The organism is Kocuria sediminis (genome assembly GCF_009735315.1).
GTDB classification, from domain to species: Bacteria; Actinomycetota; Actinomycetes; order Actinomycetales; family Micrococcaceae; genus Kocuria; species Kocuria turfanensis.
The window spans coordinates 91,559-202,764 of sequence record NZ_WOGU01000003.1 but is presented as its reverse complement, the minus strand read 5'-3'; the positions used below and the strand labels follow the sequence as shown (position 1 = coordinate 202,764).

At 73.8% G+C, this 111,206-nt stretch carries 108 protein-coding genes, 1 tRNA gene and 1 riboswitch (1 of these 110 cut by a window edge); of the genes, 67 read left to right on the top strand and 42 right to left on the bottom strand.

Annotated features, from left to right (window positions below; all coding sequences use genetic code 11):
- Positions 1-1,924, bottom strand: partial view of a choline BCCT transporter BetT gene (gene betT, locus GMA12_RS05250; protein WP_156267852.1) — the 5' portion only. The gene continues 221 nt to the left of window position 1, outside the view; the window shows 1,924 of its 2,145 coding nt (coding positions 1-1,924); it begins with the start codon at positions 1,922-1,924; its stop codon lies beyond the left edge, outside the window.
- 177 nt (positions 1,925-2,101) lie between these two features.
- Between betT and GMA12_RS05245 the strand changes: the two genes are divergently transcribed.
- The 3 genes from GMA12_RS05245 to GMA12_RS05235 all read left to right on the top strand — a co-directional run bounded on the left by GMA12_RS05245 (position 2,102) and on the right by GMA12_RS05235 (position 3,445).
- Positions 2,102-2,632 carry a TetR/AcrR family transcriptional regulator gene (locus tag GMA12_RS05245; RefSeq protein WP_156267850.1) on the top strand — a complete coding sequence of 177 codons (531 nt, stop codon included), beginning with the start codon at positions 2,102-2,104 and terminating at the stop codon, positions 2,630-2,632.
- 219 nt (positions 2,633-2,851) lie between these two features.
- Complete coding sequence (gene cspE / locus GMA12_RS05240; RefSeq protein ID WP_047804984.1) at positions 2,852-3,058, top strand: transcription antiterminator/RNA stability regulator CspE; 207 nt, start codon at positions 2,852-2,854, stop codon at positions 3,056-3,058.
- Positions 3,059-3,259: 201 nt separating this feature from the next.
- On the top strand, positions 3,260-3,445 hold the full coding sequence (locus tag GMA12_RS05235; protein WP_156267848.1) for a hypothetical protein: 186 nt from the start codon (positions 3,260-3,262) through the stop codon (positions 3,443-3,445).
- A gap of 183 nt (positions 3,446-3,628) precedes the next feature.
- Here the strand turns inward: GMA12_RS05235 and GMA12_RS05230 are convergent, their stop codons facing one another.
- Positions 3,629-3,922, bottom strand: a complete 294-nt coding sequence (locus tag GMA12_RS05230) for a hypothetical protein (RefSeq protein WP_156267846.1) — start codon at positions 3,920-3,922, stop codon at positions 3,629-3,631.
- 392 nt (positions 3,923-4,314) lie between these two features.
- Positions 4,315-4,440: riboswitch (SAM riboswitch) on the top strand.
- A 13-nt stretch (positions 4,441-4,453) separates the two neighbouring features.
- Between GMA12_RS05230 and GMA12_RS05225 the strand changes: the two genes are divergently transcribed.
- Complete coding sequence (locus GMA12_RS05225; RefSeq protein ID WP_156267844.1) at positions 4,454-4,642, top strand: hypothetical protein; 189 nt, start codon at positions 4,454-4,456, stop codon at positions 4,640-4,642.
- A gap of 22 nt (positions 4,643-4,664) precedes the next feature.
- Positions 4,665-5,048: a PIN domain-containing protein gene (locus GMA12_RS05220; RefSeq protein WP_156267842.1), complete on the top strand. Its 384-nt coding sequence runs from the start codon at positions 4,665-4,667 to the stop codon at positions 5,046-5,048.
- A 3-nt stretch (positions 5,049-5,051) separates the two neighbouring features.
- Here the strand turns inward: GMA12_RS05220 and GMA12_RS05215 are convergent, their stop codons facing one another.
- Positions 5,052-6,221, bottom strand: a complete 1,170-nt coding sequence (locus GMA12_RS05215; RefSeq protein WP_156267840.1) for a glycosyltransferase family 4 protein — start codon at positions 6,219-6,221, stop codon at positions 5,052-5,054.
- Between the two features lie 113 nt (positions 6,222-6,334).
- Here GMA12_RS05215 and GMA12_RS05210 point away from each other — a divergent pair, with 113 nt between their 5' ends.
- Complete coding sequence (locus GMA12_RS05210; protein WP_240898611.1) at positions 6,335-7,918, top strand: cell division protein PerM; 1,584 nt, start codon at positions 6,335-6,337, stop codon at positions 7,916-7,918.
- Here GMA12_RS05210 and GMA12_RS05205 read toward each other — a convergent pair.
- On the bottom strand, positions 7,813-8,313 hold the full coding sequence (locus GMA12_RS05205) for a hypothetical protein (protein ID WP_156267838.1): 501 nt from the start codon (positions 8,311-8,313) through the stop codon (positions 7,813-7,815). The two genes, GMA12_RS05210 and GMA12_RS05205, sit on opposite strands and share 106 nt — an antisense overlap.
- Before the next feature lie 59 nt (positions 8,314-8,372).
- On the opposite strand from GMA12_RS05205, the gene purN reads away from it, so the two are divergent.
- Together purN and purH are read left to right on the top strand one after the other, a co-directional pair.
- Positions 8,373-8,945, top strand: coding sequence for a phosphoribosylglycinamide formyltransferase (gene purN / locus GMA12_RS05200; protein ID WP_156267836.1), 573 nt, complete (start codon positions 8,373-8,375; stop codon positions 8,943-8,945).
- Between the two features lie 192 nt (positions 8,946-9,137).
- Positions 9,138-10,748, top strand: coding sequence for a bifunctional phosphoribosylaminoimidazolecarboxamide formyltransferase/IMP cyclohydrolase (gene purH, locus GMA12_RS05195; protein WP_162459497.1), 1,611 nt, complete (start codon positions 9,138-9,140; stop codon positions 10,746-10,748).
- Positions 10,749-10,864: 116 nt separating this feature from the next.
- Here the strand turns inward: purH and GMA12_RS05190 are convergent, their stop codons facing one another.
- From GMA12_RS05190 to GMA12_RS05180, 3 genes are all read right to left on the bottom strand, one after another.
- Positions 10,865-13,087, bottom strand: coding sequence for an NADP-dependent isocitrate dehydrogenase (locus tag GMA12_RS05190; protein ID WP_156267834.1), 2,223 nt, complete (start codon positions 13,085-13,087; stop codon positions 10,865-10,867).
- A gap of 197 nt (positions 13,088-13,284) precedes the next feature.
- Positions 13,285-13,788: an Hsp20/alpha crystallin family protein gene (locus GMA12_RS05185; protein WP_156267832.1), complete on the bottom strand. Its 504-nt coding sequence runs from the start codon at positions 13,786-13,788 to the stop codon at positions 13,285-13,287.
- A 155-nt stretch (positions 13,789-13,943) separates the two neighbouring features.
- On the bottom strand, positions 13,944-15,038 hold the full coding sequence (locus GMA12_RS05180; protein ID WP_156267830.1) for a Gfo/Idh/MocA family protein: 1,095 nt from the start codon (positions 15,036-15,038) through the stop codon (positions 13,944-13,946).
- A gap of 81 nt (positions 15,039-15,119) precedes the next feature.
- Here GMA12_RS05180 and GMA12_RS19230 point away from each other — a divergent pair, with 81 nt between their 5' ends.
- Positions 15,120-15,797: a TetR/AcrR family transcriptional regulator gene (locus tag GMA12_RS19230; RefSeq protein WP_162459495.1), complete on the top strand. Its 678-nt coding sequence runs from the start codon at positions 15,120-15,122 to the stop codon at positions 15,795-15,797.
- Positions 15,798-15,818: 21 nt separating this feature from the next.
- Here the strand turns inward: GMA12_RS19230 and GMA12_RS05170 are convergent, their stop codons facing one another.
- From GMA12_RS05170 to GMA12_RS05155, 4 genes are all read right to left on the bottom strand, one after another.
- Positions 15,819-16,355: a gamma carbonic anhydrase family protein gene (locus GMA12_RS05170; RefSeq protein WP_156267828.1), complete on the bottom strand. Its 537-nt coding sequence runs from the start codon at positions 16,353-16,355 to the stop codon at positions 15,819-15,821.
- Between the two features lie 53 nt (positions 16,356-16,408).
- Positions 16,409-19,729 carry a beta-phosphoglucomutase family hydrolase gene (locus GMA12_RS05165; protein WP_162459494.1) on the bottom strand — a complete coding sequence of 1,107 codons (3,321 nt, stop codon included), beginning with the start codon at positions 19,727-19,729 and terminating at the stop codon, positions 16,409-16,411.
- A 196-nt stretch (positions 19,730-19,925) separates the two neighbouring features.
- Complete coding sequence (locus GMA12_RS05160; RefSeq protein ID WP_156267826.1) at positions 19,926-21,416, bottom strand: sensor histidine kinase; 1,491 nt, start codon at positions 21,414-21,416, stop codon at positions 19,926-19,928.
- 41 nt (positions 21,417-21,457) lie between these two features.
- Entirely contained in the window at positions 21,458-22,204 is a 747-nt protein-coding gene (locus tag GMA12_RS05155; protein WP_370830290.1) for a response regulator transcription factor, read from the bottom strand.
- Positions 22,205-22,498: 294 nt separating this feature from the next.
- Between GMA12_RS05155 and GMA12_RS05150 the strand changes: the two genes are divergently transcribed.
- The 8 genes from GMA12_RS05150 to GMA12_RS05115 all read left to right on the top strand — a co-directional run bounded on the left by GMA12_RS05150 (position 22,499) and on the right by GMA12_RS05115 (position 30,366).
- Positions 22,499-23,740, top strand: a complete 1,242-nt coding sequence (locus GMA12_RS05150; RefSeq protein WP_156267824.1) for a heparan-alpha-glucosaminide N-acetyltransferase domain-containing protein — start codon at positions 22,499-22,501, stop codon at positions 23,738-23,740.
- 33 nt (positions 23,741-23,773) lie between these two features.
- A complete protein-coding gene (glyA, locus tag GMA12_RS05145; RefSeq protein WP_156267822.1) occupies positions 23,774-25,060 on the top strand; it encodes a serine hydroxymethyltransferase in 1,287 nt (428 codons plus the stop codon).
- A 2-nt stretch (positions 25,061-25,062) separates the two neighbouring features.
- Positions 25,063-25,950, top strand: a complete 888-nt coding sequence (locus tag GMA12_RS05140; protein ID WP_162459493.1) for a bifunctional methylenetetrahydrofolate dehydrogenase/methenyltetrahydrofolate cyclohydrolase — start codon at positions 25,063-25,065, stop codon at positions 25,948-25,950.
- A gap of 155 nt (positions 25,951-26,105) precedes the next feature.
- Positions 26,106-26,633 (top strand): hypothetical protein, encoded by a 528-nt coding sequence (locus tag GMA12_RS05135; protein WP_240898610.1) that lies wholly within the window; start codon positions 26,106-26,108, stop codon positions 26,631-26,633.
- A 61-nt stretch (positions 26,634-26,694) separates the two neighbouring features.
- The gene (locus GMA12_RS05130; protein WP_156267818.1) at positions 26,695-27,531 is read left to right on the top strand and encodes an exodeoxyribonuclease III; all 837 of its coding nucleotides are present in this window, start codon (positions 26,695-26,697) and stop codon (positions 27,529-27,531) included.
- A 69-nt stretch (positions 27,532-27,600) separates the two neighbouring features.
- Complete coding sequence (gene trpS / locus GMA12_RS05125; protein ID WP_162459492.1) at positions 27,601-28,656, top strand: tryptophan--tRNA ligase; 1,056 nt, start codon at positions 27,601-27,603, stop codon at positions 28,654-28,656.
- A 27-nt stretch (positions 28,657-28,683) separates the two neighbouring features.
- A complete protein-coding gene (locus tag GMA12_RS05120) occupies positions 28,684-29,247 on the top strand; it encodes a 2'-5' RNA ligase family protein (protein ID WP_162459491.1) in 564 nt (187 codons plus the stop codon).
- Positions 29,248-29,256: 9 nt separating this feature from the next.
- Entirely contained in the window at positions 29,257-30,366 is a 1,110-nt protein-coding gene (locus tag GMA12_RS05115) for a YhjD/YihY/BrkB family envelope integrity protein (RefSeq protein ID WP_156267816.1), read from the top strand.
- Between the two features lie 178 nt (positions 30,367-30,544).
- Here the strand turns inward: GMA12_RS05115 and GMA12_RS05110 are convergent, their stop codons facing one another.
- From GMA12_RS05110 to sdhC, 4 genes are all read right to left on the bottom strand, one after another.
- Complete coding sequence (locus GMA12_RS05110) at positions 30,545-31,516, bottom strand: succinate dehydrogenase iron-sulfur subunit (protein WP_240898609.1); 972 nt, start codon at positions 31,514-31,516, stop codon at positions 30,545-30,547.
- Positions 31,516-33,267, bottom strand: a complete 1,752-nt coding sequence (sdhA, locus tag GMA12_RS05105) for a succinate dehydrogenase flavoprotein subunit (protein WP_156267814.1) — start codon at positions 33,265-33,267, stop codon at positions 31,516-31,518. The genes GMA12_RS05110 and sdhA overlap by 1 nt, the downstream gene beginning before the upstream one ends.
- Before the next feature lie 109 nt (positions 33,268-33,376).
- A complete protein-coding gene (locus tag GMA12_RS05100) occupies positions 33,377-33,865 on the bottom strand; it encodes a succinate dehydrogenase hydrophobic membrane anchor subunit (protein ID WP_075872831.1) in 489 nt (162 codons plus the stop codon).
- Between the two features lie 3 nt (positions 33,866-33,868).
- Entirely contained in the window at positions 33,869-34,264 is a 396-nt protein-coding gene (gene sdhC, locus GMA12_RS05095) for a succinate dehydrogenase, cytochrome b556 subunit (RefSeq protein ID WP_162459490.1), read from the bottom strand.
- 228 nt (positions 34,265-34,492) lie between these two features.
- Between sdhC and GMA12_RS05090 the strand changes: the two genes are divergently transcribed.
- From GMA12_RS05090 to GMA12_RS05005, 18 genes are all read left to right on the top strand, one after another.
- Positions 34,493-35,614 (top strand): mannose-1-phosphate guanylyltransferase, encoded by a 1,122-nt coding sequence (locus tag GMA12_RS05090; protein WP_240898608.1) that lies wholly within the window; start codon positions 34,493-34,495, stop codon positions 35,612-35,614.
- A gap of 39 nt (positions 35,615-35,653) precedes the next feature.
- On the top strand, positions 35,654-36,901 hold the full coding sequence (locus GMA12_RS05085; RefSeq protein ID WP_156267810.1) for an amidohydrolase: 1,248 nt from the start codon (positions 35,654-35,656) through the stop codon (positions 36,899-36,901).
- Positions 36,902-37,016: 115 nt separating this feature from the next.
- On the top strand, positions 37,017-38,123 hold the full coding sequence (locus tag GMA12_RS05080; protein ID WP_156267808.1) for a BMP family lipoprotein: 1,107 nt from the start codon (positions 37,017-37,019) through the stop codon (positions 38,121-38,123).
- Between the two features lie 115 nt (positions 38,124-38,238).
- The gene (locus GMA12_RS05075) at positions 38,239-39,816 is read left to right on the top strand and encodes an ABC transporter ATP-binding protein (protein ID WP_156267806.1); all 1,578 of its coding nucleotides are present in this window, start codon (positions 38,239-38,241) and stop codon (positions 39,814-39,816) included.
- A complete protein-coding gene (locus GMA12_RS05070; protein ID WP_156267804.1) occupies positions 39,813-41,063 on the top strand; it encodes an ABC transporter permease in 1,251 nt (416 codons plus the stop codon). The genes GMA12_RS05075 and GMA12_RS05070 overlap by 4 nt, the downstream gene beginning before the upstream one ends.
- Positions 41,060-42,430, top strand: coding sequence for an ABC transporter permease (locus GMA12_RS05065; RefSeq protein ID WP_156267802.1), 1,371 nt, complete (start codon positions 41,060-41,062; stop codon positions 42,428-42,430). Before GMA12_RS05070 ends, GMA12_RS05065 begins: the two co-directional genes overlap by 4 nt.
- A 91-nt stretch (positions 42,431-42,521) precedes the next feature.
- Complete coding sequence (locus tag GMA12_RS05060; protein ID WP_162459523.1) at positions 42,522-42,899, top strand: cytidine deaminase; 378 nt, start codon at positions 42,522-42,524, stop codon at positions 42,897-42,899.
- 101 nt (positions 42,900-43,000) lie between these two features.
- Complete coding sequence (locus tag GMA12_RS05055) at positions 43,001-44,308, top strand: thymidine phosphorylase (RefSeq protein ID WP_156267800.1); 1,308 nt, start codon at positions 43,001-43,003, stop codon at positions 44,306-44,308.
- Between the two features lie 288 nt (positions 44,309-44,596).
- A complete protein-coding gene (locus tag GMA12_RS05050; protein ID WP_156267798.1) occupies positions 44,597-45,961 on the top strand; it encodes a hypothetical protein in 1,365 nt (454 codons plus the stop codon).
- 7 nt (positions 45,962-45,968) lie between these two features.
- On the top strand, positions 45,969-47,093 hold the full coding sequence (locus GMA12_RS05045) for an adenosine deaminase (protein WP_156268019.1): 1,125 nt from the start codon (positions 45,969-45,971) through the stop codon (positions 47,091-47,093).
- Entirely contained in the window at positions 47,090-47,824 is a 735-nt protein-coding gene (locus tag GMA12_RS05040) for a nucleoside triphosphate pyrophosphohydrolase (RefSeq protein ID WP_156267796.1), read from the top strand. Before GMA12_RS05045 ends, GMA12_RS05040 begins: the two co-directional genes overlap by 4 nt.
- 189 nt (positions 47,825-48,013) lie before the next feature.
- On the top strand, positions 48,014-49,297 hold the full coding sequence (eno, locus tag GMA12_RS05035; protein ID WP_156267794.1) for a phosphopyruvate hydratase: 1,284 nt from the start codon (positions 48,014-48,016) through the stop codon (positions 49,295-49,297).
- 122 nt (positions 49,298-49,419) lie between these two features.
- On the top strand, positions 49,420-50,157 hold the full coding sequence (locus tag GMA12_RS05030) for an FtsB family cell division protein (RefSeq protein ID WP_170301024.1): 738 nt from the start codon (positions 49,420-49,422) through the stop codon (positions 50,155-50,157).
- Positions 50,158-50,165: 8 nt separating this feature from the next.
- Positions 50,166-50,774, top strand: a complete 609-nt coding sequence (locus tag GMA12_RS05025) for a DUF501 domain-containing protein (protein WP_162459488.1) — start codon at positions 50,166-50,168, stop codon at positions 50,772-50,774.
- 62 nt (positions 50,775-50,836) lie between these two features.
- Positions 50,837-51,787: a Ppx/GppA phosphatase family protein gene (locus tag GMA12_RS05020; RefSeq protein WP_156267792.1), complete on the top strand. Its 951-nt coding sequence runs from the start codon at positions 50,837-50,839 to the stop codon at positions 51,785-51,787.
- Positions 51,788-51,810: 23 nt separating this feature from the next.
- A complete protein-coding gene (locus GMA12_RS05015; RefSeq protein ID WP_156267790.1) occupies positions 51,811-53,244 on the top strand; it encodes a S8 family serine peptidase in 1,434 nt (477 codons plus the stop codon).
- A gap of 86 nt (positions 53,245-53,330) precedes the next feature.
- A complete protein-coding gene (locus GMA12_RS05010) occupies positions 53,331-54,740 on the top strand; it encodes an NAD(P)/FAD-dependent oxidoreductase (RefSeq protein ID WP_156267788.1) in 1,410 nt (469 codons plus the stop codon).
- Between the two features lie 197 nt (positions 54,741-54,937).
- Positions 54,938-55,282 (top strand): hypothetical protein, encoded by a 345-nt coding sequence (locus tag GMA12_RS05005; RefSeq protein WP_156267786.1) that lies wholly within the window; start codon positions 54,938-54,940, stop codon positions 55,280-55,282.
- Positions 55,283-55,348: 66 nt separating this feature from the next.
- Here the strand turns inward: GMA12_RS05005 and GMA12_RS05000 are convergent, their stop codons facing one another.
- Positions 55,349-55,693: a hypothetical protein gene (locus GMA12_RS05000; RefSeq protein WP_156267784.1), complete on the bottom strand. Its 345-nt coding sequence runs from the start codon at positions 55,691-55,693 to the stop codon at positions 55,349-55,351.
- 428 nt (positions 55,694-56,121) lie between these two features.
- Between GMA12_RS05000 and GMA12_RS04995 the strand changes: the two genes are divergently transcribed.
- Positions 56,122-57,198, top strand: a complete 1,077-nt coding sequence (locus tag GMA12_RS04995) for a hypothetical protein (protein WP_156267782.1) — start codon at positions 56,122-56,124, stop codon at positions 57,196-57,198.
- Here the strand turns inward: GMA12_RS04995 and GMA12_RS04990 are convergent.
- A complete protein-coding gene (locus GMA12_RS04990; RefSeq protein WP_156267780.1) occupies positions 57,186-57,476 on the bottom strand; it encodes a hypothetical protein in 291 nt (96 codons plus the stop codon). The two genes, GMA12_RS04995 and GMA12_RS04990, sit on opposite strands and share 13 nt — an antisense overlap.
- 243 nt (positions 57,477-57,719) lie before the next feature.
- Here GMA12_RS04990 and GMA12_RS04985 point away from each other — a divergent pair.
- A tRNA-Leu gene (locus tag GMA12_RS04985) sits at positions 57,720-57,796 on the top strand.
- Positions 57,797-58,242: 446 nt separating this feature from the next.
- Here the strand turns inward: GMA12_RS04985 and GMA12_RS04980 are convergent.
- On the bottom strand, positions 58,243-58,722 hold the full coding sequence (locus GMA12_RS04980; RefSeq protein ID WP_156267778.1) for a hypothetical protein: 480 nt from the start codon (positions 58,720-58,722) through the stop codon (positions 58,243-58,245).
- Between the two features lie 91 nt (positions 58,723-58,813).
- On the opposite strand from GMA12_RS04980, the gene GMA12_RS04975 reads away from it, so the two are divergent.
- Positions 58,814-59,239: a DUF6578 domain-containing protein gene (locus GMA12_RS04975; protein WP_156267776.1), complete on the top strand. Its 426-nt coding sequence runs from the start codon at positions 58,814-58,816 to the stop codon at positions 59,237-59,239.
- Positions 59,240-59,266: 27 nt separating this feature from the next.
- On the opposite strand, the gene GMA12_RS04970 is transcribed toward GMA12_RS04975, so the two are convergent.
- Complete coding sequence (locus tag GMA12_RS04970) at positions 59,267-59,638, bottom strand: hypothetical protein (protein ID WP_156267774.1); 372 nt, start codon at positions 59,636-59,638, stop codon at positions 59,267-59,269.
- A gap of 283 nt (positions 59,639-59,921) precedes the next feature.
- Here GMA12_RS04970 and GMA12_RS04965 point away from each other — a divergent pair, with 283 nt between their 5' ends.
- Entirely contained in the window at positions 59,922-60,098 is a 177-nt protein-coding gene (locus tag GMA12_RS04965; RefSeq protein ID WP_156267772.1) for a hypothetical protein, read from the top strand.
- Between the two features lie 237 nt (positions 60,099-60,335).
- Here GMA12_RS04965 and GMA12_RS04960 read toward each other — a convergent pair whose 3' ends face one another.
- Positions 60,336-60,983, bottom strand: coding sequence for a hypothetical protein (locus GMA12_RS04960; protein WP_156267770.1), 648 nt, complete (start codon positions 60,981-60,983; stop codon positions 60,336-60,338).
- Between the two features lie 211 nt (positions 60,984-61,194).
- Between GMA12_RS04960 and GMA12_RS04955 the strand changes: the two genes are divergently transcribed.
- The 5 genes from GMA12_RS04955 (at position 61,195) to GMA12_RS04935 (ending at position 63,680) form a co-directional block, all read left to right on the top strand.
- Positions 61,195-61,677: an ester cyclase gene (locus GMA12_RS04955; RefSeq protein WP_156267768.1), complete on the top strand. Its 483-nt coding sequence runs from the start codon at positions 61,195-61,197 to the stop codon at positions 61,675-61,677.
- 2 nt (positions 61,678-61,679) lie between these two features.
- Entirely contained in the window at positions 61,680-62,126 is a 447-nt protein-coding gene (locus GMA12_RS04950; RefSeq protein WP_156267766.1) for an ester cyclase, read from the top strand.
- Positions 62,127-62,444: 318 nt separating this feature from the next.
- Complete coding sequence (locus GMA12_RS04945) at positions 62,445-62,825, top strand: hypothetical protein (protein ID WP_370830262.1); 381 nt, start codon at positions 62,445-62,447, stop codon at positions 62,823-62,825.
- Between the two features lie 74 nt (positions 62,826-62,899).
- A complete protein-coding gene (locus GMA12_RS04940; protein ID WP_162459522.1) occupies positions 62,900-63,331 on the top strand; it encodes a hypothetical protein in 432 nt (143 codons plus the stop codon).
- 130 nt (positions 63,332-63,461) lie between these two features.
- Complete coding sequence (locus tag GMA12_RS04935) at positions 63,462-63,680, top strand: hypothetical protein (protein WP_156267764.1); 219 nt, start codon at positions 63,462-63,464, stop codon at positions 63,678-63,680.
- A 136-nt stretch (positions 63,681-63,816) separates the two neighbouring features.
- Here GMA12_RS04935 and GMA12_RS04930 read toward each other — a convergent pair whose 3' ends face one another.
- Positions 63,817-64,650 carry a hypothetical protein gene (locus GMA12_RS04930; RefSeq protein ID WP_156267762.1) on the bottom strand — a complete coding sequence of 278 codons (834 nt, stop codon included), beginning with the start codon at positions 64,648-64,650 and terminating at the stop codon, positions 63,817-63,819.
- 253 nt (positions 64,651-64,903) lie between these two features.
- On the opposite strand from GMA12_RS04930, the gene GMA12_RS04925 reads away from it, so the two are divergent.
- Positions 64,904-65,116, top strand: a complete 213-nt coding sequence (locus tag GMA12_RS04925; RefSeq protein WP_156267760.1) for a hypothetical protein — start codon at positions 64,904-64,906, stop codon at positions 65,114-65,116.
- A gap of 132 nt (positions 65,117-65,248) precedes the next feature.
- Here GMA12_RS04925 and GMA12_RS04920 read toward each other — a convergent pair whose 3' ends face one another.
- From GMA12_RS04920 to GMA12_RS04900, 5 genes are all read right to left on the bottom strand, one after another.
- A complete protein-coding gene (locus GMA12_RS04920; protein ID WP_156267758.1) occupies positions 65,249-67,672 on the bottom strand; it encodes a S8 family serine peptidase in 2,424 nt (807 codons plus the stop codon).
- 147 nt (positions 67,673-67,819) lie between these two features.
- Positions 67,820-68,080 carry a hypothetical protein gene (locus GMA12_RS04915; RefSeq protein ID WP_156267756.1) on the bottom strand — a complete coding sequence of 87 codons (261 nt, stop codon included), beginning with the start codon at positions 68,078-68,080 and terminating at the stop codon, positions 67,820-67,822.
- Between the two features lie 17 nt (positions 68,081-68,097).
- Entirely contained in the window at positions 68,098-68,370 is a 273-nt protein-coding gene (locus GMA12_RS04910) for a hypothetical protein (RefSeq protein ID WP_156267754.1), read from the bottom strand.
- A 116-nt stretch (positions 68,371-68,486) separates the two neighbouring features.
- A complete protein-coding gene (locus GMA12_RS04905) occupies positions 68,487-70,187 on the bottom strand; it encodes a flavin monoamine oxidase family protein (protein ID WP_156267752.1) in 1,701 nt (566 codons plus the stop codon).
- On the bottom strand, positions 70,184-71,698 hold the full coding sequence (locus GMA12_RS04900; protein WP_156267750.1) for an APC family permease: 1,515 nt from the start codon (positions 71,696-71,698) through the stop codon (positions 70,184-70,186). The genes GMA12_RS04905 and GMA12_RS04900 overlap by 4 nt, the downstream gene beginning before the upstream one ends.
- Positions 71,699-71,796: 98 nt before the next feature.
- Between GMA12_RS04900 and GMA12_RS04895 the strand changes: the two genes are divergently transcribed.
- Positions 71,797-73,389 carry a PucR family transcriptional regulator gene (locus tag GMA12_RS04895; protein ID WP_156267748.1) on the top strand — a complete coding sequence of 531 codons (1,593 nt, stop codon included), beginning with the start codon at positions 71,797-71,799 and terminating at the stop codon, positions 73,387-73,389.
- Positions 73,390-73,393: 4 nt separating this feature from the next.
- Here GMA12_RS04895 and GMA12_RS04890 read toward each other — a convergent pair whose 3' ends face one another.
- Positions 73,394-74,200 (bottom strand): carbon-nitrogen hydrolase family protein, encoded by an 807-nt coding sequence (locus GMA12_RS04890; protein WP_156267746.1) that lies wholly within the window; start codon positions 74,198-74,200, stop codon positions 73,394-73,396.
- A 324-nt stretch (positions 74,201-74,524) separates the two neighbouring features.
- Here GMA12_RS04890 and GMA12_RS04885 point away from each other — a divergent pair, with 324 nt between their 5' ends.
- The 3 genes from GMA12_RS04885 (at position 74,525) to GMA12_RS04875 (ending at position 78,832) form a co-directional block, all read left to right on the top strand.
- Positions 74,525-76,063: a PucR family transcriptional regulator gene (locus GMA12_RS04885; protein ID WP_162459486.1), complete on the top strand. Its 1,539-nt coding sequence runs from the start codon at positions 74,525-74,527 to the stop codon at positions 76,061-76,063.
- A gap of 344 nt (positions 76,064-76,407) precedes the next feature.
- Positions 76,408-77,703, top strand: a complete 1,296-nt coding sequence (locus GMA12_RS04880) for a Glu/Leu/Phe/Val family dehydrogenase (protein WP_156267742.1) — start codon at positions 76,408-76,410, stop codon at positions 77,701-77,703.
- A 256-nt stretch (positions 77,704-77,959) separates the two neighbouring features.
- Positions 77,960-78,832 (top strand): Bax inhibitor-1/YccA family protein, encoded by an 873-nt coding sequence (locus tag GMA12_RS04875; RefSeq protein ID WP_156267740.1) that lies wholly within the window; start codon positions 77,960-77,962, stop codon positions 78,830-78,832.
- A 102-nt stretch (positions 78,833-78,934) separates the two neighbouring features.
- Here GMA12_RS04875 and GMA12_RS04870 read toward each other — a convergent pair whose 3' ends face one another.
- Entirely contained in the window at positions 78,935-79,537 is a 603-nt protein-coding gene (locus GMA12_RS04870; RefSeq protein WP_156267738.1) for a nitroreductase family protein, read from the bottom strand.
- 165 nt (positions 79,538-79,702) lie between these two features.
- Between GMA12_RS04870 and GMA12_RS04865 the strand changes: the two genes are divergently transcribed.
- Entirely contained in the window at positions 79,703-81,103 is a 1,401-nt protein-coding gene (locus GMA12_RS04865; RefSeq protein WP_156267735.1) for an AI-2E family transporter, read from the top strand.
- Positions 81,104-81,191: 88 nt separating this feature from the next.
- Positions 81,192-82,439, top strand: coding sequence for a threonine ammonia-lyase (ilvA, locus tag GMA12_RS04860; RefSeq protein WP_162459485.1), 1,248 nt, complete (start codon positions 81,192-81,194; stop codon positions 82,437-82,439).
- Positions 82,440-82,532: 93 nt separating this feature from the next.
- On the opposite strand, the gene GMA12_RS04855 is transcribed toward ilvA, so the two are convergent.
- The 3 genes from GMA12_RS04855 to GMA12_RS04845 form a co-directional block, all read right to left on the bottom strand.
- Positions 82,533-82,742, bottom strand: a complete 210-nt coding sequence (locus GMA12_RS04855; RefSeq protein ID WP_156267733.1) for a hypothetical protein — start codon at positions 82,740-82,742, stop codon at positions 82,533-82,535.
- Positions 82,743-82,749: 7 nt separating this feature from the next.
- A complete protein-coding gene (greA, locus tag GMA12_RS04850) occupies positions 82,750-83,253 on the bottom strand; it encodes a transcription elongation factor GreA (RefSeq protein ID WP_162459484.1) in 504 nt (167 codons plus the stop codon).
- A gap of 236 nt (positions 83,254-83,489) precedes the next feature.
- Positions 83,490-83,960: a DUF4307 domain-containing protein gene (locus GMA12_RS04845; RefSeq protein WP_240898607.1), complete on the bottom strand. Its 471-nt coding sequence runs from the start codon at positions 83,958-83,960 to the stop codon at positions 83,490-83,492.
- A 184-nt stretch (positions 83,961-84,144) separates the two neighbouring features.
- On the opposite strand from GMA12_RS04845, the gene mca reads away from it, so the two are divergent.
- Genes mca through GMA12_RS04830 form a run of 3 tightly spaced genes read left to right on the top strand, consistent with a single transcriptional unit; the run spans position 84,145 to position 87,540 of the window.
- Positions 84,145-85,023 carry a mycothiol conjugate amidase Mca gene (gene mca / locus GMA12_RS04840; RefSeq protein WP_156268007.1) on the top strand — a complete coding sequence of 293 codons (879 nt, stop codon included), beginning with the start codon at positions 84,145-84,147 and terminating at the stop codon, positions 85,021-85,023.
- Positions 85,024-85,031: 8 nt separating this feature from the next.
- Positions 85,032-85,367, top strand: coding sequence for a hypothetical protein (locus GMA12_RS04835; protein ID WP_206064640.1), 336 nt, complete (start codon positions 85,032-85,034; stop codon positions 85,365-85,367).
- A 55-nt stretch (positions 85,368-85,422) separates the two neighbouring features.
- Positions 85,423-87,540, top strand: coding sequence for a thioredoxin domain-containing protein (locus tag GMA12_RS04830; protein WP_156267731.1), 2,118 nt, complete (start codon positions 85,423-85,425; stop codon positions 87,538-87,540).
- A 1-nt stretch (position 87,541) separates the two neighbouring features.
- Here GMA12_RS04830 and trhA read toward each other — a convergent pair whose 3' ends face one another.
- Positions 87,542-88,249 carry a PAQR family membrane homeostasis protein TrhA gene (gene trhA / locus GMA12_RS04825; RefSeq protein ID WP_156267729.1) on the bottom strand — a complete coding sequence of 236 codons (708 nt, stop codon included), beginning with the start codon at positions 88,247-88,249 and terminating at the stop codon, positions 87,542-87,544.
- 210 nt (positions 88,250-88,459) lie between these two features.
- On the opposite strand from trhA, the gene GMA12_RS04820 reads away from it, so the two are divergent.
- Together GMA12_RS04820 and phoH2 are read left to right on the top strand one after the other, a co-directional pair.
- On the top strand, positions 88,460-89,221 hold the full coding sequence (locus GMA12_RS04820; protein ID WP_156267727.1) for an isoprenyl transferase: 762 nt from the start codon (positions 88,460-88,462) through the stop codon (positions 89,219-89,221).
- 130 nt (positions 89,222-89,351) lie between these two features.
- Complete coding sequence (phoH2, locus tag GMA12_RS04815; RefSeq protein ID WP_156267725.1) at positions 89,352-90,716, top strand: RNA 5'-3' helicase PhoH2; 1,365 nt, start codon at positions 89,352-89,354, stop codon at positions 90,714-90,716.
- A gap of 21 nt (positions 90,717-90,737) precedes the next feature.
- Here phoH2 and GMA12_RS04810 read toward each other — a convergent pair whose 3' ends face one another.
- Complete coding sequence (locus tag GMA12_RS04810) at positions 90,738-91,493, bottom strand: hypothetical protein (RefSeq protein WP_156267723.1); 756 nt, start codon at positions 91,491-91,493, stop codon at positions 90,738-90,740.
- A 68-nt stretch (positions 91,494-91,561) separates the two neighbouring features.
- Here GMA12_RS04810 and GMA12_RS04805 point away from each other — a divergent pair, with 68 nt between their 5' ends.
- The 3 genes from GMA12_RS04805 to GMA12_RS04795 all read left to right on the top strand — a co-directional run bounded on the left by GMA12_RS04805 (position 91,562) and on the right by GMA12_RS04795 (position 93,065).
- The gene (locus tag GMA12_RS04805) at positions 91,562-92,086 is read left to right on the top strand and encodes a prepilin peptidase (protein WP_156267721.1); all 525 of its coding nucleotides are present in this window, start codon (positions 91,562-91,564) and stop codon (positions 92,084-92,086) included.
- 113 nt (positions 92,087-92,199) lie between these two features.
- Positions 92,200-92,670, top strand: a complete 471-nt coding sequence (locus tag GMA12_RS04800) for an NUDIX hydrolase (RefSeq protein WP_156267719.1) — start codon at positions 92,200-92,202, stop codon at positions 92,668-92,670.
- A 149-nt stretch (positions 92,671-92,819) separates the two neighbouring features.
- Positions 92,820-93,065 carry an acyl carrier protein gene (locus tag GMA12_RS04795; protein WP_156267717.1) on the top strand — a complete coding sequence of 82 codons (246 nt, stop codon included), beginning with the start codon at positions 92,820-92,822 and terminating at the stop codon, positions 93,063-93,065.
- A 120-nt stretch (positions 93,066-93,185) separates the two neighbouring features.
- Here GMA12_RS04795 and GMA12_RS04790 read toward each other — a convergent pair whose 3' ends face one another.
- The 3 genes from GMA12_RS04790 to GMA12_RS19225 form a co-directional block, all read right to left on the bottom strand.
- Positions 93,186-94,619: a class II fumarate hydratase gene (locus GMA12_RS04790; protein ID WP_156267715.1), complete on the bottom strand. Its 1,434-nt coding sequence runs from the start codon at positions 94,617-94,619 to the stop codon at positions 93,186-93,188.
- A gap of 62 nt (positions 94,620-94,681) precedes the next feature.
- Entirely contained in the window at positions 94,682-95,332 is a 651-nt protein-coding gene (locus GMA12_RS04785; protein ID WP_156267713.1) for a carbonic anhydrase, read from the bottom strand.
- On the bottom strand, positions 95,329-96,021 hold the full coding sequence (locus tag GMA12_RS19225; RefSeq protein ID WP_162459482.1) for a DUF4245 domain-containing protein: 693 nt from the start codon (positions 96,019-96,021) through the stop codon (positions 95,329-95,331). Before GMA12_RS19225 ends, GMA12_RS04785 begins: the two co-directional genes overlap by 4 nt.
- Positions 96,022-96,256: 235 nt before the next feature.
- On the opposite strand from GMA12_RS19225, the gene glpX reads away from it, so the two are divergent.
- Together glpX and GMA12_RS04770 are read left to right on the top strand one after the other, a co-directional pair.
- Complete coding sequence (gene glpX / locus GMA12_RS04775) at positions 96,257-97,204, top strand: class II fructose-bisphosphatase (RefSeq protein WP_156268003.1); 948 nt, start codon at positions 96,257-96,259, stop codon at positions 97,202-97,204.
- A gap of 198 nt (positions 97,205-97,402) precedes the next feature.
- A complete protein-coding gene (locus GMA12_RS04770; RefSeq protein ID WP_156267711.1) occupies positions 97,403-98,584 on the top strand; it encodes a hypothetical protein in 1,182 nt (393 codons plus the stop codon).
- 133 nt (positions 98,585-98,717) lie between these two features.
- Here GMA12_RS04770 and GMA12_RS04765 read toward each other — a convergent pair whose 3' ends face one another.
- The 4 genes from GMA12_RS04765 to GMA12_RS04750 all read right to left on the bottom strand — a co-directional run bounded on the left by GMA12_RS04765 (position 98,718) and on the right by GMA12_RS04750 (position 103,210).
- Positions 98,718-99,731 carry a lipid II:glycine glycyltransferase FemX gene (locus GMA12_RS04765; RefSeq protein WP_162459481.1) on the bottom strand — a complete coding sequence of 338 codons (1,014 nt, stop codon included), beginning with the start codon at positions 99,729-99,731 and terminating at the stop codon, positions 98,718-98,720.
- A gap of 75 nt (positions 99,732-99,806) precedes the next feature.
- Positions 99,807-101,423 carry an LCP family protein gene (locus GMA12_RS04760; protein ID WP_162459480.1) on the bottom strand — a complete coding sequence of 539 codons (1,617 nt, stop codon included), beginning with the start codon at positions 101,421-101,423 and terminating at the stop codon, positions 99,807-99,809.
- Between the two features lie 49 nt (positions 101,424-101,472).
- The gene (gene purE, locus GMA12_RS04755; RefSeq protein WP_156268001.1) at positions 101,473-101,958 is read right to left on the bottom strand and encodes a 5-(carboxyamino)imidazole ribonucleotide mutase; all 486 of its coding nucleotides are present in this window, start codon (positions 101,956-101,958) and stop codon (positions 101,473-101,475) included.
- A 136-nt stretch (positions 101,959-102,094) separates the two neighbouring features.
- Positions 102,095-103,210: a 5-(carboxyamino)imidazole ribonucleotide synthase gene (locus tag GMA12_RS04750; protein ID WP_240898626.1), complete on the bottom strand. Its 1,116-nt coding sequence runs from the start codon at positions 103,208-103,210 to the stop codon at positions 102,095-102,097.
- A gap of 282 nt (positions 103,211-103,492) precedes the next feature.
- Here GMA12_RS04750 and GMA12_RS04745 point away from each other — a divergent pair, with 282 nt between their 5' ends.
- Entirely contained in the window at positions 103,493-104,134 is a 642-nt protein-coding gene (locus GMA12_RS04745; RefSeq protein ID WP_370830244.1) for a GtrA family protein, read from the top strand.
- Between the two features lie 10 nt (positions 104,135-104,144).
- Here GMA12_RS04745 and GMA12_RS04740 read toward each other — a convergent pair whose 3' ends face one another.
- On the bottom strand, positions 104,145-104,933 hold the full coding sequence (locus GMA12_RS04740) for a TIGR03089 family protein (protein WP_156267705.1): 789 nt from the start codon (positions 104,931-104,933) through the stop codon (positions 104,145-104,147).
- 312 nt (positions 104,934-105,245) lie between these two features.
- Here GMA12_RS04740 and GMA12_RS19220 point away from each other — a divergent pair, with 312 nt between their 5' ends.
- The 5 genes from GMA12_RS19220 to GMA12_RS19400 all read left to right on the top strand — a co-directional run bounded on the left by GMA12_RS19220 (position 105,246) and on the right by GMA12_RS19400 (position 109,357).
- Positions 105,246-105,776 carry a WhiB family transcriptional regulator gene (locus GMA12_RS19220; RefSeq protein WP_156267703.1) on the top strand — a complete coding sequence of 177 codons (531 nt, stop codon included), beginning with the start codon at positions 105,246-105,248 and terminating at the stop codon, positions 105,774-105,776.
- 14 nt (positions 105,777-105,790) lie between these two features.
- On the top strand, positions 105,791-106,288 hold the full coding sequence (locus tag GMA12_RS04730; protein ID WP_156267701.1) for a DUF3499 family protein: 498 nt from the start codon (positions 105,791-105,793) through the stop codon (positions 106,286-106,288).
- Between the two features lie 114 nt (positions 106,289-106,402).
- Positions 106,403-106,741 (top strand): hypothetical protein, encoded by a 339-nt coding sequence (locus GMA12_RS04725; RefSeq protein ID WP_156267699.1) that lies wholly within the window; start codon positions 106,403-106,405, stop codon positions 106,739-106,741.
- A 161-nt stretch (positions 106,742-106,902) separates the two neighbouring features.
- Positions 106,903-108,213 carry a L,D-transpeptidase gene (locus tag GMA12_RS04720; protein ID WP_156267697.1) on the top strand — a complete coding sequence of 437 codons (1,311 nt, stop codon included), beginning with the start codon at positions 106,903-106,905 and terminating at the stop codon, positions 108,211-108,213.
- A gap of 100 nt (positions 108,214-108,313) precedes the next feature.
- Positions 108,314-109,357 carry a TIGR01906 family membrane protein gene (locus tag GMA12_RS19400; RefSeq protein WP_156267695.1) on the top strand — a complete coding sequence of 348 codons (1,044 nt, stop codon included), beginning with the start codon at positions 108,314-108,316 and terminating at the stop codon, positions 109,355-109,357.
- 114 nt (positions 109,358-109,471) lie between these two features.
- On the opposite strand, the gene GMA12_RS04710 is transcribed toward GMA12_RS19400, so the two are convergent.
- Positions 109,472-111,124 (bottom strand): dolichyl-phosphate-mannose--protein mannosyltransferase, encoded by a 1,653-nt coding sequence (locus GMA12_RS04710; RefSeq protein WP_156267693.1) that lies wholly within the window; start codon positions 111,122-111,124, stop codon positions 109,472-109,474.
- Positions 111,125-111,206 lie beyond the last annotated feature (82 nt).

Genomic DNA, 111,206 nt, shown 5'->3' with positions numbered 1-111,206 from the left:
TGAAGACCTCCAGGCGGTAGTAGAGGTCCGAGTCGGGGTTGGTGCGGAACCCGCCGAAGGCCGGGACCGGGGTGGCCACGGGGTAGATCTGGTAGCAGAAGTCCCGGTCGTCGCCCATCGGCACGGTCAGCGTGTACTCGGACAACCCCTGGTAGCCGACCTCCGAGCTGGACAGCTCGGCGGCATGGCCCTGGGTGCAGAACTCCTCGACGACCTCGGCCAGGGCGGGGGCCAGCACCTGCTCCTCGTAGCGGCGCACCGCGCGCGGGCCCGGGAAGGAGCCGATGCGGGTGAGCCGGCGCCGCCACTGGCTGTCGGGGCCGGGGGTGCGGGAGGCCGTCACGGAGCGGCGGGTCGCGGAGCGGCCCTCGCGCTGGGAGCGCTCGGCGCGCAGGGCCTTCCAGAACCCGATCATCACGAGGTACATCACGATGGAGAAGGGCAGGCCGATGATCAGCGTGGCGGCCTGCAGGGTCGGCACCCCGCCCACGAGCAGCATGGCCAGGGTGAGCAGGCCGGTGGCCGCGGCCCAGAACACGCGCAACCACTTGGGCCCGTCCTGCGTGGGGTCCTGGATGGTCGAGGTGAACGTGGACATCACGAGCGCCCCGGAGTCGGCGCTGGTGACGTAGAACAGCAGCCCGGACAGGGTCGCGAGCGCGATGAGCAGCGGCGCTCCGGGGTACTGCTCGAGCAGGGAGTAGAAGGCCCGCTCGGGGGTGTTCATGGCGGCCTGTCCGAACGCGTCGTCGCCGCCGGTGACGATCTCCAGGGCGCTGTTGCCGAAGACCGAGACCAGGATCAGGATGAACACGAACGGCACGGTCAGGGTCGCGACCACGAACTCGCGCAGGGTGCGGCCGCGGGAGATGCGGGCCAGGAACAGCCCCACGAACGGCGCCCAGGCGATCCACCAGGCCCAGAAGAACAGGGTCCACCCGGCCATCCACTCCGCCGCCCCGGTGTAGGCGAAGGTGTCGAGGGCCATCGAGGGCAGCTCGGCCACGTAGTCGCCGAGGTTCTTCACGGTGGCGTCGAGCAGGAAGGACGTGCGCCCGGCGATCAGCACCCAGGCCACGAGGGCCACGGCCATCAGGACGTTGAGCTCGGAGAGCCGGCGGATGCCCTTGTCCACGCCGGAGACGCAGGAGGCGGTGGCCATGACCACGGCCACGACGATCAGGGCGGTCTGCGCGGCGATGCCCTCCTCGATCCCGAACAGCAGGTACAGGCCGTAGTTGAGCTGGACCACGCCGATGCCCAGAGAGGTGGCCACACCGAAGATCGTGCCCAGCAGCGCGGCGATGTCCACGGCGTCCCCGGCCCGGCCGTGCACCCGCCGGCCGATCAGCGGGTAGAGGGCCGAGCGGATGCTCAGCGGCATGTTCCACCGGTAGGCGAAGTAGCCGAAGGCCATGCCCATCAGGGCGTACATCGCCCAGCCGATCACGCCGTAGTGGAACAGCGTCCACACCACGGCCATGCGGGTCGCCTCGGCGGTCCCGCCCTCGCCGGCCGGCGGGCCGTAGTACTGGGTGACCGGCTCGGCCACGGAGAAGAACAGCAGGTCGATCCCGATCCCGGCCGCGAAGAGCATCGCGGTCCAGGTGAACAGGTTGTACTGCGGCTTGGAGTGGTCCGGGCCCATCTTGATGGTGCCCTCGCGGGAGACCGCGACGATCACCACGAACGCCGTCACCACGGCGGCGGTGAGCACGTAGAACCAGCCCATGTTGGTCGCGATCCAGCCGACCACGGCGGCGATCACCGTGGAGGCCTGCTCCGGGGCCAGGATCGCCCAGAGGGAGAACACGACGATGCTGACGCCCGAGCCGGCGAAGACGGCGCGGTTGACCTTGGGACGGGTCCGCGCGCTGGGCGGAGCCTCGCTCTCGGGAGCGGATGTGGACAGGGCAGCGGTCATGTCGGGTCCTCCTGAGAAGGGTGGTCCGGATCTCGTGGGGTCACCCACACTCCGGTCCGGGCGGACCGGGCGGAGCGGGACGTCGTCGTCCCCGCGGCGGGCCGCTGTTCCGCCTGGACGGGGCACCGGCCTGCGTCACATGGTGCCACCAACCTTCCGGTTGGTAAAGTAGCTCCCATGAACTCCTCCACCCGCGACCGCATCCTGGACGGCGCCCTCGAACTCGTGCGCAGCGGCGGCACGGTGTCCCTGGAGTCGACCGCCCGCCGGGTGGGACTGAGCAAGCCGGGGGTGATGTACCACTTCCGGACCAAGGAGGCGCTCATGCTCGCCCTGGTGGACCGGGTCCTGGACGGCTGGGACGCGGAGATGACCCGGCGCCTGCCCGCCCCGCCGGAGCAGGTGCCCGCCGAGGAGCGGATGCGCGCCTACCTGGACTGGTGCCTGTCCGGGGAGGTCGACGAGACCGACCTCGTGATGCTCACCGACCAGCGGCTGCGGGCCAAGCTCAAGAAGCACTGGGCCGAGCGGATCGCCCCCTGGGTGGACCTTCCTGAGGACCTGCCCGTCGAGCGGCGCACCCGCCTGCTGGCCGTGCGGCTGCTGGCCGACGGCGTGTGGTTCGCCGACGCCGCCGACGTCTTCCCCCCGGACCAGGAGGAGCGGGCGCGCGTGCGGGCGGTCGCCGACGAGCTGCTGGCGGGCTGAGCGCCGGCCGCGGCCGGCGACCGCCGCGGGCCGGGGTGGCGGGTCGCCGGAACTCGTGTACAGTGGTGGGAAGTTGTTGAGGTTGTCGTTTTTGTATTTCAAGCAGTTCGGCCCATCCGGGTGCAGCAGTTTTTCTGAGAAGACGTTTTCCACGCATCACAACTCTTGTGTTTCTCGAACGTCGGGAAACGTTCATCTCACGAAAGATCAGGTCTCACCATGACTACCGGTATCGTCAAGTGGTTCAACGCTGACAAGGGCTTCGGCTTCATCACTCCCGAGGACGGCTCCAAGGACGTCTTCGCCCACTTCTCCGCGATCAACTCGGGTGGCTTCCGCTCCCTGAACGAGAACGACCGCGTCGAGTTCGAGACCCAGGACGGCCCCAAGGGCCCCCAGGCCGCGAACATCACCGTCATCTCCTGACGTTCTCCTCAAGGGGCCCACAGGCCCGTTGATCGTCCAGAACCGCCGCCGGGCATGCGCCCGGGGGCGGTTCTGCCGTTCCGGCGGCCGCGGCCGGCAGGCGGCCGCCTGTCCCGCCGGCGCCTCTGGCGCCGTCGGACGTCGCGCCCTCGGGCGTTGTGTCGTCAGGTGTTGTGCCGTCGCAGACCGGGAGGACCTCGCATGACCGGACCCGTCCCGTCCCGCTCGCCGGACGAGGAGGACCCGTTCGTGGTGAACCGGGTCTCCGACGCCGAGCTCGACGTCTCCGTGCCCTTCGAGCTCGAGGTCTCCGAGTGGGACCTGGACGGCTCCGCCGACGAGGCGGGGCAGGGCTGGGGGTCGGCCGGGGACTACGGCTTGGAGTGAGCCGCTGCGCTGCGGGGCCCCTCCTGCCGCGTTCGGGGCGCCGCACGAGGCAGGCCCCGCGGCCCCGACCTCCTGGGGTCCATCCCGTGATGCCGGCCAGGTCATGCCGGCGGCGCGTCGGAGGCCGCACGACGAAGGCCGCAGCCCGCCGGGCTGCGGCCTTCGTCGCGTCCTGCCCGCCGGCTACGCCGACAGCGGGAGGGACGCGGGGTGGAGCTTGAAGAACGGGTGCCGTCCGGTCGCCGCCAGGGCGCCGGGGACGAGAAGCTGGCGGTACTTGGCGCACCATTGCGCGGTGCCCGCCGTGTGCTCCGCCGCGGCGGCGAGGTCGTCGGCCTCCGGGCTGAGGTACTCCTGCACGTCGCCGTCCGTCGAGGTGAGCCGGACGAGGTGCAGATCGGGGAGGGCGGTGACGGTGACGTCGATCCACTCCTCCCGCTGGTCGGTGGAGGTTGTTCTTTCTTCGGACATGGTCATGTTTTCTCCTGACGTTCTTGCAGGCATCCGATGTCGTTGCCCACCGCTTCGTCATCCGATCCACCCGGGAACATCGGGTTGGCGCGCAGCGGGTCGGAGCCCCTCCGCGGTCCCTCCGGAGGGCGGTGCGCCCTCCGTCGAGCACGCGGACGCCGCATCTCGAGAAGCAGGACCAGGCTACCCCGCGTCTCCGACAGACCGGCAAGACGGCCATGACTTGTGTCACCGAACCGTAATGTCGGGGCTCGCCCGGGTGCTCGCCACCCATTCCAGCGCAGCGATGTGTCGGCGAGGTGTCGTCACGGTGACGGGTCGGGGAAGGCCGGCTCACACGCCCGGCCGCACCGGCCGGACGGGACCGGGCGGGGGCGATGTGGTTGAATGGGGGACAGCTTCAAGAGATCCGGTCGTCAAGCTCCGACTAGACCGGGCACCAACCCCATGTTCACGGGTGGTTCGGATGACGAAGCGGCTCGCATCGCCGCCGTGGCGGCACCCGGTGCGAGCAAGAGCGCCCGAAGGATCCCGGTCATGTCAGACGCCCTTCCCACCGTCGCCGTCGCCCGCCCGGGCGGTCCCGCCCCCGTTCCCGCGGCTCCGGCCGTGCTCGGCTGCGCGGCGATGAGCATCGACGACTACGCCCGCGTGGTGCAGGCGCGCACGGAGTTCGTGGACTTCCTGCTGGCCCCCGTCCGCGACCGCCTCGCCGCCGCGGCCTGAGGGCCGGCGGAGGACCGACCCCGTGGACCTGCTCCTGGACCGATCCGTGCTGCTCGGGGTGCGCACCCCGGAGCGCTCGCCCGAGCTGGCCGGTGCCCTGCGGCGGCACGGCCACCGGCGGCTGTTCCTGTCCGCCCTGGTGCTGGGGGAGCTGCTGTCGGACCGGCCCGACGAGACGCGGTGGACCGAGCAGCTGGAGCGGCGCTTCCCGGACCGTGTGCTGCCCGTGGACGCCGCCGTGAGCAGGGCGTGGGGCGCCCTCGGCGCCGCGGGGACGGCCGATCCGGTGGCCGGCCTGACCGCGGCCACCGCCCTGGTGCACGGGCTGACGGTGCTCAGCGCCGAGCCCGGGCGGTACGCCGGCACGGGGGCCTCCGTGCTGGACGCGGTCCCCGTGCGGGGATAGGCCTCAGGCGGTCCGGCGGTGGTGCGGACCGTGGCCGCGGGCGCCCAGCGCCACCGCCCGGTCGTAGTGCTCCAGCAGCTGCCCGACCAGCACGTCCCACGTCCGGCCCTGCACGGCGGCGTGCGCGGCGGCCCCGAAGGCGGCCCGCTTGGCCTCGTCGCCGACCAGGTCGGCCACGTGCCCGCGCAGCGCCCCGAGGTCCCCGGGCGGATAGAGCCAGCCGGTGCGGGAGGGGTCGACGAGGTCCACCGGACCGCCCCGGCCCGTGGCCACCACCGGCACCCCGGAGGCCATGGCCTCCTGCACGGTCTGGCAGAAGGTCTCGAACTCCCCCGGGTGCACGAACACGTCGAGGGAGGCCATGATCCGGGCGAGATCGGCCCCGGCACGGCGACCCGTGAAGTGCGCGCCCGGCAGGCGGCGCCGCAGCGCCTCCTCCTCCGGCCCCGACCCCACGACGACGAGGCGGGTGCCGGGCAGGTCCGCGACCGCGGCGAGGTCCTCGACCTGCTTCTCCGGGGCGATCCGGCCCACGTAGCCCACGATCCGGCGGCCGCCCCCCACCTCCGCCCGCCACCGCTCGTCGCGGTGCCGCGGGCAGAAGCGGGTGGTGTCCACCCCGCGCCGCCACAGGTGGACGTCGCGCACCCCGTGCGCGGTGAGCTGCCCCACCGCCGAGGAGGACGGGGCGAGGGTCAGGGTCGCGGCGTTGTGCATGCTGCGCACGTGCCCCCACAGCAGCTGCTCGAGGAAGGGGGCCCCGTACTTCGCCGCGTAGCCGGGCACGTCCGTCTGGTACACGGCCACGGCCGGCACGCCGAGCTGCTGGGCCGCGAGGATCGCCCGCCGGCCCAGGACGAACGGGGAGGCGACGTGGACCACGTCGGGGCGGAACCGCTCCAGGTGCCGGCGCACCCGGGCCACGGTCCCGCCGGCCACGCGCACGTCGGGATAGCCGGTGAGCGGCAGGGCCGGCAACCGGTGCACCGGCACGCCGTCGAGGTCCTCCAGGACGTCCTCGGCGAGGCGCCCGAGCGGCGCGGGGTCGTAGGAGGGCGCCACGACCACGACGTCGTGCCCGCGGGCGCCCAGCTGCTCGACGACCCGCAGGACCGAGTGGGTGACACCGTTGAGGTGGGGGAGGAACTGCTCGGCGACCACGGCGACTCTCATGGCGCCGAGCCTTCCCGGCACGGGCGTCCGCCGGGGGAGCGGCACGTGGCCCGCCGGTGAAGACCCCGTGAAACCTCGGCCCGGGCGCGGCGGGCATGGGAAGATGGGCGGTGATGAACTCCCAAGGCTCTTCCTCCCCCGCCCCCTCCGCCGACCGCCGCGGCGTGCCCATGCCGCTGTGGCTGCAGGGCGTGGTGGAGCTCGGCTCCGTGGCCGTGGTCTCCTACCTGCTGATCCTGCTCACCGTCCTCATGGTGTGGCTCGCCGACGGCTTCGACTCGCTCGGGCTGACCGGCGGCTTCGTCCTCTCCGGCCAGGTGTGGCTGCTGGCCCATCTCACCCCGCTCCAGGTGGCCCTGGATCCCGGGGCCGGCCTGCCGGCGACCACCGGAACCGTCAACCTCGTCCCGCTGGGCCTCACGCTCGTGCCCTTCGTGCTGGCCTGGCACGCCGGCCGCCGGCTGGCGCGGGCCTGCTGGGAGGGGCAGTTCTGGCAGCCGTACCTGAGCGGGCTCGCGGTGTACTCCGCCGCGGGGGCCGTGGCCGCGCTGCTCTTCGGGACCGGCGAGATCGCGGCGGGACCGGCCGCCGCCGCGGTGTTCCCCCTCGTGCCGGTGGCCCTGGGCGCGTTCGTCGGGGCGTACCGGGCCTCCCGCTCCCTGCCCGGGCTGATCGGCGTCAACGCCGCCGCGTGGGTCGAGCGCACGAGCCAGTACTCGCGGTGGGCCGGCTCCTACGTGTGGGCGGTGCTGCGGGCGGGCTTCGTCGCGGCCGTCGCCGGGGTCGGCGCCGGGGCGGCGCTGCTGGCCGCCGCGCTGCTGTGGAACTGGAACGACGTGGTCAACGTCTACCAGCGGCTGGGCACCGGGGTCCCGGGGGACACCGCCCTGACGGGTCTCCAGCTGGGCTACCTGCCGAACCTCGCGGTCTACGCCCTCGCGTGGGCCACCGGCGCGGGCTTCGAGGTGGGGGAGGGCACGCACACCTCACCGCTGGGCACGCAGACCGGGCCCGTCCCGCTGCTCCCGGCCCTGGCCGCGCTGCCACCCGGCGAGCTGCCGTCCTGGTCGGCGGCCGTGCTCGTGCTGCCGGTCCTGGCCGGGGTGCTCGCCGGCTGGTGGTTCCTGCGGGAGGGCGAGAACCACCTCGACGACTGGATGGCCATCCGGCTGCCCGCCCGCTGGATCACCTTCCCGCTCTCCACGCTACTGACCGGGCTGTTCATCGGCGCGGTCGCAGGCGTGCTGGCGATGCTGCTGAGCTGGCTGGCGCAGGGCTCGCTCGGGCTGGGCCGGCTCACGGTGATCGGCCCGGAGGGTCCGGACGTGCTGCTGTGGTTCGGGGCGGAGGTGGCCGTGGGGGCGGCCGTCGGCTGCGTGGTGGGCCCGTGGCTGGAGCGGGAGCCGCCGTTCGCGCCGCTGCGCGGCGGCGCCTCCGGGGAGGACCCCGGGGACGGATCCGGTGCGCACCTCGGGCGGGCGGGCCGGCGGGAGGCCCGCCGTCGCCGGCGGGCCGAGGCCGCGGCGCGGCGTGCCATGCGCTCGGCCGGTCCGGCGGGGGGAGCGGGCAGCAGCGCGGTCGCGCGCCCGGCTCAGGGGCGCGGCGTGGCCGACGCGGAGGCCCCGGAGCCGGTGGGGGCGTTCGACGTGGACGCGCCCGCGGCGCCCTCCGAGGTCCGGGGGTCCCCGGAGAGGTAGCTCCAGATCCCGTCCTCGAGCTCCTGCTGGCACTGCGCCGTCCCGGAGAGGGTCAGCGTGCTGGACACGCACTGCTGATAGGCCTCGGCCACCGGCCACAGCAGCAGCCGGGCCCCGCCGGTGGCCAGGCTCAGGGCGCCCAGCACGATCGCGGCGACCGCGCTCACCACCAGCAGCGCGCGCCGGCCGGACCCGCGCGAGCGCACGAGCGCCGCGATGCCCAGACCGATGCCGGCCGCCGCGGCGACGAGCCCGGCCACCGTCAGCCACAGCCCGGAGCCCACGAGCACGAGGGCCACCGCCGCGCACACCAGCGCGGCTCCCGCCGTGCGGGTCGTGGCGGCACGCCGGGCGTCCGCGGGAGCCGGCTCGGGATGCGGGCGGGGAGGGGTCATGCACCTCACTCTAGGGCACCGCCCGGACCGGCCCGCGCCGCCCGACTAGACTCGAGCCCATGCGCATCGTGGTCATGGTCTCCGGTTCCGGCACCAACCTGCAGGCGGTCCTCGACGCCGTCGGCGCGGGCCGGATAGACGTCGAGATCGCCGCCGTGGGCGCGGACAAGCCCTGCCGCGGGCTCGAGCGCGCGGAGGCGGCCGGGATCACCACCTTCCTGGTCCGGCCCGCGGACCACCCGGACCGGGCGCGGTGGAACCGGGCCCTGCAGGAGGCGGTCGCCGCCCACACCCCCGACCGGGTGCTCTTCGCCGGGTTCATGCGGATCGTGGACGCCGAGTTCGTCGAGGCGTTCCGCGGCCGGATCGTCAACACCCACCCCTCCCTGCTGCCCTCCTTCCCCGGGGCGCACGCGGTCCGGGACGCCCTCGCCCACGGGGTCAAGGTCACCGGGGTCACCGTCCACGAGGTCGTGGCCGACGTCGACGCCGGTCCGATCCTCGCCCAGGCGGCGGTGCCGGTGCAGCAGGGTGACACCGAGGCACAGCTGCACGAGCGGATCAAGGCCGCCGAGCGGGAGCTGCTCGTGGACGCCCTGGGCCTCCTCGCCCGTTCCGTCCCGGCCCGCTGAACCGCCCGCCGCGGTCCCGCGGACGGCACCGGGGGCGCACCCGGCACCACGGCGGGCGCCGTCCGCCGGCCCCGGTCCGGACACCCGCCTGCTCCGGGCTTCGACAGCACGGAGGAGCGTCGCGGCGCGGGTCCGTAAAATGGGCCCCGGCGGTTTCCGCCGGCAGCCCCGACCCCGACGCTTGGAGAACCTGTGAGCCCCATCCGACTTGACCGCGTGCCCATCCGACGGGCGCTGGTGTCCGTCTACGACAAGACCGGACTGGACGACCTGGCCCGCGGTCTGCACGAGGCCGGGGTGGCCATCGTCTCCACCGGCTCGACCGCGCGCCGGATCGCGGAGGCGGGGGTGCCGGTGACCGAGGTCTCCGAGATCACCGGATTCCAGGAGTGCCTGGACGGGCGGGTGAAGACCCTGCACCCGCGGGTGCACGCCGGGATCCTCGCGGACCGCCGCAAGCAGGAGCACGTGGACCAGCTCGCGGAGCTGGGCATCGAGCCGTTCGACCTCGTGGTCGTGAACCTCTACCCGTTCGTGGACACCGTCCGCTCCGGGGCCGGCCAGGACGAGGTGGTCGAGCAGATCGACATCGGCGGCCCCTCCATGGTGCGCGCGGCCGCGAAGAACCACGCGGCCGTGTCCGTGGTGGTGGACCCCGCCTCCTACGGCGCGGTGGTCGAGGCCGCCGGCGCCGGGGGCTTCGACCTCGCGGCCCGGCGCCGGCTGGCCGCCGCGGCCTTCGCCCACACCGCCGCCTACGACACGGCCGTGGCCACGTGGACGGCCCAGCAGTTCGAGCAGGACGAGGACGCCAACTTCTGGCCGCCCTACGCGGGGCTGGCCTTCCAGCGCTCCGCCTCCCTGCGCTACGGCGAGAACCCGCACCAGAAGGGCGCCCTCTACGTCGACGAGGCGGCCGCCCCCGGCATCGCCCAGGCCGACCAGCTGCACGGCAAGGAGATGTCCTACAACAACTACGTGGACGCCGACGCCGCCCTGCGCGCCGCCTACGACTTCGACGAGCCGGCCGTGGCCGTGGTCAAGCACAACAACCCGTGCGGCATCGCGGTGGCCACCCCCGGCGCCGAGGACCCGATCGCCGACGCCCACCGCAAGGCCCACGCGTGCGACCCGCTCTCCGCCTACGGCGGGGTGATCGCCGCGAACCGGACGGTCACCCGGGCCATGGCCGAGACGGTCAAGGACATCTTCACGGAGGTCGTCGTGGCCCCCGGCTTCGAGCCGGAGGCCCTGGAGATCCTGCAGGCCAAGAAGAACATCCGCCTGCTCGAGCTGCCCGAGGGCTTCGCCCGCGACGCCCTCGAGTACCGGCAGGTCTCCGGCGGGGCCCTCTTCCAGGTCGCCGACCGGCTCGACGCCGCCGGTGACGACCCCGCCTCCTGGACCCTCGCGGCGGGGGCGCCGGCCGACGAGCGGACGCTGGCCGACCTCGCCTTCGCGTGGAAGGCGCTGCGGGCCGTGAAGTCCAACGCGATCCTGCTCGCCGACCAGGGCGCCTCGGTGGGCATCGGCATGGGCCAGGTCAACCGCGTGGACTCCTGCCGGCTCTCCGTGGAGCGGGCCGACGGGCTGGGCGAGGACGGCGCCGAGCGCGCGCGCGGGTCCGTGGCGGCGTCGGACGCGTTCTTCCCCTTCGCGGACGGGCTGCAGGTGCTGCTCGACGCCGGCGTGCGCGCCGTCGTCCAGCCCGGCGGCTCGATCCGGGACGAGGAGGTCGTGGCCGCGGCCGAGGCCGCCGGCGTGACCATGTACTTCACCGGGGCGCGGCACTTCTTCCACTGACCCGCTCCCCGGCCCGGCGGCGGCGCCGGGCACGGCAACGGCCGCACCCCCGAGGGGATGCGGCCGTTGCCGTGCGCGCCGGTCGCCCCGGGCGGGGCGACCGGCGCGGGGCCGACTCACACGGACAGCGAGGCGAGCACCCGGTTGAAGGTCTCCGAGGGGCGCATCACCGCGGACGTCTTGGCGTCGTCCGGCCGGTAGTACCCCCCGATGTCCGCCGGGCGGCCCTGCACGGAGAGCAGCTCCTCGTTGATCGCGTCCTCGTGGGCGGCCAGCTGCTCCGCCACGGAGGTGAAGGCCTGGGCCAGCTCGGCGTCCTCGTCCTGGCGGGCCAGCTCCTGGGCCCAGTACAGGGCCAGGTAGAAGTGGCTGCCGCGGTTGTCGATCTCCCCGACCTTCCGGCTCGGGGACTTGTTCTCCTCGAGGAAGGTGCCGGTGGCGCGGTCGAGGCACGCGCCGAGGATGCGGGCCCGGGCGTTGTCCGCCGTGGAGGCCAGGTGCTCCAGGCTCGCGGCCAGGGCGAGGAACTCGCCGAGGCTGTCCCAGCGCAGGTGGTTCTCCTCGACCAGCTGCTGGACGTGCTTGGGGGCGGACCCGCCGGCACCGGTCTCGAAGAGGCCGCCGCCGTTGATGAGCGGGACCACGGAGAGCATCTTCGCGGAGGTGCCCAGCTCCAGGATCGGGAACAGGTCGGTCAGGTAGTCGCGCAGCACGTTGCCGGTGACGGAGATGGTGTCCTCGCCGCGGCGGATCCGCTCGATGGAGAACGCGGTGGCCTCCATGGGGGACATGATCTCGATCTGCAGGCCCTCGGTGTCGTGCTCACCGAGGTACTGCTCGACCTTGGCGATGAGGTTGGTGTCGTGGGCGCGGGTGCGGTCCAGCCAGAACACCGCCGGCGTCGCGGAGGCCCGGGCGCGGGTCACGGCCAGCTTCACCCAGTCCCGGATCGCGACGTCCTTGGTCTGGCAGGCGCGCCAGATGTCGCCGGGGAAGACCTCGTGCTCGATCAGGACGGTGCCGGAGGAGTCGACGAGCTGGACGGTGCCCTGCGCGGGGATCTCGAAGGTCTTGTCGTGGGAGCCGTACTCCTCGGCCTTCATCGCCATGAGCCCCACGTTCGGGACGGAGCCCATGGTCCGCGGGTCGAACGCGCCGTGGGCGCGGCAGTCGTCGATCACGGCCTGGTAGATCCCGGCGTAGGAGCTGTCCGGCAGGACCGCCAGGGTGTCGGCCTCCTCGCCGTCCGGGCCCCACATGTGCCCGGAGGTGCGGATCATGGCCGGCATCGAGGCGTCCACGATGATGTCCGAGGGCACGTGCAGGTTGCTGATGCCCTTGTCGGAGTTGACCATGGCCAGCGCCGGGCCGTCGGCCAGGCCCTTGTCGATCGCGGCCCGGACCTCGTCGCGGACCCCGGCCGGGAGCGCGTCGAGACCGTTGAGGATCGCGGCCAGGCCGTTGGCGGGGGACAGGCCCGCCTTCTCCAGGGCGGCGCCGTGGGCGGCGAAGAGCTCCGGGAAGAACGCCTTGATGACGTGGCCGAAGATGATCGGGTCGGAGACCTTCATCATGGTGGCCTTCAGGTGCACCGAGAAGAGGACACCCTCCCGCTTGGCGCGCTCGACCTGCTCGGCGAGGAACGCGTCCAGGGCGGCGGCCCGCATCACCGTGGCGTCGACGACCTCGCCGGCGAGGACGGGCACGGACTCCTTGAGCACCGTGGTGCTGCCGTCCTCGCCCACCAGGCGGATCTGCAGGGTGTCCTCGGACTCCATGACCACGGACTTCTCGTTGGCGCGGAAGTCGTCGGCGCCCATGGTGGCCACGTTGGTCCGGGAGTCCGCGGACCACTCGCCCATCCGGTGCGGGTTCTTGCGGGCGTAGTTCTTCACCGAGGCGGGGGCGCGGCGGTCGGAGTTGCCCTCGCGCAGGACCGGGTTCACGGCGGAGCCCTTGATCTTGTCGTAGCGGGCGCGGGTGTCCTTCTGCTCGTCGGTCTCCGGCTCGTCCGGGTAGTCCGGCAGGGCGAAGCCCTGCTCCTGCAGCTCCTTCACCGCGGCCTTGAGCTGCGGGACGGAGGCGGAGATGTTCGGCAGCTTGATGATGTTGGCCTCGGGCGTCTTCGCCAGGTCGCCGAGCTCGGCGAGGGCGTCGTCGACCCGCTGCTCCTGGGGCAGGCGGTCGCTGAAGGCCGCGAGGATGCGCCCGGCCAGGGAGATGTCCCGGGTCTCGACCTCGACGCCGGCGGTCGAGGCGTAGGCCTCGATGACGGGCTTGAAGGAGTAGGTGGCGAGCAGGGGCGCCTCGTCGGTGCGGGTGTAGATGATCTTTGCCATGTGCGGGCTGTCTCCCATGTATGTCGACGGATGCGGGTCGGTGTTTCCTGGTGCCAAGATACCCGAGCCCGCGCCCGCCCCGTTGACCGGCGCCCGCCCGTGGACGCCCCCGGGCACGGCCACGGGCCCGCTCCCCGGAGGGAGCGGGCCCGTGGCCGCGGCGGTGCCGGAGCGCCTGCGCGCCGGCACCGGCGGGATCAGCCCTCGGTGGACTGCGTCGAGCGGGTGCCGTTGACGAGCTCGCCCTCGCCGATCACGCGGTCCCCCTCCTGGCCGTTGCCCAGGGCCTGCTGCTCGCCCTGGCCGGAGACCACCTGGATCTTGCGCGGCTTGGCCTGGGCGGACACCGGGATGGTCACCGTGAGCACGCCGTTGTCGTAGCTCGCGGCGATGTTCTGGATGTCGATGCCCTGGCCGAGGTTGAGCTGGCGGACGAACGAGGAGCTCTGCCGCTCCCGGGTGATCCACTGGACGTCCTGGACCTCGGGCAGCTTCCGCTCGGCCCGGATGGTCAGCAGCTGACCGTCGACGTCGACGTCGACGCTCTCCGGGTCGATGCCCGGCAGGTCGGCGCGCAGGATGTAGCGGTCGCCGTCCCGGTAGAGGTCCATCGGCATCTCCCGCAGGCCCTGGCGGGCGAACAGCGAGGCGGCGAGGCGGTCGAAATCGTTGAACGGCGTGAACATCGTGGCCACGTCCATCATCTCCTCAACTACATGAGCAGTGCCTTTGACATTTAGTTGAGTCATACCGGCTCAACTGTGATTGATGATAGCTCTGCCGCAGGAGGGGGTTCAACGGTTGTGACGCCCGATCGCCCAGGGCGAACCCGGCCGCCGGTGGGGTGGCGCGGCCCTCAGCGGCGGTCGTTGGGGTAGTCCACCCCGATCCGTTCGCGGACCTGGTCGAAGAGCTCGACGAGCTCGAGGGAGTCCGCCCAGGGCATCACGGGGGACTCCGGCAGCCCCTGCTGGATGCAGCGGGTGGCCTCGCGCATCTCGTAGACGTACCCGGCGCCGGTCACCTCCACCTGCTCCACGACCGGGGCGGCGCCCCCGCGCGCGCCGTCGGCGCTCTGCAGCACGAGGGTCGTGGGGCAGTTGATCCGCCCGTCCACGCGCAGCCAGCCGTGCGTGCCGCTCACGGTGACCTGGTGCGGCACGGTGCTGGAGAGCGTGCCGCTCACATGGCCCCGGCCGTGCCCGAAGTCCAGGGTCAGGGCGGTGTCCAGGTCCACGGCCGTGGCGCCGAGCTCGGCCCGGGCCGTCCAGCTCTCCGGGGCGCCCAGCACGGCGCCGGTCCAGGTCAGCGGATAGACCATCATGTCCAGCAGCACCCCGCCGCCGTCGGCGTTGCGGAAGAGCCGGTGGTCGGGGTCCACCGGGCGGTGGGTGCCGATCGAGGCCTCGACCGAGCGCACCCGGCCCAGCCGCCCCGCCCGGATCCAGTGCATCGCCGTGCGGAAGCCGGGGGTCATCCGGGTCCAGACGGCCTCCATGAGGAACACCCCGTGCGCGCGGGCCAGCCGCGTGAGGTCGCGGACCTCCGCGGCGGTCATCGCCAGGGCCTTCTCGCACACCACGTGCTTGCCCGCGCGCAGCAGCGCGGACACGTCCCGGTGGTGGTAGCCGTGCGGCGTGGCCACGTAGACCACCTCCACGTCCGGGTCGGCCGCGAGGCGCTCCAGACCCGTGCTGCCGGCGGTGTCCCCGTACGCCCGCTCCACCCCGTGCCGGCGGGCGAAGTCCTCGGCGCGGTGCTGGTCGCGGGAGCTCACGGCGACGAGCCGGGCGTCCGGCAGGGCGGCGATGTCGGGCACCACCTTCTCGGCGATGTCGGCCGTGCTCACCACGCCCCAGCCGAGCGTGCGGCCGGTCGGCGTGAGCGGGGCGTCCAGGTGGGCGGCGTCGAGGGCGGCGTCGACGAAGGGCGAGAGGGTCGCGGCAGGCATGGGCGCATTCTGCCACGCGCCGCCCGGCCGGACGGGCGCCGGCACCGAACCGAACGACCGTTCGTCGCCTAGACTGGCGCCGTGCCCCGGGTCAGCCAGCAGTACAAGGACGAGCGCCGTCGCGAGATCGTGGCGGCCGCCAGCGGCTGCTTCCTGGAGCACGGCTTCGGCGGGGCCTCGATGCACCGGATCATCGCCGCGACGGGGCTGTCAGCGGGAGCGCTGTACAACCACTTCCCGTCCAAGCACGAGCTCGTGGTCGCGTCCGCGCGGGCGGCCCTGGACCGGGTCCTGGCGGTGGACGAGGACGCGGCACCGGCCGTGGACGAGGACGCGGCCCGGGCCGCGGCAGGGGAGGCGGCCGGGCGCTCCGCGGAGGCCACGGGCGGGCGCCCGGCGCCGGAGGTCCCCGGCGCGGACCCTGCCGGGTGGGTGGCGGAGCTGCTGGAGCGGCTCGCCGCGGACCCGGCCGCCACGCGGCTGCTGCTCATCACGTGGGGCGAGGCCGTGAGCGAACCGGCCCTGGCCGCGGTGGCCGGCGAGCACCTCGCACAGGTGCGCGCGCGGGTCGAGGAGCGCTACGGCCGGTGGGCCGCCGAGGAGCTCGGCCTGGGCCCGGACCGCTCCCGGGAGTGGGTCGCGATGTTCGCCCAGGCCATCCTCTCGGTGCTGCAGGGCTACGTGGTGCAGTCGTGCCTGCTGCCCGGGTTCGACCATGACGCCTACCTGGACTACGCGCGCACCCTCGCGGCGCAGTGACCGGGCGTCCGGCGGCGGGGCTCAGGCGTTGAGCTCGCGGTGCTCGGCGGAGAGCTGCACGTAGGTCCGGGCGTTGGCGCGCACCTTCTCCCGCTCCGGCTCGGTGAGCTCGCGGCGGACCTTGGCGGGGACCCCGGCCACCAGCGAGCCCGGCGGCACCACGGTGCCCTCGAGGACCACCGCGCCGGCGGCGACCAGGGACCCGGAGCCGATCACGGCGCCGTTGAGGACGGTCGCGTTCATCCCCACCAGGACCTCGTCCTCCACGGTGCAGCCGTGGACCACGGCGCCGTGGCCCACGCTGACGCCGGCCCCGATCGTGCAGGGGTGGTCGGGGTCCGAGTGCACCACCACGTTGTCCTGCAGGTTCGACCCGGCGCCGATCCGCACGGGGGAGCGGTCCCCGCGCACCACGGCGCCGTAGAACACCCCGGAGTCCGCTCCCAGCTCGACGTCGCCGACCACCGTGGCGGTCGGCGCCACGAAGGCGGAGGCGGCGATCCGGGGCGTGCGCCCGGCGTGGGGGAGGACCAGTCCGGTCGGGGCAGGGCGTTCCATGGCCCCAGCGTAGCGGCCGCCGCGGGGGATCCCGCGGCGGCCGCCGGTCCGGCTCAGGCGTGCCGCGACGCCGCCGGGACCGTGCCCAGCGGGTGGCGCTGCTGGATCGCGACCCGGATCTTCTGCCCGCCCTTGAGCACGTACTCCGCCCCGTGCACGTGGATGGTGACGTTGCCGGCCCGCCGCGAGGTGCCCTCGAGCTCGAGCACGTGGTGGTCGATGCAGACGCGGATCACCTGGCCCCGGTAGAGCACGGTGAACGAGACCCGGTCCAGCTGGCTCGGCAGCGCGGGGTCGAACTCCAGCCACTCCCCGCGCACGCGCAGCCCGGCGTAGGCCCGGGTGACGACGTCCACGGAGCCGGCCATGGCGCCGAGGTGGATGCCCTCGCCCGTGGTCCCGCCCTGGGTGTCGTCCAGGTCGATCAGCAGCGCGTCCTGGAAGGCCGACCACGACCGGTCCGGGTTCAGCCAGGCGAGCACCGAGGCGTTGACCACCCGGGAGAGGGAGGACCCGTGCGAGGACCGCGCGATGTAGAAGTCCACGGTGCGCTCGATGGCGGCGTGGTCCACCTCGTAGCCCATCCGCCCGAGCTCCTCCACGAGGCCGTCGGGGCCGAAGAGGTAGACGAGCATGATCGTGTCCGCCTGCTTGGCGAGCTTGTAGTTGTTGGTCATGTCGCCCTCGTTCTCCAGCAGGAGGTCGAGGCGGCCGATGTTGCGGTACTTGGCCCGGTAGAACTCCCAGTCCAGCTCGTCGAGGTCGTCGTAGCCGTGGAACTGGCTGATGGTGCCGTCCTTGTTGAACGGCACGAACATCCGCTCCGACATCCGCTGCCAGGTCCCCACCTCCTCGGCCGAGAGGCCGAAGCGGGCGGAGAGCTCCTCGCGCTGGTGCTCGACCATGTGGTGGAAGATGTGGGCGCTGTGCCGGAACAGCCAGGCCGCCAGCACGTTCGTGTAGGCGTTGTCCTTCAGCCCGCCGCCGTGCTGGCCGCGGGGACCGTCGTGGTACTCGTCCGGCCCCATCACCCCGGCGATGTGGTAGCGGCCGTCCGCGGGGTCGTAGTCGGTCAGGGACGCGAAGAGGCGGGTGATCCCGATGATCAGCTCCGCGCCCTGGCCGGCCAGCCAGTCGACGTCGCCGGTGGTCTCGTAGTAGATCCAGGCGTTGTGGGCGATCGCGAGGCCCACGTGGAACTGCCGCCAGGAGTTGTCCGGCAGCCACCGGTTGGAGTGGTGGTTGAACAGCTCCGGCGGGGTCTCCTCCCGGCCGTCCGAGCCGGACTGCCAGGGGAACGCCGCACCCTCGAGACCGAACTCCATGGCCCGGTGCTTGGCCATGGGCAGCCGGCGCCACCGGTAGGAGAGCAGCGAGCGCGTCACCTGCGGCTGGCGCAGGTTGACCACCGGCAGGATGTAGAGCTCGTCCCAGAAGATGTGCCCGCGGTAGCCCTCGCCGTGCAGGCCGCGGGCCGGCACGCCGGCGTCGCGCAGCGACATGTGGGGGGCGAGGGTCTGGGACACGTGGAACAGGTGCACCCGCAGCGCCAGCTGGGTGAGGAGCAGCTCGGGGGTCTGCGCCTCGGGGTCCGGGCACACGTCCACGTCGTAGCGGTCCCACAGCAGGGACCACTCGACCTCGTGCGAGGGCAGCAGGCCCCGCACGCCGCTGGGGTTGCGGTCCAGCTCGGCGAGGGCCCCCTCGCGGGGGGAGCCGATCGCGGCGTCGCGGCTGGTGACGACCGCGGTGGTGGAGTCGATGATCACCGGCCGCCCGTCGGCGATGTTGACCTGGTGGCGGCGGAACTCCGTGCCGCCGGGGCGGATCTCCCGGCGCTCCCGCACGTTCTGGCCGCCCTCGATCACGGTGCGCTGGGCGGTGGTGATCTCGATCTTGGACTGCGTGGTGCGCACGTGCGAGAGCAGGGTCTCGTGGTCGTCGGGCAGCGACGTGGACTCGAGGTCCACCAGGTGGTGGTCGTTGAGGTCCTGGTACTCCGCCACCCCCGTGTTGCGGACGCTGGGGTCGATGCCCGTGCGCAGGTGCAGGCGCCCGGAGAAGCCGCGGGCGGTCACCGTGGTCTCCTGCGCGCCCAGGTGCCGGTAGCGCAGCGAGACGAGGCGGCGCTGGACGATCTCCAGGCGGGCGCGCGAGCCGTCCGCCCCACGGTCGCCGTTGAGGTCGGTCAGCACGAGGGAGCGGATGAGCAGACCGCGGCGCAGGTCCAGCTCGGTGCGCTCCTCGGAGGGGAGCAGCCCGCCCTCGGACCACCAGTCGCCGCCGGAGATCCGCAGGTCCAGATGCGTCCAGTTGGGGGCGTTGACCATGGACTCGTGCTCGACGTCGCGGCCGCTGAGGTGGCTGACCACCCGGTTGAAGACCCCGGCCAGGTAGTTGCCGGGGTAGTGCACCCCGTTGGCGGGGAACTCGCAGGCGGACCCGCGCACCCCCATGTATCCGTTGGTCAGGGTCAGCAGCGTCTCCCGCCGGGCCTCCGTCGCCGGGTCGAAGCCCTCGAACACCAGCTGCCACGGGTGGTCGCGGCGGGCGCCGAGGTCCAGCTCGCCCACGTCGTTGAGCACCGTCGTGGCGCCGGCCCGGAACAGGTCCCGGCGCTCGCCGTGCCGGCGGATCCCCACCACGGTGCCGAAGCCGCCCGCCGCGGCGGCCTGGACCCCGGACACGGCGTCCTCGATCACCACGGACCGGGCCGGGTCCACGCCCAGCATCCGGGCGCAGGTGAGGAAGGTGTCCGGGGCGGGCTTGCCGGGCAGTCCGTGCTCGGCGGCGAAGTGCCCGTCCACGATGATGTCGAAGGCGTCCTGGAGCCCGGCCGCGGCGAGCACCGGGACGCTGTTGCGGCTGGCGGTCACGAGGCCCACCGGCACCCCGGCCGCCCGCAGGCGCTCGATCAGCGCCACGGTCTTCTCGAAGACCCGCACGCCCTTGATCTCCAGGGCCTCCTGGAAGTAGGTGTTCTTCAGCGCCGCCTGGCCCTGCACCGACCACGCCCCCGGGGTCTCGTCGCCCTCGGGCAGGTGGGCGCCGCGGGAGGCGAGCAGGGAGCGGATGCCGTCCTCGCGCCGCCGGCCGTCCACGTAGTGGCGGTAGTCGGCGTCCTCGTCGAAGGCCCGCCGGTCCACCGCCGCGCCCTCCTCCGCCGGCTCGAGCCGGTCGTCGGCCAGGATCCCGTCGAAGAGGGTCTTCCAGGCGGCGGCGTGCACGGCGGCGGTGTCGGTGACCACGCCGTCCATGTCGAAGATCACGGCCTGGTGCGGGACGCGGAGCTGGTCGACGGGCTGCGAAGGAGCGTCCGAGCCGCCGATGCGGGGCAGGGACGCGGTGAACGGGGCGGTGGGCAGAGCGTTCACGGGGGGTTCCTCCGGACGTCGGTGCGGCGTCCGTGGCCCTGGCGGAACCGCACGGAGAAACCCAGCACGCGGCACGCTACGGACCCCGGACGCGGCGTTGCGGGTTCGGCACGGGCTCGGCGCAGCCGTCCGTGCCGACGGTTCCTGACCCGTTCATTAAAGGGCCCAGGGGCGCGCGGGGCAAGCCGCGGCCGACTCAGTCCGCCGCGAGGGGCAGGTGCACCGTGAAGCGGGTCGAGCCGGGGACGCTGCGCACCCGCACCCGGCCGTGGTGGGCCTCCACGATGGCCTCCACGATGGACAGTCCCAGCCCCACGCCCCCCGAGCCCCCGGCGCGGGCGTCGTCCTCCCGGGCGAAGCGGGCGAAGATGTGCTCCTGGAAGGCGGCGCCGATGCCCGGTCCGTCGTCGGCCACCGTGAGCACCGCCTCGGGACCGGGCCCGGTCCCCAGCGAGGTGGTGACCGTGGTCCCCGCCGGCGTGTGCTGGTGGGCGTTGGACAGCAGGTTGATGAGCACCTGGCGCAGCTGGGCCGGGTCGCCCCGGACGACGACGGGCTCGTCGGGCAGCTCCAGCCGCCAGTCGTGGCCGGGGGCCGTGACCCGGCGGTCGCTGACGGTCTCGACGACCAGTTCCAGCAGGTCGACGTCCTCGGGCACCACGGGACGGCCCTCGTCGAGGCGGGCGAGCAGGAGCAGGTCCTCCACGAGCGCGGTCATCCGCGCGGACTCCGACTCCACCCGGGACAGGGAGCGGCGGCCCTGCTCGCTCATCGGCTCGGTGAGCCGGATCAGCTCCGCGTAGCCGCGGATGCTGGCCAGGGGGGTGCGCAGCTCGTGGCTGGCGTCGGCCACGAAGCGGCGCACCCGCGTCTCGCTGCGCTGCCGGGTGGCCAGGGCGCGGGCGACGTTGTCCAGCATCCGGGAGAAGGCGTGGCCGAGCCGGCCGACCTCCGTGTCCGGGTGGGCCTCCGGGGCCACGGCCGCCACCGGCAGGGCCACCTCCCCGCGGTCGAGGTCGAGCTCGGAGACCCGGGTCGCGACGTCGGAGAGCCGCTCCACCGGGCGCAGCGTGCGGCGGATGACCACCAGGCCGAACAGCCCGGTGACGGCCAGGGCCCCCGTGGAGATCGCGGCGGTGCTCACCCCGAACCGGCGCAGCGTCTGCTCCTTGTCCGCCAGCGGCAGCCCGGTCAGCACGAGCCCCCAGTCCCACGGGTCGTCGACCAGCAGCACCCGGTACCCGCCCTCGGTCAGGTCCACGTCCAGCGGCCCCCACTGGGCGCCCCCGTCCTCGTCCGAGCGCGCCCCCAGCTCCTCGACGAGGGCCTCGATCCGCGCCCGGTCCTCGTCCCCCAGGTCGCGCCGGGAGCCGTCGGGCGCGAACAGCCCCGCGCGGACCACCTCGCCGTCCACGATCCGGGCGTTGAGCGTCCCGGCGCCCTGCGCGGGGACGTCCATCATGGCCTCGAGCTCCTCCGAGGGACCGGCGGAGGCCCGCACCCCGTACTCGATCGTGCGGTAGGAGGCGTCCCGCACCTGGCGGTCCAGCTGCTCGCCCAGCGAGACGTTCAGCGCGGCGTGGCCCAGCACGCCCACGGCGGCGCAGGCCAGCGTCAGCAGCGCGAGGACCGTCAGCAGCAGCTTCGTGCGCAGCTGCAGCGCCCCGGCCCGGCCCGTCCTGCTCATCCGCCGCTCCCCCCCGTGCCCGCTGCGCGCTTCCCCGGCGCTTACTCGGCCGGCTTGAGCACGTAGCCGGCGCCCCGGACCGTGTGGATCATGGGGCTGCGCCCGGCGTCGATCCTCTTGCGCAGGTAGGAGATGTAGAGCTCCACCACGTTGGTCTGGCCGCCGAAGTCGTAGCCCCACACCTGCTCGAGGATCTGGGCCTTGCTGAGCACCCGGCGCGCGTTCTCCATCAGGCAGCGCAGCAGGTCGAACTGGGTGGCGGTCAGGGCGATCTCCTCCCCGCCGCGGCGGACCTCCCGGGTGTCCGCGTTGAGCACGAGGTCGCCGACCACGAGCTCGGCGGCGTCCGGGTGGGCGATGCCGGAGCGCTGCACCAGGCGGTGCAGCCGCAGCAGCAGCTCCTCCATGTTGAACGGCTTCGTGACGTAGTCGTCCCCGCCCGCGGCCAGGCCCGTGATCCGGTCCTCCGTGCTGTCCTTGGCGGTGAGGAACAGCGCCGGGACGGCGGGGGCGAAGGCGCGGATCCGCTCGAGCAGCTCGACCCCGGTGCCGCCGGGCAGCATGACGTCCAGCACGAGCACGTCGGGGCGGAACCCGCGGGCCTCGGCCACCGCGGAGGCACCGTCGTGGGCCGAGCGCACCTGCCAGCCGAGCATGGACAGGCCCATGGAGACCATCTGCGCGAGCAGCGGCTCGTCGTCGACGACGAGGGCGCGCACCGGGGCGCCGTCCGGGTGCCGCAGGCGCGGCAGGTCGACGGCGGTGGGCCGCTGCACGGGCTCGGTCACGGCGCTGCTCTCCTCACGGGACGAGGCCTCGAGGGGACGGGACCCACGGGACGGCCTCTCGGGGAACGGGGCTCCACGGCCGGCCGGCGGCGGCCCGCCGGTGCGCGGAACGCCTCCAGCGTAGCCCCGCGGCCCCGGCGCACCGCGGTGCGCCGGGGCTTCACAGGCGGGACACAGGAACGGGATAAGGCGCCCACATCCCGGCCTGCTGGACTGGGGGTCAGCGACGGGCCCCGGGCCCGGAGCCGGCGGGCAGGGGGCCCGCCGGCCCACCGCGAGAGGGGAACGACCGCCATGCTGCACACCCACCACCCGGCCGAGGACACGCCGGCCGGGCAGAGCCCGGCACCCGGGACCGCCCCCGCGCGGCGCGCCGGACGGCGCCTGGCCGGGGTCGACGCGGCCCGCGGGATCGCCCTGCTCGGCATGATGTCCGTGCACATCCTGCCCTCCTGGGACCCGGAGACCTTCGAGGCGACCGCGCAGTGGACGGTCTTCTCCGGGCGCGCCGCGGCCCTCTTCGCCCTCCTGGCGGGAGTGGGCCTGGCGTTCACCTCCGGCGGGCGCCGCGTGCACGAGGGCCGGCGCAGGACGGGGGACCGGGTGGGGCTGCTCGTGCGGGCGCTGCTCGTCACCGTCCTGGGCCTGCTCATCAACCAGACCTCGCCGGCCGACCCGCCCGCCTACAACATCCTCGTCTACTACGGGGTGTTCTTCCTGCTGGCGATCCCGTTCCTGCACCTGCCCGCGCGCGCCCTGCTGGCCTGGGCCGCCGGGTTCGCGGTGCTCGGCCCCGTGCTGATCCACGCGCTGGGACCCGTGCTGCCCGGGTTCGACAGCTACAACCCGACCGTCGCCGACGCCCTCGCCGCGCCGGGAACCACCCTGGCCCAGCTGCTCCTGACCGGCTCGTACCCGGCGCTGACGTACCTCGTGTACCTCCTGGCCGGTCTGGCCATCGGCCGGCTGCCCCTGGCCGAGCGGCGCACCCAGCTGGGCCTGCTCGTGGGCGGGGCCGTGCTCGCCGCCGGCTCCGCGCTGGTCTCCTGGCTCCTGCTGCACCCCCTCGGCGGCATGGACCGGCTGCTCGACGCGAGCCCGTTCCTGGGCCGGGAGGACGTCCAGGACATCCTCGTGTGGGGACCGGACCCGGTCCTGCCCACGTCCACCTGGTGGTGGCTGGCCGTCTCCGGCCCGCACACCAACACCCCGCTCGCGCTGCTGAGCGGCGTGGGCACCGGCGCCCTCGCCCTGGGCCTGTGCCTGCTCGTCGCCCGCCGGGCGGAGGCCCTGCTCCTGCCGCTGGTGGCGGCCGGCTCGATGACCCTGACCCTCTACTCGGCCCACCTGCTGGCGCTGAACCTCGAGGTGCACTACGAGCAGCCCGTCCTGTGGTTCCTCCTGCAGGCCGCGGCGGCGGTCGGGTTCGCCGTCCTGTGGCGCCGCAGCCGGGGCCAGGGCCCGCTCGAGCGGGTCGTGGGCAGGGCCTCGCACGCGGTCCGCGACCGGGTGGTCGGCGATCGCCTAAACTCGTAGGCGATCCACCCTGGTCCCCACCCGAGGAGCGGCATGTCCACGAGCTCGATCCAGTCCGTCACCAACCAGCCTCTCGCCGAGGTCGACCCGGAGGTCGCGGCGGCCATCGCCGACGAGCTCGGACGCCAGCGCGGCACCCTCGAGATGATCGCCTCCGAGAACTTCGCCCCGCGCGCGGTGCTCGAGGCGCAGGGCTCGGTGCTGACGAACAAGTACGCCGAGGGGTACCCCGGCCGCCGCTACTACGGCGGCTGCGAGTACGTCGACGTCGTCGAGAACCTCGCCCGCGACCGCGCCACCGCGCTGTTCGGCGCCGAGCACGCCAACGTCCAGCCGCACTCGGGCGCCCAGGCGAACACCGCCGTGATGCAGGCCCTGATGCAGCCCGGCGACAAGCTCATGGGCCTGTCCCTGGCCCACGGCGGCCACCTCACCCACGGCATGAAGCTCAACGTCTCCGGCAAGCTCTACGAGATCGCCGCCTACGAGGTCGACCCCGACAGCTACACGATCGACATGGACAAGGTCCGCGAGCAGGCCCTCGCCGAGCGGCCGCAGACCATCGTGGCCGGCTGGTCCGCCTACCCGCGCGAGCTCGACTTCGAGGCCTTCCGCTCGATCGCCGACGAGGTCGGCGCCAAGCTGTGGGTGGACATGGCCCACTTCGCCGGGCTCGTGGCCGCGGGCCTGCACGCCAACCCGGTCCCGCACTCCCACGTGGTGACCTCCACCGTGCACAAGACCCTCGCCGGCCCCCGCTCCGGGGTGATCCTCACCACCGGTGAGCTCAAGAAGAAGATCGACTCCGCCGTCTTCCCGGGCCAGCAGGGCGGGCCCCTGATGCACGCCATCGCGGGCAAGGCCGTGGCCTTCAAGATCGCCGCCACCGAGGAGTTCCGCGTGCGCCAGGAGCGCACCGTCGAGGGCGCCCGCATCCTGGCCGAGCGGCTCACCGCCGCCGACGTCGCCGAGGCCGGGGTCTCCGTCCTGACCGGCGGCACCGACGTGCACCTGGTGCTGGTGGACCTGCGCAACTCGCAGCTGGACGGCAAGCAGGCCGAGGACCTCCTGCACGAGGCCGGGATCACCGTCAACCGCAACGCCGTGCCGTGGGACCCGCGCCCGCCGATGGTCACCTCCGGGCTGCGGATCGGCACCCCCGCCCTGGCCACCCGCGGCTTCGGCGCCCCCGAGTTCGAGGAGGTGGCCGAGATCATCGCGACCGCCCTCAAGCCCGGCGCGGACGTCGCCGCCCTGCGCGCGCGCGTGGACAAGCTCGCCGCCGACTTCCCGCTCTACGACGGCCTCGAGGAGTGGTGAGCGTGGGCGCGCGCATCCTCGACGGGCGGGCCGCCTCCGCGGCCATCAAGGCCGAGCTCGCCCAGCGCGTGGCCGCGCTGGCGGAGCGGGGCGTCACCCCGGGCCTCGGCACGGTGCTCGTGGGCGACGACCCCGCCTCCCACTCCTACGTGGGCGGCAAGCACAAGGACTGCGCCGAGGTCGGGATCTCCTCGATCCGCCGCGAGCTGCCCGCCGACGTCTCCCAGGAGGACCTCGAGGCGGTCATCGACGAGCTCAACGCGGACCCGGCCTGCACCGGCTACATCGTCCAGCTCCCGCTGCCCGGCCACCTGGACACCAACGCGATCCTGGAGCGCATCGACCCGGACAAGGACGCCGACGGGCTGCACCCGACCAACCTCGGCCGGCTCGTGCTCAACGTCTCCGAGCCGATGACCTCCCCGCTGCCCTGCACGCCCAACGGCATCGTGGAGCTGCTGCGCCGCCACGAGGTGGACCTCGCGGGCCGGCACGTGCTCGTCGTCGGCCGCGGCGTGACCGTGGGGCGGCCCATGGGGCTGATCCTGACCCGCCGGGAGATCAACGCGACGGTCACCCTCGCCCACACCGGCACCGAGGACCTCGACGCGCTGCTGGCCCAGGCCGACGTGGTGGTGGCCGCCGCCGGGCGCCCGCACATGATCGGGGCGGACGCCCTCAAGGACGGGGTGGTGCTGCTCGACGTCGGGGTCTCCCGCGTGGAGGACCCGGAGACGGGCAAGAAGCGGCTCACCGGCGACATCGACCCGGCGGCCGCGGAGAAGGCCTCCTGGATCTCGCCGAACCCCGGCGGCGTCGGCCCCATGACCCGGGCCATGCTGCTGCTCAACGTCGTCGAGGCCGCCGAGCGGCACGCCGGCTCCCGCTGAGCACCGGCCCCCGGGCAGGCCGCGGCGCCGGGAACGAGCGATCGTTCCCGGCGCCGGGCCCGTTCCGCGCGGACGCCGGGCCCTCGGCGCCGCGGACCGGGCCTCCCGGGCCGCCGGGTTCGTGGCCGGGCCGGGGATTTGAGACAATGGTGACCATGCGCTCCATCGGATCCTCCGCCACGTCCAGCCCGTCCGCCCCCGGGACCGGCAGCCGCACGACCCTCTGGGGCACGGTGATCGGCCTGGCCGTGCTCGTGGTGATCTTCGTGGTGGCGCTGCTGCAGGCCGCCAACGCCAACTCGTGGCTCGGCTGGGCGCTCGCGGGCATCGCGCTCGGATGGCTGCTGCTCGCCACGTGGGTGGTGCTCATGGTCCGCAAGGCCGCCCGCTTCGGCCGCCGGCAGGTCGAGGAGGCCCAGGAGCAGCTGCGGGCCGGCTCCGGCCGGGCCCCCGCCGCCGCGCAGTCCGGCGCCACCCGCTCCATGCGGGACGAGAAGCTCTCCCACAGCTTCCAGATCGTCCTCGTCCAGTCCAAGGTGATCAAGCAGGAGCTCGCCGGGCTGCCCGCCGAGGGCGTGGACCGCGAGGCCCTGGACCGGGCGCTCGACACGATCGACATCACCGCCGGCAACGGGATGAGCATGCTGCGCCAGGAGCCGCTCAGCGGCACCGTCGTCGACTGACCTGCGGCCCGCCCGCTCCCTTCCCCCGATCGCCCCCGTCCCGAAGGCCAGGTGCCCCTGCATGTCCCGCCCCGAGAACGTCCTGCGCGTCGCCACCGTCAACGTCAACGGCATCCGCGCCGCCTACAAGCGCGGCATGGCCGACTGGCTCGCCGGGCGCGAGGTCGACATCCTGTGCCTGCAGGAGGTCCGGGCCCCGGACAAGGTCGTCCGGGAGCTGCTCGACGAGCAGGCCTGGGACGTCCACCACGCCGAGGCGGCGGACAAGGGCCGGGCCGGCGTGGCGGTCGCGACCCGCCGCGACGCCCGCGCCGGGACGCTGCTGCCGGTGGCCCGGCGGGACTCCATCGGCCACGAGCACTTCGCGGCCTCGGGGCGGTGGGTCGAGACCGACCACGCCCTCGCCGACGGCAGCACGCTCACCGTGGTCTCGGCCTACGTCCACTCCGGGGAGGTCGGCACGGTGCGCCAGGACGACAAGTACCGGTTCCTCGACGTCATGACCGAGCGGCTGCCCGAGCTGGCCCGCACCCGGGAGCACGTCCTCGTGGTCGGCGACCTCAACGTGGGGCACACCGAGCTCGACATCAAGAACTGGAAGGGCAACGTCAAGAACGCCGGGTTCCTGCCCGAGGAGCGGGCCTACTTCGACCGCTTCTTCGGGGAGCACGGGTACAAGGACGTCGCCCGGGAGCTGGCCGGACCCGTCCCCGGCCCGTACACGTGGTGGTCCTACCGCGGCAAGGCCTTCGACACCGACGCCGGGTGGCGCATCGACTACCACATGGCCACCCCGGCGCTGGCGGCCGCCGCCGTCTCCGCCGTGGTCGACCGCGCCCCCAGCTACGACACCCGCTTCTCCGACCACGCGCCCGTGGTGGTCGACTACCAGCTCTGACCCGCTCCGCCCCGCACCCCCGCACCCCCGCGCCCACCCGGCGCCGGCCCGACCGAAGGACCCCACACCGTGACCGCTGACCCCGCGCCGTTCGACGTCCGTTCCGCCTCCGGCAGGCCCCGAGTCGTGTCGGGGGTGCAGCCCTCGGCGGACTCCCTGCACCTGGGCAACTACGTGGGCGCGGTGCGCAACTGGGTGGACATGCAGGACGACAACGAGTGCGTGTTCTTCGTCGCGGACCTGCACGCGGTCACCACGGACCAGGACCCCGCGACCCTGGCCCAGCGCACTCGCGTCACGGCCGCCCAGTACATCGCGGCGGGCATCGACCCGGAGCGCTCCACGCTGCTCGTGCAGTCCCACGTCCCCGAGCACGCCCAGCTCGCGTGGGCGCTGAACTGCATCACCGGCTTCGGGGAGGCGTCCCGGATGACGCAGTTCAAGGACAAGTCCGCCAAGCAGGGCGCCGAGAACGCGACCGTGGGCCTGTTCGCCTACCCCGTGCTGATGGCCGCGGACATCCTGATCTACCAGGCCCACCAGGTCCCGGTCGGCGAGGACCAGCGCCAGCACCTCGAGCTGACCCGCAACCTCGCGCAGCGCTTCAACGCCCGGTACGGGGACACCTTCGTGGTCCCGGAGGCCAAGATCCTCGCGGAGTCGGCGAAGGTCTACGACCTGCAGAACCCCACGGCCAAGATGTCCAAGTCCGCGGCCGCGGAGAACGGGCTCGTCCGGCTGCTGGACCCGGCGAAGAAGAACGCCAAGAAGATCAAGTCCGCCGTCACCGACGACGGCACCGAGATCCGCTTCGACCGCGAGGCCAAGCCCGGGATCTCGAACCTGCTCACCATCTACTCGGCGCTCACGGGCCGCCCGGTGGACGAGATCGTCGCGGAGTACGAGGGCAGGATGTACGGACACCTCAAGGTCGGGCTGGCCGAGGTGGTCGACGAGACGCTGCAGCCCATCCGTTCCCGCGCCCTCGAGCTGCTGGACGACCCCGCCGAGCTGGACCGCATCCTGGCCCGCGGCGCCGAGAAGGGCCGGGAGCTCACCGTGGCGACCCTCGCCGCGGTCTACGACCGGATGGGCTTCCTGAGCCGGGCCGGGGGGCTGGGCTAGGCTGGGTCCGTCCTGTGAGGAGTTGACGTGATCCCAACGCACCAGTCTCCGACCATCCGCCCCGGTCAGGTCTACGCGGGCGTGGTCATCGAGCTGCCCGAGCCCGTGGGGCGGGAGCTGCAGGACTGGCGCGCGTCCTTCGGGGACCCGGCCTCCTACGCCGTGCCGGCGCACATCACCCTGATGATCGCCCCGCAGGCGGCGCACTGGGACGAGGTCGTCGAGCGGGTGCGGTCCGTGGCCCGGACCTGGCGGCCGTTCCGCCTGGAGATCAACGGCACCGGCACGTTCCGGCCGGTGAGCCCGGTGGTCTACCTGCGCGTCCTCGAGGGCGCGCAGCAGTGCCGCGCCCTGCACGAGGCCCTGCACGAGGAGCAGCTGGTCTCCGCGTCCCCCTTCGAGTTCCACCCGCACGTCACCATCGCCCAGGCCGTGGGGGAGGACGACCTCGACCGCGCCCAGGAGATGCTGCGGACCTACCGGGCCGGCTTCCTCGTGGACCGGATCGGCCTCTACGAGCTCGACGGCCGCGGCGTCTGGCGGATCCGCGAGGAGTTCCCCTTCACCGGGACCGACCGCGGTGAGAGCTGACCCGCCGCCATGAGCACCAGCACGGGGCCCCGCACGGGCCCGGCACCGGAGATGCCGCCCCGGGCGGTCGACCGGCACGGGCTGCGCCGTGAGGCGCTGCGCCAGCAGGCCCTGCTGCGCGAGCGGCGCGCCGCCGGCGCCGGGCCCGCGGCCCTGGCGGGGTCCGTGCTCCTGGTCGGGCTCTCCCGCTTCTTCACGCACCTGCCCGTGCGCGTGGTGATGCACTACCTCTTCCACGGCGGCCCCCTCATGGCGGCCGGGCTGTCCTTCGTGCTGATCTTCGCGTCCACCTCCCTGCTGGTCGGCGGCTTCGCCACGATCGGCATCTTCCTGGGCAACGCCCCGGAGGTCCGCGACGCCGTGGTGCGCGCCGTCACCGAGCGTGTGCCGGGACTGCTCGACACCGGCACCGGGGGAGTGGTCCCCCTCGACCTGCTGGAGGACACTCGCCCCTTCACCCTCGCCACGGTGATCGGCGCCGCCGTGCTGCTCTTCTCGGGCTGGCGCTGGGTCTCCGGGGTGCGCCTGGCGTTCCGCCGGATCTTCGAGGTGCCGCCGGCGCAGGGCATGCCCATCGCGGCCGTGCCCCGCGACCTCCTGGGCCTGCTCCTCCTCGGGGTGCTGCTGGCGCTGTCGGTGGTGGCCAACAGCGCCGCCTCGGGGCTGCTGGGCTTCCTGCTCGACGCCGCCGGCGAACTGGGCTGGGGCCGGGGGCCGGAGTGGCTGCGCACCGGGCTGACCTGGGCGCTGAGCACCCTCCTCGTGGTCGTCCTGGACGCCCTGTTCGCCCTCGAGCTCGTCCGGGGCGTCGCCGGGCTCCGGCTGACCCGCCGGGCCCTGCTGGCCACGGTCCTCGCCGCGGCGGCCGGCAACTTCGCCCTGCGCTACGCCGGGGGAGCCCTCATCGCCGGGGCCACCGCGAACCCCTACCTGCTGTCCGTGGCCCTCGTGGTGGGGGTGCTCGTGTGGTTCTACCTGTTCAGCCAGGTCCTGCTCTTCTCCGCGGCGCTCGGGGCGATCGTGCAGGCGGACCAGCACGGCGGCCGGGTGCACCCCTCGGGGGAGGCCGTGGCCGTCACCGTGCTGCCGATGAGCTCGGTGCCCGGCCCCGGCCGCTGACGTCCCCTCCCGGGCACCCGCCCGGGTCCGGCGGGGCCCGCCTCCCGGAGGCGCCACGAGGGCGTCGCGAGGTCGTCGCGAGGGCGGCACGGAGACAGCACCGCGGGGCCCGGCAACAACGACGACGGCGGCCCGCCCCGTCGCCGGGGCGGGCCGCCGTCAGGGGCCGTCGGGACGCTCACATGGAGCGGCTGAGGATGGCGTTCTTGACCTCGGAGATGGCCTTGGTGACCTGGATGCCGCGCGGGCAGGCCTCGGTGCAGTTGAAGGTCGTGCGGCAGCGCCACACGCCCTCCTTGTCGTTGAGGATCTCCAGGCGCAGGTCCCCGGCGTCGTCGCGGGAGTCGAAGATGAACCGGTGCGCGTTGACGATCGCGGCCGGGCCGAAGTACTGGCCGTCGGTCCAGAACACCGGGCAGGACGACGTGCACGCGGCGCAGAGGATGCACTTGGTGGTGTCGTCGAAGCGCGCCCGGTCCTCCGGGGACTGGTAGCGCTCCATCGTCGGCTCGTTGCCGCCGGCCACGAGGAAGGGCATGATCTCGCGGTAGGACTGGAAGAACGGCTCCATGTCCACGATCAGGTCCTTCTCGCACGGCAGGCCCTTGATGGGCTCCACGGTGACGGGCTTGGACAGGTCCAGGTCCTTGAGCAGCACCTTGCAGGCGAGGCGGTTCTGGCCGTTGATGCGCATGGCGTCGGAGCCGCACACGCCGTGGGCGCAGGAGCGGCGGAAGGACAGCGAGCCGTCGATCTCCCACTTCACCTTGTGCAGGGCGTCCAGCACGCGGTCGGTGCCGTACATGGTGAGCTTGTACTCGTCCCAGCGCACCTCGTCGGAGAGCTCGGGGTTGTAGCGGCGGATCCGCAGGGTGAGGTCGAACGTGGGGATCTCCTGGTTGGCCTGCTGCTCCTCGGGCAGGCTCACCTGCGAGGCGGGCTCGCCGTCCTCGGCGTTCGCGGCGGCGGGGTCCACGGCAGGTGCCTCGGCCTGGTTGCGCTCGTCGACGGACCCGGCGTCCGCGTCGGTCTTGTAGCCCGCGCGCTCGTCCTGGTCGTGGCCCGGCGCGCGGCCGTGCTCGGGAGCCCGGTCCTGCGGGTCGTCGTTGCGCCCGTCCTCGGGGCGGTCGGGAGTGTGTGCGGTGGACATCAGTACTTACGCTCCATGGGCTCGTAGCGGGTGAAGATGACGGGCTTCGTCTCCTGCCGGATGCCCCCGGTGGGGGAGGAGGGGTCGAGGTAGACCATCGAGTGCTTCATGAAGTTCTCGTCGTCGCGCTCCGGGAAGTCCTCCCGGAAGTGGCCGCCGCGGGACTCGTTGCGGTGCAGGGCCGCGACGGTCATGACCTTGGCCAGCTGCAGCAGGAAGCCGAGCTCCACGGCCTCGAGCAGGTCCAGGTTGAAGCGCTTGCCCTTGTCCTGGATCGAGATGTTCGCGTAGCGGGCCTCGAGGGCGGCGATGTCGTCCAGCGCCGTCTGCAGGGTCTCCGCGGTGCGGAACACCTGGACGTTGAGGTCCATGGTGTCCTGCAGGTCCTTGCGGATCGCGGCGACCTTCTCGGTGCCGGTGCCGTTGCGGGCGTTGTCGAGCAGCGCCACGGTGCTGTCCAGGGCGGTGTCCGGGACGGGCACGAACTCGGCCCGCTGCGCGTACTCGGCCGCGTAGATCCCGGCCCGCTTGCCGAACACGTTGATGTCCAGCAGCGAGTTGGTGCCCAGGCGGTTGGAGCCGTGCACGGACACGCAGGCGACCTCGCCGGCGGCGTACAGGCCGGGGACCACGGTCTCGTTGTCCTGCAGCACCTCGGCCTTGATGTTGGTCGGGATCCCGCCCATCGCGTAGTGGCACGTGGGGAACACCGGGACCGGCTCGGTGTAGGGCTCCACGCCCAGGTAGGTCCGGGCGAACTCCGTGATGTCGGGCAGCTTCGCGTCGATGTGCGCCGGCTCCAGGTGGGTGAGGTCGAGCAGGACGTAGTCCTTGTTCGGCCCGGCCCCACGGCCCTCGCGCACCTCGTTGGCCATGGAGCGGGCCACGATGTCACGGGGGGCGAGGTCCTTGATGGTGGGGGCGTAGCGCTCCATGAACCGCTCGCCGTCCGCGTTGCGCAGGATCCCGCCCTCGCCGCGGGCGGCCTCGGAGACCAGGATGCCCAGGCCGGCCAGGCCGGTCGGGTGGAACTGGATGAACTCCATGTCCTCGAGCGGCAGGCCGTTGCGGAACGCGATGGCCATGCCGTCGCCGGTGAGGGTGTGGGCGTTGGAGGTGGTCTTGTAGACCTTGCCGGCCCCGCCGGAGGCGAAGACCACGGACTTCGCCTGGAAGACGTGCAGCTCGCCGGTGGCCAGCTCGTAGGAGACCACGCCCGCGACGCGCCGCTGACCGTCGATCTCGGTCATGACCAGGTCCAGGACGTAGTACTCGTTGAAGAACTCCACGTTGTGCTTGATGCAGTTCTGGTAGAGCGTCTGCAGGATCATGTGCCCGGTGCGGTCCGCGGCGTAGCAGGCCCGGCGCACGGGCGCCTTGCCGTGGTCGCGGGTGTGGCCGCCGAAGCGGCGCTGGTCGATCTTGCCCTCGGGAGTGCGGTTGAAGGGCAGCCCCATCTTCTCCAGGTCCAGGACCGCGTCGATGGCCTCCTTGGCCATGACCTCCGCGGCGTCCTGGTCGACGAGGTAGTCACCGCCCTTGATGGTGTCGAACGTGTGCCACTCCCAGTTGTCCTCCTCGACGTTGGCGAGTGCTGCGCACATGCCGCCCTGCGCCGCGCCGGTGTGGGAGCGGGTGGGGTACAGCTTGGTCAGTACGGCAGTACGAGAGCGCTGGCCGGCCTCGATGGCGGCGCGCATACCGGCACCACCGGCACCGATGATGACCACGTCGTACTTGTGAACCTGCATACCGGTTGTTCTTTCTGTTGGGTGTTCAGTCAGATGTTCTGGGGCCCGGTCGCCTGCGGCCGGACGGCGCGGACGGCCCGCCGGGAGCGGGCCGTCCGCGCGAGGGGTCTCAGCCCGCGGTGCAGAAGGAGGCCAGCAGGGCCGGGTCCGCGCCGGCGGGGCAGGGCTCGAAGGTGAAGATCACCAGGGTGCCCAGCAGAATCACGAAGGCGGAGGTGGTGAAGAGGAAGACCTTCAGCCAGAACCGGGTGCGGTCCTTCTCGGCGTAGTCGTCGATGATCACGCGCAGGCCGTTGGTGCCGTGCAGCATCGCCAGCCACAGCAGGAGCATGTCGAAGACCTGCCAGAACGGGCTGGCCCACTTGCCGGCGACGAACGCGAAGTCCACGGCCTCGACCCCGCCCTCGGGGGAGACGAGGTTCACCCACAGGTGGACGAAGACCAGCACGAGCAGGACCACGCCGGAGAAGCGCATGAACAGCCACGCGAACATCTCGAAGTTGTTGCGGCGGGAGGAGGAGCGGTTGTACTTGACGCCGTTGACCTCGAGGTCCTTGCTCCGGGGGACCGAGATGCTTGCCTTGAGCGGAGTGCTCATTGATTAACCCCCGAAGATGGAGAGGTGGAAGATGTTGGACAGGTGCCGGACCAGGAACGGGACCATCACCACGAGCCACAGCGCGAGGACGCCCCAGAGCATCTGCTTCTGGTAGCGGGTGCCCTGCGACCAGAAGTCCACGAGGATGATGCGCAGCCCGTTGAAGGCGTGGAAGACGATGGCCGCCACGAGGCCGGCCTCGCCGAGGCCCATGACCGGGTTCTTGTAGGTCTCCATGACCGCGTTGTAGGCCTCGGGCGAGACCCGCACGAGCGCGGTGTCCAGGACGTGGACCAGAAGAAAGAAGAAGATGGCCACGCCGGTGATGCGGTGGGCGACCCAGGACCACTGGCCATGGGCCTGGCCGCGGTACAAGGTGCCCTTGGATGTCTTCGCCACTGAAAAACCTCCCTGAGTCGCTCGCCGTCGTGCGCTCTTGAAAACCGGGAATTCGCACTGCGCACGACGTGAGCGGAGCCCTCCGGCTCTGTGTCGGATATTGCGCGAGTTCCTTTCCACGATACCAGCACGGACGCCGTTTACTGACAGCCTGTCCCCCGCCAGGACACGGATCTCGCCGTGGGCGGACGTCCTTTTCCGTGCCGCCCGGCTCGGCGTCGTATGGTGATGCGTGTGACCTCTCCCCTCGCGCACTTCCACCCCTTCATCCCGGCCGGAGGGGTCGGCTCTCGGCTCTGGCCGCTCTCCCGGGCCGACGCCCCGAAGTTCCTGCTGGACCTCACCGGATCCGGCTCGTCGCTGCTGCGTGCCACCTACGACCGGCTGGCCGGACTCAGCGGCGGCCGCGTGATGGTCGTCACCGGGCGCACCCACGCCCCCGCGGTCTGCCGGCAGCTGCCGGAGCTGTCCCCGGGGGACCTCGTGCTCGAGCCGTCGCCGAAGGACTCGGCGGCGGCCATCGGCCTCGCCTGCATGCTCATCGCCCGGCAGGACCCGGACGCGATCGTCGGCTCCTTCGCGGCCGACCACGTGATCGAGCCCGCCGAGGCGTTCCAGGACGTGGTCCGGGAAGCGGTGGCGGCCGCGGCCTCGGGCCGGATCGTGACCATCGGCATCCCGCCGAGCTCCCCGGCCACCGGGTTCGGCTACATCCGCGCCGGCACGCAGCTGGGCCTGCAGGGCGCCCCGCACGCCCTGCAGGTCGAGCAGTTCGTGGAGAAGCCGGACGAGGCCACCGCGCGCGCCTACGTGCACAGCGGCAACTACACGTGGAACGCCGGCATGTTCGTGGCCCCCGCCTCCCTGATGCTGCGCCACCTCGCCGCCAGCGAGCCCGCGCTGCACGCGGGGCTGGCCGAGATCGCCGACGCGTGGGGCACGCCCGCGCAGGACGAGGTGGTCGACCGGGTCTGGCCCGGCCTGCCGAAGACCGCCATCGACTACGCCGTGGCCGAGCCCGCCGCGGCGGCCGGGGACGTCGCCATGGTGCCCGCGACCTTCACCTGGGACGACGTGGGGGACTTCGCCGCGATCAGCCGGCTCAACCACGTCGACCCGCACGGGGACCCGCACGTGACCGTGCTGGGCGACAACAGCCGGGTGCTCGCCGACAGCTCCACGGGCATCGTCGTCTCCGACACGGGCCGGATGATCGCGCTGATCGGCGTGGAGGACATCGTCGTCGTCGACACCCCCGACGCGCTGCTGGTGACCACCCAGGAGCACGCCCAGCGGGTCAAGGACGCCGTGGCCTCGCTCAAGCAGAGCGGCAACACGGACGTGCTGTGAGCGTCCCGGGCCGCGCACGGCCCGGAGTACCCTGGACAGATGCCTGACGCGCCATCCCCCGCCGCAGCCCTGGAGGCCGGCCTCCCGCCGGCCATCGGCCCCCTCCTCAAGCGGTACCTGCCGGACCTGATCGCCTTCCGGCGCGACCTGCACCGGCACCCGGAGCTGTCCTACCAGGAGTTCCGCACCACCGACCGGATCGTCGCCGCCCTGGAGAACATGGGCCTGAGCCCCGTGCGGCTCACCGACACCGGGTGCTACGTGGACATCGGCCACGGGCCCCTGGCCGTGGGCCTGCGCGCGGACATCGACGCGCTGCCCATCCAGGAGGGCACGGGCCTGGACTACTCCTCCGTCAACGACGGCGTGGCCCACTCCTGCGGCCACGACATCCACGCGACCGTGATGGTCGGCGTGGCCAAGGTGCTCGCGGACCTGCACCGCACCGCGCACATCGCCGGCACCGTGCGGATCGTCTTCCAGCCCGCCGAGGAGCAGCTGCCCGGCGGCGCCCTCACGGTGATCCGCCAGGGCGCGCTCGAAGGCGTGCCGCGCATGTTCGCCCTGCACTGCGAGCCCAAGGTCGACGTGGGCCAGGTCGGGACCCGGATCGGGGCGATCACCTCCGCCTCGGACACCGTGCGGATCGAGTTCACCGGTCGCGGCGGGCACACCTCCCGCCCGCACCTGACGCAGGACCTCGTCTACGCGATGGCCCAGATCGCCGTCAACGTCCCCGCCGTGCTCTCCCGGCGGATCGACGCCCGCTCCGGGGTCGCGGTGGTCTGGGGGCAGATGCACGCCGGCGTGGCGCCCAACGCCATCCCCGCCACGGGGTTCATGTCCGGGACCATGCGCTGCCTCGACGCCGACGCCTGGCACCGCGCCGGCACCCTGCTCGACGAGGTCGTGCACCAGGTCGCGGCGCCCTACGGGGTGGACGTGGAGCTGGAGCACATCCGCGGCGTGCCGCCCGTGGTCAACGGGGAGGTCGAGACCACCCTCATCGAGAACGCCGCCCGCGCGGAGCTCGGCGAGGACGCCGTGGTGCTGGTGCACCAGTCGATGGGCGGGGAGGACTTCGCGTGGTTCCTCCAGGAGGTCCCCGGGGCGATGATGCGCCTGGGCACCCGGACCCGGGGCGGGCACACCTACGACCTGCACCAGTCGGACTACGTGGCGGACGAGGCGGCCATCGGCTGCGGCGTCCAGGTCATGGCCAACACCGCCCTGCGCGCCATCCGGCTGCGCTCCCGGGAGACGCGCCCCGACGTCACGACGAATTAACGCCAGCCTCCGTCCACTGCGCCTACCCGTGGGTAGAATGACACCACGTCACGCCACACCGCGTGGACGGGACCCGTTGCCCGCGGCCGGGTCACCCCTGTCTCCTGGAGGAACCATGACCTTCTCACCCCGGACGTCCCGAGGATCCCGCCCGCTCTCCGCCGCCGCGCTGCTCGGCGTCTCCGCCCTGGTCCTCGCCGGCTGCGGGGCCGCGCCCGAGGAGGGCGGCCAGGCGCAGGAGCAGGCCACCGACTTCACGGGCTGCATCGTCTCCGACTCCGGGGGCTTCCAGGACCGCTCGTTCAACCAGAACTCCTACGAGGGCCTGCAGGCCGCCCAGGAGTCCATGGGCATCGAGGTGCAGCAAGCCGAGTCCCAGGCCGAGACCGACTTCGTGCCCAACCTCAACTCCATGGTCCAGCAGGGCTGCGACCTGACCGTCTCCGTGGGCTTCCTCCTCGCCGACGCCACCCGCGAGGCCGCCGAGGCCAACCCGGAGTCGAACTTCGCGATCGTGGACGACGCCTCGATCGAGCTCGACAACGTCAAGCCGCTGGTCTACAACACGGCCGAGGCCGCGTTCCTCGCCGGCTACGTCGCGGCCGGCACCACCCAGACCGGCAAGGTCGCCGCCTACGGCGGCATGGACATCCCCACCGTGACGGTGTTCATGGACGGCTTCGCCGACGGCGTCGCCCACTACAACGAGACCAAGGGCGAGAACGTCGAGCTGCTGGGCTGGAACAAGGACGCCCAGGACGGCACCTTCGTCAACAGCTTCACCGACACCTCCGCGGCGAAGACCACCACGCAGAACTTCATCAACGAGGGCGCGGACATCATCATGCCCGTGGCCGGCCAGGCGGCGCTGGGCACCCTCGACGCCGTGGTCGCCGCCAACGACGGCGGCGACGAGGTCCGCTTCGTGTGGGTCGACGCCGACGGCTACGAGACGCTGGACCAGGGCCAGCAGTACCAGCTCACCTCCGTGCTCAAGCAGATGAGCACCTCCGTGCAGGACGTCGTCGAGACGGCGGCGGAGGGCCAGTTCAGCAACGAGCCCTACATCGGCACCCTCGAGAACGACGGGGTGGGCATCGCGCCCTACCACGACCAGGAGGAGGCCGTGGGCGAGGAGCTCGCCGCCGAGGTGGAGCAGCTCAAGCAGGACATCATCGACGGCACCGTCACCGTCGAGTCCGAGAACTCGCCGCAGGCCTGATCCCGGACGTCGGCGACCACCGCACCCACCGCCGCCAGCACCACGGCCCCCGGCCGCAGCTGGCGGCGGTGGCGTGCCCGCCCGGGGCCGCGCACGGCCCAGGAGGAGGACCACCATGAAGCTCGAGCTGCAGTCCATCACCAAGCGGTTCGGTGCCTTCGCGGCCAACGAGGACATCGACCTCGTCGTCGAGCCCGGGCAGATCCACTGCCTGCTCGGGGAGAACGGGGCCGGGAAGTCGACCCTGATGAACGTCCTGTACGGGCTCTACCGGCCCACCGCGGGGCGCATCCTCGTGGACGGCGCCGAGGTGTCCTTCAAGGGCCCCGGCGACGCCATGGCCGCCGGCATCGGCATGGTGCACCAGCACTTCATGCTCGTGCCCGTGTTCACGGTCGCCGAGAACGTCGCCCTGGGGGCGGAGAGCACGAAGGGCGCGGCCCTGGACCTGGAGACCACCCGGCGCCGGATCCGGGAGATCTCCGACCGCTACGGCTTCCACGTGGACCCGGACGCCGTCGTGGAGGACCTGCCCGTGGGCGTGCAGCAGCGCGTCGAGATCATCAAGGCCCTCGTGCGGGAGGCCCAGGTGCTCATCCTCGACGAGCCGACCGCCGTGCTCACCCCGCGCGAGACCGACGAGCTGCTCGAGATCATGCGCCAGCTGCGCCGCTCGGGACGCTCGATCCTGTTCATCTCGCACAAGCTGCGCGAGGTCAAGGAGATCTCCGACGTGATCACCGTGGTCCGCCGCGGCCGCGTGGTGGGGCAGACCTCCCCGGAGGCCTCGACCTCCGAGCTCGCCGCGCTGATGGTGGGCCGCGACGTCTCCCTCACGGTGGCCAAGGGCCAGGCCGAGCCGGGGGAGCGCGCCCTCGAGGTCAGCGGGCTCACCGTGGTCGGCGACAACGGCGTGAAGCTGCTCGACGACGTCAGCTTCGACGTGGCCCGCGGAGAGATCCTCGCGGTGGCCGGTGTGCAGGGCAACGGCCAGACCGAGCTCGCCGAGGCGATCCTGGGCCTGCGGGAGCGGGCCACCGGCTCGATCCGGCTGGCCGGCACGGAGCTGCTGGGCAGGTCGGTGCGCCAGGTGCTGGACGCCGGCGTGGGCTTCGTCCCGGAGGACCGCTCCACGGACGGGCTCGTGGGGCCCTTCACCGTCGCCGAGAACCTGGTGCTGGACCTCTACGGCGACGACCGCTTCTCCCGCGGGCCCTCCCTGCGCCTGGGCGAGGTCCAGGCCAACGCCCGCCGCGCCGTCGAGCAGTTCGACGTGCGCACCCCGTCGGTGGACGCCCCGGTCCAGACGCTCTCCGGCGGCAACCAGCAGAAGGTCGTGATCGCCCGGGAGCTGTCCCGGCCCCTCGAGCTCTTCCTCGCCTCCCAGCCCACCCGCGGGGTGGACGTCGGGTCGATCGAGTTCATCCACGAGCAGATCGTCGCCGAGCGGGACAAGGGCGTGCCCGTGCTCATCGTCTCCACCGAGCTCGACGAGGTCTACGCGCTCGCGGACCGGATCGCCGTGTTCTTCCACGGCCGCATCATGGGCATCGTCGGCCCCGACACCCCGCGCGACGTCCTGGGCCAGATGATGGCCGGGGCCACCGCCGAGGAGGCCCGCGCCTCCGCCGCCCAGCACAACCCCCAGCACAACCCCCAGCACACCGCCCAGCACACGAAGGAGCAGGCATGAGCGCCACCGGAGCGGCCCCCGCGGTCGCCGAGCAGCAGAGCGCGCCGCCGCCCACGGCCACCACCCCCGGCGCCCCGCGGCGCACCTGGCTGGGCTCGGCGCTGCAGTCGGTGCTCGCGATCGTCGCGGCCCTGGTGCTGGGCGGGCTGCTGATCGCCGTGACCGACGAGCGCGTCGCCGACGCCGCGGGCTACTTCTTCGCCCGCCCCGGGGACACCCTCGCCGCGATGTGGGCCGCGGCGTCCTCCGCCTACGAGGCCATGTTCTACGGCGCCGTCTACAACCCCAACGGCGCGACCTTCGCCCAGCGGATCTACCCGCTCACCGAGACGCTGACCGTGGCCACCCCGCTGATCCTCGCCGGCCTCGGCGTGGCCGTGGCCTTCCGGGCGGGGCTGTTCAACATCGGCGCCCAGGGCCAGCTGCTGATCGGCGCGGCCCTCGCCGCGTGGGTGGGCTTCGCCTGGCAGCTGCCGGTGGGCGTGCACCTGCTCGCCGTGGTCCTCGCCGGCGCCGTGGGCGGAGCCCTGTGGGGCGGGATCGTCGGGCTGCTCAAGGCCCGCACCGGCGCCCACGAGGTGATCCTCACGATCATGCTCAACTACATCGCGCTGAACCTGGTCGCCTATCTGCTGACCCGGCCCGCCTTCCTGCGGCCCGGGTCCTCGAACCCGGTGAGCCCCCAGATCGCCGAGACCGCGATGTTCCCGCGGCTGCTGGGGGAGCAGTTCCGCCTGCACTGGGGCTTCGTGCTCGCCATCCTCGCCACCGTGTTCGTGGCGTGGCTGCTCCACCGCTCCACGGTGGGCTTCGAGCTGCGCGCCGTCGGCGCCAACCCGCGCGCGGCCCGCACCGCCGGCATCTCCGTCACACGCGGCTACGTCGTCGTCATGCTGCTCGCGGGCGCGCTGGCCGGCCTCGCGGGCGTCGCGCAGGTCGCCGGCACCGAGCGGGCGCTGACCTCCGGGATCGCCGCGTCCTTCGGCTTCGACGCGATCACGGTGGCCCTGCTGGGCCGGTCCAAGCCGTGGGGGACGTTCTTCGCCGGCCTGCTCTACGGCGCCTTCCGCGCCGGGGGCGTCACGATGCAGTCGATGACCGGCACGAACATCGACATCGTGCTGGTCGTGCAGTCGCTGATCGTGCTGTTCATCGCCCTGCCGCCGCTGCTGAGGACCGGCCAGGACCGGGTCCGGACCCGGCGCGGACGGGGCACCACCACCGCCACCGAGGGGGCCCGGGCATGAGCTCGCAGGAACCGACACCGCAGCACGAGAACGCCCCGTGGGCCGACGGCAGCACCGCCACCACCTCCGCCACCGCCACCGCGCCGGCCGAGGCGGAGCTGTCCACGGCGGCGGCCAACGAGGTCGTGGGCGTGACCAGCTGGCGCACCCCCGTGGTCCTGGCCCTGCTGAGCGCCGTGGCCCTCGTCCTGTTCGGGCTCAACGCCCCGGACAACCGGGTCGCCTTCCGCGTCTCCGAGGACGGGGACCTCTTCCGCGTGCCGGACCTCGCGGTCAACGGAGTGGTGTGGGGCTGGCTCACCGTGGTCGTGCTCCTCGCCCTGACGGCCCTGGCCTTCGTGCGCGCCCGGGCCCGGGCGCAGCTGCCCCGCTGGGCGGTGCTGGTGTTCGGCTTCTTCTTCGTCAGCGGCTTCCTCGTGTGGGTCGTGGGCAGCTCGCGCACCCCGGACGTGTCCCTGTCGGGCCTGCTGGCCGGGTCCGTGGCCCTGGCCATCCCTCTGATCTTCGGCTCCCTGGGCGGACTCCTGTGCGAGCGCTCCGGGGTCGTGAACATCGCGATCGAGGGGCAGCTGCTGTTCGGCGCCTTCTCCGCGGCCGTGGCCGGGTCCCTGTCCGGCAGCGCCTGGGTGGGGCTGCTGGCCGCCGTGGTCGGCGCGGGCCTGGTCTCCCTGGTGCTCGCCGTCTTCTCGATCACCTACAAGGTCAACCAGGTGATCGTGGGCGTGGTGCTCAACGTGCTCGTCTCCGGGCTGACCGGCTTCCTCTTCGCCACGGTGCTGGAGACCAACGCGAGCGTGTTCAACTCCCCGCCGCGGCTGCCGCGCTTCGCCGTGCCCGTGCTCTCCGAGATCCCCGTGCTCGGCCCCATCCTCTTCGACCAGTCCGTGATCGGGTACCTGATGTACGTGGCGGTGGCCGTGGTGTGGTTCGCCCTGTACCGCACCCGCTGGGGGCTGCGCACCCGCGCGGTGGGCGAGCACCCCAAGGCCGCGGACACCCTGGGCGTGAACGTCAACGCGCTGCGCTTCCGCAACGTGCTGCTCGGCGGCATGGTCGCCGGGGTCGGCGGGGCGTTCTACACCCTGGTCTCCGTGTCCGCGTTCACCCGGGACATGACCTCCGGCGCCGGGTACATCGCCCTGGCCGCGCTGATCTTCGGCCGGTGGAACCCCATCGGGGCACTGCTCGCGTCCCTGCTGTTCGGCTTCGCGTCCAACCTGCAGTCCATCCTGTCCTTCCTGGGCACCCCCGTGCCCAGTCAGTTCCTGGCCATGCTCCCGTACGTCGTGACGATCCTGGCCGTGGCCGGGCTCGTCGGCGCCTCCCGCGCCCCCGCGGCCTCGGGCCAGCCCTACACCAAGGAGTGAGCCCACCGTGACCGAGCACCAGCCCCCGGCGGGGACCGGGGCCGCCCACGCCGCCCCGGAGGACACCGCGGAGGTCACCGCGGAGGGCGCCGTGGACTGGGCGCGGCTGCGCGCGGCCGCCGTCGCCGCCCGCGAGCACGCCTACGTGCCGTACTCGCGCTTCCCCGTGGGCGCGGCCGCCCTGACCGAGGACGGGCGGGTGGTCTCCGGGTGCAACGTGGAGAACGCCTCCTACGGGCTGACCCTGTGCGCGGAGTGCGCCCTGGTCTCGGCCCTGCACATGTCCGGCGGCGGCCGGCTCGCCGCCTTCGTCTGCGTGGACGCCCGCGGGGACGTCCTGATGCCCTGCGGGCGCTGCCGGCAGCTGCTGTACGAGCACCGCGCGCCCGGTCTGCGGCTGCTCACCGTCTCCGGGGTGCGGACCATGGCCGAGGTCCTGCCCGACGCCTTCGGCCCCGAGCACCTCTGACGGGTCGCGGGCGCCTGCGCCGAACTCTCCGCCGCGCCCTGCGCCGAGCCCTCCGGCGGCCTCGTGCCGCCGCACCGTACCTCCTCCCGAAAGGACCCCTCATGACCGAGCAGTTCGACGCCGTCGACGTCATCCGGACCAAGCGCGACGGCGCGGCGCTCTCGCCCGCCCAGATCGCGTGGGTGGTGGACGCCTACACCCGCGGGGTCGTGGCCGAGGAGCAGATGAGCGCGCTGGCCATGGCGATCTTCCTGCGCGGCATGGACCGGGAGGAGATCGCGGGCTGGACGCGGGCGATGATCGCCTCGGGGGAGCGGATGGACTTCTCGCAGCTCGTGCGCTCCGGGGCCCGCTCGGCGACCAGCGACAAGCACTCGACCGGCGGGGTGGGGGACAAGATCACGCTGCCGCTGGCCCCGCTCGTGGCGGTCTACGGGGTGGCCGTCCCGCAGCTGTCCGGCCGCGGGCTCGGCCACACCGGCGGCACCCTGGACAAGCTCGAGTCGATCCCCGGGTGGCGCGCCGCGCTGAGCAACGCGGAGATGATGGACCAGCTGCGCGACGTCGGCGCGGTGATCTGCGCCGCCGGCTCCGGGCTGGCCCCGGCCGACAAGAAGCTCTACGCGCTGCGCGACGTCACCGGCACGGTGGAGTCCATCCCGCTCATCGCGTCCTCCATCATGTCCAAGAAGATCGCCGAGGGCACCCAGTCCCTGGTGCTCGACGTGAAGGTCGGCTCCGGCGCGTTCATGAAGGACCTCGCGTCCGCCCGCGAGCTGGCCCGCACCATGGTGGACCTCGGCGCGGACGCCGGCGTCACGACCACCGCGCTGCTCACCGACATGTCCACGCCCCTGGGACTGGCCGTCGGCAACGCCGTGGAGGTCCAGGAGTCCGTGGACGTGCTCGCCGGGGGAGGCCCGGACGACGTCGTGGAGCTCACCGTGGCGCTCGCCGCGGAGATGCTCGCCGCCTCCGGGATCCCCGACGCCGACCCCGCGGAGGCCCTGCGGGACGGCCGCGCCATGGACGTGTGGCGGGCCATGGTCTCCGCCCAGGGTGGGGACCCCGACGCCCCGCTGCCGCAGGCCCGGGAGTCCGAGACCGTCACGGCCGAGGCCGACGGGGTGCTCACCGAGCTCGACGCCTACAAGGTCGGGCTGGCCTCCTGGCGCCTCGGCGCGGGCCGGGCCCGCCGGGAGGACCCGGTCCAGGCCGGCGCCGGGGTCCTGCTGCACGCCAAGCCCGGCGACGCCGTCCGGGCGGGCCAGCCGCTGCTGACGCTGCGCACCGACACCCCCGAGCGCTTCGCCCGGGCCCGGGAGGCCCTGGAGGGCGCCGTCGTGGTCCGGCCCTCGGCCCCGGAGGACCGTCCGGCCCGCGGGGTGGTCCTCGAGACCGTGCGCTGAGACCGCCGGGAGGAGGTCCCGCGGGCCCGCCTATACTGCGGAGAGAACCAGCGCGAAACGAGAACCGAGGGCGTGCGCACACGCTCAGAAGGGTGGGTCCAGTTGGGTCTGCGAGGCATTTTCCGGAAAAACAGCGGTGACGGCGCGTCGCAGGAGACGGCCCCGGAGGGCCGACCGGCCGCTCCGCCCGCCGGGCAGGCCGGTCCCGGCGACGCCGAGGCGCGGTCGGGCGCGCCCGTCGCCCCGGGGCGGCAGCACGCGGCGCACGGTGCCGAGGAGGCCCGCCCGGTGCCGCCGGAGGGACCGCTGGCCGTCCTCGTGGAGCGGCTGACGGCCCGCGGTGCCGACCGCGCCGTGCTCACCCTGGTCCAGCGCGGCAACACCATGACGCACCAGACGGAGCAGTCCGTGGGGGACGTGGCCCCGTCCGTGGAGTCGGGCACCGTGGACCAGGACTCGCCGCTCTTCGACCCGGTCGCCGACCTCTACAGCGAGGCCATGTCCTCCCCGCGGGGCGCGTGGCAGAACGCCCGCATCGAGGTGGGCCCGGAGCAGGACGGGGTCCGTCCCGTGGTGACGACCTACGGGTTCGCCGACGGAGCCGAGGACGTGCAGACCTGGCGGTCGGGCCGCCCGACCCCGGCGCCCCCGGCGAGCGCCGTGGGCACGGACGGCGACGAGCGCCCCGGTGACCGGGCCGCCGCGGGAGTCCCGGTGCACGAGCAGCGGACCGACGAGCGGTGGACCGAGGACTCCGGCACCCGTTCCGGGACCGGCGCCCCGGAGGCGGCCGCGGCCGCGGACAGCGCGGCGCCCGCCGAGCCCGCTCCCGTGACCGGCGGCACGCCGGTCATCACCGAGGTCGACGGACCCGCCGGCTCCTCCGCCGCCCCGGCCGGGCCGGTCCCTGCCGTTCCGACCGTGGCGGGCACGGCGCCCGGGTCCGTGCCCGGGGCCGACGACGGGCAGCGCGTCCCCGACCACGTCGACCACGAGGAGTGGCACGAGGACGTCGAGCCGCCGGCCCCCACCGGCGCCGGCGCCGCCGCTGCCGCCGCGGTCGCGGCCGGCACCTCGGCCGGCGAGGACCAGGACTCCTCGGCGCCGGAGACCGCCGTCTCCACCGACGTCTCCCCGTCCTACCGCGCCCCCTCCGGGGTCGCGGAGCGCCCCTCGCAGGACGCCCTCGCCCAGGGGAACCTCGTGCTGAAGGAGGCCGACGTCCTGCGCCGGCTCGCGGCCGCCCAGCGGCGCCTGTTCGGCCCGGACGGCACGGCCATGGACGTCTCCACGGTCCTGGTGCGGATCCGCGCCCTGGGCACGTACTACGACGCCCTCACGCACGTGCGCAAGAACGGCTTCTGGGACCAGCGCCGCACCTTCGACCTGATCCCCGAGGACCTGCTGCACGTGCAGGAGTTCAAGGACGAGTCCTACGTGGAGGGCACCGGCGCGCCGCTGGCCATGATGTTCCGCTTCCGCCCGGGCATCCCCCCGGAGGTCTCCTTCGACTACGCGGACGAGGAGGCCTTCGTGCGCTACGAGGAGCGGCTGCCCGCGCAGAACTACCTCGAGGAGCTGCGCATGTACCCGCGGACCGGGGCGAACATCCCGCAGCACATGAACGAGGCCCTGCAGGACTGGAACTACTGAGCCCGTGATGCTGACGTCCGCCGAACGCGGTCCGGCCCGTGTGCCGGACCGCGTGCTCCGTGACCTGCCCAAGGTCTGCCTGCACGACCACCTCGACGGCGCGCTGCGCCCGGCCACGGTGGTCGAGCTGGCCGCCGCCGCCGGGCACCGCCTGCCGGTCGAGGAGCCCGAGGCCCTCGGCCGGTGGATCCGCGCCAGTGCCGACTCCGGCTCGCTGGTGCGCTACCTGGAGACCTTCGAGCACACCGTGGCCGTGATGCAGTCGCCCGAGGCGCTCGTGCGCTGCGCCCGGGAGTACGTCGAGGACCTCGTGGCCGACGGCGTCGTGCACGCCGAGGTCCGGTGGGCGCCGGAGCAGCACACCGCGGGCGGGCTGTCGATGGCCGAGGCCGTCGAGGCCGTCCGGCTGGGCCTCTCCGAGGGCGTGCTCGCCGCGGAGGACGCCGGGCACATCGTCTCCGTCACCCAGATCCTGTGCGCCATGCGCCACGCCGAGCGGTCCCTCGAGGTGGCCCGGCTGGTGGTCGACAACCGGGACCGCGGCGTCGTGGCCTTCGACCTCGCCGGGCCGGAGGACGGCTTCCCACCGGTGCGCCACCGAGCGGCTCTCGAGCTGCTCGCGGACGAGCTCATGCCCGTGACCCTGCACGCCGGCGAGGCGGCGGGCATCGGGTCCATCCGGGACGCGCTGGCCACGGGCCGCGCCCTGCGGCTGGGCCACGGGGTGCGCATCGCGGAGGACATCGAGATCGAGGAGGAGGACGGCGTCGCCGTCGTCACGCTCGGCCGCACCGCGGAGTGGGTCCGGGACCGGGGCATCGCCCTCGAGGTCTGCCCCACCTCCAATCTCCAGACCGGCGCGGTGGCCGCCTTCGGCGCGGCCCCCGAACGGCACCCGGTGGACATGCTCTACCGCACGGGCTTCACCGTGACCATCTCCCCGGACAACCGGCTGATGAGCGGCACGTCGGTCACCGGTGAGCTCGCCGCCCTCGTGGCCCACTTCGGCTACGGGCTCGAGGACCTGGAGCAGCTGCAGCGCAACGCGGCGGCCGCCGCGTTCCTGCCGCTGGAGGACCGCAGCGCACTGGAGGGGATCATCACGGAGGGCTTCGAAGGGATGCACGGATGAGCCAGGGGCACGGGACGGACGACGTCCCCGCAGGACTGGGCGTGCCCGAGCGCACCGCGCAGCGCTTCGCGGAGCTCGTGGCGGTCATGGACCGGCTGCGCTCCCCGGGCGGGTGCGCCTGGGACGGCCAGCAGACCCACGAGTCCCTCGTGCGCTATCTCGTGGAGGAGGCCTACGAGGTGGTCGAAGCCGTCGAGGCCGAGGGCGGCCCGGCCGCCCACGCCGCCCTGCTGGTCGAGGAGCTCGGCGACGTCCTGCTGCAGGTCGTCTTCCACGCGCGCGTCGCCCAGGAGCGCCCGCGCACGCAGGGCGGGTTCGACGTCTCCGACGTGCTGGAGGCGATCATCACCAAGCTGGTGCGCCGCCACCCGCACGTCTTCGGACCCGGCGCGTCCGGGGACGTGGCGGGGGAGCAGACCCTCGACCAGCTGCACTCCCGCTGGGAGGACCTCAAGAAGGCCGAGAAGCCGGAGCGGACCGGGCCCTTCGACGGCATCCCGCCGCACCTGCCCGCCCTGGCCCTGGCGGAGAAGACCCTCGCCCGGGCCCGCAAGCACGACCTCGAGCCCCCGGCCCCCCACGGGGAGGAGGCCGCCGGCCCGCACACCGAGGAGGAACTGGGGGAGGCCCTGTTCGCGCTCGTGCGCACCGCCTCCTCCCGCGGGCTGGACGCCGAGCGGGCCCTGCGCGGGGCCGCCCGCGCCTACGCCGCCGCGCGGGACGGCGGCTGAGCCCGTCCCGGGCCGCCACCGGCAGGGACCGGGCCGCCACGAGTCGCTAGGCTGGATCCGGCAGGGGCGCCCGGTCGTGACGGGGCGTGCCCCGGCCGGTGCCCGGCACCGGTCTCCCGCCCACCCCGCACGTTCCACGCCCGCACCACCGTCAGCACGAAACGCCAGCACCAACGTCAGGAGCACCACATGGCCATGATCACCGCAGTGCACGCCCGTCAGATCCTCGACTCCCGCGGCAACCCGACCGTGGAGGTCGAGGTCCTCCTCGAGGACGGCAGCTACGGCCGGGCGGCCGTTCCCTCGGGCGCCTCGACCGGAGCCTTCGAGGCCGTCGAGCGCCGTGACGGCGACAAGAAGGTGTACCTCGGCAAGGGCGTCCTCGACGCCGTGAAGGCCGTGGACGAGGAGATCGCCGAGGCCGTGATCGGTCTCGACGCCACCGACCAGCGCCTGATCGACCGGACCATGCTCGATCTCGACGGCACGGACAACAAGGGCAGCCTCGGCGCCAACGCGATCCTGGGCGTCTCCCTCGCCGTGGCCCGCGCGGCCGCGAACGCCTCCGACCTGGAGCTCTACAAGTACCTGGGCGGGCCCAACGCCCACGTGCTGCCGGTGCCGATGATGAACATCCTCAACGGCGGCTCCCACGCGGACTCCAACGTGGACATCCAGGAGTTCATGATCGCCCCGATCGGCGCGGCGACCTTCTCCGAGGCCCTGCGCACCGGTGTGGAGGTCTACCACTCCCTCAAGGCCGTGCTCAAGGAGCGCGGGCTGGCCACCGGCCTGGGCGACGAGGGCGGCTTCGCCCCGAACCTGGAGTCCAACCGCGCCGCCCTGGACCTCATCTCCGAGGCGATCGAGAAGGCCGGCTACACCGTGGGCACCGACGTGGCGCTCGCCCTGGACGTCGCCTCCTCCGAGTTCTTCGAGAACGGCGCGTACAGCTTCGAGGGCAAGCAGCTGAGCGCCGCGGAGATGACCGCCTACTACGAGGAGCTCGTGCGGGACTACCCGATCGTCTCCATCGAGGACCCGCTGGACGAGGACGACTGGGAGGGCTGGCAGACCCTGACCGCCTCCGTGGGCACCCAGGTGCAGATCGTCGGCGACGACCTGTTCGTCACCAACCCGGAGCGGCTCAGCCGCGGCATCGCGGAGGGCGCCGGCAACGCCCTGCTCGTGAAGGTCAACCAGATCGGCTCCCTCACCGAGACCTTCGACGCCATCTCCCTGGCCCAGCGGCACATGTTCCACTGCATGATCTCCCACCGCTCGGGCGAGACCGAGGACACCACGATCGCCGACATCGCGGTGGCCACCAACGCCGGGCAGATCAAGACCGGCGCGCCGGCCCGCTCCGAGCGCGTGGCGAAGTACAACCAGCTGCTGCGCATCGAGGAGGAGCTCGGCGACGCCGCGCGCTACGCGGGCGCCTCGGCGTTCCCGCGCTACACCGCGAAGTGAGGCGCCGCGGCGGCCGGGCCGGCGGGTCCGGCCCGGCCGCCGCGAGGGCGGGCAGTCCCCGGACGACCGCCCCCTGAGCGCTAGACTGGTCCCCGTCCCCGCCCGTTCCCCGTGAGGTCCCCATGCCCGCTCCCCGTCCTCGCACCACCCGTCTGCTCGGCGGCCGGGACGCCGCGCAGGGCGCCGCATCGGGGCCCCGCGGACCGGGCAGCGGCTCCAGCGCCGTGGGATCGCCCACCCCCGCCCGCACCTTCAGCGGCCGTTTCCTGCTCCTGACGCTCGTGGCCGTGCTCATCGTCTTCCTGGCGGCCCCGACCACCAAGATCTGGCTCGAGCAGCGCGCCGAGATCGCGGCCCTCGAGCAGTCCATCGCCGACATGGAGGCCGAGCAGGCGTCCTTGGAGGACCGGGTGGACCAGTGGTCGGACGAGACCTACGTCAAGCAGCAGGCACGGGACCGGCTCCTGTACGTCATGCCGGGGGAGCGGTCCTACCTCGTGGTGGGCGCCGAGGAGATGGGGGGCGCCGTGGTGGACTCCTCGGCGGCCCAGGTGGAGGCCGAGAAGCCCGCCTGGGTGGACGCCCTCTGGCAGTCCGTGGTCAGCTCCGCCTACGAGGACGCCGCGGCAGCACCGGAGACGCTGGGCACCGAGGACACGAGCGGGGCCGAGGACCCGGACACCACCGACACCACCGACAGCACGGACGGCACCGGTGCCGCCGAGGACACCGGCGGGACCGAGGACGCCGGGACCCCCGTCCCGGCGGACGGCGCCGCCGAGGGGACCCCCGCCCCCACGGGCGGGACCGACGAGCCGCAGGACGCGGCGACGGACAGCCGCGGCACGGCCGCGGAGTGAGGAACGGCGTGAACTTCCAGCACGGACACGAACCCGGCGAGGCGGCGGGCGGGCCACGCGCCCCGCGGGGGCTCGGGGTGACGGCCGAGACGGTCGCGCCCACGGCCCTGGACCTGCAGGTCCTGTCCCGCCAGCTCGGGCGCCCGGTCCGCGACGTCGTCGAGATCCCGGCGCGCTGCACCTGCGGGAACCCGCTCGTGGCGGCCACCGCGCCCCGGCTGGCCGGCGGGACGCCGTTCCCCACCGTGTTCTACCTGACCCACCCGGTGATCACGGCCGCGGTGTCCCGGCTGGAGGCCGGCGGGCTGATGTACGAGATGTCCGACCGGATCGTGCGGGACGAGGAGCTCGCCGCGGCACACCGCGCCGCGCACGAGGACTACCTCGCCGAGCGGGCCCGGATCGGGGCGCAGGCGGGCACCGGGCCCGTCCCCGAGATCGAGGGCATCTCCGCCGGGGGCATGCCCGTGCGCGTGAAGTGCCTGCACGTGCTCGCCGGCCACGCCCTGGCGGCCGGCCGCGGCGTGAACGTGCTCGGCGACGAGACCCTGGACGCGATCGCCGAGTGGTGGACCCCCGGGACCTGCCACTGCGACCCGGCCTGGCGCGAGGCCTGACCCCTCCGGGTCCGCTCCCGCGGCCCGGCCTTCCCCCGCCCCCAACACCTCGAGGACGACCCATGCGCGTAGGCGCCATCGACTGCGGCACCAACTCCATCCGCCTGCTCATCGCCGACACCCGGGAGGAGGACGGCCGCACGGTCCTCGACGACCTGGTGCGGGAGATGCGCGTGGTCCGGCTGGGCCAGGGCGTGGACGCCACCGGCTGGCTGGCGGAGGCGGCCCTGGAGCGCACCTTCGCGGCCGCCGACGAGTACGCCCGGCTCCTGGCGGAGCACGACGTGGAGCAGCTGCGGTTCGTCGCCACGAGCGCCACCCGCGACGCCGGCAACCGGGACGTCTTCCTCGCGGGCATCCGCGAGCGGCTCGGCGTGAGCCCCGAGGTGATCACGGGGGACGAGGAGGCGCAGCTGTCCTTCCTCGGCGCGTCCGCGGCCGTGCCCGGCACCGACCCGGAGGACCGGGTGCTCGTGGTCGACCTCGGCGGAGGGTCCACCGAGTTCGTGCTCGGCAACTCCCGGGGCGTGCGCGCCGAGCGCAGCGTGGACATCGGCTGCGTCCGGCTCACCGAGCGGCACCTCGGCGCCAACCCGCCCACGCCGGAGCAGCAGGCGGCCGTCCTGCGCGACGTCGACCACGCCGTGGACGTGGTGCAGCAGAGCGTGCCCCTGGCCGAGACCACCCACCTCGTGGGGGTGGCCGGCACGATCACCACCGTCACCGCGCACGCGCTCGGGCTGCCCGGCTACGACCCCGAGGCGATCGACGGGACCGAGCTCCCGGCCGAGCGGATCGACCGGGCGTGCCGGGAGCTCACCGCCATGACCCGCCAGGAGCGGGCCGCGCTGCCCTACATGCACGCGGGCCGGGTCGACGTCATCGGCGGCGGGGCCCTCGTGTGGCGGCGGATCGTGGAGCGGGTCGGTGCGGCCACCGGCGGCCGGGTGCGCACGGCGATCGCGAGCGAGCACGATATTTTGGACGGGATCGCCCTGTCCCAGATCGGCTGACCGGCCCCGACCCGGAAGGACCCATGGCTTCCACCCCCGCCCGCCGCCGCACTCCGCGCCCCCGTGTGCCCGCGCGGTGGACGGCCGCGGCGGCCGCGTGCGCCGTGGCCGGCACCGCAGCGGCCGGTACCGCCGTGGCGGGGCCGGCCCATGCCCGGCCGCCCGCCCCGGCCCCCAGCATCCCGATCGAGGACCCCGTCAGCCCGGCGCCCGGCGAGACCCCCGCCCCGGACACCTCGCGGATCGCCGAGGACGGCATCCGCTCCCTGCAGTACTGGCTGGACGAGTACGGGGTGCGCGAGGCCTGGAAGGAGTCGACGGGCGAGGGCGCCCGGATCGCGGTCATCGACACGGGGGTGGACGGCTCCCACCAGGACCTGGAGGGCGCCGTCGTCGGAGGCACCGACGTCTCGGGCGGAGGCGCCGCCGACGGCCAGGAGGGCCTCGGCACGGAGCCCGAGCACGGGACCCTCGTGGCCTCCGTGGCCGCGGGCCGCGGCCACGTGGCCCCGGGCGGGCGCGACGACGCCGGGCCGGGCCGCCCCGCCGGCGTGGTCGGCGTGGCCCCCGACGCCGAGGTGCTCGCCGTGTCGACGTGGCTGGGCGGCGAGACCTCGGAGGTCCGCAGCGTGGACGAGCAGCTCCCGGACGCCGTCCGGTGGGCCGTGGACCAGGGCGCGGACGTCATCAACATGTCCGTGGGCTCCAACACCACCTCCTGGCCCGAGAGCTGGGACGAGGCGTTCCTCTACGCCGAGGAGAAGGACGTGCTGATCGTCGCGTCCGCGGGCAACCGGGGGTCCGGGCTCGTCCAGGTGGGCGCCCCGGCCACCATCCCCGGAGTGCTCACGGTGGGCGGCGTCGGCCGCACCGGGGAGGCGAGCTGGGAGTCCTCCTCGCAGGGCATCTCCATCGCCGTCGCCGGCCCCTCCGAGGACATGGTCGGCGCCATCCCCGGGGACCGCTACGCCTCGTGGGCGGGGACCTCCGCGTCCGCGCCCGTGGTCGCGGGCACCGCCGCGCTCATCAAGGCGAAGTGGCCGGGAATGAGCTCCGCCCAGGTCGCCAACCGCATCATCTCCACCGCCCGGGACACCGGGGCCCCGGGCAAGGACCCGCTCTACGGCTACGGGGTGCTCGACGTCGAGGCCGCGCTGACCGAGGACGTCCCCGAGGTCGAGGCCAACCCGCTGGGCAGCATGCGGCAGTGGGTTCAGGTTCACCGGCGGAGCGCCGGGGCGACGCCCGGGGCCACCCCCTCGGAGAGCTCCGCACCCGTCACCGAGGAGGTCGAGGCCGAGGTCGCCCCGCCCGAACCGGTCGCCCCGATCGACGAGACGGGCCTGCTGCCCGTGGTGGTGCTCACAGGGTTCGGGCTGCTCGTCCTGGGCCTGACCGCCGGCGCCGCCGTGCACATCCGCCGCATCGTGCGCGAGGACGCGGACGGCGGCACCTGAGCCGGTTCCGCACCCGCTCCTGGACACGGTGCCGGGCGTCCCGCCGAGGACCCGGGGCCGACAGCTTTCTGAGTAGACTCGGAGGCATGTCTTTCACTCAACTGGCCAAGGATCGTCCGCGCCTTCTGATCGTCGGCGGAGGCTACGTCGGCTTCACCGTGGCGCAGGAGCTGCAGAAGCGGATCAAGGAATCCGGCGGGGTCGTGACCGTCGTCGACCCCAACCCGTACATGACCTACCTGCCCTTCCTCCCGGAGGTGGCCGCCGGCAACATCGAGGGGCGCCACGCCGTCGTCCCGCACCGTCAGCACCTGCGCGACTGCGAGCTCGTCGGCGGACGCGTGATCGGCGTCGACCACGCCAACCGCACCGCGACGGTCCAGGGCGTCGACGAGGGCGAGACCTTCGAGCTCGCCTACGACGAGATCGTGATCTCCGGCGGCTCCGTCACCCGCGCCTTCCCGATCGAGGGGCTCGCGGAGAACGGCATCGGCCTGAAGTCCGTCGAGGAGGCCGTCGGGCTGCGCGACTGGGTCCTCGAGCGCATCGAGTTCGCGTCCCTGACCTCCGACGAGGACGAGCGCCGCCGGGCGCTGACCTTCGTCGTGGTCGGCGGCGGGTACGCCGGCACGGAGGGCCTCGCCGAGATCGAGGACATGGCACGCACCGCCGTGGAGCGCAACGACCGCCTGCAGCCCTCCGACCTGCGCTTCGTGCTGGTCGAGGCCATGGGCCGGATCATGCCCGAGGTCTCCGAGGAGCGGGCCGAGAAGGTCGTGGCCCACCTGCGCAGCCGTGGCATCGAGGTGCTGCTCAACACCTCCCTCGACTCCGCCGTGGACAAGCACCTGAAGCTGATCAACATGCAGGACAAGTCCCCGGCCGGCGAGATCGACACGGACACCCTCGTCTGGACCGCCGGCGTGCAGGCCAACCCCCTGGTGAAGAACACCGACTTCCCGCTGGACCAGCGCGGCCGCGTGCGCGCCGGGGCCGACCTGCGGATCACCGGCGACGACGGGCCCCTCGAGGGCGCCTGGGCCGCCGGCGACGTCGCGGCCGTCCCGGACCTCACCGGCGGCGGCGTCGGCGGGTTCTGCGTGCCGAACGCCCAGCACGCCGTGCGCCAGGCCCGCGTCCTGGCCAAGAACGTCCTGGCCGCCCGCGCGGGCAAGCCGCTGGAGGACTACTACCACGAGAACCTCGGCGCAGTCGCCGGCCTGGGCCTCTACAAGGGCGTGGCCAGCATCAAGAACCTGCCCGGCATCAAGGGCAACGGCGTCGAGTTCTCCGGCTTCCCGGCGTGGATGATGCACCGCCTCTACCACGGCTATGCGATCCCCACCGTGGAGCGCAAGGTGCGGGTGTTCTCCGAGTACGTGCTCAACGCCGTGTTCGGCCGTGACACCGCGCCGATCCGGCACGCGCGCGAGCCCCGGCTGAACTTCCAGGAGGCCACCGGCACCGCCCCGGCCACCAGCAAGGCCAGCCTCTGACCCCACCGTCCGACCCGCTCGACCCCGTCCCGGCACCGGCCGGCGGCGGGGTCGAGCCGTTCCCGGGACCGCCCCGGGCGGCGGCGGGGTGGTCCGCAATACGCACGCCTCCTTGTGGGCGTGCGCCGCGTTCCCTAGGCTGGCGCGACCGCAGGACACCGTCTCGCGGCGACCGCACGCGAAGAAGGGTGCACCCCATGGACCACCACGTCTCCGTCCTCGTCCAGATCGACCGGCAGAGCGCCGCCGTGCGCCTGGTCGTCAGCGGATGCCTGACCGAGCACAACCACCAGGCCGTGCGTCCGCTCGTCCTCCGGGCGCGCACGCTGGTCGCCCCGGCGAACGTCACGGTCGACCTGACCTGCGCCGAGCACGTGGAGGCCTCCGCGGTGGACCTGCTGCGCTGGTCCCTCGACGAGGACGCCATGCTGGAGCAGATCGGCCCGGTGGAGCTCCTGCTCCCGGATCCGCTGCCCGAGCACCGGCCCGCGCCGTACAGCGGGCACCGCGGCCGGGACACGGTGGCCGGGCTCGCCGCGTGAGCGGACCCCTCGCCGATCAGGACGCCAGCAGCTGGGCGGCCGGCTGAGCCGGGCGCGCCGGCCGGTTCAGGCGGCGAGCCATCCGGGAGCCCGCAGATGGTGGGTCATTCGTGTGGGCGCGTCCGGGTGTTCCGGCAGCACGCCCGACAGCAGCAGCTCCACCGGGCTCGTCCCCTCCAGCGTGGGATCGTCGTGGACCGCTGTGCGCAGCTGACCGACCGCGTTCCCCTCGACGTGCTCGGCGGCGGTGAGGTCCACGCTGACCGTCACCGGCGGGATCAGGGTCCGGGCACGGCGGATGAGCGGGTGCAGGGCGTGCTGATTGGCCTCGGTCAGGCACCCGGTCACCAGCAGCCGCACGTAGCGGCCGTCGAGGTCCACCTGGACGAGGACGGAGAGCTTGTGGTCCATGGGAGCATCCTTCTGCGCATGCATTCCGACGGCCACCTGCTGGACCGCTGCTCAGCCTAGACAGCGTGTGCCGGCCGTCACAAGCAACCTGTCCACAAAACGCCCGACAGGCTCGTGACGAGCCATCACGCCGCACGGGCCGCGCACGCTGCTGTGCCGGCGCGCCGCAGCGACCGGTGCACACGGACGGCCGGGCTCGGCCGGACGCCCAGCGCCGGTCCTGCGCAGCCTGCCACCCCGGCTCGGCGTTCTGGCCCCGGGCCGTTCGCCGGTGCCCGTCCCGGCCCGGTCATCGGAGGCTAGGCTCGGAGAAGGACGGCAGGTCCTCGGGCGCCACAGCGTCCTGTCGATGCGCCCGGAGCGCCGCATCGCGCCCGCGGCCCGGACGACCGTGGGCGCAGCCGGGCGCGCGACGAGAGAGGACGACGATGCGAATGACGACGGTGGGGATCATGGCCGACCCCGGCCTGCCGGAGAAGGTGGCCCGACGGGTCGCGGAGGATCTGCCCGGGATGCTGTCGGCCCGCTCCGGTCCGGGGGTCTCCTGGAAGGCGGAGGTCAGCCGCGAGACGCTGCCCCTGACCGAGGAGGGCACCATCCCGCTGCTCGCCCGGGCGGGGCAGCTGCGGGAGCGCCACGGCTGGGACGTCGTCGTCTACCTGACGGATCTGCCCCGCTCCCACGGCGGTGCCCCGATGGTGTGTGAGCTCAGCGCCGATGCCGCCGCGGCCCTCGTCTCCCTGCCGGCCCTGGGCCTCGACCACTTCTCGCAGAAGACGCGCCGGCTGCTGGGCGCCCTGGTCGACGCGCTGCAGGAGGGCACCGCGCAGTGTCCCTCCGCGCCGGAGGTCGTGGAGGCGCTCGGGCACGGGCAGGTCCGCTGCCTGCTGGCGGACGGTGCCGGGGACGTCTCCTACATCGTGCTGCCCGGACGGGGAAACCGGGTGCGGCTGCTGGCCGGCATGGTGCTGAGCAACCGCCCCGGACGGCTCCTTCCGGCGTTGGCCAGCTGTGTGGCCGCGGCGGCGGCCACCGGCGCCTTCGGCATCTTCTACGCCTCCATCTGGAACATGTCCGACGCCCTGCACCCGGCGCGACTGGCCATGATCAGCGTGGTGGTCACCGCGGCGCTCAGCGGGTGGCTCATCTTCCACAACAGCCTGTGGAACCGGAGCAGGGACCCCGACGAGCCCTGGCGGGCCGGGTCGGACAACGCCTCCACCGTCATCACCGTGTGGCTGAGCGTGGCCCTGATGTACGCGGTGCTGTGGGCGTTGCTCTTCGGCGTGTCCCTGGCGGTGATCGCGGCCGGCTACCTCGAGAGCCAGCTCGGTCACCCGGTGACCGTGCTCGACTACGCGCACCTGTCCTGGCTGGCCGCGTCCCTGGGCACCCTGGCCGGGGCCCTGGGCTCGAACTTCGACAGCGACGAGGCGATCCGCGAGGCCACCTACAGCCGGCGGGAGCACCAGCGGCGGCAGCTCGCGGACACCTACGACGACTGAGACCGCAGCGCGTCCGGGGCGCTGCGGGCGGCATTGATCTCGCGGGCGTCGAGCTCCACGGTGATCTCCTGGCACCGCTCCAGCGTGAGGGGATGCGCCCCGCCCGGGACGGTGAGGTACTCCTGCTCGAGCTGGCGGGAGACCTTGCTGTGGAGCACGTGCAGCTCCGTCGCGGCCAGCTCGGTCAGATCCGCCGGGAACGCCGCCTCCGGAGGCAGGTAGGTGCTCGGCGTCGGGTCGCCGAGCGCCACCGGGTGCTCGCTCGTGCCGTCGCTCATGCCGCCCGCCGGGTTCCCGCGGCGTGCCCGGGGCCGAGCACCTCGGGGCAGTGTCCCTCCGGGGACCTCCGGGCGGTGGGTGCGAGGGGTGGATGGTGCACGGCGGCAGCCTCCTGCGTGTTCGACGACGACGCGGCCGGCTGCTCGACCACCGTCGAAGGATACTCGATCCGGGCGGGCGGCGCCGCGCCCTCCGGCGCGGTGACGGGGTAGGGTGGTGCGGCGCCCGGGAGGGCGTCACCGGCCCCCATAGCCCAATCGGCAGAGGCAGCGGACTTAAAATCCGCTCAGTGTCAGTTCGAGTCTGACTGGGGGCACCAGCAATGCGCCGAAGTGCGCGGAGACCGGCCGACTCGGTCGTCGCTCCGGGCGCAGCACCACCGGGGAGGACTCGGTCGTGGTCTCAGCCCCGGAGTCCTACTGGGTGGCCGTGGCGATCCAGCGGAAACGCGCGCGCCGCCGAGGAACGGACCGCAGCCACGGAGCAGGCCGGGCGCTGACGCTGGTGCGGATCGCTGCTTCGCCCAGTGCCCGGTGCAGGCTGGAGCCAGCTCGGAGGATGGCCGACCTGGCGGCAAGGGATACTCACGGGTTCCGTTCGAGAGGGCGGGAAGCAGGACCCGGAGTACCGCCGTCCTCCTCCTGAGCTCCAGAGATGGTCGCGCTGTTCGGTGTCGCGCTCCGAACGCGGCAGACGAGTACCCGAAGCTGGCGCCGGTGACGTCCTGACTCGACACCGATCGTCGCGCAGGCGGACCGGGACGAGCTACTCCGGGGCGGTCGTCGGGGACGCGGACACTCCCCAGTAGTACTCCCGGCCGTCTGCCATGACCTCCACGCTGATGGTCTCCGGAGCCGGCTCATCCGGGATGCCGACATAGACAGTCGTGGTGATCGGAGAGGCTGAGCAGTCTCCTCCGCCGTAGGCGCCGTTCTCACCCTTGAGTGCGATCTTCGGCGAGCTGTCCTCCGGCACGGCGCCGGTGTCCGTCGGCGCACAGGCCATGGTGACCGCGTACCAGCCCGGCTCGACGTCGTCGGCCGAGTCGCTGGAGAAGCCGCCGCGCGGGTCGGTGATGTTGGCCATGGATAACCCACCCTCGGCGGGGACAGGCAGGTAGTCGGCGGCCCAACTGGTGAGGTCCAGGGTCGGGGCCGCTCCGGGTCCTGCCGGTGAGCCGCACGAGGTGATGGCCAGCGCCGTCACGGTGGCGGTGGTTGCGAGCGGGAACGGTCGGCGCGTCATGGCCGCCACCCTAACCGCCGGACGGCATGGTGAGCCTCGGGCGGGGTACCGGGTGTCCACGGGCACGTCGGCCGTTGCTAGGTTCGGCTCCATGATGATCGAGGTGGAGCTCAGCGAGTGGGAGCAGCAGTGCTGCGGGAACCCGTTCCGCATCGGTGCGACGGTGACGTGGAGATTGGTGGCCCGGGCCCCGAGCCAGGACACCGGTACGGTGCGGCGCTACCGCGAGGAGCACCACGGCGAGACGCCCGAGCACGTACCGCACCTGCTGGTGACCGGCACCGTGCGCGCCATCCAGGGATTGCACTATGCCTTCGACGAGGGACCGAACCCCTGGGAGCTGACGATGCGTCCCAGCAGCGAAGTGGCCGTGGAGCTCGAGGCGGTTCCCGGTGCCGGCACCCGGCTGCCGGGGTGCTCGGCCGAGCACCAGCTGCTGACCTACGGGGTGCGGCTGGAGGTCAACGACGACGCGCAGTTGCCGGGCTACGTTCCCGGTGAGCCGGGCTGGGAGTAGGCCCCGCCCGGTCCGGGCGGCGGCCCGTCAGCCGGTGCGCTCAGCGGCGTGCAGGGCGCGCAGGTAGGCCCAGCCGCGGCGGGCCCGGACGACGTGGATCACGGCGAAGAACCCGAACACGACCGTGAGCATGGTCCACACTCTGTCGCCACGGGTCAGCAGCAGAACCAGAATGGCCAGAGACAATCCAACGCTGACGGCTGCCGCCTCGATGCGATCACAGGCGGTCACGCCGGCGGCCGTGCGCACGGCATGGCCTTCCGGTGCGACCCCGGGGTGCTCGGGCTTCTCGAGCAGCGCTTTGACCCGCTGCGGGTTCACGCGCTTGTCCCGCCGCGGACGTGGCGCCCTGACGAAGTGATGCACGGCCAGAGGCACCGCAAACAGGGCGGCGAGCACCAGCGGCCACCACGGGGTGCGGATCTCTCCGGAGGAGTCCAGCAGCCACCACACAGCCAGCGGGAACCCCGATCGCCGTGATGGCGGTCGCGGGCAGTGTGCGCACCAGCACCTGCCCAGTGGTGGGTACTGGCACCTCGTCGGTGCGCGGGGCGGACAGGTCCATGGCGCTGACGCTACCGGCGGGCCGATGTGGCGCGGCAGGTGCACATGAGGGGAACGACGGCACGGTGGCCGCCGTGCCAGGATGCGGGCAGGAAGACGTCAGGGGAGGGGGAGAGCTGTGACGAACCGGAGGGCCTCATGGCTGCTCGTGGTGCTGGCCGCGGTGACGGTGGTCGGTGTCATCGTCTTCACCACCCGAGGCAGCTGGGGCGGGTGGGTGCTGTTCGGCATGGCCGTGGTGCTCGTGGTGGCTGCGGTGCTCGAGGCCCGTGAGAAGCGGCGGGGTGGTCGGTGAGCGCGAGGGCCTCGCGGCATCGCGGAGAGAAGTTGCCGGCGCAGCGCAGGCGCGACCGTGGGAACGTAGTCGCCCTGTTGGGATTTCTGTTCTTGGTCTGGTTCGCAGTGAGCACCGACAACGTGCTGCTGGTGACCGTCTCCACGGTCGGCGCACTGATCGGCACCTGGATCGGTCGCAGAGGGGAAGCGCGGCACGGACGCCACACACGTCAGATGAAGTGACGGAGTGGCGGGCTCAGCCGAGCTCGGGGATCCGTGCCTGCAGCCAGTCGAGGACCCATTGCTCGAGCTGCTGGGCGTTCCAGTCCGGGGCGCGCACCAGCAGCACCTCGCGGTCCTCCCGGTGGGCCGAGAGGACGCCCGGCTGGGTGGCGAGCTCCTTGACCAGCTGGTTGACCTTGCGGGAGTGCTCGTGGGCGATCTCCTCGTGCAGCCCGACGTCGAAGACCCCGTCGTCGGCGTCGGCCCCGACCTCCACGAGCGGCTCCTCCACCACGGGGACCGGTTCGTTCTCCCCGCGCAGCTCGGTGATGACGGTGGCCGCGTAGTCGGTGAACCCGTCCAGCAGGGCGTCCGGGTCCAGGCCGTCGGCGGTGAGCTCCGCGCGCAGCACCCCGAGGCGCTTGCCGGCGATGTCCCCGCGCAGCCCGGCGCCGAAGCAGCCGACCACGGCGACCAGCGCCACCAGCGGATCCTCGCGGGCCGCGGTCCCGGGGCCCTCCGGGTGCAGGGCGTCGACGGTGCGGCGGGTGGAGCTGAGCATCCGCGTCCCGGGCAGCAGGGACCTCTCGTCGGCGGCGCTGCGCTGGGCGGTGCGCAGCGGTGAGCCGGCCGCGGGGGCGCTCCTCTGCTGCCCGTGCTCGATGAGCAGGTCCGTGAGCACGCCGGCCGGCCGCACCCGTCGCCGACGGGAGGACGAGGCGCCGGCGCCGTGACCACGGCGGCGCTCGCCGCCCGGAACAGCGTCATGATGCGGCCGCCGGTAACAGTCCTGCGGCGATGCAGGGGCAGCGCTTGGGGCGGCCTCCGGGTGGTGCCTACCGTCGGGAGACGGCTCCGTGCAGGGGCGGGGCCCTCGGGGAACGGAGGTCATCATGAGCGAGCCGCACACATCCGTCGTCGGACCGGTGCCCGGAGCGGGCGGGGACGGTCGTCAGCGCGTCCAGGAGGTGATCGACGCCTTCAACACCCACGACGCGGCGAAGTTCGCCTCCTTCTACAGCCCCGACGCCATCGGCTACGACCCGGCCGCCCCGGAGCCGCTGCGCGGGCGGGCCGGGATCCAGCAGGACGCCCAGCAGCTGATCACCGCCATGCCGGACCTCACCCTGCAGCTGGAGGAGCTGTTGCCGGGCGAGGGCCCCACCACGGCGTTCCGGGCCCTGCTCGTCGGCACCCACACCGGCCCGATGCTCATGCCCATCGGGGAGATCGCTCCCACCGGCCGGCGGGCATCGCTCGCGATCGCCGTGTTCTGCCGCCGGGCCGAGGACGGTCTGATCGAGGAGGAGCACCGCTACTACGACCTCATGGGTCTGGCCCAGCAGCTCGGCCTGCTCGACTCGAGCAGGCCGTGATCATGGACGGTTCCGCGGCGGACGTCGCCGCGTCCTGCCGGCGCGTGCTCGAGGAGCAGCTGGCCGCCGTCAACGCCCACGACGCGGACCGGCACAGCACCTACTACGCCGAGGCCGCGGTGCTGCACGACCCGGAGTACTCCGCACCGCTGCGTGGCCAGGAGGCGATCCGGCGCGACATGAGGAAGTTCCTCACTGCCTTCCCCGACGTCGTCGGCGAGCTGCACCAGATGCTGACCTCCGGAGGGACCGCTGCGGTCGAAATCACGATGACCGGGACGAACACCGGCCCGATCGGCGTGCCCGGGGGAACGCCCCTGCCGGCCACGGGAAGGCGATTGCGGCTGCCCTATGCCGCCTTCATCCGCTTCGACGACGCCGGCAGGATCACCGAGGAACGCCGCTACTTCGACGTCGCCGGCATCTCCCACCAGCTGGGCCTGGCCTAGCACGGAGCCGTACGCCCCGGGCCCCGCAGTGGAGCGCCGGGGCGCTCGCCGCGTCCTCCCGGGGTGCCCCCCGGGCCCGGGCTACGCTGGCCTTCTCCGGGGCCCTGCAGCGCAGCGACGATCCGCCCCTCCGCCGGCTGGAGCACCGAGGGCGGCGGTGCTGCTCGTCGTCACGATTCTGCGATCCCCTCCCCGTTCGACGCGCACTCCGCCACCCGACCCGCACCACGAAGGGACCCCCCCACCGTGAAGAGAATGCTCGCCGCCACCGCGCTCGTCGGACTCGGCGCTCTGACGGGATGCTCCGAAGGCCCCGCGGTGGATGACGCCGCGTCCGCGGCCCCGGCCGAGTCCACCGCGGGGGCCCCGACGTCGGAGTCGCCGTCGACACCGATGGCCGCCGGCGACGTCAAGGAGGCGTGCGAGAGGTTCAACGAGCTCTGGGCCGAGTACGCGGCCACCGCGGGCAACGACCCAAAGGCCTACGACGAGATCTACCTGGCCTCCGAGGAGGCCAAGGAGACGGTCTCGGGGGACCTGCGCGGCCTCTTCGCGGCGCTGAGCCTCATCGCCGTCGACCACGCGGTGGTGGCCGGGTCCGGTGGTCAGCCGGAACAGTCCTCGAAGGACGCCATCCGCGACGCGGTCTTCGCCAACGCCGGCGCCTGCACCGCCGAGGGCGTCACCCTGACGCTGTGAGCCGCATCCTGCACGACCCGGCCGGCGCCCACCTCGGCGTCGATGCCCTCATCCGATCCATCGAAGGAACAGACGTGGCGTACGACCCTGAGCAGGACCGGCGCAACGACGCCGTCTACGCCGAGCACAAGCAGGCCGTGGCCCGCGGCGAGAAGCGGGTGCTGCGCACCACGGCCACCGGTGAGCTGCACAGCTACGCCGGAGACGAGATCGGCTTCACCCCCGGCCGCGGCCAGGTCCAGGTGAGCACCTGGTGGGGCATGGGCATGCTGACCGCGGTGCTGGGGTTCCTCTTCGTCCTCGCCTGGATCATGTTCTTCACCCCCATGACGGAGGGGCGGCAACCCTACTGGGGTGCGTTGTTCCTGGTCGCCCTGGCAGGGTTCGGTGGCTGGTACACCTTCGGGCTGGCCCGGGACGAGTACCGTGCCACCCGGCTGCGCAAGGAACGTGGCGCCCCGACGCCGGGCAGCAGAGGGCACCTTCCCCCGGAGTACTCCCGGTGAGCGCACCGAGGTCCTCGTGACCCGGCGACCCGGGGCGGCGGTACACCACAGCCCCCGCTCCTGTGCCGGACGGGCGACTCCTGGCCTCGACTCAGGCGCGGCACAGGTGCCGGTGGCAGGCTCGGGGACCATGAGCACACCGACGACGCGCAGCCCGTACGAGAGAGCCACGGCGACGCGGACGACCACCCGCGCGGGCCTGGCCGTGCTGACCACCGTCCTGTTCTGCGCGGCCGTCCACTTCGCCGAGATCGAGTTCATCACCGCCGCCCTGCTGACCGGGGTGGCCGGGATCGCCGTCGACCTGCGGCAGACGGAGAAGCTGGCGCGGGCACGGGCGACGCCCTAGCTCGGGCGGGCGGCCGCCCAACGCGCGGGGGACGAGCCGACCGGACCGGTCGGCACCGGCAGGACCCGGTGCGGGCGCCCGCGAACAGCAGCCGCAGCACATCCGTGGGCCCGTCCGTCAGCGGCTCCGCGGCGCGTCAGCGCGGCAGGTGGCGCTGCAGCCACAGGGTGCACCACAGCTTCAGGCGCAGCTCGTCCCAGTCGGTGACGTCGACGACCAGGGCGGCGGGCCCGTACCGGTGCACGGACGCGACGCCGTCCCGGGCGCACAGCTCGTCGATCAGCTGCGGCACGATCTGCGGGTGCTCGGCGGGGATGTCCTCGCGCAGCCCGACGTCGAAGCAGTCGACCTCGGCGACCACCGTCACCAGAGGTTCCTCGATGGCGGCGGCCTCCGGCCCCTCCCCGTGCAGGGCGTCGATCGTGCGGCGGGTGTGGGCGAGCATCTCCGTCCCGCTCATGGGGGCCCGGCCGTGGGCGGACTGATAGGCGCTGTAGAGCGGGATGGCCGGCAGGAAGATCAGGTGGTGGTCGGTGGCGAGCACGGGGTAGTTCAGCAGCGGGTGGTCGGCGAGCAGGTGCTCACCGACCTGCCAGGCCGCCTCCGGAGCCTCGGCGCCGATGACCCGGCCGAGGTAGGAGGCGAACCCGTCGACCAGCGCGATCGTCTCGGCCGGCGGGTGCGGGTCCACGAGCCGGCCGTGCCGTGCCCAGGACGGCCAGCCGGGACGGGTCGGATCGTCGGCGAGCGGGTGCGGGTCCACCCCGAGCGCGGCGATCCGCGCGGTGATCCAGGCCCACAGCGGGGAGACGGAGTAGACCGACCCGTCGAGCGTCTCGTCCGGGTCCAGACCGCCGTCCGCCAGGGCACCGCGCAGGCGCCGCAGCGCCGGGTCGCGTTCGGCCAGATAGGCGTCGAGCGCGTCGGCGGCCTGTCGCGCGTCCATCAACTCGTACGGCTGGTCACCCATGTGCGTGACCTTACTGCGGATCGGCGTGTTCCGCTCCCCGGCAGTGCGCGGGGCGGACCGGGACCGCGGAGGCGAGGCGCGGCGGGTGCTGGTGCTGCGCCGGGGCGGGGCTCTTCCGCGCCCGGGGCGTCCGGGTGCACAATCTGATCCATCGAGGACCTCGCGAGCGCACCCCGCACCGGTGCAGTGGGGTCCTCGGTCCATCGCCGACCACCCGGGAACCCTCCGGGACGGCCCGAAGGAGTGCGCTTCCATGGAGTCCAACGAGTGCACCGAGTGCGACTACGGCACGGTGGCCCGCTACCGGGTGACCGCCACCCAGGAGATCGTCCAGTTCTGCGACGAGTGCGAGGCGCTGTGGGACGCGGAGGAGGACCGCACGTCGCCGTCGGTGACCACGATCGAGCAGTTCCTCACCGTGCGCGGGCTGCCGCTGCTGCGCTCGGGGCTGGTCCCGCTGGTCTGAGCCGGGGCGCGGTCCGCGCCGGTGCCCACGGCCAGGGCCGGTGACGCGGCCGTGGGCCCGTCGTCGGTCCCGGACGCGCCGCGGCCCCGCTCCCGTGGGACGGGAGCGGGGCCGCGGCGGGACCGGACTGGATCAGCGGTAGTCGATCCGGATCGAGCCGCCGGGGCGCCAGGTGATCGATCCGCCCTGGAAGGTCTGCACCACGGAGCGGTCGGCGCGGGTGACCTCTCCCGTGCGGGGGAAGCCCAGCCGGCTCTTCGTCCCGCCCAGGGCGAGGTAGGCGTCGCCGATCGAGCCCTTGATCTCCTGCGCGTAGGTGGTCGGGCTCCAGTAGATGCGGCCCTTCTGGAAGACCTGGTAGGCGCCGCCGGTGCCGGTCGGGGCCTCGTCGGTGGTGGGGTAGCCCAGGACGCCGGCCGTGCCGCCCGACTGGGCGTGGCGCCCGGCGATCGACCCCTGGAGGGGGTGCGCCCCGGTGGCGGCGGTCCACACGATCCGGCCCTTCTGGAAGGTCTGCTGGACCCCGCCGGCGCCGTCGGAGGTCTCTCCGGCCGTGGGGTAGCCCAGGGAGCCGCGCTCCGAGCCCTTGCGCGCGTAGGCGTTCTTGATCTCGCCCTTGACCGCGTGGGCCCCGGTCTGCGGGCCCTGCAGGATGGTGCCCCGCTGGAAGCGCTGGTAGTAGCCGCCGGCGCCGTTGCTCTGCTTGTCCGAGATCGGGTAGCCGAGTGCTCCCTTCTCGCTGCCCAGCGCGGCGTAGGCCGCGCCGACGGCGCCCTCGAGCGCGAAGGCGCCGTGGGCGGAGCCCCAGAGGATCTTGCCGTTCTGGAACAGCTGATAGGCGCCGCCGATGCCGTTGGACTTCTCGTCCGAGCGGGGGAAGCGCAGCACTCCGCTGGCGGTGCCGTGGCGCTCGTAGGCGGTCTCCACGCCGCCGCGCACCCAGTAGGCCCCGGTGGCGGAGGACCAGTAGATGGTGCCCTTCGCGAAGGTCTGGTAGGCGCCGCCGGCGACGGGCTTCTCGTTGGAGGTGGGGGCCCCGGTCTGGCCCTTGAGCCGGGTGTAGAGGGAGCCGATCGCGCCCTTGGTGGTGTAGCTGGGCGCCGGGGCGGCAGGGGTGGCGGTCGCGGCGGGCTTGGTGATGTAGAGCGCGTCGTGGGTGTTGAGGGTCTTGCCGCCCGGCAGGGTGTCCCAGGTGTCGCCGGAGTCCAGGATCGCCTGCTTGTACTGGGCGGCGGTCAGCGTGGGGTTCTTCTGCTTCAGCAGCGCCAGGGTGCCGGCCACGTGCGGCGTGGCCATCGAGGTGCCGTAGTCGAACTTCGTCGACGGGGCGACCGGTCCTCGGGTGCCGGTGTTCGCGGAGGAGAGGATGTGGTGCCCGGGGGCGTAGATGTCCACGGCCCAGCCGTGGTTGGAGTACGGCGCCTTCACACGGTCGGAGCCGATGGCCCCCACGGTGATGACGTTGTAGCAGTTGCCCGGGGCGTAGTCGATGGCCGGCGCGTTCGAGTTGCCGGCGGCCACGGCCACGGGGATGTTCCGGGACCAGGCGGTGTCGATGGCGCTCTGCAGGGTCACCGGGCAGGACCCGCCCAGGGCCAGGGACATGTTGATCACGTCGGCGCGCTTGGGCGCCGCCGGGGCGCCGCTCACGGGGGCGCCGGCAAGCCACCGTACGGCGTCGGCCATGTCGGAGACGTAGCCGTAGCCGCACGCCCCGAGGGCGCGGGCGTTGAGCAGGGTGGCGTCCGGGGCGACGCCCACGGTGCCGTAGGCGTCCCGCTTGGCGGCCGCGGAGCCGGCCACGTGGGTGCCGTGCCAGATGGAGTTCGTGGCCGCGGAGCCGGCGTAGCACTGCCCGTAGCTGGAGAAGGTGCCCGGATCGCGCGGGTCGGTGTCCCGGCCGTTGCCGTCGTTGCCGAGGTTCGCGGCCGAGACGAAGTCGTAGCCGCCGATCACCTTGGAGTCCAGGTCCGGGTGGCTGGCGAAGCCGGTGTCCACGACCCCGATGGTCACGCCGCGGCCGGTGGCGGTGTCCCACGCCTCGAAGGCGCGTAGGTTGCCCAGCGCCCACAGGGACGGCACCCCGGGGTCGGCTGCGGTGGCGGCCACGGAGCCCAGCTGCTCGGGCGTCTCCTCGTCCGCGCCGGGGATCCGGGCGGTGGAGACCAGGCGGTCAGGTTCGGCGTAGGCCACGTCCGGGTCCTCGGCGAGCTTCTCGGCGAGCTTCTCGGCCCGGTCGGTGGGCACCGCGTCCGCCAGCTCGACGACGGCGGCGCCGTCGGCGGTGCTGCGCACCTCGGTGGCCTCCTCGGCCTCGGGGACGTCGACGGCGGCGGCGGCGTCCTCGACGCTGCGCTCCGCCTCCGCGGCCGGGGTCTGGGTCTTGTACTTGACGATCATCCGGTCGGTGACCGCGGGGGGTGCCTGGTCGGTGACCTGCTGGGAGGACGGGGTCGATGCGGCGTCCTCCGGGGCGGCCGCTGCGGGGGTCAGCGGAGCCAGGACGAGGGCCAGGGCGAGGGCGGACACGGTGGGGGTGAGCGTGGATCGTTGCATGCGCGTACTCCTGGGGGGTGGGGGGTCCCGAGACAGGTTCTCACATGCAAATACATGCGGAAAGATCTACACGGAGATCACGAGTTCATCACGAAGTGTGACGCCACCTGCGGAGGAAGGACGGTCCGTGCGGCGTGGCGCGGTGGGTCAGAGCGTCGAGAGCAGGGCGCCGAGCAGCCGCGCGTGGCCGAGGCCGAGGGGAAGGGCGGCGGTCGCCGCGGCCAGGCCCGCGCCGGCCACGGCCCGATCCAGGTGCGCGGCCACGGCCGCCCGCGCTCCGGGGGCCCGGCGCCGGCCGGGCCCGGAGAGGTGGAGCCCGGCCTGGACGAGGCTCCACGCGGACGTGGCGACGGAGGCGGCCACGACGAGGCACCCGTAGAGCACGAGGACGCCGGGCAGCTGGACCACCGGGGGACGCCGGCCGCTCAGCCGGCGGCCAGCGCCACGGCCAGCCCCAGGGCCAGGACGCCCGCGAGCTCCCACGTGCGGCGGTAGGCCCGGCGGTACTGCTGCTCCCCGCGCAACTCCAGCCACGCCACCGTGGACGGGGCGAGGGCGGCCTGCGGCCCGCTGCGGGAGCGGTGCAGCCGGGTCAGCGTGCCGATGTAGCGGCTCCAGTGCAGGGCGGACAGGCCGCCGATCACGAGCAGCACGGGGATCGCGGCCAGCAGCACCCACGAGACGAAGGAGTCGGGCATGGTGGGCCTCCGGCGGTGACGGTCGTTCACCGCCAGCATGTGTGCATCTGCGAACACCTGTCTGTCCGCAGATGTGGGGTGGCCCCGGCGGTCCGGGGACCGCCGGGGCGTGCCGCTCAGTCCAGGGCGATCGGCCCGAGCTCGTCGAGGAGGTCCCCCGGCCCGGGGTTGCCGGGGGCGCTCGACCCGCCCAGGTGCCGGACGACGCCCCACACGGCGTTCAGGCCGGTGGTCACCGCGCCCTCGGCCCAGCCGGCGGTGAAGGAGATGTCGTCGCCGGCCAGGAAGATCCCGCGCTGGTGCTCCGGCAGGTCCTCCTGCGCGAAGTGCGTGAACAGGCGCTGCTGGTAGCGGTAGTGGCCGGGCAGGTTGGCCTTGAACGCGCCCATGAAGTTGGGGTCGGCCTCCCATGAGACGGTGATCGGCTCCCCGACGATGTGCGAGGCGATGTCCACGTCCGGGTAGATCTGCTTCAGGGAGTGCAGCATCAGCTCCACGCGCCCGTCGGCGTCGAGGGCGAGCCACTTCAGGGCGTCGTCGTTCCAGGTGTAGGACAGGAGGATCACGGCCGGCCGGTCCGGGCCGTCGTCGAGGAGGTACGTGGCGCGCGGCAGGCGGTCGGTCAGCGTCATGCTGAGGGTGTCCCGGCCCGTGGCGGGGTCGACGTCCTTCCAGAAGGGGCGGTCCACCATCACGAACGTCTTCGAGGACTGCATGTAGTGCGAGCGTTCCATGGCGGTCCACAGCGGCGCGGGGAAGAGCCCCTCCTCGGTGTGGATCCGCGTGGACAGCAGCCAGGACTGGCAGGTGGCGACGACCGCGCGGTACTCGGCGGCGCGCCCCCACTTCTCCTCGATCCGCAGGTCCCCGGCGCCGCCGCCGGCCGTGGCGGGGCGCGAGATCCGGGCCACGGTGCCGCGGGGGGAGCCGTGGTGCAGCGAGGCGAGGGACGTCCCGGCGGGCCAGTGGGCGATGTCCTCCGGCGCGTGGTGCCACAGCGCCTCGGGCAGCCGCTGGGCGCCGCCGACGATGCTGCGGTGACCGTCGTCGGCGTCGGTGTAGACCACCCGGAGGATTTCGAGGATGGAGTTGGGGAAGTCGGTGTCCCAGCCCCCCGTGCCGAAGCCCACCTGGCCGAAGGCCTCCCGGTGCTCGAACCCGGCCTCCTTGAACGCCGTGCTGGCCGCGATGAACCCGTAGAAGGTCTGCTCGTCGAGGTCGCGGACCAGCTCGTTCCAGAGCTGCTTGATCCGGCGGGTGTCGCGGGCCTTGATCGCCTCCTGCATCTGCAGGAACTGGGCGCCGTCGTCGACCGCGTGGTGCCAGGCGTCGGCGACCTCCTGGAAGAACGCGGGCAGCTCGTCGGGGGTGCGGGCGTAGTGGGCCCGGCCGCCGAGCTCGATGACCGTGCTGGGGGTGACCTCGGAGAGGGGGTTGGGGAAGGCCTCGGTGCGCAGTCCCAGCTTGTCGACGTAGTGGTAGAAGGCCCGGCCGGAGACCGGGAACCGCATCCCGCCCAGGTCGGCGGTCACCGACGGCGCGCCGGAGAACGAGGCCGTGCGGAGCCGCCCGCCGATCTCGCCCGCCTCGTACACCACGGGGTGCAGGCCCAGCTTCATCAGCTCGTAGGCCGTCACGAGCCCGGACAGGCCCGCTCCGATCACCGCGACCTTCGTGCCCAGCGCGGCCTCGGGCACGCTGCCCAGGCCCGCGGGGTGCTGGAGGTAGGTGTCGTAGCCGAACGGGAAGTCGGGGCTGAGCATGGTGATCGGCGCGGCGCCGGCGCCGGAGTGGTTGATGTCGGTCGCGATGGTCATACGGTGTCCTTCACGGTCTCGTGGGTCGGGGTCACAGGGGCGGAGGCCTCCGCGTACTCCTCGTCGGTCATGGCGGCCACGGCCGAGTGCCTGCGGCCGTAGCCGAGGTACACGCCGGCGCCGACGGCCATCCAGAGGACGAACACCACCCAGGTGGAGCTTCCCAGATTCAGCATGAGGAAGGCGCACATGAGCACGGCGAGGATCGGCGTGACCGGGTAGAGCGGCACCCGGAAGGTCCGGGGCAGGTCGGGGCGGGTGCGGCGCAGGTGGATCACGGCGAGGCTGACCAGGCTGAAGGCGAAGAGGGTGCCGATGCTCGTCGCGTCGGCCAGCTCGCCGAGGGGGACGAGCCCCGCCGTGGTGGCGATGACGCCGCCCGTGATCAGCGTGTTCGCGATCGGGGTGCCGGTGCGGGCCGAGACCCGGGCGAAGACGGGCGGCACCAGGCCGTCGCGGGACATGGCCATCAGGATGCGCGTCTGCCCGTAGAGGACGACGAGCACGATGCTCACGATGGCGACGACGGCGCCCGTGGCGAAGACGAGCGAGACCCAGGGGCGTCCGGTGATCTCCTGCAGGACGCCCACGAGGGCGGCCTCCTGGCCGTCGAACCAGTGCCACGGGCGGGCGCCGACGGCGGCCACCGCGACGAGGATGTACAGGGAGGTGATCAGGGCCATGGAGAGGATGATGGCCCGGGGCAGGTCCCGCTGCGGATCGCGGGCCTCGTCCCCGGCGGTGGAGGCGGCGTCGAAGCCGATGTAGGAGAAGAACAGGCGGGAGGCCGCGGCGGTGACGCCCGCGGTGCCCATCGGCAGCAGCGGGGCGAAGTTGCGGGAGTCGAAGGCCGTGAACGCCACGGCCACGAAGAACAGCAGGACGGCGATCTTGAGCACCACCAGCACCGTGTTCACCCAGGCGCTCTCGCGCGATCCCCGAATCAGGATCACCGTGGCGAGCAGCACGACCGCGACGGCGGGGACGTTGAAGACGCCGCCGTCCCCGGGGGGCTGCACGAACGCCTCCGGGAGGACGACGCCGAAGGCCGTGGCCATCTCGGTGAGGTACTCCCCGGCGCCGACGGCGATGGCGGCGACGGACACGGCGTACTCCAGCAGCAGGCACCAGCCGCAGACCCAGGCGAGGCCCTCGCCCATGGTGGCGTAGGTGTAGGAGTAGCTGGACCCGGAGACGGGCACGGCGCCGGCCATCTCCGCGTACGAGAGCGCCGAGAGCATGGCCGCCACACCGGCGATGACGAAGGAGATCCACACGGCCGGCCCCGCGAGGGGCACCGAGTCCCCGAGCACCACGAAGATGCCCGTGCCGAGCGTGGCGCCCACGCTGATCATGGTCAGCTGCAGCAGCCCGAAGCTGCGGATGAGCCCGGTGCTGGCGGTCTCCGACTCGCGCGCCATCTGGTGCAGCGGTTTGCGCCGGACCAGCTGGCTGCCGAGCGGGAGGCCCGGGCGTGACCGCCGGTCCGGCAGGGTGGGTGACGTGGTCATGGTGGCGTCCCTTTCGACGAGCGACCTACGGGGCACCACACACCCTAGGGATGTGACGCGCATCTCAGACGGGACGAAGTGTCCTATAGTTCCCTGGCATGAGCGGAAGTGCACCACTGCAGGAGCGGGTCGTCGCGACGGAGGGCTGGGGGGAGCTGACCCTGGACCGCCTGCTGGCGCAGATGCCGGCCGAGCTGGAGCTGGTGACCTCCTGGCCGGGGGCGGCGGCCCCGCCGCTGCGCTGGGTGGCCACCAGCGAGCTGGAGGACCCCACGCCGTTCCTGCTGGGCGGGGAGCTCCTCCTCACCGCCGGGGTCCCGCTGGCCGGGCGGTCGCCGGCGGAGGTCGCCGACTACGTGGCGCGGCTGGCGGCCGCCGGGGTCACCGCCCTGGGGCTGGGCGTCTCTCCGGTGCACGACGCCCTTCCCGCCGGGCTCGCCCGGGCCTGCGCGCAGCACGGCCTGCCCCTGGTGCGGGTGGCGGAGCACACGCCGTTCGTCGCCGTCACCCGCAGGTTCGCCGCCGTGCTGGAGGCGGAGAACGACCGGATGGCGCGGCACCTGGTGCAGGCCAACCGCCGGATGCTCCGGGCCGTGCTCTCCGGCGCCCCGGAGAGCTCCCTCCTGGAGGTGCTGGCCGCAGAGGTCCGGGCGTGGGCCGTGCTGACCGGGGCCGACGGGCGGATCAGCGCCTCCGCCGGCCGCCCCGCCCTCGACGAGGAGCAGCTGCGCCCCCTCCAGGAGAAGATCTTCGCCGGCAGCGGCCCGCGGGTGGAGGTCGCCAGCTTCGCCGAGCCCGGGGCGGCCGTCGTCGTCGGCCACCCGCTGCGCAGCGAGCGCGACGTCAATCTCGGCACGCTCGTCCTCGGGGCGCCCGCCGCGTTCACCCCGGCCCAGCACACCGCGGTCTCCGTCGCCGTCGGTCTGCTCGAGGTGCTCCTGCGTCAGCGCACGGTCGGCAACCTGGCCCCCAGCCGCCTCGCTACCGCCCTGCTGCTGGGGGCGGAGGATCCCGGGGGCGAGCGCGCCGTGCTGCGGGCGCTGGCGCAGAGCGTCGCGGGCCCCGAGGGCGAGCCGGTGCGGGTGGTGCAGGGCGTCCGCGGGCGGGCTCACGACGGGCCGTGGCCGCCCCGGGCCGCCGACGAGCTCCCGGAGCTGCTCCAGCTGCGCCGGCTGTTCGACACCCGGCTCGTGGAGCTCACCGGGTACGGGTTCGTCACCGTCACCCGCTCGCCGGTGCCCGGCCGGCTGGTCCAGGACCTGGAGTCGCGGGGGTGGCTCGTGGCCGTCGGCCGGCCCGCGGAGCTCTCCGGTCTGCGGGCCGCCCACGAGGAGGTCTCCGCCCTGCGTGGGAGGCTGCGCGCCGGCGGCAGGAGCCTGCGCGTGGAGGACGTGCCGTGGTCGGTGGCGGGTCTGCTCGGCCCGGAGTCGGGGCGGCTGGTGGCGGACCGGCTCCTCGCGCCGCTGGAGGAGCTGCCCGCGCAGCGGCGGCAGCTGCTGCTGGGGACGCTGCGGTGCTGGCTGGACGCGCACGGCAACTGGGACGCGTGCGGCCGCCGGCTCGGCCTGCACCGCAACAGCGTGCGCCGGCACGTGCAGCAGGTCGCCGAGCTGCTGGGGGTGGACCTCGACGACGCACGGGTGCGCGCGGAGCTGCTGATCGCCCTGCAGTTCGTGCCCGGGGCGCCGTAGTCCCTCAGGCGGTGGAGCGTCCGCCCCAGCGCCCGTACAGGTCCGGGCGGCGGTCCCGCAGGTAGGGCACGCGCTCGCGGGCGGCGGCCACGAGGGCCGAGTCCACCACGGCGTGCACCAGGTCGGGGCCCGTGCCGGCGTGGGCGAGGAGGCTTCCGTCGGCGCCGGCGACCACGCTCTCCCCGCCGAACTCCAGCCCGCTCTCGGCGCCGCAGTGGTTGGCGTAGGCGATGACCACCTGGCTCTCGAGGGCCCGGGCGGGGAGGAGGATGTTCGGCACGGCGGCGAAGCCGGCGCCGAGGGCGGTCGGGACCAGCAGCAGCTCCGCGCCCTGGTCCGAGGCGGCGCGCACGCTCTCCGGGAACTCCACGTCGTAGCAGATCAGCAGCGAGACGCGCAGGCCGCCGTGCTCCACCACCCGCGGGGCGTCCTCGGCGGGGGCGAAGGCCCGCCGCTCCTCGTCCCCGAACAGGTGCACCTTGTCGTAGCTCAGCACGGCCCGCCCGGCGTCGTCGAGGAGCGTGGCGGAGATGTGCCAGCGCCCGCCCGCTGCCTGCCGGGGTGCGCTGTAGACCAGGGCGATCCCGTGGCGGCGGGCGATCGCCGCGGCGCGGTCGGCGATCAGGCGCAGGTCCTCGGCCGTCAGCCGCTGCCGGAGCAGCTCGGGGCTGTAGCCGCACGGGAACAGCTCCGGGGTCAGCAGCAGGTCCGCGCCGTCCTGGCGCGCCCGGCGTGCGGCGTCGTCGACGACCCGGAGGTTGGCCTCCAGGTCGAGCACCGTGGCCTCGGCCTGGAGCACGGCGATCTTCATGGGCGGCCTTTCTCGCGGGTGCCGGCTCCGGGCGGGAGTCCGCCGGGCCGGGGGCTGTGATGCCCGGCACAGTCTGCCAGTACGTTGATCACTGGGCAACAAATGTTGCCACGGCGATCCGGGGCAGTGCCGTTCCGGCCGGAGCCGCCCGCCGAGCCGCCGGCCGTGTCTGGGCCGTGTCCGGGCCGTCCGCGGAGCCGCGCCCGCTCCCGGACTGGCACGATAGTCTCGGCGGCAGCGGTGCGGGCCGGCGCGCCGTGCCGCGGCCGGGGCGGCACCCCGCCTCGGCGGTCGTCCTCCCGGCCGGCACGGAAGGACACATCAGTGATCACGGTCGCCCAGGTGCTCGGGCTCGACGGCCTCGGGCTGCGCATGGTCGTCGAGGGGGACACGGGCGCCCCCGTGAGCTGGGTGGCCACCAGCGAGCTGGCCGACCCCACCCCCTACCTCAACGGCGGGGAGATCGTCCTGTTCACCGGGCTCAACAGTCCCGTCGACCGCCCCTCCTGGGGGCGCTACGCCCGTCGCCTCGCCGAGAAGGGGGTCGTGGCCCTCGGCATGGGCGTCGGGCGCAGCCTGTCCCACCCCGAGGTGCCGGAGCACCTGGTCGAGGCGGCCCGGGACGCCGGTCTGACCCTGTTCAGCGTGCCCGAGGAGACACCCTTCCTGGAGCTGATCCAGGCCGTGGCCGAGATGCGGGCCGCCCAGGAGCGCACCGCCCTGGAGTCCATGCTCACCATGCAGCGCACGCTCACGCGTGCCGCCACGGGCGCGGACGGATCCACCCGGGTCCTGGAGTCCCTGGCCGGGCTCATCGAGGGCGGCTGGGCGGCGATCTGCACCGCGGACGCCGAGATCACGCACCGGTCCGGGCCCGCGGTCCCCGAGCTGCCCACGGGGCGCAGCCTGGAGGAGCTCGTCGACCGGCTCCGCCCGGCGCGGCTGCGCGGGTCGCTGAGTGAGTCCGGGCCCGCGGGAAGCATCGTGATCCATCCGCTGGGCGTGCAGGGGGTGCCGCTCACCTACCTCGTCGTGGTCACGCCCCGGCCCGTGGAGCGGGCGCAGGCCGGGGCGATCACCACCGCCGTGGCCCTGCTCTCCCTGCACGCCGAGCGGGCGGGGGAGCGGGCGCTGTTCCGGCGCCGGGTCCGCGCCGGGGCGCTGGCCCTCGTCCTCGGGGGTGACGTGCGCTCCGGGGACGCCCTGCTCGCGGTCGCCGAGGACGGCGGCTGGGCCGGGTCGTCCCGGCGGGTGCGGGTGGTGCGCCTGCGCGGGGACGCCGAGCCGGTCCGGGAGGCGGCCCGGCGGATCGAGGGATACGCCGACCGCACCGGCCACCGGGCGCTGGTGGGCGCCGCGGCGCAGGACGGGCCCGGGGAGGTGGACGTCACCGTGCTGCTGCAGGACGACGCGGAGCTGCTCCGGGCCCTGCGCGAGGTCGTGGAGCGCTCCGGCGCCCGCGCCGGCATCGGCGGCGCCGCGCCCGTGGAGGCCGCCGGCACGAGCGAGCACCAGGCCCTCGACGTGCTGGGACGCACCACGGCCCGGCACCGGGTGGGCGTCTGGGACGACCTGGTGGCCGGTGGCTTCGCCGGGCTCCTGCCGCCCGAGGCGGCGCGGGCCTTCGCGCGGGACCTGCTGGCGCCGGTCCGGGCACGGGAGGGCGGCGACCAGCTGCTGGGCCTGCTGCGGACCTTCCTCGCCCACAACGGCAACCGGCGGCAGGCGGCGGCCGAGCTGGGGATCCACCGCAACACGATGCTGCAGCGGCTGCAGACCGTCGAGCAGGCCCTCGGCCGCTCCCTGGACGACCCGCAGCTGCGGGCCGATCTCTGGATCGCCCTCCGCGTCCACGCCGGCTAGGAGGAGCCGGGCGCCGACCCGGTGGTCCGTCGGCGGCGGATTCCCGGCGGTGCCCGCCGCACGACCGTGACCGCTGGGCACCCTGCACACCGGGCAGGGCAGGAGGCGGCACTGTGCCGCGCAGGTGTGAGCTTAGTCTCACACTGTGGGGACGTGCGGACGCGGGTCCGTGGGGGCGCCGCTCCGCCGTCGACTCCCGCCCCGCCCTCGCCCCCGCGTCCCGGCGGACCGGGCCGTGCGCCGCGCCCGGCCGTGGCCGGGCCCGACGTCCGTTCCGCGCCGACCGCGCCGCACCCACCGTTGCGCACCGACCGAGCCGCGCCATCCGCATCGAAGGAGATCCCATGACCACCCCCGTCCTCGCTCCCGCCTCCGACGCCCCGGGGGAGGCGACGGCGGGCACCGGCCCGCTGGCCGATGCCCAGGCCCAGCTGGCCGCGGCCGTGCGCACCCTCGGCTACGAGACCGGCCTGCACGCCCTGCTGTCCCGGCCGCGCCGGGAGATGACCGTGTCCATCCCGCTGCGCCGCGACGACGGGAGCGTGGAGGTGCTGACCGGCCACCGGGTCCAGCACAACTTCTCCCGCGGCCCGGCCAAGGGCGGGCTGCGCTTCTCCCCGGCCGTGGACCTGGACGAGGTGCGGGCGCTGGCGATGTGGATGACCTGGAAGTGCGCCCTCCTGGACGTCCCCTACGGCGGGGCCAAGGGCGGGATCACGATCGACCCCCGCCGCTACTCCCGGGGCGAGCTGGAGCGGGTCACCCGCCGCTACACCTCCGAGATCCTGCCGATCATCGGCCCGGAGCGGGACATCCCCGCCCCGGACATCGGCACCGACGAGCAGACCATGGCCTGGATGATGGACACCTACTCCGTGTCCGTGGGCTACACCGTGCCCGGGGTGGTCACCGGCAAGCCGGTGTCCGTGGGCGGGTCCCTGGGCCGCTCCGCGGCGACCTCCCGCGGCGTGGTGCACATCGCCCTGGCCGCCCTGGCCCACCGGGGGATCGCCCCGGCCGGGGCCACCGCCGCGGTGCAGGGCTTCGGCAAGGTCGGCGCCGGGGCCGCGCTGTTCCTGGCCGAGGCCGGGGTGGAGGTCGTCGCGGTCTCCGACCAGTACGGGGCCGTCCACCGCGCCGGCGGGCTGGACGTGCCCGCGCTGGCCCAGCACGTGGCCGCGACCGGCTCCGTCGTCGGCTTCGCAGGAGCGGACCCCCTCCCGGCCGAGCGGCTGCTGGGGCTGGAGGTGGACCTGCTGGTGCCGGCCGCCGTGGAGGGCGTGCTGCACGCGGGCAACGCGGCCGAGGTGGCCGCGTCGGTCGTGGTGGAGGGCGCGAACGGGCCGACCACCGGAGCCGCGGACGAGATCCTGGCCGCCAACGGCGTGCTCGTGGTCCCGGACATCCTCGCCAACGCCGGCGGGGTGATCGTCTCCTACTTCGAGTGGGTGCAGTCCAACCAGGCCTACTGGTGGTCCGCGGCCGAGGTCGACGCCCGCCTGGAGACCCGGATGCTCGCGGCCTGGGGAAAGGTGCTCGAGGTCGCCGCCGAGCGCGGGCTGAGCCTGCGCGAGGCCGCCACCGTCACCGCGGTCCAGCGGGTCGCCGACGCCCACCTCACCCGCGGCCTCTACCCCTGATCGGCGGCACCGCCCGGTCGGCGGCGCGGCGCCGCAGGGCGGCGCCGTCGACCGGGCGGGCTTCGGGCCGAGGGCCGGTGCGGACGGGGGTCCGGCCCCGCGCGGGTGGACGCCCCGCCCCGCGGCGCGCGCCGCGGGGCGGGGCCGTCCGCGCCACGCCCTCGGCTTAAGCACAGCCGTTCCCCTGCTTCTGTGATGCCTGCGTTGCTACCCTGGAGGCACATCACGCACAGCAGTGCCAGGGAAGGACCGACACATGGCCGGCGGGAACCCGCTCCTCCGCGATTTCACCAAGCAGGGCGCAGGCAGCGCCCAGCAGTCCTACGGGACCCAGTACGGGCAGCGCTCCTACGGGAACCCCTACCAGCAGTCCGGCTACCAGCAGCCCGGCTACGGTCAGGCCGGGCCGTACTCCGCCGACCGGCTGGACTCGATGTACAACGCCCCGGCGGCGGGCACCAACCAGACCGGCCGGATGACCTACGACGACGTCATCATGCGCACCGCCACGGTGCTCGGCGCCGTGGTGGTCGGTGCGCTGGCCGGCTGGATCATGCCCGTGCTGACCCTGCCGGGCGCCCTGATCGGGTTCGTCCTGGCCATGGTCAACGTCTTCAAGCGCCAGCCCTCGCCGGCGCTGATCCTGGCCTACGGCCTGTTCGAGGGCATGTTCCTCGGCGGCATCTCGGCGATGTTCGAGAGCATCTACCCGGGCATCGTCGTCCAGGCCGTGATCGGCACTCTCGCGGTGTTCGGCTCCGTGCTCGTGCTCTTCCGCTCGGGCAAGCTGCGCGCCTCCGCGCGGGCGACCAAGATCTTCATGGTCGCCCTCATGGCCTACGCCGTGTTCGCCCTGGTCAACCTGGGTGCCGTCCTGCTCTTCGGCTTCGACATCCGCACCGAGAGCCCTCTGGGCCCGTGGCTGGGTCTGGCCATCGGCGCGATCGCCATCCTGCTGGCGGCCTACAGCTTCGTGCTCGACTTCGAGAACATCAAGCGCGGTGTCGAGGTCGGCGTCCCGGAGAAGATAGCCTGGTCCGCGGCCTTCGGCCTGACCGTCACCCTCGTGTGGCTCTACATCGAGATCCTGCGCATCCTGGCGATCATCCGGGAGATGACCTCGAACTAGGTCCTCGCCCCCGGCTCCGCCACCGGCGACGGCCCGGCTCCCGAACGGGGGGCCGGGCCGTCGCCGTGTCCACGGTCCCGTCCCCGGGGGGCGGGCGGTGGCTCAGTGGTAGGTGATCCGCGGGCCGGGCACGGGCAGGGTGGCCGCGTGCGCCGCGGCGGCCGCGCGCGGCGGACGTCCCACGAACAGCCAGCCGAGCACCTTCTCCCCGGGGGCCAGCCCGTAGAAGGCGCGCAGCGCGTCCTCGTCCGCCCCGTCGCGGGGCGCCCACGTGGTCGCCCAGCCCGCGCCCCAGAAGGCGGCCTCGAGCAGGGGACGGGCCCCGTGCGCGGCGGCGAGCTGCTCCTTGCGCGGCACCCCGAGGGCGTCGTCGGGGCTGAACACCAGCGCGCAGCCCAGACCCCCCGTGCTCGCCCACTGCAGGGACCCCCGGAACGTCGCCAGCCGCCGCAGCTGCTTGCCCTTGAGCCGGGGGAACGGCGTGCTCATGGTGGGCACCCGCCGCATGCCCGCGGCCGCGGCCGCCAGCTCGGGCGCGGAGCGGCGCGTGGTCACGGCCACCCGCCAGCTCAGCCCGGGGTCCGCGGCCGCCGGGCCGGCGGCCGCGCGGAGCACGGCCTCCAGCTCCTCCCGCGGCGGGGCGTCCGGGGTCAGGGCGGGGGCGGGACGCCGCTGGGCGAGGATCCGGAGGAACGCGCGTGACATGGCGCCAGTCTGTCACCGCGGGCGCCCCGGCGGCGGTTTCCCCGGCAGTCGCGTCGGCCGTCCCCGGCGGGGGCGCTTCGGGCCGGTGCGCACCCCGGAGGAGGCCGGTCGACCGCGTCGGTCCCGCGTCGCCTGCCGGTCGTCCGGCCGTGGAAGGATGATGCCATGCCTTCCACTGCGCACGACGCCGAGCGTCCCCCGGTCCCGGGACCCAGCATCGAGCTCCCGCCGCTGCACGGCAACGCCGCCGGGGGCGTGGCGGTCTCGGTGCGGGTGGCCGCCGCCTGGTCGTGGCGGCTGCTCATCATCCTCGCGGCCGTGGGCCTGTTCGGCTACATGCTCTCCACGATCACGGTGGTCATCATCCCCGTGCTGATCGCGGGGCTGCTCGCCGGCCTGCTGTTCCCGCTGGTGAAGGGGATGCGGGCCCAGCACGTGCCCGCCGGTCTGGCCTCGGGCCTCACGGTCCTGGGCTTCATCGGGCTCGTGGTCGGCCTGCTCGTGCTGGCCGGGCGGCAGATCGTGCTCGGCTTCGCCCAGCTGTCCGAGAACGTGGTGGTCGGCACGCAGCAGCTGCTGGGCTGGCTCGAGGACGGGCCCCTGAACCTCAGCGCGGACAGCGTGAACGACTGGATCGACGACCTCGGCACCACGGTGCAGGACAACAGCCAGGCCATCCTCAACGGGGCCATGTCCTTCGGCTCCACGGCCGGCAACGTGCTGACCGGCATCATCATCATGCTGTTCACGCTGCTCTTCTTCCTCATGGACGGGGAGCGGATCTGGCTCTTCCTGGTCCGGTTGTTCCCGGTGAGCGCCCGGCGCGCCGTCAACGGCGCCGGGCGCCGGGGCTGGCACTCCCTCGTGCAGTACGCCAGGATCCAGGGCTTCGTGGCCTTCGTGGACGCCGTGGGCATCGGTCTCGGCGCCGCCCTGCTGGGGGTGCCCCTGGCCCTGCCCATCGGCATCCTCGTCTTCCTCGGCTCCTTCATCCCCATCGTCGGCGCCGTGCTGACCGGCGCCGTCGCCGTGCTGGTCGCGCTCGTGGCCAACGGCTTCGGCAACGCCCTGGCGATGCTCGCGGTGGTGCTGCTCGTGCAGCAGATCGAGTCCAACGTGCTGCAGCCCCTCGTCATGGGCCGGGCGGTGTCCCTGCACCCGCTGGCCGTGTTCCTCGCCGTGGCCTCGGGCACCATCCTCTTCGGCATCGCCGGTGCCCTGTTCGCGGTGCCGGTCATGGCCTTCCTGAACACGGTGGTGCGCTACCTCGTGGGCGGGCTGTGGCGCCAGGACGACGAGATCGCGTGGGAGCCCTACTTCTTCCCCTGGGAGATCAAGAAGCACGCCAGCCGGAACGAGCTGACCCGGGACCAGATCATGGCCCAGCTCCAGCGCTTCCGCCGGACCCGGGCCCAGGAGCGCCTCCAGGCCGCGCTCAAGCGCGGGCGCAAGGCCGACCGCGCCCGGGCCGCGGCCGGGACCGCCGGACGGCCGGGCGACGAGCGGCCGGACCAGGCCGGCGCCGGCGCCGGGAAGGCCCCGGGGCGGCCTCCGGGCACCGACTAGGATGGAGACCGCGCCCGCCGCCGGCGGGCGCGAGCCGTGCCCCGCCCCCGGGTCCCGCGCACGCACCGACCGGTAAGGAAGACTCACCGTGAGCCTGGCCGCCCTGCCCGTCCGCCTCGCCGACATCGAGGCCGCCGCCGCACTGCTCGACGGGGTGATCGACCGGACGCCGGTGGCCCACTCGCGGGCGCTGTCCCGCCTGGTCGGCACCGAGGTCAACCTCAAGGCCGAGAACCTCCAGCGCGCGGGCTCCTTCAAGGTCCGCGGCGCCTACGTGCGGATGGCCAAGCTCACCGCCGAGGAGAAGGCGCGCGGGGTGGTGGCAGCCTCCGCCGGCAACCACGCCCAGGGAGTGGCCCTCGCCGCCGACCGGCTGGGCATCACCGCCCGCATCTACATGCCCATGGGTGCGGCCCTGCCCAAGGTCGCCGCAACCCGCGACCACGGCGCCGAGGTCGTGCTGCACGGCAACGCCGTGGACGAGGCGCTCGCCGAGGCGCAGCGCCACGCCGAGCGGACCGGGGCGGTCTTCGTCCACCCCTTCGACCACCCGGACATCGTGGCCGGTCAGGGCACCCTGGGCCTGGAGCTCCTCGACCAGATCCCCGACGTCGACACCGTGATCACCGGTGTGGGCGGCGGCGGGCTGCTCGCCGGGGTGGCCGTGGCGGTCAAGGCCCGCGCGGAGCAGCTGGGCCGGCCGATCCGGCTGATCGGCGTGCAGGCGGAGAACGCCGCCGCCTATCCGCCGTCCCTGGCAGGGGACGCCCTGGTGACCCTCGAGCGGGTCTCGACCATCGCCGACGGCATCGCCGTGGGGAAGCCGGGACAGCTGCCCTTCAGCATCATCAAGGAGCTCGTCGACGACGTCGTGACGGTCTCCGAGGACTCCCTCGCCCAGGCGCTGATCTTCCTGCTGGAGCGGAACAAGCTCGTGGTCGAGCCGGCCGGCGCCGTGGGGGTCGCCGCCCTGCTGGACGGCCGGCTGCAGGAGCGCTACCCGGACCTGGGCAGCACCGCGGTGGTCCTCTCCGGCGGCAACATCGACCCCATGCTCATGCTCAAGGTGATCCAGCGCGGCCTCTCCGCCGCCGGCCGGTACATGACGATCAAGATGATGCTCACCGACCGGCCGGGCGAGCTGGCGCTGATCTCCAAGGTGATCGCCGTGCAGGACGCCAACGTCACCGGCCTGGACCACACCCGCATCGGCGGCTCGCTCAGCATGGGGGACGTCTCCATCACGATCGACATGGAGACCAAGGGCCACGAGCACTGCCGCCAGGTCCTCCGGGCGCTCGAGGCGGAGGGATTCCACCCCGTCGTCGTGCACTGAGCGCCCCGCCGGTGCGCACCGCGCCCGGCACGACCACGGCACCGGTCCCCTGGGGGGCCGGTGCCGTGGCCGTGCCAGGCGTGGGCGGCGACGTCAGGAGCGGCGCCGCCCGGTGAGGTACGTGGCGAAGCCGCTGACGAACGTCGCGAACACGAAGACGTTGCGCAGGCTGCCGGGGGCGCTCGCCGCCGGATCGCCCTGGCCGGCGAAGTGCAGGACCACGGCGACGACGGCGAGCACCGCGGTGAGCACCATCAGGGCTCGGGTGCCGGGCCCGGGGCTGCGCAGCCAGTGGGTCGTCACGGCACGCTCAGCCCTGGAACGGCTTGGCGTCCAGGATCTTGACCGGGATCTGCTTGCCGTTGGGCGCGGTGTAGGACAGCTCGTCGCCGACCTGGTGGCCGGAGATGGCCGAGCCCATCGGGGACTTCTCGGAGAAGACCTCCAGCTCGCTGCCGGCGGCCAGGTCCTCGGCCACCTCGCGGGAGCCGATGAGGAAGGTCATCGGCTCCCCGGCGATCTCCGCGGTGACGACCATGCCGGCCTCGACGACCCCGTCGTCCGCGGGGGCCTCGCCGACCTGAGCGCTCTCGAGCAGGGCCTTGAGGTGGGCGATGCGCCCCTCGTTCTTGCCCTGCTCCTCGCGGGCGGCGTGGTAGCCGCCGTTCTCCTTGAGGTCGCCCTCCGAACGTGCCTGGTCGATGCGCTCCACGATCTCGTGCCGGTACGGGCCGGAGATGTAGTCGAGCTCCTTCTTCAGACGGTCGTAGGCCTCCTGGGTCAGCCAGGCGCCCTGGTTGCTGGTCTTGGTCACAATCTCTCCTCGGTGGACGGACGGCCGGGCCGCCGGAGCCCGCCCGGGGCGTGCCGGGCGGCGGCGGACCGGAGCGACGGCGCGGACGCCGTCGTCGGTGCGGGGATCCGCATAATGCAAAGTCCCCGCCCCGGTGCCGGGCCGTCCGTGCGGACGGTGCCCGGTGGCCGGGGACGGGGAGTCCTGATTCCCCAGTCTAGGCGGGGGCGGGGGGAAGGCCCAAAGCACGATGAGGGTTACGACACATCCGCGGCGGCCTCGCCGTCCTCGACCCAGCAGGAGTCGACGACCGCGGTGGTGGCCAGGTTCGTGGTGCGCACGGTGGCGCGGTGGGTGCTCGTCCCGCCCTCGCCGAGCTGCTCCTCGGCCACCGCCCCGACGGTCACCTCCGCCCAGCCCACCACGGCGTACTCCTCGTTGAGGGCGCTCACCGCGCAGGTCACCACGTCGCCGGGACGCTTGGTGAGGTCGAAGTCCGCCGTCACCCGCGCCTCGGAGACGACCTGGAAGCCGACGTCCTTGAACGTGGGCGCCGCGGCCCGGGCGGTGACCACCCACACGATGAACCCGGCCGCGAGCAGGGTCGCCAGCACCAGCAGGCCCAGCCAGCCGCGCGGGCCGAGCCGGCGGGGACGGGCAGGGCGTCCGTAGCGGTCGCGGAGCAGGGCGGGGGAGTCGGTGGACACGGCGGCCTCGGGTCTCGGCAACGGGGAAGGCGGCGCCGGGCCCGGCGACCGCCCGTCCACTGTAGCCGAGCCCGCTGGGAGCATCCCGGGCACGCCGCGTCCCCGCGGACGCGTAAAATGGAGGGCGGCCCGCGCCCGCAGCTGCCGTGCCGCACCACCCCCGACCGATCCCGAGAGGACCTCCCGAGTGACCTCCCTGTCCCAGATGCGCCTGCTGGCCGTCCACGCCCACCCCGACGACGAGTCGAGCAAGGGTGCTGCGACCATGGCCCACTACGTCCGGCAGGGGGTCGAGGTGATGGTGGCCACGTGCACCGGCGGGGAGCGCGGTTCGATCCTCAACGGGGAGATGGAGGGCCACCCCTACGCCGAGCGGGACCTGACCGGCCTGCGCCGGCTGGAGATGGCCCAGGCCGCCGCCGCGCTGGAGATCCAGCACCGGTGGCTGGGCTTCATGGACTCGGGCCTGCCCGAGGGCGACCCGCTGCCGCCGCTGCCGTGGGGCTGCTTCGCCCTGCAGCCGCTGGAGCGGGCCGCCGCCCCGCTGGTGCGGCTCGTGCGCGAGTTCCGCCCGCACGTGATCCTCACCTACGACGAGAACGGCGGCTACCCGCACCCGGACCACATCCAGACCCACAACGTCTCGGTCGAGGCGTTCCGCGCCGCCGGCGACCCCGACCGCTACCCGGGTCTCGGCGCGCCCTGGACGCCGCTGAAGCTCTACTACGACCGGGCCTTCAACCTCGAGCGCTTCGTCGCCCTGCACGAGGCCCTCGAGGAGCGCGGCCTGCAGTCGCCGTACGCGGAGCGGATCGCCGCCTGGCAGGAGACCGACCCGGAGGGCCACCGCCCGCCCGCCCCCCGGCACGAGACCACCACCAAGATCCAGTGCCCGGACACCTTCGCCCGCCGGGACGAGGCGCTGCGCAGCCACCGCACCCAGGTGGCCCCGGACGGGATGTTCTTCGCCGTGTCCGCCGAGATGCAGGCCGAGGTCTGGCCGTGGGAGGACTACGTCCTGGCCGACTCGCGGGTGCCCACCGCCCTGCCGGAGAACGACCTGTTCGCCGGGATCCAGGGCTGAACGAGGAGATGACCGCCGTGCTGAACGTGCTCGCCCTGCTCCCCGCGATGGCGCCCAACCCGATCGACGAGGGCACGCTGCGCCCCGGGCTGGACCCCAGCCAGGTGACCCCCGGCGTGGCCGGATTCCTCATGTCCCTGGTCCTCGCCGTGGCCGTGATCCTGCTCGTGCTCGACTTCAACCGCCGCAACCGGCGCATGCGCTACCGCGCGGAGTACGCCGAGCGCCGCGCCGCCGAGGAGCAGGTGGGCGGCTACACCCGGGAGGCCCCCGACGCCCCGGCCGCCGGGGAGTCCCCGGGCACCCCGGCCGAGGACCCGGGGGGACCCGACCCGCGCGGCTGAGACCGGGCCCCTCCCGCGGGGCCCCGTGCCGGACCCGAGATCCGAGGAGCGCCCGATGCCCAACCGTCTGAGCGGACAGTCCTCCGCCTACCTGCGCCAGCACGCGGACAACCCCGTGGCCTGGCAGCCCTTCGACGACGCCGCGTTCGCCGAGGCCGCCCGCCGGGACGTCCCGGTGTTCCTCTCGGTCGGCTACGCCGCCTGCCACTGGTGCCACGTGATGGCCCACGAGTCCTTCGAGGACCCGGAGGTCGGCGCCTACCTCGACGAGCACTTCGTGCCGGTCAAGGTGGACCGGGAGGAGCGCCCCGACGTGGACGCCGTCTACATGAGCGCCACGCAGCTGCTCACCCGCCAGGGCGGCTGGCCCATGAGCGTGTTCCTGACCCCGGACGGGCGGGCCTTCCACGCCGGCACCTACTTCCCGCCCCGCCCGGCCCACGGCACGCCGTCCTTCCGGCAGGTGCTGGAGGCGGTGACCGAGGCGTGGAGCACCCGCCGCGGCGAGCTGGAGCAGGCCGCGGACGCGGTCGCCCGCGCCGTCGCCGGGCAGGCGGAGGACCTGCGCACCGCCCTGGCCGCCGGCGCGGTGCCCGTGCCGGCGGCCGGGGCCGGCCCGGACCTCCCGGCCGTGGCCCTCGAGGTGCTCCTGCAGGAGGAGGACCCGCTCCACGGGGGGTTCGGCGGGGCCCCCAAGTTCCCGCCCTCCACGGTCCTGCCGCTGCTGGAGCGGATCGCGGCCCGCCCCGGCACGCGGACCGCGGAGCAGGCGCACGGCCTGCTGGGCCGCACCCTCGGCGCCATGCGGGCCTCGGCGCTCTTCGACCAGGTGGGCGGCGGCTTCTTCCGCTACTCGGTGACCCGGGAGTGGTCCCTGCCGCACTACGAGAAGATGCTCTACGACAACGCCCAGCTGCTGCGCGCCTACGCGCGCGCCGCGGGCCGGGGGCCCGGCCGCGGCGACGGGCGCGCGGCCGCGGACACGGCCGCGTTCCTGCTGCGCGAGCTGCGCCTGCCCGGCGGGGCGTTCGCCTCCTCCCTCGACGCGGACAGCCCCTCCGCGGACAGCCCGTCCGCCGCCGGGGACGTGCACAGCGGGGAGGGCGCCTTCTACGTCTGGACCCGCGCCGAGCTGGCCGCGGTCCTCGGCCCCGAGCGGGGGACGGCCGTGGCCGATCTCATGGGGGTGGCCGCCGGCCGCGCCCAGCCGCTGCACCCGGGACGCGTCCTGGGTGAGGAGGAGCAGGCGCTGTGGGACGCCGCGCGGCCCGAGCTCGCGGCGGCCCGGGCGTCCCGGCCGGCCCCGGCCCGCGACGACAAGGTCGTGACCGGGTGGAACGGGCTGACCGTCACGGCCCTCGCCGAGGCCGGCGTGCTGCTGCAGGACCCCGCCCTGGTGCTCGCGGCCGAGGAGGCCGCCGGGCACCTGTGGGAGGTGCACTGGGACGGCGGCCGCCGTCGGCTGGCGCGCACCAGCCACGCCGGCTCGGCGGAGCGCTCCATCGAGGGCCTGCTGGAGGACTACGCGCTGCTGGCCGAGGCGTTCCTGGCCCTGTACCGGGCCACCGGCGCCACGGCCTGGCTCCGGCGGGCCCGCACGCTCGCCGACGTGGCCGAGGAGCGCTTCTCGCACCCGGCCCCGGACGGCGGGGAGGAGGCACCCGGCCGGGTCTGGTCCGACCTCGCGGACGTCCCCGCGCCGCTGCTCGCCGCCGGCGGCTCGGGGCGCGCCCAGCCGCTCGACGACGTCACGCCCGCCGGCACCGCCGTGCTCGCGGCGGTGCTCGTGGAGCTGTGGGCCCTGGACGAGGATGAGGCGCGCGCCCGGCTCGTCCCGTCCCTGCTCGGTCCGCTGGAGCTCCTGGCCCGGCGCTCGCCCCGCGCCGCGGGACGGGCCCTGGCCGTGCAGGACGAACTGGGCTCCGCGCCGACCCACGTGGTGCTCGCCGGCGGGACCGCCGAGGACAAGCTCGAGGCCCGCCGCGCCGTCGGGCCCGCCGCGGTGCTGGGCACCCACGTGATCGACGCCGACGCCCCCGGGGCACCCGGCGCCGCCCGCGGGAAGACGGCGCCGGGCGGACGGTTCACGGTCTACGTGTGCCGCGGCTTCGCCTGCCGCGCCCCGGTCCACACGGTCGCCGAGCTGCGTGCGGAGCTGGCGGGGGGCGGCTGACTCAGCCGAGCATCGCGAGCATGATCGCCACGTAGTGCAGCCCGAAGCCGAGGACGGTGCAGGCGTGGAAGATCTCGTGGAAGCTGAACACCTCGGGCAGCAGCCGCGGGCGCTTGGTGCCGTAGACCACCGCGCCGGTGATGTAGGCGGCGCCGCCGGCCGCGGTGAGCACGGCCGCCGGCGGGCTGGTCTGCCAGAACTGCGGGAGGTAGACGACGGCCAGGCAGCCCATCACCACGTAGAGCGGGGTGTAGAGCCAGCGGGGCGCGAGCGTCCACAGCAGCCGGAAGAGCACCAGCCCGGCGGCGCAGGCCCAGATCACGCTCAGCAGCACCCGGGACTGCTCCGGGGCCAGCAGCGCGACCGCCAGCGGGGTGTAGGTCCCCGCGATCAGCAGCGCGATGTTGGAGTGGTCCATCCGGCGCAGGACCATGTGCAGCCGGCGGGGCCAGTAGGCGCGGTGGTAGATCGCCGACACGCCGAACAGCAGGATGCCCGTGACCCCGTACACGGCGCACGCGATGCGCAGCTCCGTGGTGGGGGCGAACAGGATCGCCACGAGCCCCAGGGCGACGACGACGGGCGTGAAGCCGGCGTGGATCCAGCCCCGCCACGCGGGCTTGCGCTCCACGAGGTCCTCGAGCCGGTGCTCGATCGCCTCCCCGAGCTCTGCGGCGGCGCGGGCCGGCCCGCCGTGCGAGTGCTCCATGGTGTTCCTTCCGGCGTGCGGCGGTGAATCCGGACGATCCTCCACCGGGTAGTTTAGGAGGCGTCCCCGGCCGTCGCCCGGGCCCGTGACCCCCGACACGTCCGGGCCCGCCGCCCCCACCAGCACCGGCAGCGCGCCAGGCACCCCGTTCAGCACCAGCACCAGGACCCGCGGCCCCCGCCGCGGGCGAGACCTCGGGAGGACCCGCAGATGCCCAAGCCCCGGCCGCTCTACCGGTTCTACGAGCGCCGGCTCGCCGCCGCCCTCGACCCACGGCGGCTGCCCAAGCACGTCGGCGTGCTCGTGGACGGGAACCGGCGGTGGGCCAAGCAGTTCGGCGCCTCGACCGCGGACGGGCACAAGGCGGGGGCGCAGAAGATCGTGGAGTTCCTGGGCTGGTGCCGGGAGCTGGACATCGAGGTGGTCACCCTCTACATCCTCTCCACCGAGAACCTCAAACGACCGGCCGCGGAGCTGGAGCCCCTGCTGGAGATCATCTCGGACCTCATGGACACCCTCTCCGAGTCGGGCATCTGCCGGGTCCAGCCCGTGGGCGCCCTCGAGATGCTGCCGCCGCGGCTGGCCGCGTGCCTGGCCGACCTCACCGAGCGCACGGCGGACAACGCCGGCCCCCACCTGAACATCGCGGTGGGCTACGGCGGCCGCCAGGAGATCGTGGACGCGGTGCGGGAGGTCCTCACGGAGGCCCTCGACGCCGGCGCCGACGTGCGGGAGCTGGCCCAGGAGCTGTCGGTGGAGCACATCTCCGAGCACCTCTACACCCGCGGGCAGCCGGACCCGGACCTGCTCATCCGCACCTCGGGGGAGCAGCGGCTCTCCGGCTTCCTCATGTGGCAGTCCGCCTACAGCGAGTACTACTTCTGCGAGGCCCTGTGGCCGGACTTCCGGCGGGTGGACTTCCTGCGGGCGCTGCGCGACTACGCGTCCCGCCAGCGGCGCTTCGGCGGCTGACCCCCGCGACGTCGCTGGCAATTTCCGCCCCGTTCACCGTTTCTGCTCGCGCGGCGGGTCCGGCCTGCGTACGTTGTCCTCAGGCGGGCGGCGCGGACGCCGACCGCCGGACAGAGGAGGAAGGGCCGCCATGAGCATCTCCAAGAACCCGGAGCGCATCGTCGACATCTCCGCCCCCCTGGGCGCCGCCGAGCCGCGGACCGAAGTGCGCTCCTACGTGATCGACACCTCGGTGCTCCTGTCCGACCCACGGGCCATCTTGCGCTTCGCCGAGCACGAGGTGGTGCTGCCGGTCGTGGTGATCACCGAGCTGGAGGGCAAGCGGCACGACCCGGAGCTGGGCTACTTCGCCCGGCAGGCCCTGCGCCTGCTCGACGACCTGCGGGTGGAGCACAACGGGCTCAACCGCCCCGTCCCGATCGGGGACCAGGGCGGGACCCTCGTGGTGGAGCTCAACCACGTCTCGGACACCGTGCTGCCCGTGAGCTTCCGGCTCAAGGACAACGACTCCCTGATCCTGTCGGTGGCGCTGAGCCTCTCCAACGACGGCCGGGACGTGTGCATCGTGTCCAAGGACCTCCCGATGCGGGTGAAGGCCTCCGCCCTGGGCCTGCAGGCCGAGGAGTACCGGGCGGAGTGGGTGGGCTCGGACGTCGAGTGGTCCGGCACGGCGTCCGTCGACGTGCCCGACGACGTCGTGGACCGGCTCTACGCCGGCGAGGCCGTCGTGGTCCCGGGCACGGAGGGACTGCCGGCCAACACGGGCCTGACCCTGCACTCGGCACGGGGCAGCGCCCTGGCGCGGGTCCGCGCGGACGGCGCGGCCCGGGTGGTGCGCGGGGACCGGGACGTCTTCGGCGTCAACGGCCGCTCCGCCGAGCAGCGGCTGGCCATCGACCTGCTGCTCGACCCCGAGGTGGGCATCGTCTCCCTCGGCGGCCGCGCCGGGACCGGCAAGTCCGCCCTGGCCCTGTGCGCGGGCCTGGAGACGGTCATGGAGCGCCGCGAGCACCGCAAGGTCATGGTGTTCCGCCCGCTCTACGCGGTGGGCGGCCAGGAGCTGGGCTACCTGCCCGGCTCCGAGGAGGAGAAGATGAACCCCTGGGGCCAGGCCGTCTTCGACACCCTCGGCGCCCTGGTCTCCCCGGAGGTCGTCGAGGAGGTGCTCGACCGCGGGATGCTCGAGGTGCTGCCCCTGACCCACATCCGCGGCCGCTCCCTGCACGACGCCTTCGTCATCGTGGACGAGGCCCAGTCCCTCGAGAAGAACGTGCTCCTGACGGTGCTCTCCCGGATCGGCCAGGGCTCCAAGGTGATCATGACCCACGACGTCGCCCAGCGCGACAACCTGCGGGTGGGCCGCCACGACGGGGTCACCGCGGTGGTCGAGGCGCTCAAGGGCCACCCGCTGTTCGGCCACGTCACCCTCACCCGCTCGGAGCGCTCGCCCATCGCGGCCCTGGTGACGGAGGTGCTGGGCGACCTGGAGCCCTGAGCCCGGCCCTGGCCGGTCGGCTCAGGGACCGACCGGCCAGGGCAGGTGCCGGCTCACGTCCGTGAGGTCCAGCCGCACGGAGGTGAAGAGGTCGTCGATGAAGTACTCGTCGACGGCCTCGATCCGCAGGTCGTGGCCGGTGCCCGCGAGGGGCCCCTCGAGCACCTCCGAGCGCACGCACACGGCCGTCCGCTCGTCGATCAGCACCCGGGTGCGGGCCGGGGCGAGCGGATGGCCCGGCGTGGTCGGCGCGTAGGCGGAGCTAGGGGTGACCACCGCGCCGCGCACCGCCCGCCCGTGGTGGACGCCCGTGCCGACCTCCTCGACGGTGCACGGGCGCCGCTCCGGCAGATAGGGCGGCACGGGGGCGCTGCCGGCGAGCTCGACCGGGTCGAGGATGGCCTGCCACCGGCCGCCGCCGAAGACGGGGTCCCCGTAGGCGGCCTCGGGCCGGCGTTCCACCAGCCCCGAGTCGGTGAAGACCGGGGCCACGAGGGACGGCGCGAGCAGCCACGAGGAGGAGGTCGAGGCGACGTAGAAGTCGTCGCGCGAGCGCTCCAGCGTGCTGGCCGTGTAGAGGGGGGGCCCGTCCAGGGTCTCCACGCGCAGCTCGGACGGACGGCGCACCCACGCCCGCACCGGCTCGCGCGGGGCCTGGTCCCCGGGCGCGAGCCAGGACAGCACGAAGCGCAGGGTGTCCCAGCGCCACGGGGAGGAGCGGCACAGCGCCGCGAACTCGTCCGGGTCGGTGGGCGCGGGGACGGGGGAGCGGGGCATGGCCCCAGTCTAGGGAGGCCTGCACCGGTCCACAGGGCCCGGGCCCGGCGGCCGGCCCGGCGGCTACGATGCCCGGTGTGAGCGCCTTCCTGACCGACCAGTTCGCCCGCGGGGACGCCGCCGGCTGGGCCGCGGGGGTGCTCGCGGCGGCCGGTCTGCTGGTGCTGGCCGGCGGGTGCGCGTGGCTGTGGCGCAATGACGTGCGCGAACACCTGCTGCCCGGCCGGGTCGTCCGCCCGCTCTATCCCGCGTGCGGCGGGCTGCTGGGCGCTGCGGCGCTCCTGGCCGGGGAGCCGGTGCGGCTGCTGTGGATGCTGTGGGGCCTGGCGGTGATGGGCGGGATCTACGTCCTGCTCCGCCTGCTGCATCCCGCCGGGATGGGGATGGGCGACGTCCGGCTGTCCGGGCTGCTCGGCATGTGCCTGGGCTTCGCCTCGGTGTGGCACGCGGTGCTGGGCGCGGCGGCCGGGTTCGTGCTCGGCGGCCTGGCCGGGGCCCTGCTCGTGGCCGCCGGGCGGGCCGGGGCCCGGACCCGCGTGGCGTTCGGCCCGGCGATGATCAGCGGCGCCCTCGGGGTGCTGCTGCTGCTCTGAGCGCGCCGTCGCCGGCCCGTGCCGCGCCCTGCGTGCCGCACCGGCCCCGGCGCCTGCCAGAATGGGCCGGGACCCCGGCCCCCGGGCCGACCACCGCCGGACAAGGAGCGCCCATGCCCGTCCCCGAGTTCGTCCTCTCCCTGCGGGAGAAGATCGGCCACGACCTGCTCTGGCTGCCCGCGGTCACCGCCGTCGTCCTGCGCGACGACGGCCGGGTGCTGCTGGCCCGGCGCAGCGACAACGGCAACTGGGGGCTGGTGAGCGGGATCGTGGAACCCGGCGAGGAGCCGGCGGTCACGGCGGTGCGGGAGTGCCTGGAGGAGACCGGCGTCGTCGCCGTCGTGGAGGACCTCGTGGCGATCAAGGCCGGCGAGCCGGTGCAGTACCCCAACGGGGACCGGTGCCAGTTCCTCGACCACACCTTCCGCTGCCGCTGGGTCTCCGGGGAGGCCCGGGTCAACGACGACGAGTCCCTCGAGGTCGGCTGGTACGACCCGGCCGACACCCCGCCGCTCCCGCCGCACCAGCGGGCCCGGCTCGACGCGGCCCTGGCCCACGACGGCCGCGCGCGCTTCGTGGTCTGAGCCCGCGGCCGGTGCGCGGTCCGGGCGCAGCGGAGGCCGCGGGACGGCGGCGCACAAGAAACACAGCGTGCTTACTTGTGGGCTGGTGCACACGTTCCTAGACTCGGAGACGTCCATCCGCAGCGCACCGCCGATCAAGGAGGAACGACATGCCCGCAGGACAGACCGGTTTCGACGACGTGACCTACGACCTCGTCTCCGTGCAGTACCACTCGCTCAAAGCGGGGCACGACTACGGCCAGTACGTGCGGGACGCCCGCAACGCCGGCCGCGACGACATCGCAGCCTTCTTCGAGGAGGTGATGAGCCAGGACGCCGACCGTGCCCGGCGGTGCCACGAGTTCATCAAGGAGCTCTCCAAGTCCGGCGAGTCCGGCCCCGCCGTGACGTCCTGATCCGGACCACCGGTCCGGGGCGCGAGCCGCCGGACGACGCGAGGGGTCGCGCCCGCCCGGGAACCGTTTCCCGGGCGGGCGCGACCCCTCGTCGTGTGCGCGGGGCTCGCGCGGGGCGGGTCAGGCGTTGGGGCCCGTCATGGTGGTGACGTCCAGCGCGCGGTCCAGCTGCTCCTCGGTGAGCTGCCCGTTCTCGACGTAGCCCAGGGCCAGGGTCGCCTCGCGCACCGTCATCTTGTTCGCCACGGCGTGCTTGGCGATCTTCGCGGCGGCCTCGTAGCCGATGGCCTTGTTCAGCGGGGTCACGATGGACGGGGAGGCCTCGGCCAGGAACCGGCAGCGCTCCACGTTCGCCTCGAGCCCGTCGATCATCTTCTCCGCCATCACCCGCGAGGAGTTGGCGAGCAGCCGGATCGACTCCAGCAGGGCGGAGGCCATGACGGGGATGCCCACGTTGAGCTCGAAGGCCCCGTTGGTGGAGGACAGGGACACCGTGGTGTCGTTGCCGATCACCTGGGCGCAGACCTGGATCGTGGACTCACAGATCACCGGGTTCACCTTGCCCGGCATGATCGAGGAGCCCGGCTGCAGGTCGGGGATGAGGATCTCGCCCAGGCCGGTGTTGGGGCCGGAGCCCATCCAGCGCAGGTCGTTGTTGATCTTCATGTAGCTGTAGGCCACGGTGCGCAGCTGGCCCGAGGCCTCCACGAGGCCGTCCCGGTTGGCCTGGGCCTCGAAGTGGTTGCGCGCCTCCGTGATCGGCAGGCCGGTCTCCTCGGCCAGCAGCTCGATCACGCGGGCGGAGAACCCGGCCGGGGTGTTGATGCCGGTGCCCACGGCGGTCCCGCCCAGGGGCACCTCGGCCACGCGGGGCAGGGCGGCCTGGACGCGCTCGATGCCGTAGCGCACCTGGGCGGCGTAGCCGCCGAACTCCTGGCCCAGGGTCACCGGGGTGGCGTCCATCAGGTGGGTGCGCCCGGACTTCACGACGTCCCGGAACTCGGCGGCCTTGCGCTCGAGGGACTCCGCCAGCTGCGTCATGGCGGGGACCAGGTCGTTGACCAGGGCACCCGTGACGGCCACGTGCACGGAGGTCGGGAAGACGTCGTTGGAGGACTGGGAGGCGTTGACGTGGTCGTTGGGGTGGACCTCGACGCCCTGGCCCTCGAGGGCCCGGGTGGCCAGGGTGGCCAGGACCTCGTTGGTGTTCATGTTCGAGGACGTCCCGGAGCCGGTCTGGAATACGTCGATCGGGAAGTGCTCGTCGAACCGGCCCGTGGCGACCTGGTCCGCGGCCTCGGCGATCGCGCGGGCGCGCTCGTCGTCGAGCACCCCCAGCTCCGCGTTCGCCAGGGCGGCGGCCTTCTTGATCTGCGCCAGCGCGACGATGTGCTGGGGCTCGAGGGTCTTGCCGGAGATGGGGAAGTTCTCGACGGCGCGCTGTGTCTGGGCGCGGTACAGGGCCTGTGCGGGCACCCGCACCTCGCCCATGGTGTCGTGCTCGATGCGGTACTCGGTGGACGCTGCCGTGCTGTTTGCCGTGGTGTTTGCCATGGCGTCAGTCTAGGTCAGCCCGGGGTGACGCCCGGCACGGTGACCCGCGGCGTCAGGGTCCCTCAGCGGGCCGGCAGCCAGGTCCCGTGGCCGTGCACGAGCTCGGCCTGCCCGTCCTCCAGGTGGTAGAAGACGCCCACGACGGCCACCTCGCCCTGCGAGACGGCCTCGTTGATGATCCGCGACTGCTCCAGCAGCCGGGAGGCCGTCTGCTTGGTGTGCTCGACCACGGCCGCGTTGACGTCGGTCTCCCCGTGCCGGCGGGCGTCGAGCACGGACGGCATGATCCGCTCGATGAGGTCCCGCTGGAACCCGCGCGGCATGTCCCCGGAGCGCGCGGTCGCGTGCGTGGCGCTCACCGCCCCGCACGAGTCGTGGCCCAGGACCATGACCAGCGGGGTGCCCAGGTTGGCCACGGCGTACTCGATGGAGCCGAGCACGGCGTCGTCGATGACCTGTCCGGCGGTGCGGACCACGAAGGCGTCCCCGAGCCCGAGGTCGAAGATGATCTCGGCGGCCAGCCGGGAGTCCGAGCAGCCGAAGATGACCGCGAACGGATCCTGTCCCGCTGCGACGGACTGCCGGCGGGAGGCGTCCTGGTTGGGGTGCAGCGACTCGCCGGCCACGAAGCGGGCGTTGCCCTCGCGCAGGCGCTGCCAGGCGGCGGCCGGGGTGCGGGGCGAGGAGTTGTCGGATCGGGTCTCGGGGGTCATGGCTGCTCCGTGGGTTCGGGGTCGGGGGTCTCGGCGAGTGCCGCGGTCACTGCGGTGGCGAGGTGGTCCAGCTCGGCGCCGGGCGCGTCGCCCTTGAGCACCACGGTGGAGCCCTCGACCTCGCCGGAGTACACGGTCAGGGCGTCCTGGTCCCGGGACTCCTCCCGGACGTGGACGTCCCACTGCACGCCCCCGGCCTCGACGGACGCGGAGACGGGCACGGCCTCGGTCTGCTGGGCCAGCCACGTGGGGTTGGCCAGGGACGTCTGCACGAGGCCGATGAAGCTGCCCTGCGGGGTGGCCCAGCCGATCTCCCAGAAGGGCACGCCCTCCGCGGCCCCGGCGTCCCACCGGGCGTAGTTGGCCGTCCAGCCCTCGCCCGGCTCGGGGACGACCGGCGGGAACGGCGCCTCGTCGGCCACGTAGTCCGCCTCCTGGGCCACGTCGACGTCGGGCCGGTACGGCTGGGCGTCCGGGCGCGGCTGGAGCCACACGAACGGCAGCACCAGCAGCAGCAGGACGGCCATCGAGATGATCATGCCCTGCACGGGGGCGTTGATCCGCCGCGCCTGCTTCTCCGTGATCTGGGGCCGGGGCGGCGCCTCGGGGCCGGGCGCGGTCCCGGGCGCGGCCGCACGGGGCGCGTCCGCGGGCGGCTCGGCGGAACGGTCGGGGGTCGGGGAGCTCACGGGTCCATTGTGCCCTGTCCCGGCGGTCGCGGTCGCACCGCCGGGCTGACTGTGGGCCGGCTCCCAGCGCGCGGACGGGCGGGCGATATGCTGGGCGGGACGCGGTCCGCGCCGCGGCCGATCCCGGCCCGGAGGCCCGCAGACCCGAAACTCGAAGGTGAGGAACATCGTGGCCCAGGAATCCACCGGAACGACCAAGGCACCCAGCAACAACGTGGCCGACCGCAACCTGGCGATGGAGCTGGTGCGCACGACCGAGGCCGCGGCGATCGCCGGGGGCCAGTGGGTGGGCGCCGGCGACAAGAACGCCGCCGACGGGGCCGCGGTCGACGCCATGCGCTCCCTGCTCTCCACCGTGCACTTCAACGGCACCGTGGTCATCGGCGAGGGCGAGAAGGACGAGGCGCCCATGCTGTTCAACGGCGAGCAGGTGGGCGACGGCTCCGGGCCGGCCTCCGACGTCGCGGTGGATCCCATCGACGGCACCCGCCTCACGGCGCTGGGCATGAACAACGCCCTGGCCGTCATCGCCGTGGCCGACGGCGGGTCGATGTTCGACCCCTCGGCCGTGTTCTACATGGACAAGCTCGTGGTGGGCCCGGAGGCCGCGGACTTCGTGGACCTGCGGCTGCCGGTCAAGCAGAACCTGCACCTCGTGGCCCGCGCCAAGGGCATCCACGTCAACCAGCTCACCGTGTGCGTGCTGGACCGCCCGCGCCACCAGAAGCTCGTCGACGAGATCCGCGCGACCGGTGCCCGCACCCGGATGATCCTCGACGGGGACGTGGCCGGCGCGATCGCGGCGTGCCGCGAGGGCACCGGCGTGGACGTGATGATGGGCATCGGCGGGACCCCGGAGGGCATCGTCACCGCCTGCGCCGTCAAGGCCACCGGCGGGATCATCCAGGGCCGGCTGGCCCCCACCGACGACGACGAGAAGCAGAAGGCGATCGACGCCGGACTGGACCTCGACGCCGTGCTGAGCACCGACGACCTCGTCACCTCGGACAACTGCTTCTTCGCCGCCACGGGCATCACCGACGGCGACCTGCTGCGCGGCGTGCGCTACCGCGGCCGCCGGATCACCACCCAGTCCATCGTGATGCGCTCCCGCTCCGGGACCGTGCGCATGGTCGAGGCCGAGCACCTCGCCTCGAAGTGGGAGAAGTACGCCCGCCGCTGACCCCGGCGCCCCGGCCCGCCCGGCCGGCGCAGGACCCCTCGGGCCGGTCTCCGGCACGGGGGGTCCTCGTCGTTCCCGTCATCCCGTGTCCGGGGGCTGCTGCGGCGCCCGCCCGCCCTAGACTGGTGCCGAACTGCGGGCGCCGACCGCGGTCCCCCCACCGGGGCGGAGCGCCCGGGTGATGAGGAGGACTCCATCGTGAGCACCACGGTCAGCCCGTGCCCCAACCGCAAGACCTGGGACGCCACCGTCCGGGTGACCGGCGGCCACCCCCAGCAGCTGTGGGGGATCGGCGAGGCCCAGATCTCGGCCGAGGGCCCGGGCCTGCGGGTGGACCGGGTCATGGTCCACGACGCCGAGCAGCGCACCGTGGGCTACGCCCAGCTCTACCTGCGCTCCGAGGCCGAGCGCGTGGTCGCCGGCACGGTGCACGCCCACGTGCACCGGCCCCAGGACCTGCCGGTGGTCGCCGAGGCCCTCGCGGTCTGGGCCCGCGAGGAGCACGCGGCGGAGCTGCTGCGCTTCCAGCCCGACACGCTGCGCACCCCGGGCACGGCCGAGGCCCTGACGGCCGCCGGCTTCGCCCGTCCGGCCACCGGCGGCGGCCCCGACGAGCCGCGCCGGCTGGAGGTCCTGCTGGGGGAGACCCAGCAGGACCTCTCCCGCCGGCTCTGCGAGGCGACCCTGGGCCGGTGCCGGGCGGCCCTGCGCACCCCCGGGGTGACCGTGCGGGAGGTCACCGCGCAGAGCCAGGCGCTGGCCAACATCGGGCTGCGCACCCGGCTCATCACCCAGCTGCTCGAGGACCTGGGGGACGACTCCCTGCTGCTCGTGGCCACCGAGGCGGGCGACGACGGGGCCGAGACCGCCCTGGGCTACCTGTGGTTCGTGCACACGCGCGGGCTGGCGATGATCTACCGCCTGGGCTTCACCCGCCGGGGCCGGGATCTGGGCCTGGACGACGCCCTGCTGCTGACCGGTCTCGTGGAGCTGCAGAAGCGCCGCGTGCAGCGCCTCGACGGCGGGGACCCGGACGAGGCGGACGTGCCGCAGGTGGTCCGCGAGCTGGCCGGCACCGAACGGCCGGTGCTGGGCCCGCGGGAGAAGCCCCTGGGGCGCAGCCCGGCCGGGGAGTTCTCGGCGGAGGCGGCCGACGCCGCGGCGGCGCGCACCGGCACGGCCGTCGCCGCGGAGCTGGGCCTGGAGGCGCCCGCCCCGGCCCGGTCCTGGTCCCCGGACGGGGCCGGGACGGCCGCCGCGGCCACCGACGGCGACGCCGCGGGGGACACCGGCCGCTCCCGGGCCCGGCGGGCCCGGGAGCTCACCCGGCGCGTGGTCGGGGAGGGGCTCTCCGCGCTGCGCGACGCGGCCGGACGCTGACGCGCCGGCCACTCGACAGCGGCCGCCGTCGGCGTCGCGTCACCGGCCGGGCCCGGTGACCGGTGGGCGTCCGTGCCGGCGGGCGTCCTGGCCGAGGCGGGCCCGGGGCGGTGCGCCGTCCGCGGCGATCCGCTCAGGCGTCCCGGCGGCGGTCCAGGGCCGCGCGGAGCCGTCCGGGCACTGCCGGGAGCTCCCGCCGGGCCGAGGCGGCCGTCTCGCGGGCGGCGCGCAGGCCGGTGTAGGCCGCGTAGCGGCTGCGGCTCACCGGCAGGTCCCAGGTCCCCGGGTAGGCCTCCGGGCGGCCGCCGAAGGACTTCTTGAACTTCGTGAAGCCGTGCCACGCGTGCTCCGGGCCGGCGCCCTCGGGGGCCGTGCCGAACAGATCGAAGCGGCGCAGGCCCTTCTGCTTGGCGTCGAGCACCATCCGGACCACCAGCGGGATGCCCGCGGAGAGCTTGCGGTGCTCGAAGTCCATCGCGGCGTGGGCGTAGGTGCGGGTGTCGTCGGAGTCGTAGACGAGGGAGGCTCCGATGGGCCGCCCGTCGAGTCGCGCCTCGTACAGGACGGCCGCGCCGAGCGGCATCAGCGTGCGCGCGGCCTCGCGCAGGTAGGCGTCCTGCTGCCGGGTGAAGTCCTTGCGCTCGGCGGTGGCGTCCAGGAAGCCCAGCAGGACGTCGACGTCCGCGGGGTCGGTGGAGGCGGTGAACGTCACGCCCTTCTTGGCGATGTTGCGGTGCAGGTTGCGGTTGGTGGACTTCATGTCCTTGAGGATCGCGTCCTCGTCCTGCGTCAGGTCGATCACCTGGGTGTGCCCGGGCTGGACCTGGCGCGGCGCCGGGCGCAGGCCGCGCCGGCGCAGCGAGGCCTCGGGGGTCTCGAGCCCGTCGGTCACGGCGGCGTCCACCGGCTCCACCCGGACGAACCAGCACCGCTCCTCCTGGGCCGTGCGCACGAGGTGCTCGAGGGCCTCCTCGAAGGCCTGCGGTGTGCCGGCCTCGGGACCGTACGGGCAATACAGGTAGCGGCCGAGCCGGCCGCCCTCGAGGATCGCGAGGTAGCGCCACCCGTTCCCGGAGGCCTGGAACACCCGGTGCCCCAGGTTCCGCTGGAAATCGGCCCATGCATTCGACTGAAGTATGTTCGCCACGCCCCCACTGTACCGGTGCGTCCGGGACCCCCCGGCGCGTCCGCCCGGGGCCCCCGGCCGGGACAGCGGCCCAGGTCAGGGCACGGAGCAGGTGCCGTTGGGGGTGAGCTCCTCGGCGGGAACCCGGGGGAGGACGGCCGGGATCGGGGCGGCCATGGCGAGGCCCGGACCCACGGCGGCGCCTCGCGGCAGGGCCTCGGCGTCCCGGGCCCCGCGGTCGGTGGCCTCCTCCAGCACCCGGCCCAGGTCCTCGTGCAGCAGGTCGTAGTCCGGGTAGGTTGGGAAGGACGGGTCGTAGTAGGGCGGGCCGGCGGCGAACTGCACCAGCTCGTGCTCCTTGGCCTTCAGGGCCACGTCCACGAACGAGCCGATCTGGCTCTGGGGGATGTCGGTCTCCACGACCTGCGTCCCGGAGTCCGCGAGGTCCTGGAACCGGGCGAGCACGTTGACGGGGTTCAGCTGCTTGAGCATCGCGGCCTGCACGCAGCGCTGGCGGGCCTGCCGGTCGTAGTCGGTGGCCCCCTCACGGGAGCGGGCGTACCAGAGGGCGTGGTAGCCGTCCAGGTGCTGGACGCCCGGCTCGATGTAGCCGAAGATCTCGTTCGGCAGGCCCGTGACCATGTCGGTGCCGCCGCCGATCGGCACGCGTCCGCCGACGTCGATGGTGATCCCGCCGAGGGCGTCCACGAGCTGCTCGAAGCCGTTCATCTCGACGATCGCGTAGGCCTGGACCTCGATGCCGAGCGCTCCGGACGCGGCGTCCTTCATGGCCTCGGCGCCGGGGTCCGCGGCGTCCGGGTACAGCTCGGCGTGGTTGTTCGTGACGTCGGTGTAGAGGGCGTTGAGGATGCACTCGTCGCCGCAGTTGAAGCCCTCGGGGTAGACCTCGGCCAGCGGGGAGTCCTCGGGGAAGGGGGCGTTCTGCAGGTTGCGGGGCAGGGAGATGGTCACGGTCCGCCCGGAGTCGGCGTCCACGCTGAGCACCGTCATCGAGTCGGGGCGCCGGCCCGAGCGGTCCTCCCCGGAGTCGGTGCCCATGAGCAGGATGTTGTAGCGCCCGTCCGCGGGCCGGAAGGGCAGCCCGCCCCCGAAGACGTCCGAGACCGCCCCGCGCGTCACGGACAGCAGGTAGGCGGAGTAGGCCAGCCCGCCCGAGGTGACGAGCATGAGCGCCACGGTGGCCGCGGCCACCGCCCGGCGGGTGCGCTGGGCGAGCAGCCCGGGCCGGATCAGGCGCAGCGTGTCGAAGAAGAGGAACGCCCACCCCAGGGCCAGGCCCAGCAGCACGACGATCAGCAGCAGGGACGTGACCGAGTTGGTCAGGAACCAGATCAGGGGGGTCCGCCACAGCAGGAGACTCACGAGGGTCAGCGCCAGGGCGGCCCAGACGACCACGTCGACCCTCAGGGCGGCGCGCCCCGCCGCCCGCCGGCCCGCGACGAGCTGGGCGCTGCCGGGGACCACGAGCGTGGACAGCAGCAGCGTCCAGGCGCGCCGGGCGCGGGTGCCCTCCCCGGCGTGCTGGGGGTGGCGCAGCGGGTCCGTGAGCCGCGGCGGGGTCGCGGCGTCGTCGTCGGCCCGCCGCACGGCGGTGACGGCGTCCTCGGGCGTCGCACCGGGGCCGGGGCCCGGGTCGGGTCGGTGGTGCGGCGGACGGGGGTCCGGCTCGGCGCGGGGGATGTGGCCGTTCACGGGCAGCTCCGGCGGGGAAGGGCGGGCGGGGAAGGGCGGGGCGGCGGGCTCAGGCGCCGAGGCGCGAGCGCAGGGCGGCGCCCTTGTCCTGGGCGGTCTGCCGCAGCTCGGAGGCGAAGTGCACCAGCTGCTCGCGCAGCTGCGCCGCCCGGTCGTCCGCGCCCGCGGCGAGGATGCGCGCCGCGAGCAGCCCGGCGTTGCGGGCCCCGCCGATGGACACGGTGGCCACCGGCACGCCGGCGGGCATCTGCACGATCGACAGCAGCGAGTCCATGCCGTCCAGCGTCTTCAGGGGCACGGGCACCCCGATCACCGGCAGCGGGGTCACGGAGGCGAGCATGCCGGGCAGGTGGGCGGCGCCTCCGGCCCCGGCGACGATCACGCGCAGGCCGCGCTCGTGGGCGCGCCGGCCGTAGTCGATCATCTCGGCGGGCATCCGGTGGGCGGAGACGACGTCGACCTCGTAGGCGATGCCGAACTCGTCCAGGGCGGTGGCCGCGGCCTCCATCACGGGCCAGTCGGAGTCCGACCCCATCACGACGCCCACGACGGGCTGCTGCTTCTCGTTCACTGGCACTCCTGGACTGCTGGGGTGGTGCGCGGCGCAACCGCGCTCCGGTCTGGGGCTACGGTAGCCGCCGCGGCTGGACGGGCTGTGGGAGGCACGCGGGTCAGGCCCGGCCGTCGCGCAGGACGGCCGCGGCGCGGGACGCCCGGCGGCGCAGCTCCGGGATCTCGTCCGCCGCGCCCGTGATGTTCACGTGGCCGATCTTGCGCCCGGGCCGCACCGCCTTGCCGTAGTTGTGGATCTTGGCGCGGGGCTCGGCGCCCATGGCGTCCCGGTAGGCGCCGAAGAGGTCCTGGTTGGCTCCGCCCAGGTAGTTCTTCATCACCGCGGACCCGCCGATCAGCCCGGTCTCCCCGAGCGGGAGGTCCAGCACGGCGCGCAGGTGCTGCTCGAACTGGCTGGTCACGGAACCGTCCATGGTCCAGTGCCCGGAGTTGTGCGGGCGCATGGCCAGCTCGTTGACGAGGAACCCGGGGCCGCGGCCGGGGGTCTCGAACAGCTCCACCGCCAGCACGCCCGTGACCCCGAGCTCCGTGGCGAGGGTCCGGGCGGCGTGGGCGGCGGCGGTCGCGACCGCGGGCTGCAGGTCCGGGGCAGGGGCGAGCACCTCGTCGCAGACGCCGGCCACCTGGATGGACTCCACGACCGGCCACGCCCGCACCTCGCCGGAGGGCGTGCGGGCCACGAGGGCCGAGAGCTCGCGGGAGAACGGCACCTTCTCCTCGGCCAGCAGCGGGCCGTCCGTGCGGGCGAACCACTGGGCCGGCTCCTCGCCGCGGGCGTCCGCGGCGCTGTCCAGCACCATGACGCCCTTGCCGTCGTAGCCCCCGCGCGGGGTCTTGAGCACCACGGGCCAGCCGGCCTGCTCGCCGAAGGCCACGAGCTCGTCGGCGTCGGCGACCGCCGCCCACCGGGGGTTGGGCAGACCGAGGCGCTGCACGGCCTGGCGCATCCGCAGCTTGTCCTGGGCGTGCACCAGGGCGTCCGGTCCGGGGCGGACGGCGACGCCCTCGGCGAGCAGGGCGTGCAGGTGCTCGGTGGGCACGTGCTCGTGGTCGAAGGTCAGCACGTCCACGTCCGCGGCGAACCGGCGCAGCGCCTCGAGGTCGGTGTAGTCGCCCACCGGCGCGGTGGGCACGGCGGCGACCGCCGAGACGTCGGGGCCCTCGGCGAGCACGCGCAGCTCGATGCCCAGGGCGGTGGCGGAGGGCGCCATCATGCGGGCGAGCTGCCCGCCTCCGACGACGCCGACGACAGGTGCGGTTCCAGAAGCTCTCACCCGACCAGCGTATCCCGGCCCGGAGGGACCGCCCGGCGGACCGCCGGTCACCCGTCACCGGCCGCCCCTGACGGAGCGTGTAACAGGGCGCCGGCGCCCAGGGACCGTGCAGGAGGGGCGGGGTAGGATGTGCCGAGGTCCGCCGCGGGGGCTCCTCCGCGCCCGTCGACCGCTGCGCCGGCCGGCGCCCACCGACCCACCACCTGGGAGACCTGAAGCCGCGTGAACCGTCTCGTCGACCGTTTCGATGCCCTGTGGCACCTGTTCGTCAAGGAACTCATGAAGTTCGGAGTCGTCGGGGCCCTCGCCTTCGTCATCAACGCGTCGCTCACCTGGGTGCTGATGCACACCTGGTTCCAGGACGGTCACCTCAAGGCCAAGGTCATCGCCACGGCCGTCGCGATCCTCTTCGCCTGGATCGCGAACCGCCTCTGGACCTTCCGGCACAAGCGCCAGTCGGACAAGCGCCGCGAGCTGGTGCAGTTCCTCGTGGCCAACGGCATCGGCATGGCCATCGAGCTGGGCTGCCTCGGCTTCAGCTACTACGTCCTGGGCCTCACCAGCGCCTACGCGTCCTTCGTCTCCGGGACGATCATCGGCACCATCCTCGGCACGATCTTCCGGTACTTCGCCTACCGCTTCTGGGTCTTCACCCAGGAGCTCGACGAGGACCCGAACTTCGCCGACACCGCGGCCCTCGAGATCGCGCTGATCACCGGCGCCGCCCCGGCGAGCGCCGAGCACCCGCGGCGGGGAACCGCCGGGCAGGCACCGCGGGAGACCGCCGAGCACACACCTCAGGAGAGCGCCGTGCACTCCGGCCCGGACGCCCCCGAGGGCGCGGGCCCGGCCGAGGGCCGCTGAGCGGAGCGGATCAGAACGCCACGGCGTTCTCGGCCGCCAGCACGGACGCCCAGGACGGGTCGGTGCCGTCCGCCGGCCGGTCCGTGACGACCACCGCCCGGCCGCCGGCCAGCACGCCCAGGACGCGCAGCAGGTGCTCCGCGTCCATCCGCCGCCCCGGCACGTGCACCGCCGCGGCGCCGCCCCACGCCTGCTCCCGCCCGGCCGCGCGCGCGGCGGCGCCCGGCAGCAGCGCCCCGTGGCTCAGGGGCCCGTCCGCCCCCGCCCCCCACAGGGCGGGCCCGTCCGGGTCCGGCTCCTCGACGCCTTCGTACACGTCCGCGTGGGACCGCACCTCGGCGCAGTAGTCCAGGGCGTCGCCGCCGGGCAGCTCCCCCCGGTACCCGAGGGAGAGCGCCGGGCGGTCCAGCACCACGGCCCGCGCCCCGGAGGGCACCCGCCCGAGCAGGGCGGGAAGCCCGCCCCGGGCGTCCACGAGACCTGCCACGGCCCGGTCGCCGGGCTCCGGGGCGCCTCCGGACGGGTCGACCGGCCGCAGCGCGGCGCCCATGGTCCACGTGCCCAGTGCCACCGCGAGGCTGCGCCAGTGCACCTCGTCGCCCAGGGCGACGACGTCGCCCGCCTGCAGATCGAGCTCGTCCACCCACAGGTTCGCGGTCTTGGCCGCCCAGTTGTCCAGCACCCGGCCGGAGAGCTCCACGCGCTCGCCGTCCTGCCCGTACCAGATGAGGGCGGGATGGCTGCTCCGGCGCAACCTGTCCACCAAGCGGGGGACAGAAGCGGGGATCGAGGTGTCCAAGGGGTCCTCCTGAGGGGTCCGGGGCCGCCGGAGGCCGCCCGGCAGCATATGCGCCGGCGTGCATTCTTCGTGTTTCCCGGCGGCTCGCAGCAAAGCGGTCGTGACCTGGAAAAACGTCTACTCCCAAAGGAAATCCGGGCCGATATGGTTCCAAGGGTCCCTCCGGCGAGAGGGTTGACGCAGTAGTAGTTACACACGTGTAATGAGGAAGTCCGGCAGGCGATCACCAAAGATACGTTCTCCGGGATGCAACGGACCGGTACCCCCGCAGTATGCCAGTCCGGGGCCAACGTGTCGGATGGAAGGAAAGTCATGGGAGAGGCCGCACGCCAGCAGCTCGTCGATTCCACCCCCCTCAGCACCTCGCGGCGCAGCGTGCGCTCGGTGCCCGAGGACTGGTTCGTGGATCCGGCCGACCCGCGGGCCGCCGAGCGCCACGTCCGCCGCACCGGCGGAAGCCTGGAGGAGCAGGCCACCGCCTACCTCGCCGCGCACGACACCGTGCAGAACCTCTCGCAGGACGCGGGCGGACCGGTCGTCGACCTGCTCGAGACGCCGGTCGCCGACGGCGGGCTGGACTGGGGCTCGGTCGCCGGGCTGTACGCGGTGGAGGAGGACGAGGGCGAGCTCGCCTGGCAGACCGACGCCCTGTGCGCCCAGACGGACCCGGAGGCGTTCTTCCCGGAGAAGGGCGGATCCACCCGTGACGCCAAGCGCGTCTGCGAGGCGTGCCCGGTGCAGAGCGCGTGCCTGGACTACGCCATGAGCAAGGACGAGAAGTTCGGCATCTGGGGCGGGCTGTCCGAACGGGAGCGCCGCCGCCTGCGCCGGCTCACGCGCTGAGGTAGTTTCGTTCGATGAGCTCCTCCGGCAGTGCCACCCGACGTTGCTCCCGCCAGACCTGCACGCGGGACGCGGTCACGACCCTCACCTACGTGTACTCGGACTCGACCGCCGTCGTCGGACCGCTGGCCGGCCACGCCGAGCCCCACGCCTACGACCTGTGCGCGGTGCACTCCGACCGGCTCACGGTGCCGCGCGGCTGGCAGGTGGTGCGCCTGGAGCTGCCGGAGGACCGGGCGCGCCGTGAGGACATCGGTGCGGTGGCCGAGGCGGTCCGTGAGCCGGAGCCGCCCGCGGCCGTCCGGGAGCGTCCCCGGGCCGTGCTGCGCGACGTGTCCCTGCCCCGCTCCGCCGCGCCCCGGGACATGCCCCGGGACAGGCCTCGGGCCGCGCCCCCGACCGGTCGGCTCCCGGAGCCGGTCCAGCGCGACGTGCCGATGCCCGCAAGCCTGCGGCGGCCGCACCTGCGCCGGCCCACGGGGTACGGGGGCGCGGCGGTGCCCGAGGCCTGAGCGGCGCGGCGCTGCGCGGGATCCCCCGCACGGCGGTGCCCCGGCCCTAGGATGAGCCGCAGACCGTGCCTGTCCGGCACGGAGGCTCTTCCCCCCGGAGCACCAGGAGACCCCATGACTGTCCCTGCAACGACTGTCCCTGCAACGACGCAGCCGACGCACGCCGTCCCGGCCGAGATCGCGCACACGAACGCCCCCGTGCGCCACCCGGAGAGCAGGAGCGGTCACCGCGCCGCTCCCTGGGAGGCCCCCGTCGTCGCCCCGGAGCCGGGGCCCCCGGCGGCGACCGCACTGGACCCGGGACTGGCCGCGATCCTGCGCTGCCCCCTGACGGGCGGGACGCTGATCCCCGTGGACGCGGACCGCCTGATGAGCGACCGCCCGTTCCGGGACGGGGTGCACCCGGTCTATCCGATCCGCAACGGGATCGCCTGCCTGCGCCCCGACCGCTGAGCACCTGGAGCCGGCACCCGCACCTCGGCACCGTCCGGGATCACGAAGCCGTTAACATTCGTACCCGCGGGGTGGCCGAGTAGGTCCTGCACGGGCCGGTGTGCCTATCGTGGGGCCCGTCCCCGAGCGCTTCCCCCCTTCCCCGCGAGGTGCCCCCCACCATGCCCCTGTCCTCCCGTCCCGACCGCGCGCCCTGCGCCGTCCCGGCCCGCCGCCTGCTCGCCCTGGGCGCGGTGACGGCCCTGCTCGCCACCGGTTGCGCGTACGCCGCCGGGGCCTCCTCCGGGGAGCCCGCGCCCACCGCCACGGCCTCCACCGGGTCGCCGGCGTCCTCGGCCCCGAGCGCGACGCCGACCGCCACGCCCACCGCCACGCCCACCGCTACGACGCCGGCCGATCCGCAGCCGGCCGGCGTCGTGGTCACGCCCGCGGACACCGCCGTCGAGCACAACCCCGTGGACCCGGTCGTGGTCCGCACCGGCCGCGGCGAGCTCGGCGAGGTCGTCCTCGTGCCGGCCGCCGGTGGGGAGCCCGTGCCCGGGGAGCGCTCCGCGGACGGGCGCACCTGGACCAGCACGGACGTCCTGGCCTTCGACACCGCGTACGTGCTGCACTGGACCGCCGCGGCCGGCGGCACCACGACCACGGGCACGAGCACGTTCAGCACCGTCTCGGCGGCCCAGGAGGTCGACGCGCGGGTCAACGTGGCCGAGGGCGGGGTCTACGGCACCGGTCAGGTCCTGCAGTTCACCTTCTCGGAGCCCGTCCTGCACCGCGACGAGGTGGAGCGGGCGATCACCGTGCGCGGCGGCGGCGACCGGGCCGGGGCCTTCCGCTGGTACTCCGACACCGTGCTGCGCTACCGGCCCGCGGAGACGTGGGAGGCGCACTCCGAGGTGACCGTCTCCCTCGACCTCCTGGGCCTGGACGTGGGCGGCGGGATGATCGGCAACCACGACCTGCGCCGCAGCTTCTCGATCGGCGCCGAGCACTACGCCCGCGTCGACGACGCGACGAAGACGCTGACGGCCTACGTCGACGGCGAGGTCGCCGGGACGTTCCCCGTCACCCTCGGCAACCCCGACTGGCCCTCCACCACGGGCCGGAAGGTCATCATGGAGCAGGCCCCCAGCTACCTGTTCAAGGCCTCCTCGCTGAGCCTGCAGCCCGGCGACCCGCACTGGTACGAGACCTTCTGGGCCTCCAACGTGTCCCGGCTGACGGCCAGCGGCGAGTTCGTGCACCAGGCCCTGCCCTCGGCGATGCCCGTCCTGGGCCAGGCCAACGTCTCGCACGGGTGCGTGGGCATGTCCGCCGAGGGCGCGAAGTTCATCCACGACGTCTTCCGCCCCGGCGACATCGTGGAGGTCGTCGGCACCGGGTACCCGCAGGCCGACCCCGACGACGGCTACGGCGACTGGAACATCCCGCTGGAGCACTACGCCGACGAGTCGTGGAAGGGCAACTGGTGAGCCGCCGCCGCTGAGGTCCCCGGTGGGTAGGATCGGGACCGACCGGCGCGGTCCCGCCCGCGCCGAGACCCCCGAGCACCCCCGACCGAAGGACCCGCCCGTGCCCTCCTCCAGCAACGACAAGGCCCCCTGGCAGCAGGCCGGCTCCGCCCCGGCGGGCGCCCGGCGCGGCGAGGACCCGGTGTGGACGGGGCTGCTGCCCGCCGTTCCGCCCGCGGACCCCGCGCCGGAGCCCGGCCGCGACGGCGCGCCCGCGCGCGAGGGCGGATCCGGACCCGCGGAGGGCACCGCGGGGGCCGCCGGGTCCGGGCGGGCACCGGGCGGCTCCCGGGCCGTCGGCGCCGCCGACGTCGGGGAGGACGACCAGCCGGACGCGGAGGCCCGCCGCCGGGCCGCCCTGCGCCGTGACGCGCTGGCCGACGAGCCCCGGTTCCCGCGCCTGCAGCAGGTCTTCCTGGCCCTGCTGCTGCCGCTGGCGCTGCTGGCGGCGGCGGTGCGCACGGTGGCCACGCCGCTGTTCCTGTGGGCGGAGTACCACCGGCCCGGCTTCCCCGCGGACCCCTACGGCTTCTCCACCGACGAGCGGATGGTCTACGGCTCCTACGGACTGGACTACGTGCTGAACTGGGCGCCGCCCGAGTTCCTCGGCGGGCTCGTGGGCCCGGGCGGGGGCCGGCTGTTCCTGGGCTCGGAGGTCGCGCACATGACGGATGTGAAGATCGTCCTGCAGAGCGCGCTCGCCGCGGTCGCCGTCCTGGCCGTGCTCGGCCTCGTCTCCTCCCTGTACCTGCGGGCCAAGGCGCCGGGGGCCGCCTCGAGCGCCCTGTTCTTCGGGTCCTGGCTGACCGTGGTGCTGCTGGTGCTGCTCGCCGTGGCGGCGGTGCTCGGCTGGCAGCAGTTCTTCGCCCTGTTCCACTCGCTGTTCTTCGCGGAGGGCTCCTGGACCTTCCGGGTCTCCGACACCCTGATCCGGCTCTATCCCACCCAGTTCTGGATGGACGCCGCGATCGCGGTGGGCGCGCTGACCCTCCTGGGCGCCCTCGCCGTGATGGCCGCGACCTGGCCCACCGCCTTCCGCCGGCACCGGGCCCTCGACCGGGTGCGCCGGCGCCAGGAGCTCAAGCGGCGGCTCGCCGGGCGCTGACCGGGCAGCTCGGAGCTGGGCGGCTCGCACCGGAGCGGCTCAGCGCCGAGCGGCTCGGGCCCGGACGGCTGGAATCCGGACGGATCAGGCCCGGGCGGCTCAGGCCCGGGCGGGTCAGATCCAGGCGGCGAACCACATCCGCTCCCGCCACTGCCCGTAGGGGACCGTCTCGGCGTACCAGACCGGGGCGAAGTGGGCGCTCAGCAGCAGCACCGCGGCCGTGAACACCCCGACCACCACGAGGCCCGCCCTCCGCCGGCGCACGGAGTCCTCCGGTCGGCCCAGCACCAGTCCCAGCATCCCGGCCAGCATCAGCATCAGGAACGGCTGCACGGGCAGCGCGTAGAAGTAGTACATGGTGCGCTCCGGGTACAGGAACCAGGGCAGGTACCCGGCGGCGAACACGCCGAGCAGGGCCCCCCAGCGCCAGTCCCGCCGCACCGCCCACAGCCACGCCGCCACCAGCACGGCGGCGATCCCCGTCCACCACAGCAGCGGGTTGCCGATGTTGAGGATGGCCTGGGAGCAGTGCTCCACGGTGCACCCGGCCGCACCCTGCTCGGGGGCCTCGTAGTAGTAGGAGGTGGGCCGGCCCAGGGTCAGCCACAGCCACGGCAGCGCCTCGTAGGAGTGCTCGGTGCCCAGGCCGCTGTGGAAGCCGTAGGCGGAGGAGTGGTAGGCCCACAGCGAGCGCAGGGGAGCGGGCAGCCACAGCACGCCCTCGCCCGGGTGCTCCTGCGCCCACGATCGGTCGTAGGCGCCGGTCGAGGTCAGCCAGCCCGTCCACGTGAGCACGTAGACCACCGCCCCCGTGCCGACCACCGCCAGGAAGGCGGGCACGCCGTCCTTGAGCACCGCGGCCGGGAACCAGTGCCGGATCCCGGCCGTGCGGCGGGCGTTGAGGTCCCAGAGCACCGTCAGCACCCCGAGGCCGGCGACGAGGAACAGGGCGCTCCACTTCACGCCGACCGCCAGCCCGCAGGCCACGCCCGCGGCGATCCGCCACCAGCGCACGCCCAGCCACGGCCCCCACGCGAGGCGGTGGGCCAGCTGCGCCTCCGGCACCCGCTCGCCCGGGGGCACCCCCAGCCGGGCGACCAGGCGGCGGCGGCCGTCCCGCCGGTCCAGCAGGAGCAGGACGAACGCGAGCAGGACGAAGAACATCAGGAACACGTCGAGCATGGCCAGCCGTGACTGCACCAGGTGCAGCCCGTCCACGGCGGTGAACAGCCCCGCGAGCGTGGCCACGGTGAGCGAGCGGAAGAGCAGCCACCCGGCGGCGCACACCAGCGCGATCGACAGCGTGCCGAACAGCGCCGAGGAGAAGCGCCACCCCACGGGGTCCTCGGCGCCGACCAGCCACATCCCCCACGCGATGAGCCACTTGCCGACCGGCGGGTGCACCACGTAGGAGGGGCCGCTCAGGGCCTCCGGCGGGGTGCCGGCCACGAACAGCTCGTCCGCGCCTTCCGGCCACTCCCGCTCGTAGCCGTAGCGCAGCAGGGCGTAGGAGTCCTTCACGTAGTAGGTCTCGTCGAAGACGATCGCGTCCGGGTGGGAGAGCCCGTGGAAGCGCAGCACTCCGCCCAGCACCACGACGAGCAGCGGCGCCAGCCAGGCCAGGCGGGGCACCGCCGCGGCGGGCGGCAGCAGCCGTGCCCGCAGGGCGTCCGGGGCCAGGGACCGGCGCAGCGTGGTCACCGGGTCCGCGGCCCGGGTCACCGGGCCGGGGGCTGGGGCGCGCACCGAGGAACTCACGGAAGTCATCGTAGGGGACGGCTCCCGCCCGCACCCGACGTGCGCGGGGGGGGGGGGGGCGGGGAAGTGCCCCGGGGCCGGGCCGTAGAGT

Excerpts from the sequence above, each read along its gene's own strand:
- phoH2 (WP_156267725.1), top strand. The coding sequence starts at position 89,352 with ATGAGCATCTCCAAGAACCCGGAGCGCATCGTCGACATCTCCGCCCCC.
- GMA12_RS04710 (WP_156267693.1), bottom strand. The coding sequence starts at position 111,124 with ATGACTTCCGTGAGTTCCTCGGTGCGCGCCCCAGCCCCCGGCCCGGTG.
- GMA12_RS04805 (WP_156267721.1), top strand. The coding sequence starts at position 91,562 with ATGCCCGGTGTGAGCGCCTTCCTGACCGACCAGTTCGCCCGCGGGGAC.
- GMA12_RS05215 (WP_156267840.1), bottom strand. The coding sequence starts at position 6,221 with ATGAGAGTCGCCGTGGTCGCCGAGCAGTTCCTCCCCCACCTCAACGGT.
- glyA (WP_156267822.1), top strand. The coding sequence starts at position 23,774 with ATGTCCACGAGCTCGATCCAGTCCGTCACCAACCAGCCTCTCGCCGAG.
- GMA12_RS05110 (WP_240898609.1), bottom strand. The coding sequence starts at position 31,516 with ATGTCCACCGCACACACTCCCGACCGCCCCGAGGACGGGCGCAACGAC.
- GMA12_RS05040 (WP_156267796.1), top strand. The coding sequence starts at position 47,090 with ATGAGCCAGGGGCACGGGACGGACGACGTCCCCGCAGGACTGGGCGTG.
- GMA12_RS04910 (WP_156267754.1), bottom strand. The coding sequence starts at position 68,370 with ATGCCCGACTCCTTCGTCTCGTGGGTGCTGCTGGCCGCGATCCCCGTG.
- GMA12_RS05185 (WP_156267832.1), bottom strand. The coding sequence starts at position 13,788 with ATGGACGTGGCCACGATGTTCACGCCGTTCAACGATTTCGACCGCCTC.
- GMA12_RS05070 (WP_156267804.1), top strand. The coding sequence starts at position 39,813 with ATGAGCGCCACCGGAGCGGCCCCCGCGGTCGCCGAGCAGCAGAGCGCG.
- GMA12_RS05230 (WP_156267846.1), bottom strand. The coding sequence starts at position 3,922 with ATGACCATGTCCGAAGAAAGAACAACCTCCACCGACCAGCGGGAGGAG.
- GMA12_RS04900 (WP_156267750.1), bottom strand. The coding sequence starts at position 71,698 with ATGACCACGTCACCCACCCTGCCGGACCGGCGGTCACGCCCGGGCCTC.
- cspE (WP_047804984.1), top strand. The coding sequence starts at position 2,852 with ATGACTACCGGTATCGTCAAGTGGTTCAACGCTGACAAGGGCTTCGGC.
- mca (WP_156268007.1), top strand. The coding sequence starts at position 84,145 with ATGCGCCTGCTGGCCGTCCACGCCCACCCCGACGACGAGTCGAGCAAG.
- GMA12_RS05115 (WP_156267816.1), top strand. The coding sequence starts at position 29,257 with ATGAGCACCAGCACGGGGCCCCGCACGGGCCCGGCACCGGAGATGCCG.
- GMA12_RS05045 (WP_156268019.1), top strand. The coding sequence starts at position 45,969 with ATGCTGACGTCCGCCGAACGCGGTCCGGCCCGTGTGCCGGACCGCGTG.
- GMA12_RS04990 (WP_156267780.1), bottom strand. The coding sequence starts at position 57,476 with ATGAGCGACGGCACGAGCGAGCACCCGGTGGCGCTCGGCGACCCGACG.
- GMA12_RS04785 (WP_156267713.1), bottom strand. The coding sequence starts at position 95,332 with ATGACCCCCGAGACCCGATCCGACAACTCCTCGCCCCGCACCCCGGCC.
- GMA12_RS05235 (WP_156267848.1), top strand. The coding sequence starts at position 3,260 with ATGACCGGACCCGTCCCGTCCCGCTCGCCGGACGAGGAGGACCCGTTC.
- GMA12_RS05225 (WP_156267844.1), top strand. The coding sequence starts at position 4,454 with ATGTCAGACGCCCTTCCCACCGTCGCCGTCGCCCGCCCGGGCGGTCCC.
- GMA12_RS04795 (WP_156267717.1), top strand. The coding sequence starts at position 92,820 with ATGCCCGCAGGACAGACCGGTTTCGACGACGTGACCTACGACCTCGTC.
- GMA12_RS04925 (WP_156267760.1), top strand. The coding sequence starts at position 64,904 with ATGGAGTCCAACGAGTGCACCGAGTGCGACTACGGCACGGTGGCCCGC.
- GMA12_RS05010 (WP_156267788.1), top strand. The coding sequence starts at position 53,331 with ATGTCTTTCACTCAACTGGCCAAGGATCGTCCGCGCCTTCTGATCGTC.
- GMA12_RS05100 (WP_075872831.1), bottom strand. The coding sequence starts at position 33,865 with ATGAGCACTCCGCTCAAGGCAAGCATCTCGGTCCCCCGGAGCAAGGAC.
- GMA12_RS04920 (WP_156267758.1), bottom strand. The coding sequence starts at position 67,672 with ATGCAACGATCCACGCTCACCCCCACCGTGTCCGCCCTCGCCCTGGCC.
- GMA12_RS04890 (WP_156267746.1), bottom strand. The coding sequence starts at position 74,200 with ATGAAGATCGCCGTGCTCCAGGCCGAGGCCACGGTGCTCGACCTGGAG.
- GMA12_RS05075 (WP_156267806.1), top strand. The coding sequence starts at position 38,239 with ATGAAGCTCGAGCTGCAGTCCATCACCAAGCGGTTCGGTGCCTTCGCG.
- GMA12_RS04935 (WP_156267764.1), top strand. The coding sequence starts at position 63,462 with ATGAGCACACCGACGACGCGCAGCCCGTACGAGAGAGCCACGGCGACG.
- GMA12_RS05020 (WP_156267792.1), top strand. The coding sequence starts at position 50,837 with ATGCGCGTAGGCGCCATCGACTGCGGCACCAACTCCATCCGCCTGCTC.
- GMA12_RS05160 (WP_156267826.1), bottom strand. The coding sequence starts at position 21,416 with ATGAGCAGGACGGGCCGGGCCGGGGCGCTGCAGCTGCGCACGAAGCTG.
- GMA12_RS05245 (WP_156267850.1), top strand. The coding sequence starts at position 2,102 with ATGAACTCCTCCACCCGCGACCGCATCCTGGACGGCGCCCTCGAACTC.
- GMA12_RS05130 (WP_156267818.1), top strand. The coding sequence starts at position 26,695 with ATGTCCCGCCCCGAGAACGTCCTGCGCGTCGCCACCGTCAACGTCAAC.
- GMA12_RS04905 (WP_156267752.1), bottom strand. The coding sequence starts at position 70,187 with ATGACCATCGCGACCGACATCAACCACTCCGGCGCCGGCGCCGCGCCG.
- GMA12_RS04750 (WP_240898626.1), bottom strand. The coding sequence starts at position 103,210 with ATGATGGCGCCCTCCGCCACCGCCCTGGGCATCGAGCTGCGCGTGCTC.
- trhA (WP_156267729.1), bottom strand. The coding sequence starts at position 88,249 with ATGGAGCACTCGCACGGCGGGCCGGCCCGCGCCGCCGCAGAGCTCGGG.
- GMA12_RS05210 (WP_240898611.1), top strand. The coding sequence starts at position 6,335 with ATGAACTCCCAAGGCTCTTCCTCCCCCGCCCCCTCCGCCGACCGCCGC.
- GMA12_RS04800 (WP_156267719.1), top strand. The coding sequence starts at position 92,200 with ATGCCCGTCCCCGAGTTCGTCCTCTCCCTGCGGGAGAAGATCGGCCAC.
- GMA12_RS04865 (WP_156267735.1), top strand. The coding sequence starts at position 79,703 with ATGCCTTCCACTGCGCACGACGCCGAGCGTCCCCCGGTCCCGGGACCC.
- GMA12_RS05005 (WP_156267786.1), top strand. The coding sequence starts at position 54,938 with ATGGACCACCACGTCTCCGTCCTCGTCCAGATCGACCGGCAGAGCGCC.
- sdhA (WP_156267814.1), bottom strand. The coding sequence starts at position 33,267 with ATGCAGGTTCACAAGTACGACGTGGTCATCATCGGTGCCGGTGGTGCC.
- GMA12_RS04995 (WP_156267782.1), top strand. The coding sequence starts at position 56,122 with ATGCGAATGACGACGGTGGGGATCATGGCCGACCCCGGCCTGCCGGAG.
- GMA12_RS05085 (WP_156267810.1), top strand. The coding sequence starts at position 35,654 with ATGCCTGACGCGCCATCCCCCGCCGCAGCCCTGGAGGCCGGCCTCCCG.
- GMA12_RS04870 (WP_156267738.1), bottom strand. The coding sequence starts at position 79,537 with ATGTCACGCGCGTTCCTCCGGATCCTCGCCCAGCGGCGTCCCGCCCCC.
- GMA12_RS04950 (WP_156267766.1), top strand. The coding sequence starts at position 61,680 with ATGGACGGTTCCGCGGCGGACGTCGCCGCGTCCTGCCGGCGCGTGCTC.
- GMA12_RS05015 (WP_156267790.1), top strand. The coding sequence starts at position 51,811 with ATGGCTTCCACCCCCGCCCGCCGCCGCACTCCGCGCCCCCGTGTGCCC.
- GMA12_RS19220 (WP_156267703.1), top strand. The coding sequence starts at position 105,246 with ATGGGAGAGGCCGCACGCCAGCAGCTCGTCGATTCCACCCCCCTCAGC.
- GMA12_RS05090 (WP_240898608.1), top strand. The coding sequence starts at position 34,493 with ATGCGTGTGACCTCTCCCCTCGCGCACTTCCACCCCTTCATCCCGGCC.
- GMA12_RS04895 (WP_156267748.1), top strand. The coding sequence starts at position 71,797 with ATGAGCGGAAGTGCACCACTGCAGGAGCGGGTCGTCGCGACGGAGGGC.
- GMA12_RS04730 (WP_156267701.1), top strand. The coding sequence starts at position 105,791 with ATGAGCTCCTCCGGCAGTGCCACCCGACGTTGCTCCCGCCAGACCTGC.
- GMA12_RS04790 (WP_156267715.1), bottom strand. The coding sequence starts at position 94,619 with ATGGCAAACACCACGGCAAACAGCACGGCAGCGTCCACCGAGTACCGC.
- GMA12_RS05055 (WP_156267800.1), top strand. The coding sequence starts at position 43,001 with ATGACCGAGCAGTTCGACGCCGTCGACGTCATCCGGACCAAGCGCGAC.
- GMA12_RS05065 (WP_156267802.1), top strand. The coding sequence starts at position 41,060 with ATGAGCTCGCAGGAACCGACACCGCAGCACGAGAACGCCCCGTGGGCC.
- purN (WP_156267836.1), top strand. The coding sequence starts at position 8,373 with ATGCGCATCGTGGTCATGGTCTCCGGTTCCGGCACCAACCTGCAGGCG.
- GMA12_RS05180 (WP_156267830.1), bottom strand. The coding sequence starts at position 15,038 with ATGCCTGCCGCGACCCTCTCGCCCTTCGTCGACGCCGCCCTCGACGCC.
- GMA12_RS04975 (WP_156267776.1), top strand. The coding sequence starts at position 58,814 with ATGATGATCGAGGTGGAGCTCAGCGAGTGGGAGCAGCAGTGCTGCGGG.
- GMA12_RS04880 (WP_156267742.1), top strand. The coding sequence starts at position 76,408 with ATGACCACCCCCGTCCTCGCTCCCGCCTCCGACGCCCCGGGGGAGGCG.
- GMA12_RS04980 (WP_156267778.1), bottom strand. The coding sequence starts at position 58,722 with ATGACGCGCCGACCGTTCCCGCTCGCAACCACCGCCACCGTGACGGCG.
- purE (WP_156268001.1), bottom strand. The coding sequence starts at position 101,958 with ATGGGGTCGGACTCCGACTGGCCCGTGATGGAGGCCGCGGCCACCGCC.
- GMA12_RS04830 (WP_156267731.1), top strand. The coding sequence starts at position 85,423 with ATGCCCAACCGTCTGAGCGGACAGTCCTCCGCCTACCTGCGCCAGCAC.
- GMA12_RS04930 (WP_156267762.1), bottom strand. The coding sequence starts at position 64,650 with ATGGGTGACCAGCCGTACGAGTTGATGGACGCGCGACAGGCCGCCGAC.
- GMA12_RS05170 (WP_156267828.1), bottom strand. The coding sequence starts at position 16,355 with ATGGAACGCCCTGCCCCGACCGGACTGGTCCTCCCCCACGCCGGGCGC.
- GMA12_RS05000 (WP_156267784.1), bottom strand. The coding sequence starts at position 55,693 with ATGGACCACAAGCTCTCCGTCCTCGTCCAGGTGGACCTCGACGGCCGC.
- glpX (WP_156268003.1), top strand. The coding sequence starts at position 96,257 with ATGGAGCTGGTGCGCACGACCGAGGCCGCGGCGATCGCCGGGGGCCAG.
- GMA12_RS04875 (WP_156267740.1), top strand. The coding sequence starts at position 77,960 with ATGGCCGGCGGGAACCCGCTCCTCCGCGATTTCACCAAGCAGGGCGCA.
- GMA12_RS04955 (WP_156267768.1), top strand. The coding sequence starts at position 61,195 with ATGAGCGAGCCGCACACATCCGTCGTCGGACCGGTGCCCGGAGCGGGC.
- GMA12_RS05190 (WP_156267834.1), bottom strand. The coding sequence starts at position 13,087 with ATGGCAAAGATCATCTACACCCGCACCGACGAGGCGCCCCTGCTCGCC.
- GMA12_RS04820 (WP_156267727.1), top strand. The coding sequence starts at position 88,460 with ATGCCCAAGCCCCGGCCGCTCTACCGGTTCTACGAGCGCCGGCTCGCC.
- eno (WP_156267794.1), top strand. The coding sequence starts at position 48,014 with ATGGCCATGATCACCGCAGTGCACGCCCGTCAGATCCTCGACTCCCGC.
- GMA12_RS05030 (WP_170301024.1), top strand. The coding sequence starts at position 49,420 with ATGCCCGCTCCCCGTCCTCGCACCACCCGTCTGCTCGGCGGCCGGGAC.
- GMA12_RS05080 (WP_156267808.1), top strand. The coding sequence starts at position 37,017 with ATGACCTTCTCACCCCGGACGTCCCGAGGATCCCGCCCGCTCTCCGCC.
- GMA12_RS05135 (WP_240898610.1), top strand. The coding sequence starts at position 26,106 with ATGCGCTCCATCGGATCCTCCGCCACGTCCAGCCCGTCCGCCCCCGGG.
- GMA12_RS04720 (WP_156267697.1), top strand. The coding sequence starts at position 106,903 with ATGCCCCTGTCCTCCCGTCCCGACCGCGCGCCCTGCGCCGTCCCGGCC.
- GMA12_RS05150 (WP_156267824.1), top strand. The coding sequence starts at position 22,499 with ATGCTGCACACCCACCACCCGGCCGAGGACACGCCGGCCGGGCAGAGC.
- GMA12_RS04835 (WP_206064640.1), top strand. The coding sequence starts at position 85,032 with ATGACCGCCGTGCTGAACGTGCTCGCCCTGCTCCCCGCGATGGCGCCC.
- GMA12_RS04725 (WP_156267699.1), top strand. The coding sequence starts at position 106,403 with ATGACTGTCCCTGCAACGACTGTCCCTGCAACGACGCAGCCGACGCAC.
- GMA12_RS04810 (WP_156267723.1), bottom strand. The coding sequence starts at position 91,493 with ATGCCCCGCTCCCCCGTCCCCGCGCCCACCGACCCGGACGAGTTCGCG.
- GMA12_RS05205 (WP_156267838.1), bottom strand. The coding sequence starts at position 8,313 with ATGACCCCTCCCCGCCCGCATCCCGAGCCGGCTCCCGCGGACGCCCGG.